The organism is Streptomyces sp. NPDC048504, from assembly GCF_043200035.1.
Taxonomy (GTDB): Bacteria; Actinomycetota; Actinomycetes; order Streptomycetales; family Streptomycetaceae; genus Streptomyces.
The window spans coordinates 283,409-395,651 of the sequence record NZ_JBICXA010000004.1 but is presented as its reverse complement, the minus strand read 5'-3'; the positions used below and the strand labels follow the sequence as shown (position 1 = coordinate 395,651).

109 protein-coding genes and 5 pseudogenes (2 of these 114 cut by a window edge) are annotated in these 112,243 nt (G+C 69.9%); 54 read left to right on the top strand and 60 right to left on the bottom strand.

Going from position 1 to position 112,243, the window contains the following annotated elements:
• Positions 1–690: the 5' portion of an EfeM/EfeO family lipoprotein gene (locus ACGFY9_RS12700; RefSeq protein ID WP_393753723.1), read on the bottom strand. It extends 597 nt beyond the left edge of the window; only the first 690 of its 1,287 coding nucleotides appear in the window; it begins with the start codon at positions 688–690; its stop codon lies off the left edge, out of view.
• Between the two features lie 482 nt (positions 691–1,172).
• On the opposite strand from ACGFY9_RS12700, the gene ACGFY9_RS12695 reads away from it, so the two are divergent.
• Complete coding sequence (locus ACGFY9_RS12695; protein ID WP_393753722.1) at positions 1,173–1,409, top strand: hypothetical protein; 237 nt, start codon at positions 1,173–1,175, stop codon at positions 1,407–1,409.
• 207 nt (positions 1,410–1,616) lie between these two features.
• On the opposite strand, the gene rocD is transcribed toward ACGFY9_RS12695, so the two are convergent.
• From rocD to ACGFY9_RS12680, 3 genes are all read right to left on the bottom strand, one after another.
• A complete protein-coding gene (gene rocD / locus ACGFY9_RS12690) occupies positions 1,617–2,843 on the bottom strand; it encodes an ornithine--oxo-acid transaminase (protein ID WP_393753721.1) in 1,227 nt (408 codons plus the stop codon).
• Entirely contained in the window at positions 2,840–3,652 is an 813-nt protein-coding gene (gene ddaH, locus ACGFY9_RS12685; RefSeq protein ID WP_393753720.1) for a dimethylargininase, read from the bottom strand. The genes rocD and ddaH overlap by 4 nt, the downstream gene beginning before the upstream one ends.
• Before the next feature lie 123 nt (positions 3,653–3,775).
• Entirely contained in the window at positions 3,776–4,279 is a 504-nt protein-coding gene (locus ACGFY9_RS12680) for an Lrp/AsnC family transcriptional regulator (RefSeq protein WP_393753719.1), read from the bottom strand.
• 77 nt (positions 4,280–4,356) lie between these two features.
• On the opposite strand from ACGFY9_RS12680, the gene ACGFY9_RS12675 reads away from it, so the two are divergent.
• The 4 genes from ACGFY9_RS12675 to ACGFY9_RS12660 all read left to right on the top strand — a co-directional run bounded on the left by ACGFY9_RS12675 (position 4,357) and on the right by ACGFY9_RS12660 (position 8,450).
• The gene (locus ACGFY9_RS12675) at positions 4,357–5,106 is read left to right on the top strand and encodes a LytTR family DNA-binding domain-containing protein (RefSeq protein WP_266868669.1); all 750 of its coding nucleotides are present in this window, start codon (positions 4,357–4,359) and stop codon (positions 5,104–5,106) included.
• 2 nt (positions 5,107–5,108) lie between these two features.
• A complete protein-coding gene (locus ACGFY9_RS12670) occupies positions 5,109–5,468 on the top strand; it encodes a hypothetical protein (protein WP_393753885.1) in 360 nt (119 codons plus the stop codon).
• Positions 5,465–7,177, top strand: coding sequence for a cation acetate symporter (locus tag ACGFY9_RS12665; protein ID WP_393753718.1), 1,713 nt, complete (start codon positions 5,465–5,467; stop codon positions 7,175–7,177). Before ACGFY9_RS12670 ends, ACGFY9_RS12665 begins: the two co-directional genes overlap by 4 nt.
• 67 nt (positions 7,178–7,244) lie before the next feature.
• The gene (locus ACGFY9_RS12660) at positions 7,245–8,450 is read left to right on the top strand and encodes a sensor histidine kinase (protein WP_393753717.1); all 1,206 of its coding nucleotides are present in this window, start codon (positions 7,245–7,247) and stop codon (positions 8,448–8,450) included.
• 6 nt (positions 8,451–8,456) lie between these two features.
• Here ACGFY9_RS12660 and ACGFY9_RS12655 read toward each other — a convergent pair whose 3' ends face one another.
• The 7 genes from ACGFY9_RS12655 to ACGFY9_RS12625 form a co-directional block, all read right to left on the bottom strand.
• Positions 8,457–8,615, bottom strand: coding sequence for a hypothetical protein (locus tag ACGFY9_RS12655; RefSeq protein WP_019070924.1), 159 nt, complete (start codon positions 8,613–8,615; stop codon positions 8,457–8,459).
• A gap of 13 nt (positions 8,616–8,628) precedes the next feature.
• A complete protein-coding gene (locus ACGFY9_RS12650) occupies positions 8,629–10,461 on the bottom strand; it encodes a septum formation family protein (protein WP_393753716.1) in 1,833 nt (610 codons plus the stop codon).
• A gap of 25 nt (positions 10,462–10,486) precedes the next feature.
• A complete protein-coding gene (locus ACGFY9_RS12645; RefSeq protein WP_393753715.1) occupies positions 10,487–11,761 on the bottom strand; it encodes a DUF6777 domain-containing protein in 1,275 nt (424 codons plus the stop codon).
• Between the two features lie 116 nt (positions 11,762–11,877).
• A complete protein-coding gene (locus ACGFY9_RS12640; protein ID WP_393753714.1) occupies positions 11,878–12,828 on the bottom strand; it encodes a cytochrome c oxidase assembly protein in 951 nt (316 codons plus the stop codon).
• Between the two features lie 164 nt (positions 12,829–12,992).
• The gene (locus ACGFY9_RS12635; protein ID WP_393753713.1) at positions 12,993–14,018 is read right to left on the bottom strand and encodes a 6-phosphofructokinase; all 1,026 of its coding nucleotides are present in this window, start codon (positions 14,016–14,018) and stop codon (positions 12,993–12,995) included.
• A 189-nt stretch (positions 14,019–14,207) separates the two neighbouring features.
• Positions 14,208–14,936 (bottom strand): type 1 glutamine amidotransferase, encoded by a 729-nt coding sequence (locus ACGFY9_RS12630; RefSeq protein WP_393753712.1) that lies wholly within the window; start codon positions 14,934–14,936, stop codon positions 14,208–14,210.
• A gap of 29 nt (positions 14,937–14,965) precedes the next feature.
• Positions 14,966–16,204 carry a MurT ligase domain-containing protein gene (locus ACGFY9_RS12625; RefSeq protein ID WP_393753711.1) on the bottom strand — a complete coding sequence of 413 codons (1,239 nt, stop codon included), beginning with the start codon at positions 16,202–16,204 and terminating at the stop codon, positions 14,966–14,968.
• Positions 16,205–16,358: 154 nt separating this feature from the next.
• Between ACGFY9_RS12625 and def the strand changes: the two genes are divergently transcribed.
• Complete coding sequence (gene def, locus ACGFY9_RS12620) at positions 16,359–16,904, top strand: peptide deformylase (RefSeq protein ID WP_393753710.1); 546 nt, start codon at positions 16,359–16,361, stop codon at positions 16,902–16,904.
• Between the two features lie 391 nt (positions 16,905–17,295).
• Here the strand turns inward: def and ACGFY9_RS12615 are convergent, their stop codons facing one another.
• Complete coding sequence (locus ACGFY9_RS12615) at positions 17,296–17,940, bottom strand: TetR family transcriptional regulator (protein ID WP_393753709.1); 645 nt, start codon at positions 17,938–17,940, stop codon at positions 17,296–17,298.
• Positions 17,941–18,111: 171 nt separating this feature from the next.
• On the opposite strand from ACGFY9_RS12615, the gene ACGFY9_RS12610 reads away from it, so the two are divergent.
• Entirely contained in the window at positions 18,112–19,341 is a 1,230-nt protein-coding gene (locus ACGFY9_RS12610) for an acyl-CoA dehydrogenase family protein (protein ID WP_033278259.1), read from the top strand.
• Between the two features lie 314 nt (positions 19,342–19,655).
• Here ACGFY9_RS12610 and ACGFY9_RS12605 read toward each other — a convergent pair whose 3' ends face one another.
• The 9 genes from ACGFY9_RS12605 to ACGFY9_RS12565 form a co-directional block, all read right to left on the bottom strand.
• The gene (locus tag ACGFY9_RS12605) at positions 19,656–20,186 is read right to left on the bottom strand and encodes a GNAT family N-acetyltransferase (protein ID WP_393753708.1); all 531 of its coding nucleotides are present in this window, start codon (positions 20,184–20,186) and stop codon (positions 19,656–19,658) included.
• 61 nt (positions 20,187–20,247) lie between these two features.
• On the bottom strand, positions 20,248–20,769 hold the full coding sequence (locus ACGFY9_RS12600; RefSeq protein WP_393753707.1) for a cupin domain-containing protein: 522 nt from the start codon (positions 20,767–20,769) through the stop codon (positions 20,248–20,250).
• A gap of 7 nt (positions 20,770–20,776) precedes the next feature.
• Entirely contained in the window at positions 20,777–21,991 is a 1,215-nt protein-coding gene (locus ACGFY9_RS12595) for a cytochrome P450 (RefSeq protein WP_393753706.1), read from the bottom strand.
• A gap of 7 nt (positions 21,992–21,998) precedes the next feature.
• A complete protein-coding gene (locus ACGFY9_RS12590; protein WP_393753705.1) occupies positions 21,999–23,063 on the bottom strand; it encodes a type III polyketide synthase in 1,065 nt (354 codons plus the stop codon).
• A 440-nt stretch (positions 23,064–23,503) separates the two neighbouring features.
• Positions 23,504–23,740, bottom strand: a complete 237-nt coding sequence (locus tag ACGFY9_RS12585; RefSeq protein WP_079309507.1) for a DUF6213 family protein — start codon at positions 23,738–23,740, stop codon at positions 23,504–23,506.
• A 25-nt stretch (positions 23,741–23,765) separates the two neighbouring features.
• Complete coding sequence (locus ACGFY9_RS12580) at positions 23,766–25,151, bottom strand: NADP-dependent succinic semialdehyde dehydrogenase (protein ID WP_393753704.1); 1,386 nt, start codon at positions 25,149–25,151, stop codon at positions 23,766–23,768.
• 128 nt (positions 25,152–25,279) lie between these two features.
• Positions 25,280–25,756 carry an NUDIX domain-containing protein gene (locus ACGFY9_RS12575; protein ID WP_393753703.1) on the bottom strand — a complete coding sequence of 159 codons (477 nt, stop codon included), beginning with the start codon at positions 25,754–25,756 and terminating at the stop codon, positions 25,280–25,282.
• Positions 25,753–27,291: an ATP-dependent DNA ligase gene (locus tag ACGFY9_RS12570; RefSeq protein WP_393753702.1), complete on the bottom strand. Its 1,539-nt coding sequence runs from the start codon at positions 27,289–27,291 to the stop codon at positions 25,753–25,755. Before ACGFY9_RS12570 ends, ACGFY9_RS12575 begins: the two co-directional genes overlap by 4 nt.
• A 29-nt stretch (positions 27,292–27,320) precedes the next feature.
• Positions 27,321–28,301 carry an NAD(P)/FAD-dependent oxidoreductase gene (locus tag ACGFY9_RS12565; RefSeq protein ID WP_393753701.1) on the bottom strand — a complete coding sequence of 327 codons (981 nt, stop codon included), beginning with the start codon at positions 28,299–28,301 and terminating at the stop codon, positions 27,321–27,323.
• A gap of 46 nt (positions 28,302–28,347) precedes the next feature.
• On the opposite strand from ACGFY9_RS12565, the gene ACGFY9_RS12560 reads away from it, so the two are divergent.
• From ACGFY9_RS12560 to ACGFY9_RS12535, 6 genes are all read left to right on the top strand, one after another.
• Positions 28,348–28,929 carry a helix-turn-helix domain-containing protein gene (locus ACGFY9_RS12560; RefSeq protein ID WP_384171558.1) on the top strand — a complete coding sequence of 194 codons (582 nt, stop codon included), beginning with the start codon at positions 28,348–28,350 and terminating at the stop codon, positions 28,927–28,929.
• A 193-nt stretch (positions 28,930–29,122) separates the two neighbouring features.
• Positions 29,123–30,100 carry an NADPH:quinone oxidoreductase family protein gene (locus tag ACGFY9_RS12555; protein ID WP_393753700.1) on the top strand — a complete coding sequence of 326 codons (978 nt, stop codon included), beginning with the start codon at positions 29,123–29,125 and terminating at the stop codon, positions 30,098–30,100.
• Complete coding sequence (locus ACGFY9_RS12550) at positions 30,097–31,302, top strand: acyl-CoA dehydrogenase family protein (protein WP_393753699.1); 1,206 nt, start codon at positions 30,097–30,099, stop codon at positions 31,300–31,302. Before ACGFY9_RS12555 ends, ACGFY9_RS12550 begins: the two co-directional genes overlap by 4 nt.
• Positions 31,299–32,381, top strand: a complete 1,083-nt coding sequence (locus ACGFY9_RS12545; RefSeq protein WP_393753698.1) for an acyl-CoA dehydrogenase family protein — start codon at positions 31,299–31,301, stop codon at positions 32,379–32,381. The genes ACGFY9_RS12550 and ACGFY9_RS12545 overlap by 4 nt, the downstream gene beginning before the upstream one ends.
• 179 nt (positions 32,382–32,560) lie before the next feature.
• Complete coding sequence (locus ACGFY9_RS12540; protein ID WP_393753697.1) at positions 32,561–33,424, top strand: phosphatidylinositol-specific phospholipase C/glycerophosphodiester phosphodiesterase family protein; 864 nt, start codon at positions 32,561–32,563, stop codon at positions 33,422–33,424.
• Between the two features lie 140 nt (positions 33,425–33,564).
• Entirely contained in the window at positions 33,565–33,759 is a 195-nt protein-coding gene (locus tag ACGFY9_RS12535; RefSeq protein WP_026150825.1) for a hypothetical protein, read from the top strand.
• A gap of 50 nt (positions 33,760–33,809) precedes the next feature.
• On the opposite strand, the gene ACGFY9_RS12530 is transcribed toward ACGFY9_RS12535, so the two are convergent.
• The 4 genes from ACGFY9_RS12530 to ACGFY9_RS12515 form a co-directional block, all read right to left on the bottom strand.
• Positions 33,810–34,961 carry a phosphodiester glycosidase family protein gene (locus tag ACGFY9_RS12530; RefSeq protein ID WP_393753696.1) on the bottom strand — a complete coding sequence of 384 codons (1,152 nt, stop codon included), beginning with the start codon at positions 34,959–34,961 and terminating at the stop codon, positions 33,810–33,812.
• Between the two features lie 162 nt (positions 34,962–35,123).
• Complete coding sequence (locus ACGFY9_RS12525; RefSeq protein WP_365307281.1) at positions 35,124–35,483, bottom strand: DUF779 domain-containing protein; 360 nt, start codon at positions 35,481–35,483, stop codon at positions 35,124–35,126.
• A gap of 108 nt (positions 35,484–35,591) precedes the next feature.
• On the bottom strand, positions 35,592–38,645 hold the full coding sequence (locus ACGFY9_RS12520; RefSeq protein WP_393753695.1) for an FtsX-like permease family protein: 3,054 nt from the start codon (positions 38,643–38,645) through the stop codon (positions 35,592–35,594).
• Positions 38,642–39,367, bottom strand: a complete 726-nt coding sequence (locus ACGFY9_RS12515) for an ABC transporter ATP-binding protein (RefSeq protein ID WP_393753694.1) — start codon at positions 39,365–39,367, stop codon at positions 38,642–38,644. Before ACGFY9_RS12515 ends, ACGFY9_RS12520 begins: the two co-directional genes overlap by 4 nt.
• 200 nt (positions 39,368–39,567) lie before the next feature.
• Here ACGFY9_RS12515 and ACGFY9_RS12510 point away from each other — a divergent pair, with 200 nt between their 5' ends.
• From ACGFY9_RS12510 to ACGFY9_RS12480, 7 genes and pseudogenes are all read left to right on the top strand, one after another.
• On the top strand, positions 39,568–40,872 hold the full coding sequence (locus ACGFY9_RS12510) for a sensor histidine kinase (RefSeq protein ID WP_393753693.1): 1,305 nt from the start codon (positions 39,568–39,570) through the stop codon (positions 40,870–40,872).
• Positions 40,869–41,576 carry a response regulator gene (locus ACGFY9_RS12505; protein WP_393753692.1) on the top strand — a complete coding sequence of 236 codons (708 nt, stop codon included), beginning with the start codon at positions 40,869–40,871 and terminating at the stop codon, positions 41,574–41,576. The genes ACGFY9_RS12510 and ACGFY9_RS12505 overlap by 4 nt, the downstream gene beginning before the upstream one ends.
• Positions 41,577–41,647: 71 nt before the next feature.
• A complete protein-coding gene (locus ACGFY9_RS12500) occupies positions 41,648–42,298 on the top strand; it encodes a TetR/AcrR family transcriptional regulator (protein ID WP_393753884.1) in 651 nt (216 codons plus the stop codon).
• 66 nt (positions 42,299–42,364) lie between these two features.
• Positions 42,365–43,474 carry a hypothetical protein gene (locus tag ACGFY9_RS12495; RefSeq protein ID WP_393753691.1) on the top strand — a complete coding sequence of 370 codons (1,110 nt, stop codon included), beginning with the start codon at positions 42,365–42,367 and terminating at the stop codon, positions 43,472–43,474.
• A 62-nt stretch (positions 43,475–43,536) separates the two neighbouring features.
• Positions 43,537–44,037, top strand: coding sequence for a DUF5624 domain-containing protein (locus ACGFY9_RS12490; RefSeq protein WP_393753690.1), 501 nt, complete (start codon positions 43,537–43,539; stop codon positions 44,035–44,037).
• Between the two features lie 98 nt (positions 44,038–44,135).
• Positions 44,136–44,764: pseudogene (locus tag ACGFY9_RS12485) on the top strand (TetR/AcrR family transcriptional regulator).
• 97 nt (positions 44,765–44,861) lie between these two features.
• Positions 44,862–45,368, top strand: coding sequence for a hypothetical protein (locus tag ACGFY9_RS12480; RefSeq protein WP_393753689.1), 507 nt, complete (start codon positions 44,862–44,864; stop codon positions 45,366–45,368).
• A gap of 88 nt (positions 45,369–45,456) precedes the next feature.
• On the opposite strand, the gene ACGFY9_RS12475 is transcribed toward ACGFY9_RS12480, so the two are convergent.
• Entirely contained in the window at positions 45,457–45,951 is a 495-nt protein-coding gene (locus tag ACGFY9_RS12475; protein ID WP_393753688.1) for a peptidylprolyl isomerase, read from the bottom strand.
• Between the two features lie 237 nt (positions 45,952–46,188).
• On the opposite strand from ACGFY9_RS12475, the gene ACGFY9_RS12470 reads away from it, so the two are divergent.
• On the top strand, positions 46,189–46,815 hold the full coding sequence (locus ACGFY9_RS12470) for a GntR family transcriptional regulator (protein ID WP_393753687.1): 627 nt from the start codon (positions 46,189–46,191) through the stop codon (positions 46,813–46,815).
• A 16-nt stretch (positions 46,816–46,831) separates the two neighbouring features.
• Here the strand turns inward: ACGFY9_RS12470 and ACGFY9_RS12465 are convergent, their stop codons facing one another.
• From ACGFY9_RS12465 to ACGFY9_RS12455, 3 genes are read right to left on the bottom strand one after another with little or no spacing between them, the layout of a single operon-like run.
• A complete protein-coding gene (locus ACGFY9_RS12465; protein ID WP_393753686.1) occupies positions 46,832–47,170 on the bottom strand; it encodes a cupin domain-containing protein in 339 nt (112 codons plus the stop codon).
• Positions 47,167–47,958, bottom strand: coding sequence for a carbon-nitrogen hydrolase family protein (locus tag ACGFY9_RS12460; RefSeq protein WP_393753685.1), 792 nt, complete (start codon positions 47,956–47,958; stop codon positions 47,167–47,169). Before ACGFY9_RS12460 ends, ACGFY9_RS12465 begins: the two co-directional genes overlap by 4 nt.
• A gap of 43 nt (positions 47,959–48,001) precedes the next feature.
• Positions 48,002–49,357 carry an MFS transporter gene (locus tag ACGFY9_RS12455; protein ID WP_393753684.1) on the bottom strand — a complete coding sequence of 452 codons (1,356 nt, stop codon included), beginning with the start codon at positions 49,355–49,357 and terminating at the stop codon, positions 48,002–48,004.
• Between the two features lie 183 nt (positions 49,358–49,540).
• Between ACGFY9_RS12455 and ACGFY9_RS12450 the strand changes: the two genes are divergently transcribed.
• Positions 49,541–50,227, top strand: coding sequence for a DUF2848 domain-containing protein (locus ACGFY9_RS12450; protein WP_393753683.1), 687 nt, complete (start codon positions 49,541–49,543; stop codon positions 50,225–50,227).
• A gap of 131 nt (positions 50,228–50,358) precedes the next feature.
• Here the strand turns inward: ACGFY9_RS12450 and ACGFY9_RS12445 are convergent, their stop codons facing one another.
• A complete protein-coding gene (locus ACGFY9_RS12445; RefSeq protein ID WP_393753682.1) occupies positions 50,359–50,886 on the bottom strand; it encodes a hypothetical protein in 528 nt (175 codons plus the stop codon).
• Between the two features lie 152 nt (positions 50,887–51,038).
• On the opposite strand from ACGFY9_RS12445, the gene ACGFY9_RS12440 reads away from it, so the two are divergent.
• The 5 genes from ACGFY9_RS12440 (at position 51,039) to ACGFY9_RS12420 (ending at position 54,397) form a co-directional block, all read left to right on the top strand.
• Positions 51,039–51,197 (top strand): hypothetical protein, encoded by a 159-nt coding sequence (locus tag ACGFY9_RS12440; protein WP_393753681.1) that lies wholly within the window; start codon positions 51,039–51,041, stop codon positions 51,195–51,197.
• A 48-nt stretch (positions 51,198–51,245) separates the two neighbouring features.
• Positions 51,246–51,617: an SDR family NAD(P)-dependent oxidoreductase gene (locus ACGFY9_RS12435; RefSeq protein WP_393753680.1), complete on the top strand. Its 372-nt coding sequence runs from the start codon at positions 51,246–51,248 to the stop codon at positions 51,615–51,617.
• A gap of 105 nt (positions 51,618–51,722) precedes the next feature.
• A complete protein-coding gene (locus tag ACGFY9_RS12430) occupies positions 51,723–52,493 on the top strand; it encodes an SDR family NAD(P)-dependent oxidoreductase (RefSeq protein WP_393753679.1) in 771 nt (256 codons plus the stop codon).
• Positions 52,494–53,558: 1,065 nt separating this feature from the next.
• Positions 53,559–53,927 (top strand): DUF1330 domain-containing protein, encoded by a 369-nt coding sequence (locus tag ACGFY9_RS12425; RefSeq protein ID WP_393753678.1) that lies wholly within the window; start codon positions 53,559–53,561, stop codon positions 53,925–53,927.
• Between the two features lie 236 nt (positions 53,928–54,163).
• Entirely contained in the window at positions 54,164–54,397 is a 234-nt protein-coding gene (locus ACGFY9_RS12420) for a hypothetical protein (RefSeq protein ID WP_393753677.1), read from the top strand.
• 269 nt (positions 54,398–54,666) lie between these two features.
• Here the strand turns inward: ACGFY9_RS12420 and ACGFY9_RS12415 are convergent, their stop codons facing one another.
• The 5 genes from ACGFY9_RS12415 to ACGFY9_RS12395 all read right to left on the bottom strand — a co-directional run bounded on the left by ACGFY9_RS12415 (position 54,667) and on the right by ACGFY9_RS12395 (position 59,781).
• Positions 54,667–55,776 (bottom strand): PDR/VanB family oxidoreductase, encoded by a 1,110-nt coding sequence (locus ACGFY9_RS12415; RefSeq protein ID WP_393753676.1) that lies wholly within the window; start codon positions 55,774–55,776, stop codon positions 54,667–54,669.
• Between the two features lie 23 nt (positions 55,777–55,799).
• A complete protein-coding gene (locus ACGFY9_RS12410; RefSeq protein WP_393753675.1) occupies positions 55,800–56,711 on the bottom strand; it encodes a metal-dependent hydrolase in 912 nt (303 codons plus the stop codon).
• Between the two features lie 79 nt (positions 56,712–56,790).
• Positions 56,791–57,720 (bottom strand): alpha/beta fold hydrolase, encoded by a 930-nt coding sequence (locus tag ACGFY9_RS12405; RefSeq protein WP_393753674.1) that lies wholly within the window; start codon positions 57,718–57,720, stop codon positions 56,791–56,793.
• Entirely contained in the window at positions 57,717–58,865 is a 1,149-nt protein-coding gene (locus ACGFY9_RS12400) for a hypothetical protein (RefSeq protein WP_393753673.1), read from the bottom strand. The genes ACGFY9_RS12405 and ACGFY9_RS12400 overlap by 4 nt, the downstream gene beginning before the upstream one ends.
• Before the next feature lie 4 nt (positions 58,866–58,869).
• A complete protein-coding gene (locus ACGFY9_RS12395) occupies positions 58,870–59,781 on the bottom strand; it encodes an SDR family oxidoreductase (protein WP_393753672.1) in 912 nt (303 codons plus the stop codon).
• Positions 59,782–59,933: 152 nt separating this feature from the next.
• Between ACGFY9_RS12395 and ACGFY9_RS12390 the strand changes: the two genes are divergently transcribed.
• From ACGFY9_RS12390 to ACGFY9_RS12375, 4 genes are all read left to right on the top strand, one after another.
• Positions 59,934–60,575, top strand: a complete 642-nt coding sequence (locus ACGFY9_RS12390) for a TetR/AcrR family transcriptional regulator (RefSeq protein ID WP_393753671.1) — start codon at positions 59,934–59,936, stop codon at positions 60,573–60,575.
• A gap of 863 nt (positions 60,576–61,438) precedes the next feature.
• Positions 61,439–62,251 (top strand): oxidoreductase, encoded by an 813-nt coding sequence (locus ACGFY9_RS12385; RefSeq protein ID WP_393753670.1) that lies wholly within the window; start codon positions 61,439–61,441, stop codon positions 62,249–62,251.
• Positions 62,252–62,317: 66 nt separating this feature from the next.
• On the top strand, positions 62,318–62,830 hold the full coding sequence (locus tag ACGFY9_RS12380; RefSeq protein WP_393753669.1) for a nuclear transport factor 2 family protein: 513 nt from the start codon (positions 62,318–62,320) through the stop codon (positions 62,828–62,830).
• 298 nt (positions 62,831–63,128) lie between these two features.
• Entirely contained in the window at positions 63,129–64,286 is a 1,158-nt protein-coding gene (locus tag ACGFY9_RS12375; protein ID WP_393753668.1) for an L-dopachrome tautomerase-related protein, read from the top strand.
• A 153-nt stretch (positions 64,287–64,439) separates the two neighbouring features.
• On the opposite strand, the gene ACGFY9_RS12370 is transcribed toward ACGFY9_RS12375, so the two are convergent.
• Positions 64,440–65,075, bottom strand: a complete 636-nt coding sequence (locus ACGFY9_RS12370; protein WP_393753667.1) for a TetR/AcrR family transcriptional regulator — start codon at positions 65,073–65,075, stop codon at positions 64,440–64,442.
• A gap of 168 nt (positions 65,076–65,243) precedes the next feature.
• Between ACGFY9_RS12370 and ACGFY9_RS12365 the strand changes: the two genes are divergently transcribed.
• On the top strand, positions 65,244–67,421 hold the full coding sequence (locus ACGFY9_RS12365; RefSeq protein WP_393753666.1) for an MMPL family transporter: 2,178 nt from the start codon (positions 65,244–65,246) through the stop codon (positions 67,419–67,421).
• 91 nt (positions 67,422–67,512) lie between these two features.
• On the opposite strand, the gene ACGFY9_RS12360 is transcribed toward ACGFY9_RS12365, so the two are convergent.
• Positions 67,513–68,223, bottom strand: coding sequence for a MerR family transcriptional regulator (locus ACGFY9_RS12360; protein WP_393753665.1), 711 nt, complete (start codon positions 68,221–68,223; stop codon positions 67,513–67,515).
• A 274-nt stretch (positions 68,224–68,497) separates the two neighbouring features.
• On the opposite strand from ACGFY9_RS12360, the gene ACGFY9_RS12355 reads away from it, so the two are divergent.
• From ACGFY9_RS12355 to ACGFY9_RS12330, 6 genes are all read left to right on the top strand, one after another.
• Entirely contained in the window at positions 68,498–69,112 is a 615-nt protein-coding gene (locus tag ACGFY9_RS12355) for a DUF6230 family protein (RefSeq protein ID WP_393753664.1), read from the top strand.
• 118 nt (positions 69,113–69,230) lie between these two features.
• Positions 69,231–69,722 (top strand): DUF6114 domain-containing protein, encoded by a 492-nt coding sequence (locus ACGFY9_RS12350; protein WP_393753663.1) that lies wholly within the window; start codon positions 69,231–69,233, stop codon positions 69,720–69,722.
• A 784-nt stretch (positions 69,723–70,506) separates the two neighbouring features.
• On the top strand, positions 70,507–70,950 hold the full coding sequence (locus tag ACGFY9_RS12345; RefSeq protein WP_393753662.1) for a hypothetical protein: 444 nt from the start codon (positions 70,507–70,509) through the stop codon (positions 70,948–70,950).
• A gap of 164 nt (positions 70,951–71,114) precedes the next feature.
• On the top strand, positions 71,115–71,783 hold the full coding sequence (lipB, locus tag ACGFY9_RS12340) for a lipoyl(octanoyl) transferase LipB (RefSeq protein ID WP_393753661.1): 669 nt from the start codon (positions 71,115–71,117) through the stop codon (positions 71,781–71,783).
• A gap of 539 nt (positions 71,784–72,322) precedes the next feature.
• Positions 72,323–73,621 (top strand): SNG1 family protein, encoded by a 1,299-nt coding sequence (locus tag ACGFY9_RS12335; protein WP_393753660.1) that lies wholly within the window; start codon positions 72,323–72,325, stop codon positions 73,619–73,621.
• 233 nt (positions 73,622–73,854) lie between these two features.
• Positions 73,855–74,424: a TetR/AcrR family transcriptional regulator gene (locus ACGFY9_RS12330; RefSeq protein WP_393753659.1), complete on the top strand. Its 570-nt coding sequence runs from the start codon at positions 73,855–73,857 to the stop codon at positions 74,422–74,424.
• Positions 74,425–74,512: 88 nt separating this feature from the next.
• Here the strand turns inward: ACGFY9_RS12330 and ACGFY9_RS12325 are convergent, their stop codons facing one another.
• The gene (locus ACGFY9_RS12325; protein ID WP_393753658.1) at positions 74,513–74,926 is read right to left on the bottom strand and encodes a TetR/AcrR family transcriptional regulator; all 414 of its coding nucleotides are present in this window, start codon (positions 74,924–74,926) and stop codon (positions 74,513–74,515) included.
• Positions 74,927–75,329: 403 nt separating this feature from the next.
• Here ACGFY9_RS12325 and ACGFY9_RS12320 point away from each other — a divergent pair, with 403 nt between their 5' ends.
• Complete coding sequence (locus tag ACGFY9_RS12320; RefSeq protein ID WP_393753657.1) at positions 75,330–76,031, top strand: SDR family oxidoreductase; 702 nt, start codon at positions 75,330–75,332, stop codon at positions 76,029–76,031.
• Positions 76,028–76,444: a hypothetical protein gene (locus ACGFY9_RS12315; RefSeq protein ID WP_393753656.1), complete on the top strand. Its 417-nt coding sequence runs from the start codon at positions 76,028–76,030 to the stop codon at positions 76,442–76,444. Before ACGFY9_RS12320 ends, ACGFY9_RS12315 begins: the two co-directional genes overlap by 4 nt.
• A gap of 314 nt (positions 76,445–76,758) precedes the next feature.
• On the opposite strand, the pseudogene ACGFY9_RS12310 reads toward ACGFY9_RS12315, so the two are convergent.
• Positions 76,759–77,103, bottom strand: a pseudogene (locus ACGFY9_RS12310) (IS1380 family transposase); the annotation flags it as partial.
• On the opposite strand from ACGFY9_RS12310, the pseudogene ACGFY9_RS12305 reads away from it, so the two are divergent.
• A pseudogene (locus ACGFY9_RS12305) lies at positions 77,093–77,401 on the top strand (two-component sensor histidine kinase); the annotation flags it as partial. The pseudogenes ACGFY9_RS12310 and ACGFY9_RS12305 overlap by 11 nt on opposite strands.
• A 305-nt stretch (positions 77,402–77,706) precedes the next feature.
• Here the strand turns inward: ACGFY9_RS12305 and ACGFY9_RS12300 are convergent.
• The 7 genes from ACGFY9_RS12300 to xylB form a co-directional block, all read right to left on the bottom strand.
• The gene (locus ACGFY9_RS12300) at positions 77,707–79,230 is read right to left on the bottom strand and encodes an aldehyde dehydrogenase family protein (protein ID WP_393753655.1); all 1,524 of its coding nucleotides are present in this window, start codon (positions 79,228–79,230) and stop codon (positions 77,707–77,709) included.
• Positions 79,231–79,392: 162 nt separating this feature from the next.
• Complete coding sequence (locus tag ACGFY9_RS12295) at positions 79,393–80,670, bottom strand: GAF domain-containing protein (RefSeq protein ID WP_393753654.1); 1,278 nt, start codon at positions 80,668–80,670, stop codon at positions 79,393–79,395.
• A gap of 199 nt (positions 80,671–80,869) precedes the next feature.
• Complete coding sequence (locus ACGFY9_RS12290) at positions 80,870–81,469, bottom strand: N-acetylmuramoyl-L-alanine amidase (protein ID WP_393753653.1); 600 nt, start codon at positions 81,467–81,469, stop codon at positions 80,870–80,872.
• 68 nt (positions 81,470–81,537) lie between these two features.
• Positions 81,538–82,551 (bottom strand): acetamidase/formamidase family protein, encoded by a 1,014-nt coding sequence (locus ACGFY9_RS12285; protein WP_393753652.1) that lies wholly within the window; start codon positions 82,549–82,551, stop codon positions 81,538–81,540.
• Positions 82,548–84,032, bottom strand: coding sequence for an APC family permease (locus ACGFY9_RS12280; RefSeq protein WP_393753651.1), 1,485 nt, complete (start codon positions 84,030–84,032; stop codon positions 82,548–82,550). Before ACGFY9_RS12280 ends, ACGFY9_RS12285 begins: the two co-directional genes overlap by 4 nt.
• A gap of 195 nt (positions 84,033–84,227) precedes the next feature.
• Positions 84,228–85,484, bottom strand: coding sequence for an ROK family protein (locus ACGFY9_RS12275; protein ID WP_393753650.1), 1,257 nt, complete (start codon positions 85,482–85,484; stop codon positions 84,228–84,230).
• 28 nt (positions 85,485–85,512) lie between these two features.
• Positions 85,513–86,958, bottom strand: a complete 1,446-nt coding sequence (xylB, locus tag ACGFY9_RS12270) for a xylulokinase (protein WP_393753649.1) — start codon at positions 86,956–86,958, stop codon at positions 85,513–85,515.
• Positions 86,959–87,145: 187 nt separating this feature from the next.
• On the opposite strand from xylB, the gene xylA reads away from it, so the two are divergent.
• Both xylA and ACGFY9_RS12260 read left to right on the top strand, forming a co-directional pair.
• Positions 87,146–88,312 carry a xylose isomerase gene (gene xylA, locus ACGFY9_RS12265; RefSeq protein WP_393753648.1) on the top strand — a complete coding sequence of 389 codons (1,167 nt, stop codon included), beginning with the start codon at positions 87,146–87,148 and terminating at the stop codon, positions 88,310–88,312.
• 349 nt (positions 88,313–88,661) lie between these two features.
• Positions 88,662–88,913 carry a hypothetical protein gene (locus tag ACGFY9_RS12260; RefSeq protein WP_393753647.1) on the top strand — a complete coding sequence of 84 codons (252 nt, stop codon included), beginning with the start codon at positions 88,662–88,664 and terminating at the stop codon, positions 88,911–88,913.
• A 23-nt stretch (positions 88,914–88,936) separates the two neighbouring features.
• On the opposite strand, the gene ACGFY9_RS12255 is transcribed toward ACGFY9_RS12260, so the two are convergent.
• Both ACGFY9_RS12255 and rox read right to left on the bottom strand, forming a co-directional pair.
• Complete coding sequence (locus ACGFY9_RS12255) at positions 88,937–90,283, bottom strand: esterase-like activity of phytase family protein (protein ID WP_393753646.1); 1,347 nt, start codon at positions 90,281–90,283, stop codon at positions 88,937–88,939.
• A 269-nt stretch (positions 90,284–90,552) separates the two neighbouring features.
• A complete protein-coding gene (gene rox, locus ACGFY9_RS12250) occupies positions 90,553–92,130 on the bottom strand; it encodes a rifampin monooxygenase (RefSeq protein ID WP_393753645.1) in 1,578 nt (525 codons plus the stop codon).
• Between the two features lie 276 nt (positions 92,131–92,406).
• On the opposite strand from rox, the gene ACGFY9_RS12245 reads away from it, so the two are divergent.
• The gene (locus tag ACGFY9_RS12245) at positions 92,407–93,471 is read left to right on the top strand and encodes a fatty acid desaturase family protein (RefSeq protein ID WP_393753644.1); all 1,065 of its coding nucleotides are present in this window, start codon (positions 92,407–92,409) and stop codon (positions 93,469–93,471) included.
• 133 nt (positions 93,472–93,604) lie between these two features.
• Complete coding sequence (locus ACGFY9_RS12240; protein ID WP_033278297.1) at positions 93,605–93,787, top strand: hypothetical protein; 183 nt, start codon at positions 93,605–93,607, stop codon at positions 93,785–93,787.
• Positions 93,788–93,984: 197 nt separating this feature from the next.
• Here ACGFY9_RS12240 and ACGFY9_RS12235 read toward each other — a convergent pair whose 3' ends face one another.
• From ACGFY9_RS12235 to ACGFY9_RS12225, 3 genes and pseudogenes are all read right to left on the bottom strand, one after another.
• The gene (locus ACGFY9_RS12235) at positions 93,985–94,941 is read right to left on the bottom strand and encodes a hypothetical protein (protein WP_393753643.1); all 957 of its coding nucleotides are present in this window, start codon (positions 94,939–94,941) and stop codon (positions 93,985–93,987) included.
• A gap of 135 nt (positions 94,942–95,076) precedes the next feature.
• Positions 95,077–95,373 (bottom strand): hypothetical protein, encoded by a 297-nt coding sequence (locus tag ACGFY9_RS12230; RefSeq protein ID WP_393753642.1) that lies wholly within the window; start codon positions 95,371–95,373, stop codon positions 95,077–95,079.
• 52 nt (positions 95,374–95,425) lie between these two features.
• Positions 95,426–95,847 (bottom strand): annotated as a pseudogene (locus ACGFY9_RS12225) (hypothetical protein); the annotation flags it as partial.
• Positions 95,848–95,921: 74 nt separating this feature from the next.
• Here ACGFY9_RS12225 and ACGFY9_RS12220 point away from each other — a divergent pair.
• Positions 95,922–96,659, top strand: coding sequence for a dienelactone hydrolase family protein (locus tag ACGFY9_RS12220; protein ID WP_393753641.1), 738 nt, complete (start codon positions 95,922–95,924; stop codon positions 96,657–96,659).
• A gap of 109 nt (positions 96,660–96,768) precedes the next feature.
• On the opposite strand, the pseudogene ACGFY9_RS12215 reads toward ACGFY9_RS12220, so the two are convergent.
• The 3 genes and pseudogenes from ACGFY9_RS12215 to ACGFY9_RS12205 form a co-directional block, all read right to left on the bottom strand.
• Positions 96,769–97,201: pseudogene (locus tag ACGFY9_RS12215) on the bottom strand (transposase); the annotation flags it as partial.
• Between the two features lie 21 nt (positions 97,202–97,222).
• On the bottom strand, positions 97,223–97,423 hold the full coding sequence (locus ACGFY9_RS12210; protein ID WP_393753640.1) for a hypothetical protein: 201 nt from the start codon (positions 97,421–97,423) through the stop codon (positions 97,223–97,225).
• Between the two features lie 10 nt (positions 97,424–97,433).
• Entirely contained in the window at positions 97,434–98,033 is a 600-nt protein-coding gene (locus ACGFY9_RS12205) for a class I SAM-dependent methyltransferase (protein WP_393753639.1), read from the bottom strand.
• A gap of 152 nt (positions 98,034–98,185) precedes the next feature.
• Here ACGFY9_RS12205 and ACGFY9_RS12200 point away from each other — a divergent pair, with 152 nt between their 5' ends.
• From ACGFY9_RS12200 to ACGFY9_RS12180, 5 genes are all read left to right on the top strand, one after another.
• Positions 98,186–98,959, top strand: coding sequence for an MHYT domain-containing protein (locus ACGFY9_RS12200; protein ID WP_393753638.1), 774 nt, complete (start codon positions 98,186–98,188; stop codon positions 98,957–98,959).
• Between the two features lie 49 nt (positions 98,960–99,008).
• Positions 99,009–101,534, top strand: coding sequence for a nitrate- and nitrite sensing domain-containing protein (locus ACGFY9_RS12195; RefSeq protein ID WP_393753637.1), 2,526 nt, complete (start codon positions 99,009–99,011; stop codon positions 101,532–101,534).
• Complete coding sequence (locus tag ACGFY9_RS12190) at positions 101,531–101,968, top strand: roadblock/LC7 domain-containing protein (RefSeq protein ID WP_393753636.1); 438 nt, start codon at positions 101,531–101,533, stop codon at positions 101,966–101,968. The genes ACGFY9_RS12195 and ACGFY9_RS12190 overlap by 4 nt, the downstream gene beginning before the upstream one ends.
• Positions 101,969–101,990: 22 nt before the next feature.
• The gene (locus ACGFY9_RS12185; protein WP_393753635.1) at positions 101,991–102,404 is read left to right on the top strand and encodes a DUF742 domain-containing protein; all 414 of its coding nucleotides are present in this window, start codon (positions 101,991–101,993) and stop codon (positions 102,402–102,404) included.
• A 182-nt stretch (positions 102,405–102,586) separates the two neighbouring features.
• Entirely contained in the window at positions 102,587–103,192 is a 606-nt protein-coding gene (locus ACGFY9_RS12180) for an ATP/GTP-binding protein (protein WP_393753634.1), read from the top strand.
• 9 nt (positions 103,193–103,201) lie between these two features.
• Here the strand turns inward: ACGFY9_RS12180 and ACGFY9_RS12175 are convergent, their stop codons facing one another.
• Positions 103,202–103,630 carry a PPOX class F420-dependent oxidoreductase gene (locus tag ACGFY9_RS12175; RefSeq protein ID WP_393753633.1) on the bottom strand — a complete coding sequence of 143 codons (429 nt, stop codon included), beginning with the start codon at positions 103,628–103,630 and terminating at the stop codon, positions 103,202–103,204.
• Positions 103,631–103,722: 92 nt separating this feature from the next.
• Between ACGFY9_RS12175 and ACGFY9_RS12170 the strand changes: the two genes are divergently transcribed.
• Both ACGFY9_RS12170 and ACGFY9_RS12165 read left to right on the top strand, forming a co-directional pair.
• Complete coding sequence (locus ACGFY9_RS12170; protein ID WP_019062680.1) at positions 103,723–104,136, top strand: roadblock/LC7 domain-containing protein; 414 nt, start codon at positions 103,723–103,725, stop codon at positions 104,134–104,136.
• 126 nt (positions 104,137–104,262) lie between these two features.
• Entirely contained in the window at positions 104,263–105,243 is a 981-nt protein-coding gene (locus tag ACGFY9_RS12165; protein WP_393753632.1) for a DUF6397 family protein, read from the top strand.
• 21 nt (positions 105,244–105,264) lie between these two features.
• On the opposite strand, the gene ACGFY9_RS12160 is transcribed toward ACGFY9_RS12165, so the two are convergent.
• Together ACGFY9_RS12160 and ACGFY9_RS12155 are read right to left on the bottom strand one after the other, a co-directional pair.
• Complete coding sequence (locus ACGFY9_RS12160) at positions 105,265–106,128, bottom strand: acyl-CoA thioesterase II (RefSeq protein WP_327405782.1); 864 nt, start codon at positions 106,126–106,128, stop codon at positions 105,265–105,267.
• A 19-nt stretch (positions 106,129–106,147) separates the two neighbouring features.
• Positions 106,148–108,661 (bottom strand): DUF3516 domain-containing protein, encoded by a 2,514-nt coding sequence (locus ACGFY9_RS12155; protein ID WP_393753631.1) that lies wholly within the window; start codon positions 108,659–108,661, stop codon positions 106,148–106,150.
• 145 nt (positions 108,662–108,806) lie between these two features.
• Between ACGFY9_RS12155 and ACGFY9_RS12150 the strand changes: the two genes are divergently transcribed.
• Entirely contained in the window at positions 108,807–109,598 is a 792-nt protein-coding gene (locus ACGFY9_RS12150; RefSeq protein WP_393753630.1) for a metal-dependent hydrolase, read from the top strand.
• A 38-nt stretch (positions 109,599–109,636) separates the two neighbouring features.
• On the opposite strand, the gene ACGFY9_RS12145 is transcribed toward ACGFY9_RS12150, so the two are convergent.
• The 3 genes from ACGFY9_RS12145 to ACGFY9_RS12135 form a co-directional block, all read right to left on the bottom strand.
• The gene (locus ACGFY9_RS12145) at positions 109,637–109,909 is read right to left on the bottom strand and encodes a type B 50S ribosomal protein L31 (RefSeq protein WP_366498596.1); all 273 of its coding nucleotides are present in this window, start codon (positions 109,907–109,909) and stop codon (positions 109,637–109,639) included.
• A 51-nt stretch (positions 109,910–109,960) separates the two neighbouring features.
• On the bottom strand, positions 109,961–110,437 hold the full coding sequence (locus ACGFY9_RS12140; protein ID WP_393753629.1) for a DUF5709 domain-containing protein: 477 nt from the start codon (positions 110,435–110,437) through the stop codon (positions 109,961–109,963).
• Between the two features lie 330 nt (positions 110,438–110,767).
• Positions 110,768–112,243, bottom strand: the 3' portion of a protein-coding gene (locus ACGFY9_RS12135; protein ID WP_393753628.1) for an ABC transporter ATP-binding protein. Its footprint extends 306 nt past the window's final position; the window shows 1,476 of its 1,782 coding nt (coding positions 307–1,782); the start codon falls outside the window, past its right edge; it ends in the stop codon at positions 110,768–110,770.

The window sequence follows — 112,243 nt, the reverse complement described above, 5'->3', positions numbered from 1 at the left end:
CACGAGATGAGCGGGCAGCCACGCTTTACGGGCGGCGGTGAGGTCACCGCGGTCGACGGCGGCACGCAACACATCGGTCTTCTGGGCGAGTTCGACGGTCCGGCCCTGAATCCACTTCTGGTAGGCCAGCGTTGGCGGGATGAGCTCCTGCTGCGTGATCGGCACGGCGGCCGGTCCGCTCTTCACCTTCGAGCCGGTGATCCGCACGGTGGGCCCGGTCACGGCGTCGGCGTCGTCGGGCAGACACTTGAAGGCGTACGACCCGTTCCCGAGGGTCACCCCGAGCGGCCGGACGGTCCCCGGCGCGAGTCCTTCGACCTCGCCGTACACCGCACCGGTCGTCGGATCGGTGAGGTAGACCTCGGCGGCGGTGCTGGACGTGTTGTGCAAATCGAAGACCTGATGCCCGGCCTGCGGATGCGTCCAGCCGCTGCCGCACCCAGCGGTCGCGACCTCGACGGTGGTGTGCGGGAGCCCGTCGGCGGCAGCGGTGGCCTTTCCGTCCGGGCCGGAGCCGCGGGCCGCGAGCACTCCGGCGACCACTGCCGCCACGGCGACCAGGGCACCGGCCGCGAGCAGCACGGTGCGGCGACGGGCGGTACGGGGCTCGGGCGTGGGCGAGGCCGGCTCCGAGGCGGGTACCGGACCAGGCTCGGCTTCGGCATCGGCGCCGCGCGCGGTTTCGGGCACGCCGGGCCTCCAGGGGGCAGTCGTACGAAAGGTGGCGGTACCAGCGATCTTATGAGGGCGCTACGGCCCCCACCGCGTCCCTTGACCCTGTTCTGACCGGAGGGCGGGCGAGAATTCGCCCGGGGTTCACCGGGCGGCCCGTGACGACCACGGTGCGGTGTGTGGGGGTGCACGGTGGGCTACGGCGGGGGCGCGGGGCGACACCGGTCGGAGTGTGGGGTGAGCGGCGTCCGCACCGGCGGCGCGGGGATGTCCGGTGGAGGCGGAAGAGGGTGCGATGCGGGCGCGGCCGAACCGGTTGCGCCGGGCGCGGGGCAACCGGCCGGCCCGGATTCAGGAACGTGGCGGAGTCGGCGCCCGGGAACAACCCGGGCCCGTTCGGCGCTGCTCCTGATACCTCGCCGGGTACTCAGAGAAGGGTCGTGAAGGAGATGAATCGGTCAGGGCAGGAGCCGCTCCCGCCGTCAGGTGAAGCACCGTTGGTGACCACCTGCGGCCGACAGGTCGCGGTGAAGCGACTGTTGCTGGCGATCCCGGAACGGCCGATCAGCCGGGTCACCCTGGACGTGGGCCCGGTCGTACGCGGCGAACCCGGGCTCTGGGCCTCCCTCACCGTTGCCGAGGCCCGCGACCTGGCCCGCCGCCTCCTCGCCCAGGCCGCCCTGGCCGACAGCGGCACCGGCACGGGTACTCCTGCGGAGGGCGCTGCGGGTAAATAACCGCTGCCGTACGGGGAGTTACTTGCGTACCTGCCAGTGGGCAAGTGGCAGCTGCTGTACGGGAGTTACGTGCCTCCTTACGGGTGGGCCGGACGGGTCTCCGTGCGTCGGGCCACCCCGGCCCCCACACCTCACCCTCTGCGGGCCTGGCTGGACCGGCCTCAGCCACCGTCCACCGATCCAGCCACCCCGACACCGCACGCAGGCTCACGCCCCCTGCGTCAGTACCCTCTCCAACGCGCCCACAGCCGACCGGAGTTCGTCCGCCGTGATGGTCAGCGGCGGTGCCAGCCGGATCGTCGAGCCGTGGGTGTCCTTGGCCAGCACGCCCTCGCGCATGAGGCGTTCGCTGATCTCGCGCCCCGTGCCGATCGCCGGGTCGACGTCGACGCCCGCCCAGAGGCCGCGGGCGCGGAAACCGACCACCCCCTTGCCGACCAGCTCGGTCAGGCCGTCGCGCAGGATCACGCCCAACTCCGTGGCCCTGCGCTGGAATTCGCCGGTCTCCAGCAGCTCGACGACCGCCGTGCCGACCGCCGCGGCGAGCGGGTTGCCGCCGAACGTCGACCCGTGCTCACCCGGGTGCAGTACCCCCAGCACCTCCCGGCGCGCGACGACCGCCGACACCGGCACGATCCCGCCGCCCAGCGCCTTGCCGAGCAGCAGGACGTCCGGGACGACACCCTCGTGCTCGACCGCGAGCGTGCGGCCCGTGCGGCCGAGCCCCGACTGGATCTCGTCCGCGATGAACAAGCAGCCCTTGCGGGTGGTGAGTTCACGCACACCGGCCAGATAGCCGGCGTCCGGGATGATCACCCCGGCCTCGCCCTGGATGGGCTCGATCAGCACCGCCGCCGTCGTCTCGTCGACCGCCGCCTCCAGCGCGGCGAGGTCGTTGTACGGCACGATCCGGAAGCCCGGCGTGAAGGGACCGAAGCCCGCCCGCGCCGTCTCGTCCGTGGAGAAGCTGACGATCGTCGTCGTACGGCCGTGGAAGTTCTCCGCCGCGACGACGATGGTCGCCCGGTCGGCGGGGACGCCCTTCACGTCGTAGGCCCATTTGCGGGCCACCTTGATGCCGCTCTCGACCGCCTCCGCGCCGGTGTTCATCGGCAGCACCATGTCGAGCCCGGTCAACTCCGCGAGCCGCTCGGCGAATTCGGCGAGCTTGTCGTTGTGGAAGGCGCGGGAGGTGAGCGTCAGCTGGTCGAGCTGGCGGTGGGCGGCCTCGATCAACACCGGGTTCCGGTGGCCGAAGTTGAGGGCCGAGTAGCCCGCGAGCATGTCGAGGTAGCGGCGGCCCTCGACGTCCTCCACCCAGGTGCCCTCGGCGCGGGCGACGACCACGGGCAGCGGGTGGTAGTTGTGCGCGAGGACCGGCTCCTCGGCGCGGATGAGGTCGGCGGACGTACGGGCACGGACGGGTGCGGTCATGAGCGGATCTCCTGGGTGCAGCACTTGATGCCGCCGCCGGCTTTGTGGAACTCCGACAGGTCGACGGGGACGGGGACGTAACCGTGGTCGGCGAGGCGCGAGGCGAGCGCCTCGGACCGGGGGGAGATGAAGACATGACGGCCGTCGGAGACCGAGTTCAGGCCGAACGTCATCGCGTCCTCGCGGGTCGCGAGCACCGCGTCCGGGTACAGCCGCGCGAGCACCTCGCGGCTGCCCGGCGAGAACGCCTCCGGGTAGTACGCGATGTTGTCGTCGTCCAGGACGAACAGCGCCGTGTCCAGGTGGTAGAAGTACGGGTCGACCAGCGTCAGGCTGATCACCGGGACGCCGAAGAACTCCTGCACCTCGCGATGGGCCTCGCGGGTCGTACGGAATCCGGTGCCGGCCAGGACGTAACGGCCGGTCGGGATCAGGTCGCCCTCGCCCTCGCTGACCGACTCGGGGCGGTGGACGTCGTAGCCCGCCGCCTTGAACCACATGTCGTAGTGGTCGGACTCGGGGCGCCGCTCGGGCGCGTGGAAGAGGGAGCCGAAGACGCGGCCGTCGACGACGACGGCCGAGTTCGCGGCGAAGACCATGTCCGGGAGACCGGCCACCGGCGCCACCGTGTCGACGGTGTGGCCGTGTGAGCGGTAGGTGTCGATCAGCGTCCGCCACTGCTCCTGGGCGAGATCGACGTCCACCTGGGTGTCGGGATGCATCCAGGGGTTGATCGCGTACTGCACGGCGAAGTGTCTGGGTTCGCAGACGAGAAAGCGCCGCCGGCGCCGCACACGGGTGTCGGGCACAGAGGGGTCCCTCCGCTTCCTGTGATGACGACTGGGGTTGACACCACGGTAGGAAGAGACCAATACGCGCGACAAGCGATGAAGGCTGCGTGTCCGCGCAGGAATGCTGCGTCTTTGACGGCGTCAGCGCAGGTCTGATGCGTCGTCCGGAGCGGGATGGGTCGCTCCCGCCTCCGGGCTTTCCGGGAGGAGGTGGGACAGCACCATCACACTGATCGTCTTCCGGATGAACGGCTCCTGCCGGATGCGCTCCAGCACCGCCTCGAAGTGGTCCACATCCGTCGCCCGCACATGCAGCAGCGCGTCCGCGCCACCGGTCACCGTCATCGCCGCGGTGATCTCCGGATGGTTGCGCACCACCTCGGCGAGCCGCCTGGGGGGCGCGGCGCCCTCGCAGTACACCTCCACGTACGCCTCCGTGCGCCAGCCGAGCGCGGACGGCTGCACCGTGGCCGTGAAACCGGTGATCACACCCGTCTCCCGCAGCCGGTCCACGCGCCGCTTCACCGCCGTCGCGGACAGCCCGATCGCCGCGCCGATCTCGGCGAAACTGGTCCTGGCGTTCGCCATCAACGCGGTGATGATCTTCCGGTCGAGATCGTCGAACGGAGTGGTCCTGCTGTTCATGTCCGCACTGTATCCAGCGTGAACGTCCACGCCCGGTACATGTCCAGCCGTACGAATTACTCCTACACTCCACCTTCATGCTGCGCGCCCTCGCCGTCGACGACGAACGCCCCTCGCTGGAGGAGTTGCTCTACCTGCTCAACGCCGATCCACGCATCGGCAGCGCGGAGGGCGCGGGCGACGCGACCGAGGCGCTGCGCCGTATCAACAGGGCCCTGGAATCAGGCCCGGACGGCCCGGAAGCCATCGACGTCGTGTTCCTCGACATCCAGATGCCCGGACTCGACGGGCTCGACATGGCACGGCTGTTGACCGGGTTCGCGCAGCCGCCGCTCGTCGTGTTCGTCACCGCGCACGAGGACTTCGCCGTACAGGCCTTCGATCTCAAGGCAGTTGACTACGTGCTGAAGCCCGTCCGCAAGGAACGGCTCGCCGAGGCGGTACGCCGGGCCGCCGAACTCGGCGGCTCCGCACCGCGGATACCCGTACACGAACCCGACCCCGACCACATCGCCGTCGAACTCGGCGGCGTCACCCGCTTCGTGGCCGTCGACGACATCACCCACGTGGAGGCCCAGGGCGACTACGCCCGCCTGCACACCGACAGGGGCAGCCACCTCGTCCGCATCCCGTTGTCCACCCTGGAGGACCGCTGGCGCGCCCGGGGCTTCGTCCGCATCCACCGCCGCCACCTCGTCGCCCTGCGCCACATCGGCGAACTCCGCCTGGACGCGGGGACGGTGAGTGTCCTGGTCGGCGGCGAGGAACTCCAGGTCAGCCGCCGCCACACCCGCGAACTGCGGGACCTGCTGATGCGGAGGTCATGACGATGCCTCAGGATCCCAGCGAGCGCAGGGTAGTTGTCACCGGCCCGCCCCGCCGCACCCGCCGCGCCTCCGGCTACTCCCGCCCCCGCACCGAGATCGACGAACAGACCACCCTCGGCCACACCTACGTCCGCTCCCTCATGCGCACCCAACTCCGTGCCGCCCTCACGGTGTTCGCGGTCCTCGTGCTCCTGGTCGGCCCCCTGCCCCTCGTCTTCGCGGCGACCCCGGACTCCCGCCGGCTCGAATGGCTGATCCTCGGCTTCTGTCTCTACGCCCCGCTCGTCCTCCTCGCCCTCTGGTACGTGCGCCGCGCCGAACGCAACGAACGCGACTTCGTGCGCCTCGTCGAGGACCGATGAACTCCAGCTATGCCGTACCGGCCGTCGCCCTCGTCGTCGTGGTCACGGTCCTCGTCGGCGCCTTCGGCCTGCGCATCTCCCGCACCACGTCCGACTTCTACGTCGCCTCCCGCACCGTCGGCCCCCGCCTCAACGCGGCCGCCATCAGCGGCGAATACCTCTCCGCGGCCTCGTTCCTGGGCATCGCCGGTCTGGTCCTCGTCCAGGGCCCCGACATGCTCTGGTACCCGGTCGGCTACACGGCCGGATACCTGGTGCTGCTGCTGTTCGTCGCCGCCCCCCTGCGCCGCTCCGGCGCCTACACCCTCCCCGACTTCGCCGAGGCCCGCCTCGCCTCGCACGCCGTACGACGCCTCGCGGGAGCCTTCGTCGTCGGGGTGGGCTGGCTGTACCTGCTGCCCCAACTCCAGGGAGCCGGCCTCACGTTGACCGTTCTCACGGGTGCTCCGGACTCGCTGGGCGGCCTGATTGTCGCAGTCGTGGTCGTCGCCACCGTCGCGGCCGGCGGCATGCGCAGCATCACCTTCGTGCAGGCCTTCCAGTACTGGCTGAAGCTCACCGCGCTGCTCGTCCCCGCCCTCTTCCTGATCCTCGCCTGGCAGAGCGACGGGGCACCCCGCCACGCCTTCGAGGAACCGGCAACGTTCCGTGAACAGCGGGCAGTTCGGGTCGACGAGACACTCGACCTCAGACTCGACCGCCCACTGACGGTCACGGTCACCGGCAAGGTCGACGGCCACACACACGACGCGGCGAAGCTCCAACTGCCCACCGGCACCCACCACATCGAGCGCGGCACCCGACTCACTTTCGCCAAGGGCGACCCCGTCCCTGTCGCCGACCGGGGCACTAACGGCGGCATGTCGACCTCCCTCGCCGCGAGCCGCGAGGAACGCCCGCTGTACGCGACGTACGGCCTCATCCTCGCCACCTTCCTCGGCACCATGGGCCTGCCGCACGTCGTCGTCCGCTTCTACACCAGCCCGCACGGAGTCGCCGCCCGCCGCACCACGGTCGCCGTCCTCGGCCTGATCGGCGCCTTCTACCTCCTCCCGCCCGTCTACGGCGCCCTCGGCCGCCTGTACACCCCCGAACTCACCATCACGGGCGACGCGGACGCGGCCGTCCTCCTGCTGCCCGACCGCATGATCGGCGGCGTCGGCGGCGACCTGCTCGGCGCACTGGTGGCGGGCGGCGCCTTCGCCGCGTTCCTGTCCACCGCGTCGGGACTGACCATGGCCGTCGCGGGCGTCCTCACCCAGGACGTCCTCCCGTCGCGCGGAGTACGGCACTTCAGGCTCGGCACGGTCCTCGCCATGGCCGTACCGCTGGTGGCGAGCGTCCTCGTCGGCGGGCTGCCCGTCGCCGACGCCGTGGGGCTCGCGTTCGCCGTGTCGGCGTCCTCCTTCTGCCCGTTGCTGGTCCTCGGCATCTGGTGGACGCGGCTCACCCCGCCCGGCGCGGCGGCCGGGATGCTGGTCGGCGGCGGGTCGGCGTTCGTCGCCGTGGCCGCGACCATGGCGGGCTTCCCCGGCACCGGGCCCCTGCACGCGCTGCTCGCCTGGCCCGCGCTCTGGTCGGTGCCGCTGGGGTTCCTCACCATGGTGCTGGTGTCCCTGGCCACGCCGGGCCGGGTGCCGACGGGAACGGCGGCGATCCTGGCGCGGTTCCATCTGCCGGAGGAGCTGCGGGCGGAGGTGAAGGCGTGACGACACCCACGGGCGGTCCTGGCGTCGCCGTGAGCGGATCGCCCAACTCCCTTACGGAGGTGGCCGCATGAGCGGATTCCTGGCCGGCCTCTGCGTCGCCGTACTTCCGCTGCTCGCCGCCGGGTTCTGGCTCGGGCGGCGCACCGCACGCCCCGAGAACCTCGGCGGGCTCGGCACCCCCGTTGAGCACGCCACCTTCCAGACCCTGCACACCGCGTCCCTCGCCGCGCCCCCGCTGCGCGCCGGCCTCACCGAGGAGACGGCCCGCCGCTCGGCCCGCAGACTGCGCACGCTGCTGGGCACCGACGCGCTGTGCCTCACCGACCAGAAGCAGGTCCTCGCCTGGGACGGCGTCGGCGACCATCACCGGACCGAGATCATGGAACGGCTCGCGGGCCCTCTGGAGACCGGCCGCGGCGAGGCGTTCCGGCTCACCTGCGACGCCCCCGACTGCCCGTTGCGCTGGGCGGTGGTCGCCCCGCTCACCGTCGACGACCGCGTCCACGGCGCGCTCGTCGCCTGCGCACCGCGCGAGTCCGCCGTCCTCGTCCGAGCCGCCGGAGAAGTGGCCCGCTGGGTCTCCGTACAGCTTGAGTTGGCGGATCTGGACCAGTCCCGCACCCGCCTGATCGAGGCCGAGATCAAGGCACTTCGGGCCCAGATCTCCCCGCACTTCATCTTCAACTCGCTCGCCGTGATCGCCTCGTTCGTCCGTACCGACCCCGAGCGCGCCCGCGAATTGCTCCTGGAATTCGCCGACTTCACCCGCTACTCGTTCCGCAGGCACGGCGACTTCACCACTCTCGCCGACGAACTCCACGCCATCGACCACTACTTGGCACTCGTCCGCGCCCGCTTCGGCGAGCGCCTCTCGGTCACCCTGCAGATCGCCCCCGAGGTACTGCCGGTCGCGCTCCCGTTCCTCTGCCTGCAGCCGCTCGTCGAGAACGCGGTCAAGCACGGCCTGGAGGGCAAGGCCGACAAGAGCCGCATCAGCATCACCGCGCAGGACGCGGGCGCCGAGGCACTCGTCGTCATCGAGGACGACGGCGCCGGCATGGACCCGGACCTGCTGCGCCGCATCCTCGCGGGCGAGGTCAGCCCCTCTGGCGGCATCGGCCTGTCCAACGTCGACGACCGGCTCCGCCAGGTCTACGGCGACGACTACGGCCTCGTGATCGAGACCGCCGTAGGAGCGGGCATGAAGATCACCGCCCGGCTGCCGAAGTACCAGCCGGGCGTGCACTCGGCGAGCCGCCGGAGTGAGGCGTAGCGGGCGTCAGGTGCTGCGCGTGGCCACCATCCCGAGGGTGATCAGCCCGAGCACGACCCAGCCGAACCACAGCCAGCCGTTACTGCCGAGCGCCACCGTGTAGGCCGTCACCACCACCAGACCGCCGACGGTGATCACCCCCATGGTCTTCGTGGAACCGGGCATCGCAACACCCTCCTCATGGTCCGTCCCCCTCCATGGTGCCCCCGTTCTGCCTCCGAACGGCGCACACGACGAAATGTGTGCCCGACTTCCACGGCCCCTGGCTGGTCCAGGAGGCCGCCTCGTAGACCGACGGATCGAAGCCGTAGTCGGCCGGCGGGACGTCCCGGGCACACGCCGCGTCCGATTCCGTACGGGCCCGGGCCAGCGTGACGCCCGCGCCCAACCGGGTGAATCCGAGCACTTCCTGGTCGTGCTTGCCGGTGCAGGAGACCAGGCTCGCGGCCCGGTCCGAGGGCACGTCCAGACAGTCCCGCCGCTGCATGGTCGAGGTGTCCGCGAACGCCGACCCGAGGGCGCGCCGGCTGCCGAGCGGCCCGTAGACCGGCCCGTGCGCACCCAGCACCAGACACGCGGTGCGATGCCCGGCGGCCTCGAAACCCGCGTCGGTCGGTACGACGGCGAAGCCCCGCACGTCCGCGAGCTTCTCCCGCATCTCCTGCGTCCGCTGCGCACACCGCTCCGCCCCGACCTTGCGCGCCTCGCCCGCGGACGCGGTGGAGACCGAGGCCATCACCTGACCGTCGGGCACCGAGTTCCGGCAGGTGGAGTCGGCGGCGAGCCGAGGCGTCCCCTGGAAGAGCTTCCCGCCCGGCCAGTCGGCGGTGACACAGTCGCCGTCCTTGAGCGGAGCGGAGAGCCCGACGGTATTGCCGTACGGCGGGCTGTCCTTGCCCGTGTCCGTGTGGTCGCCGGGTGGCTGGTGGGCCATGGCGTACCAGACGCCGCCCAGGGCGAGGGCGAGTCCGAGCAGGCCCGCGAGGACCGCCTGGCGGAGCCGGGGACGCGGGCGGCGGCGCCGGCCGGTGGGGGAGGAGGACGGAGCCGGCGGCCCCGGCGTGCAAGGCACCGCCTGCCCTTCCCAGGGGGACGGCGAGCCCAGGTCGGTCTGGGTCCGTGCGTACGCCTCCGCCTCCGTCTGTGGCGTCACGATCCGCGCCAGCTCCGCCTCGGCCTCCGCCGCCGGAATCCGCCGTAGCGGATCCTTCGCCAGCATCGCGTGCAGCACCGGGGCCAGCGCGCCCGCGCGGACCGGGGGAAGCGGGTCCTCCATGACCACCGCGCTGATCTCCGCGAGCGGGGTCTCGCGCACGAAGGGGCCGTGGCCCTCGACGGCGTGGTACAGCGTGCAGCCGAGCGAGAACAGGTCGGCCGCGGCGGTCGGCGGCCCGCCCGTGGCCCGTTCCGGCGCCAGATAGCCCGCCGTACCAACGAGCACGGACGTCAGCGTGTACCGCGTCTCCCCGGCGTCCGGCTGCACCGAGATGCCGTAGTCGGTGAGCAGGACGCGGGCGTACGGCGAACCGGTGCGGTCCGGCGCGAGCAGGATGTTCGCCGGTTTCACGTCCCGGTGCATGACGCCCCGCTGGTGCCCGGCGGTCAGCGCGTCGAGAACGGCGAGCCCGATGCGGGCGCACTCCGCGGGGGCCAGGGAGCCGTACCGGCCGACCATGTCGCGCAGGTCGACGGCGTCCGCCACGTACTCCATGACGATCCACGGCAGCCCCTCGTGCTCCAGCACGTCATGGACGGTCACCACATGTGGGTGCCCGCGCAGCCCCGCCGCGTTCCGCGCCTCGGCCCGGGCACGCGCGACCCGGGCCTCCCGCTCGGCGTCGGCGGAGGCCGGGTTGCTGAACACGATCTCCTTGAGCGCGACTTCACAGGCCAGCCGCTGGTCATGTGCGAGCCACACATGTCCCATCCCGCCACTGCCCAGCCGGTTCAGCAGGAGATAACGACCGGCGATGACCCGGCCCACTCCCGAGGTCTGCGATCCCTGTGCCATCCGGACTCCTCCTTCCGGGTCCGCGTCACGTCTCGGTCGTGGTGGCGGTGACGGTGGCGGCGGTGGGCGTACCGGTCGTCACGGAGGCGGTGACGGGCGCGCTGCTCGTCACGGGCGCACTCGTCGCCGGGGCGCTACTGGTGACCGGCGCGCTCGTCGAGGGCGAGTGGGACACCACCGAGGGCGAACCGGTCGTAGGCGAACTGCTCTGCGGTGGCGGCTCGTTCGTGGGCGAGGACGGTGGTGGCGACGAGGACGTGGGCGGTGGCGGAGTGGACGTCGAGGGCGGTGCCGTGGACGTCGGCGGCCTCAGCGTCGGCCCGGAGGACGTCGGCGGACCCGAGGGAGTGGACGTGCCGCCCCCACTCGTCCCACCGGCCACGCTCAACGTCACGTACTCCCCGAACCGCAGCTCGGTCCCGGCAGGCGGATCGCTCGCCGTGACGTGCGCGTCGTCGGACGGCAGCGCGCTCCCGCCGTACCCGACGGCCAGACCACTGCTCACCAGTCGCTGCCGCGCCGCCCCGAAGGTCATCCCCGCGAGGTTGGGCACAGCGTGCTGCTGCCGGGTGTCGAAGGTGGTGTCGCGCTTGCCCGTCGTACCGACCGGACGCGTGATGCCACGCTCGGGATCGCCGACGTCGACGAGGACGAGCCGCTCCATATTCCGGGGCGCCGGACGCACGGCCACCACCGAGGACGGCTCATATCCGTTCCACTTCTTGTTGCCGTCCGCGAACTTGACGGAAATGCGGCTCGCGTCGCCCTTGAAGGGGCGCAGTGGATTTCCGCACGAGCACTTCGCGGCGGGTTCCCCCTGCTCGTCGACGAGAATCGCGATTCCCGCCTGGAGAAGGGAGTTGTAGGGCGTGGCCTTTCCCTTTTTGTAGTCGTGGTTCTGTACGAGAGTGTCGTGACGCAGGAGCACGGGTGTGAGCCGGTCCAGATAGGCCGGTATCCGATCCGTGGTGATACCCAGCACACCCGACCAGGCGACCGCCTTCTGATGGTTCGCGGGATCGGTCAGAAACCTCTTGAGTTTCGCCACGTCACAGACGGTCGGCTTCTTGGTGCCCCCGTACAGCCCAGGCGTGTCCCCCTGCTGCAAACTGCCCTGCACGGGCATCGAACGCACCTCGGCGTCCTGCCCCAGTCCCTGTTTCTCGTCGAAGAAAGGCGCGAGCGACGGAACTCCGGCGGCGACCGCCTTGACGGCGAGCGTATGTGCGCCCCCGCCGCATCCGTTCAGTCCGCTCACGACCAGGACGCAGACGAGCAGGACGGCGATCCTGCGGATCACCGGAATTCCGGTCCTTTGTACAACAGTGCGAAATGTCATTACCGCTCCCCCCGGTGGCGGTTCCCCCATCGCGCTTATGCTACTGAACGAAATTTCCGTTCAGTTGCCGCATGTGTTCAATTGCTTCGTGTGTTCAATGAGGCCAAATAGGCGTTGTACGCCTCAAGTTCCTTGTCGCCGTCCCGGTCGGCGGCCCGGTCCTGCCGCTTGGCCTGCCGCTGTTCCGAGCTGTACCACTGGAACAGCAGGGCGATCAGCACCAGCACGGACGGCACCTCGCTGAACGCCCAGGCGATACCGCCGGCCGCGTTCTGATCGGAGAGCGCGTCGATGCCGAGCGAGGCGGGCGGGTTCTTGAACGTCTCGACCATCGGCTCCGACGCCATCATCAACGCGATGCCGAAGAACGCGTGGAACGGCATCCCGGCGAACAGCTCCAGCATCCGCATCAGATAACCGGGCCGATTCGGCCCCGGATCCACACCCATGATCGGCCAGAAGAACACCACACCCACGGCGAGGAAGTGCACCATCATCGCGATGTGCCCGGTCTTCGACCCCATCAGGAAATCGAAGATCGGCGTGAAGTACAGCGCGTACAGGCTCGCGATGAACAGCGGGATCGTGAACGCGGGATGCGTGATGATCTTCATGTACCGGCTGTGCAGAAACATCAACAGCAGCTCACGGGGCCCTTTGCGCCCCCTTGCGGCCGGCGGCAGCGCACGCAACGCCAGCGTGATCGGGGCACCGAGCAACAACAGGATCGGCGTCAGCATGCTGATGACCATGTGCTGCACCATGTGCACGCTGAACATGACCATTCCGTAGTCATTGAGCTTGGTGCACATCACCAGCCCGATGGTCAGCACACCGATGACGAAAGAGATCGTCCGCCCCACAGGCCACGAGTCCCCCCGCCGCCGCAACCGCACGACCCCCCAGCCGTACAGCCCGAGCCCGACCAGGCAGGCGATGAGAAAGAACGGGTCGGCCGACCACTCAAGCCCCCGCGCAAAGGTGAACGGCGGCAGATCCATGGTCATACCGTGCCCGCCGTGATCCATCGAACGGCTCCTGATTCGTGGGGGTTGTGCAAGTCTGTCCGCACCAGACTAGAACTGTCCCCACCCGAGCTTGTGACCGGGTCCAGCGCAACCCACCCAGGGGCGCGGGGAACTGCGCGACCAGCCCCAACGCACCCGCACCCGACGAATCACCTACAAGACGCTCAGAGCACGCACTCAGCCTCTTCATACCGATCAGCAGGCACAGTCTTCAGAGTCTCAACCGCGTCGGCCAACGACACCATCACAATGTCGGTCCCCCGAAGCGCGGTCATCTTCCCGAACTCCCCCCGATGCGCGGCCTCCACCGCATGCCACCCAAACCGAGTGGCAAGCACACGGTCGTACGCGGTCGGCGTACCACCCCGCTGCACATGCCCAAGAATCACCGGCCGCGCTTCCTTGCCGAGCCGCTCCTCCAGCTCGATGGACAGCTGCCGCGCGATCCCCGCAAAGCGCTCGTGCCCGTAGACATCCTTCTTGCCCTCGTCGAAGTCCATGGACCCCGCACGCGGCTTGGCACCCTCGGCGGCAACAACGATCGCGAACCGCTTACCCGCTTCGAAGCGTTCGCCGACCCGCGCCGCCAACTCCTCGATGTCGAAGGGCCGTTCAGGTACGACGATGGCGTGCGCGCCGGCCGCCATGCCGGAGTGGAGCGCGATCCAGCCGGTGTGGCGGCCCATGACCTCCACGACGAGAACGCGCTGGTGGGACTCTGCGGTCGTCTTGAGCCGGTCGAGCGCCTCGGTCGCGACACCGACGGCCGTGTCGAAGCCGAAGGTGACGTCCGTGACCGCGATGTCGTTGTCGATGGTCTTGGGGACGCCGACGATCGGGAGTCCGGCGTCGTACATCAGCTTGGCCGCCTTGAGCGTGCCCTCGCCGCCGATCGGGATGATCGCGTCGAGGCCGAGCTCCTCGACATGGCCCTTGGCCCGCTCGACGCCGTCCCTGAGCTGGGAGGGCTGGACGCGGGAGGAGCCGAGAATGGTGCCGCCGCGAGCGAGGATGCCGCTCACCGCATCGAGGTCGAGCTTGAGGTAGTCGCACTCCAGGAGGCCCTTCCAGCCGTCCCGGAAGCCGATGACCTCGTCGCCGTGGTCCACGACGGCGCGGTGCACGACGGACCGGATGACGGCGTTCAGGCCGGGGCAGTCGCCGCCGGACGTGAGGACACCAATGCGCATAGCCCGAAGAACCTTCTCAACGTGGGCCGAAACCGGACCACATCGTCCGGTACGAACCCCGCCACCCTAACGGCAGGAGGGGGCGGGACCGTAGCGTGCGTCCGCCAGCTGGACGACCCCGCTCACCTGCGCGGACAGGCCGTCAGACGGGCTGGTTGCCGGTATCCGAAGAGGAGGTGGACACCTGGTTCAGGCAGGCTGCTGAGCTGCGCCGATGCGCTCGTTGCGGAGCGCCTCGTACCAGCGGTCGTCGATCGGCGGCAGGGCGTTCACATCGAGGGCCAGCTTCAGGAGCAGGTCCGCGATGAGCGGGTTGCGGGCGAGCACGGGGCCGTGCATGTACGTACCGAACACCGTGTCGTTGTACGCGCCCTCCGTGCCGTCGCCCGTGCCGTTGCCCTTGCCGAGCCGCACCTGCGCGAACGGGCGGGCGGTGGGGCCGAGATGGGTGACGCCCTGGTGGTTCTCGAAGCCGGTCAGCTGGGGCAGGCCCAGGCGTGCGTCGATGTCACCCAGGACATCGCCGACGCACCGCTCGCCCTCGCCGCGCGTCGACACCACGTCGAGCAGGCCGAGGCCGGGCTCGCGCTGGCCGAGGTCGTTGATGAACTCGTGGCCGAGGATCTGGTAGCCGGCGCACACCGAGAAGACGATCGCGCCGTTGCCGACGGCCCGGTGCAGACCGCCGTCACGGCGCAGCCGCTCGGCCGCGAGCCGCTGCGGACGGTCCTCACCGCCACCGATGAGATAGATGTCGCCCGAGGTCGGGATGGGCTGGTCGCTGCGCACGTCCAGCCGGGCCACGTCGAGGCCGCGCTGCCGCGCCCGGCGTTCCACGACAAGGGCGTTGCCCTGGTCGCCGTAGGTGCTCAGCAGGTCGGGGTAGATCCACACCAGACGGAGCTGGTTGTCGCTCATGGTCATTCGTCCTCTGGGGGTTCTGGGTCTCAGTTGCCGACGCGGCGGCGCAGGTCCTGGAACGCGGTGTAGTTCGCGATGACCTCGATGCGGCCGGGCGGGGCCATCTGCACGGCCTGGTCGAGGTTGTCGCAGACCTGGAAGTGCTGGTTGGCCACTTCCAGTCGGACCGCGAGGTCCAGCTTGCGGTCGCCCACGACGAAGATGGGGTGGCCGGTCAGTCGGGTGTAGTCGACGTCCCAGAGCCACGAGGTGTCGGTGCCGTCGGCGCCGCGCGCGTTCACCGAGAGGATCACCGGGGTCGGCGGCGGGTCGATCAGGCTGAACGTTTCGAGCCAGCCCGCCGGGTTCTTCGCCAGCAGCAGCCGCAGGTCGCGCTGCATGAACTGGACGACGTCGTAGCGTCCGGCGACGGCCTGCACCCGGTACATGCGCTCCAGGGCGACCTGCGGCGGCACCCCGAAGACGGCGGCGACGGCGGCCGAGGAGGCGGCGTTGGCCTTGTTGGCGCGCCCAGGCAGCTGGAGGTGAATGGGCCAGGCGGAACCGTGCGGATCAAGCACATGATCCCCGGACAGCGCCCAACTCGGCGTAGGCCGACGGAATCCGCACTCACCGCAGAACCAGTCGTCGCCCGGCCGCTGCATCACGCCACCGCACGAAGGACACGACCACGCGTCGTCCTTCCACATCTGCCCGGCGGCGACCCAGATCACGTTGGGGGAGGAGGAGGCGGCCCACACGACCAACGGGTCGTCCGCGTTGGCGACGACGACGGCCTTGGAACCCGACAGCCCCTCACGCCAGTTCTCCGCGAGCATGCGGGTCTCGGCCGCGCGGTCCAACTGGTCGCGGGAGAGGTTGAGCAGGGCGATGCACTTGGGGTCGGTGTCGCGGGCGACGCCGGCGAGGTACTTCTCGTCGACCTCGATGACACCGAACTTGGCGTCCGAGCCACCGGCCAGCGCCGAGGTGATACCGGCGGGCATGTTGGCGCCGAGCGCGTTCGAGACGACGGGGCCGGCGGCGCCGAGGGCCTCGGCGATCAACCGGGTGGTCGTGGTCTTGCCGTTGGTGGCCGAGACGAGCGTCACATCCAGGCTCTGCGCGAGCCGGGCGAGCAGGTCGGGGTCGAGTTTGAGTGCCACTCGGCCGCCGATCACCGATCCGCTGCCCCGCCCCGCGGCACGCGATGCCGCCGCGACCGCCTTGCCCGCCGTCACGGCCAGCTTGGCCCGCGGCGTGAGCGGGTCCGAGTTGCCTGCCATCAGTTCTCGATCCTCCTTGCGTACGCGCCGCGCCTCTGCCTCCGGCAACGTGGTGTGGACCTCAGCCTATCGAGATCCTTATCGGTGCCCGAACCGCGGCACCGCGAACCCGTCGCGGCGGGCGTGCGCCGTAGAGAACCGTACCCTTGCGGCCATGCGATACGGCTCCATCCCGGGCGCCCACGGGCGAGTCCGTCCCCTCACCCTGCTCGGCGACCCCCTGCTGCATGCCCCGTGCGAGGAGGTGACGAACTTCGGCCCGGAACTCGCCCGTCTCGTAGAGGACTTGTTCGCCACGATGTACGCCGCCCAGGGCGTCGGCCTCGCCGCGAACCAAGTGGGCGAATCCTCGCGGGTGTTCGTCTACGACTGCCCCGACGACGAGGACGTCCGCCACCTCGGCCATGTGGTGAACCCACGCCTGGTCGAGGCGGACGGTGTGGTGTTGAGAGGCCCGGAGGGCTGCCTGTCCCTACCGGGCCTGGAGGCGGGGACGGAGCGCTACGACCACGCCGTGATCGAGGGCTTCACGGCGACCGGCGACCCGATCACCGTGCACGGCACGGGCTGGTTCGCACGGTGCCTGCAGCACGAGTACGACCACGTGGAGGGAAAGGTCTACGCGGACCGCGTGACGGGCTGGCGCCACAACCGCTTGATGCGACAAGTGAACCGAGCCTCTTGGCACCGGCCAGGGTGACGCATTTAGGGGCGCGGGGCTATGTGTCGATGTGAGGCTCCGCCGCGTGGGCGCGAGCAGCTCTTCAGCACCGGTGAGCGCAGGTACTTAAGGGGCGCGGGGCTGTGTTGATGTGCGGCTCCGCCGCGGGGGCGCGACCAGCTCTTCAGCATCGGTGAGCGCAGGTTTTTAAGGGGCGCGGGGCTGTGTTGATGTGCGGCTCCGCCGCGGGGGCGCGACCAGCTCTTCAGCATCGGTGAGCGCAGGTTTTTAAGGGGCGCGGGGCTGTGTTGATGTGCGGCTCCGCCGCGTGGGCGCGACCAGCTCTTCAGCACCGGAGAGCGCAGGTTTTTAAGGGGCGCGGGGAACTGCGCGACCAGCCCCCACGCACCCGCACTCCTAACACAACCGGCTAAAACCCCGGCCCGCCAACCTTGTCCCCGGCGGCAGCCAACCGCCCCCACAACAGATCAGCCAGACTCCGCACCAACTCGGCCCGGGAACAAGGCCGTTCACCCAGCCACCAGTCCCCGGCCGCGTGCATCATCCCGACAATCCCATGCCCCCACACCCGAGCCAGCTGCTGACTGTTGGGCCCAAGATCCACCCGCTCCTCGATGACCTGGGCCAACTCCTCGCCCATACGCCGGAGCAGCGGAACAGAGTGATTCCCCGTGTCGAACCCCTGATCCGCGGTCTGCCCACCCTCCACGGGATGCATCAGGAACCGATACACCTGAGGCAGCGCCTCGATCGCGGCGAGGTACGTGTCGAGCGTGGACTCAACCCGCTCCCGACGTTCAGCAGGCGCATCCAACGCCGCCCGCAACGACGACAACAGGGCATCCGTATGCCGCTTGGCAAGGGCGGCGTACAGTCCACCCTTGTCCCCGAAGTGCCGGTACAGAATCGGCTTCGTAATACCCGCTTCCGCGGCGATCGCGTTCATCGAGGCCTGCGGACCATCACGCAGCACCACTCTGTCCGCGGCCTCCAACAACTCGCGCCGTCGGCGATCGGCGGACCGTTGCTGATCGGTCCGCTGCGTGGTGTCCATGAGCTCTCCCCACCCGTGCTGAATCGGTGACGCCTGCGCAAAGTAACACTCAATGTGCCCAACACCTCGAACGGGCTGCCGAGTGGTCATCGGGAGTTGACTTTTCCTACCCGTCGGTAACAGACTCTGTCGTTACCGCAAGTAACATGCTAGTGCGCTGCTGGAGGAGTCATGGCCGAGTTCACCATGGAACTCAACGACGAACAGAAGGAGGTGCGGGACTGGCTGCACGGCTTCGCCGCCGACGTCATCCGCCCCGCCGCCGCCGAATGGGACGAGCGTGAGGAGACTCCCTGGCCGGTCATCCAGGAGGCCGCGAAGGTCGGCATCTACTCCCTGGACTTCTACGCCCAGCAGTACTTCGACCCCACCGGCCTCGGCATCCCGATGGCCATGGAGGAACTGTTCTGGGGCGACGCGGGCATAGCCCTCTCCATAGTCGGCACCGGTCTCGCCGCGGTCGGCGTCCTCGCCAACGGCACCGAGGAGCAGATCGGCACCTGGATTCCCCAGATGTACGGCGACGCCAACGACGTGAAGGTCGCCGCCTTCTGCTCCTCCGAGCCCGACGCCGGCTCCGACGTGGCCTCCATGCGCACGCGTGCCGTGTACGACGAGGCCAAGGACGAGTGGGTGCTCAACGGCACCAAGACCTGGGCCACAAACGGCGGTATCGCCAACGTCCACGTCGTCGTCGCGGTCGTCGACGCGGACCTCGGCTCCAAGGGGCACGCCTCCTTCATCGTCCCGTCGGGGACGCCGGGCCTGTCCCAGGGGCAGAAGTTCAAGAAGCACGGCATCCGCGCCTCGCACACCGCCGAGGTCGTCCTGGAGGATGTGCGCATCCCCGGTTCCTGCCTGCTCGGCGGCAAGGAGAAGCTGGACGAGCGCCTCGCCCGCGCCCGTGAGCGCGCGAAGGCGGGTGGCGGCGAGCGGGTGAAGAACGCGGCGATGGCCACGTTCGAGGCGTCCCGCCCGGCCGTCGGTGCGATGGCGGTGGGCACCGCCCGGGCCGCGTACGAGGTCGCCCTCGACTACGCCATGACCCGCGAGCAGTTCGGCCGGCCGATCATCGACAACCAGGGTGTCGCCTTCCAGCTCGCCGACATGCGTACGTCCATCGACGCGGCGCGGTTGCTGGTGTGGCGGGCGTCCTGGATGGCCGTGAACGGCAAGCAGTTCACGGCGGCCGAGGGGTCGATGTCGAAGCTGTTCGCGAGCGAGACGGCGAAGAAGGTCACCGGGCAGGCGATTCAGATCCTCGGCGGGAACGGGTACACCCGTGAGTATCCGGTCGAGCGGATGCATCGGGATGCGGCGATCTACACGATTTTCGAGGGGACGAGTGAGATTCAGCGGCTGGTGATCGCGAGGACGCTGTCGGGGATGCCGATTCGTTGAGTTTCGGGTGCGGGCGAGTGGGGGCTGGTCGCGCAGTTCCCCGCGCCCCTAAAAGACCTGCGCTCGCCGGTGTTGAGAGGTGGTCGCGCTCGCGCGGCGGAGCCGCAGATCGATACTGCCCCGCGCCCCTAAAAGACCTGCGCTCGCCGGTGTTGAGAGGTGGTCGCGCTCGCGCGGCGGAGCCGCAGATCGATACTGCCCCGTGCCCCTAAAAGACCTGCGCTCGCCGGTGTTGAGAGGTGGTCGCGCCCGCGCGGTGGAGCCGCAGATCGATACAGCCCCGCGCCCCTTCAGGGGCACGGATGTTCACCGTGTCAGGCGTGCCAGTCCTCGGCGAGCAACCCGAAGATCACCTCGTCGATGAATTCGCCGTTGACCCATGCGGCGCGGCGGAGTTGCCCCTCCTGTGCGAACCCGACACGGGAGGCGGCCCGGATCATCGCCGTGTTGTCGGCCAGGGTCTCCAACTGCAGCCGGTGCAGGCCGCGGACGGTGAAGCCGTAGGTGCACAGCACCTCGACGACATCGACGGCGAGTCCGCGGCCGCGGAACCCCGGCCGCAGTGACATGCCCAGGTGGGCGCTTCTGTTGTGGGTGTCGATGCCCCAGAGCCCCGCGGTCCCCGCCAACTCGTCGTTGTCGAGGGAAACGACAGCGAAGGGGGCGGCATCGTCGTCAGGTTCGGTGACCGCGAAGGGCGAGGCCTCGCTGCCCGGTGAGACGGGACGCCAGGGCCGTGAGTCCGCTCGCGATCTCGTCGCCACGTCGTCGTACAACTCGGCGTGCAGGACCGGGACATCCGACTCGTGCCGGGCCCGGAGCCCGATCTTGGTTCCTCGCAGCATGGACTGTTCTCAGTCGACCCGCTCGGCGCCGAACAACTCGATCACCGACCGCGTCGGAGGGTCAACGGTGCTTGAGGGGCGTCAGCTGCTCGATGTCGTACCGCCCCCGCAACTCCTCGATCGCCGCATGATCCGGCGGACCCCCACTGCCGAGGATCTCCAGCAGCTCCTCGAAATACCGTTCGTGGTCCGGCGGCGGAGACGCCTGGAAGAACATCTTCGCGGGCGTCTCCGTCGGGTTCGCGAACGCGTGCGGGCAGCCCGGCGGTACGACGATCACCGTGCCCGGTGTCGCCCGTACCACCCGGGTGCCCGAACTCGACTCCCAGCGCTGCCAGTTGTCCGGTGTCCGGATGCGCGGCTCGAAGGCGAGCACGTCCAGCTCGCCTTCGAGCACGTAGAACAACTCCTCGCTGCGCGTGTGCACATGGGCCCCGACGTCGAACCCCGGCGGCACCACCACCTCGAAGGTGGACGCCGTCCGCGAATGCGAGCCGGTCACCTTGAACGTCACGTGCTGCGCGGGTGTCTGTACGATCCGGCCGTGCCCCGGCGGCACGAGCAGCCCCTCCGTCGCCGTCATCGGCACCTCACCACGTCACGGGCAGTGCCTCGGGACCGCGGATCAACGCGCCCTTCTTGAACGGCACTTGATCGGCCGGAACCGCGAGCCGCAGCCCCGGCAACCGGTCAAGGAGCGCGTCCACCAGCAGCTCGGACTCCATCCGCGCCAGCATGTTGCCGGGACAGAAGTGCGGGCCGAAACCGAAGGACACATGCGGGTTCGGACTGCGCGAGAAGTCGATCTTCTCGGGGTCGGGGAAGACGTCCGGGTCACGGTTGGCGGCCAGGTACGACACGTACACCGGGTCGCCCGCCCGCATCCGTACGCCTCTGATCTCCACGTCCTCCATGGCGATCCGGGACAGCCCGACCGCGTTGCGGTGCGGGATGTAGCGCAGCAGTTCGTCGATGGCCTGGGGCCTCGACTCCGGCTCGGCGCGCAGCCGTTCGACGAGATCGGGACGGGTCAGCAGCAGATAGAACATCTGCCCGCTGTTGTTGGTGACCGCCTCGCCGCCGATCTGCAGCAGCACCGCGAGCCCGACCGCCTCCTCCAGCGTGATCTCCTCCCGGCCCACGGCGGCACCGAGCAGCGAGGCGACGTCCTCGCCGTCGCTGCCCTCCCGCAGACCGATGAGATCGCCGAAGTAGGCGCCCATCTCCTGCTTCGCCTTCTCGCTGACCTTGGCGCCGTGCGAGGAGGACAGGATGAGCTGGGTCCAGGTGTGCATGCCGTGGTGGTCGGCGGCCGGGACGCCCATCAGCTCGCAGATCACCGCGATGGGGAAGGGACTCAGCACCGTCTCGGTGAGATCGGCCGGCGGTCCGTCCTGGAGCAGCTCGTCGATCAACTCGTCGAGCAGCAGCCGGGATTGGTCCCGGACCCGCTCCACCCCGCGCGCCGTGAACGCCGGGGCCACCGAGCGCCGTAGCCGCGTGTGGTCCGGCGGGTCGAGGAAGCCGACCGCGCCGCGCGCCGGGATGAAGTGCGGGGCGAGCCGGGTCACCGGCTGGTCCATCACCGCCTCGCGGCTGAACCGGGGATCGTTGGTGACCATCCGCACGTCGTCGTGCCGGGTGACCAGCCAGGCCCAGCCCTCGCCGTTGGGCAGTTTGATCCGGTTGACCGGACCCTCCCGCATCAGCTTGGCGAGGACGGGGTCGAAGTCCACCCCGGTCAGGTCGAGGGCCGGCCAGGGCCGGACCGGGGGCAGGGTCTCGGTGAGCGTCTCTTCAGTCATGCCGTACTCAAGCCGTCTCTCGGTCGTCGTTGTGCCAGCGGCCCAGGGCCATCTCGGCGGTGATACCGGGGCCGAACCCGGCGAGCAGTCCGCGCGCCCGGTGTTCGGCGCCGCCCTCGTCGAAGAGCCGGCGCAGCGCGTCCAGGACGACGGCGCTGGCGATGTTGCCGTACTCGGTGAGGGTGGCCCGGCTGAAGCGGAACGCGTGCGGGTCGACCTGCAGGAATTTGCTCAGGTCGTCGAGTATTCGGGGCCCGCCCGCGTGGACTATGTAGAAGTCCAGGTCGGCCGCGTCCCAGCCGTGCAGTCCCGCGAGGTCCTGGAGCGCCGGTGCGAGGGGCTCCATGGTGGCCGGCACCCGCTTGTCCAGCAGGAAGTGGAAGCCGGTGGCCCGGACGTCGTACATGATCCACTCTTCGGTCTTGGGGATCAGGTACGACCCGTTGCGCTCCAGCTGGATGCCCGTGCCGCCCCGTCCGCGCACGACCGCGGCGGCGATGCCGTCGCCGAACAGCCCGTTGGACAGCAGGGAGCCGATGCCGAGGTCCGTCGGCTGGTAGCACAGCGAGCAGAACTCGCAGGCGACGATGAGTGCGTTGGCCTCGGGATAGGCCGTGCAGAAGTCGTGCGCCCGGTTGATGGCGGCGCCGCCGGCCGCGCAGCCCAGCTGGGCGATGGGGATCTGGCGGGTGGTGGACTGGAAGGCCATCTCGTTGATCAGCCAGGCCGTGAGCGAGGGCATCATGAAGCCCGTGCACGAGACGTAGATGATCACGTCGATGTCCGTGGTGAGCAGCTCGGCCTCGTCGAGCGCGCGCTGCACGACCGACGGGACCCGGGCCTTCGCCTCGGCCGTGTAGATCTTGTTGCGGTCCTCGAACCCGGGGTGCTTCAGGGTCTCCTCGATGGGCTGCACGATGTGCCGGGTACGTACACCGGTGTTCTCGATCAGCCGGAGGGCCAGCGGCAGGTTGGGGTGGTCCGCGTGACGGGAGCGCGCCAGCTCCAGCGTCTCCTCCATCGTGATCACGTGCTCGGGAACCGACACCGAGGGCTTGCACAAAGTCGCCATGAACCGTCCCTGCTTTCGCCTTCCGGAAGGCCTTCGCCCGCCGGTCAGAAGGTGGTTCACCTCAGAGGGTGGTGCACCCACGATCACCCTTGAGAGCGACGATCTCTCGGTGGACTACTCCAATTCAGGGACCCCTGTGTAAAGGTCGGATCAGTATCCGGCCCCCACCGACGGAGCACGCGATGACCACGAACCCCCTCGTATCCCGCGTCGCGACCGACCCCGCCCCATGAGTTCCCGGCGAAGGGCGAGGCACGGTCGACCAGCTACGAACCCTTGTCGGCGGCCGGTCCTGTCCGGCGCTGCGCGAGCACTACGAGGTGTGTTCTGGGCGAGTCTTCCAACGCAGGCTCAGGGCACCCCCTAGGGGCGCGGGGCCGTATCTCCTGCGGCTCCGCCGCGTGGGCGCGCCCAGCCACAACGAACCCGCACTCAGCGAACTACGAAGCGCCCCCACTGCTATGCGCAATACACGCGACGTCAATCCGATCCGCCAGCTTCGCCAGCTCGATCGTCAGCGCGGCCACCGTGTCCTCGTCGAGCCCGTCCTCCCCGGCCTCGACAAGGTGCAGCCACCGCCCACCCACCGTACGCAAAAGCTTGCTGACATCGGCGGCAGCCACCTGCAGGGTCCCGCGGTCGTCGACGATCAGAGGCAGAGTCACTTCGCGGTTCACAGAGGGGATCGTAGCCGCGGAACGCTCACGCTCCGTGCCATACCGTGGTGATGTTGCAGAACTCGCGGATTCCGTGCGCCGACAGTTCCCGCCCGTACCCGGACCGCTTCGCCCCGCCGAACGGGAACGCCGGATGCGACGCGGTCATCCCGTTGAAGAACACCCCACCGGCCTCCAGGTCCCGTACGAACCGTTCGACCTCCGCCTCGTCCCGCGTCCACACGTTGGAACTCAGCCCGAACGGCGTGTCGTTGGCGACGAGGACGGCCTCGTCGAGGTCCGCGACCCGGTACAGCGTGGCGACGGGTCCGAACGTCTCCTCGCGGTGGATGCGCATCTCGCGGGTGATGTCGGTGAGGACGGTCGGCGGGTAGAACCAGCCGGGCCCGTCCGGCCGCTCACCGCCGCACAGCACGGTCGCCCCGCTCTCCACCGCGTCGTCGACGAGTTCCTCCAGATCGCTGCGGCCCGCTTCGCTGGCGACCGGTCCGACCTCGGTCTCCTCCTCCAGCGGATCACCGACCGTGAGCGCCCTCATGCCGGCCACGAACCGTTCGGCGAAGGCGTCGAAGACATCCGTGTGCACGATGAACCGCTTCGCGGCGATGCACGACTGCCCGTTGTTCTGCACGCGCGCGGTCACCGCGACCTGCGCGGCCCGCTCGATGTCGGCGGACGGCATGACGACGTACGGGTCGCTGCCGCCCAGTTCCAGCACCGTCTTCTTGACCATGTCCCCGGCGACGGACGCGACCGCTCGGCCCGCGGGCTCGCTGCCGGTGAGCGTGGCCGCCTTCACCCGCTCGTCGCGCAGGATCTCCTCGATCGCGCCGGAACCGACCAGCAGGGTCTGGAAGGCGCCCTCGGGGAAGCCCGCGCGGTGGAACAGGTCCTCCAGGTAGAGGGCGGTCTGCGGCACGTTCGACGCGTGCTTGAGCAGGCCGACGTTGCCCGCCATCAGCGCGGGCGCGGCGAAGCGGATCACCTGCCACAGCGGGAAGTTCCATGGCATGACGGCGAGGACGGGACCCAGCGGCCGGTAGCGGACCAACGCCCGTGAACCGCCCGAGTCCTTGACGTCCGCCGCGGCCGGCTGCTCGTCGGCGAGGAGTTCCTCGGCACGGTCGGCGTACCAGCGCATCGACTTCGCGCACTTGGCGGCCTCCGCGCGGGCCTGCTTGACCGGCTTGCCCATCTCGGTGGTCATGGTCCGGCCGATGTCCTGCTGGTCCTCGTCGAGCAGATCGGCGGCCCGGTGCATGAGCCGGGCGCGCTCGGCGAAGGAAGACGTCCGGTACGTACGGAACGTGGCCTCCGCGAGCTGGAGCCGGCGCTCGATCTCCTCGGCACCCATGGCCTCGTACGTCTTGAGCGTCTCGCCGTTCGCCGGGTTGACCGTCGCGATGGGCATGGCTGACCTCCTGGAGCGGGCTGTGCTTCGACCTTCCCGCGTGGCACGGGGGACCGCAACGCGTACACGGCTGTTTTGATTTGTTCGCCTCCGGGGCGCTCCAGTCGGTGTCGAGAGGGCGACCGTGCTCAGCCCGAGTGCTCCGTCAGTCGGTCGAGAAACGTGGCCTGTGCTGTGACGACGACCTCCCGCGCGCGTTCGACGCTCAGCCACTCCACCCGGTCCAGCTCCGGGAACTCCTGGACCTGCCCGGACTTCGGCGGCCACTCCATCCGGAAGGTGCCGGGAACCATGACCGCCGGATCAAGATCCGCCTCGATCGCCCACGCGGTGACGACCTTCCCGTTGCTCTGCCGCACCTCGCCGAGCTCGATCGCCTCGCCCTCCGGCGGCGCGATCCCCAGCTCCTCCTGGAACTCGCGCCGGGCCGCGTCCCAGGCGGCCTCGTCGGGCTCGTACTCACCCTTGGGCACACTCCACGCCCCAGCGTCCCGCCGAGCGAAGAACGGGCCACCCATATGGCCGAGCAACACCTCCAGCCCACGATCGGTGTGCCGGAACAACAACAGCCCGGCGCTCCGCTTCCCCCTCGCGTCCCCACTCACGGCTTCACTTCCGGATGCGCCGCCAACAACGTCTCCACCGAGTCCGCCTCCTCCGCCCGCTTGTCCTCCCGATACCGCACGACCCGCGCGAAGCGCAGCGTGATACCGGCCGGGTAGCGGGTCGACTTCTGCAGACCGTCATACGCGATTTCCACGACGAGTTCGGGCCGTACGGTCACCACGTGGCCGTCGCTCTCCACGGCCAGCTCCTGGAGGCGCTCGGTCTGCCAGGTCAGCACGGCGTCGGTCATGCCCTTGAAGGTCTTGCCGAGCATCACGAAGGAACCGTCCGAACTCCGGGCGCCCAGATGGAGGTTGGAGAGTTTGCCGGTGCGGCGGCCGTGGCCCCACTCGGCGGCCAGGACGACCAGGTCGAGCGTGTGGACGGGCTTCACCTTCAGCCAAGAGGCGCCTCTGCGGCCCGCGTTGTACGGGGCGTCAAGTCCTTTGACCACGACGCCCTCGTGGCCGCGCTTCAAGGTCTCGGCGAGGAAGGCCTCGGCCGCCGGGATGTCCTCGGGGCCGGACACGAGAGTCCGGCGTACCCGCATCGGCTCAGGCACCAACTGGGCCAGTTCCGCGTGCCGTTCGGCGAACGGCAGGTCGAGCAGGTCGCGGCCGTCCACGGACAGCACGTCGAAGAACACGGGGGAGACGGGGACCGTCTCGGCGGCCGCGGCCACGTCCACCCGGGAGCCGACCCGGCCCGCCGTCTCCTGGAAGGAACGGGGCCGCCCGTCCTCGTCGAAGGAGATGACCTCACCGTCCAGGATGAACCGCTCGCCCCTCAACTCCATTGCGGCGGCGGTGAGTTCGGGAAGACGGTCGGTGATGTCGTCGAGGGTGCGGGTGTAGAGCCGTACGACCTCGCCGTCGCGGTGGACCTGGACGCGGATGCCGTCGAGCTTCTCCTCGACCGCGCAGGCACCCAGCTTCTCGACCGCCTCCGCGACGGACGTGGCGCTGTGCGCGAGCATCGGCAGGACCGGGCGGCCCACGGTGAGGTGGAAACGGTCGAGCGCGTCGGGCCCGTCCGCGAGCAGGGCCTCGGCCACCGTCTGGAGCGAACCGGCCAGCATCACGGCCCGCCGAACATCCGTCGCGGGCGCGCCCGTTGCCTCGGCCAGCCCCTCCACGGCGACCGCGTCCAGCGCGCCCTGCCGGACCTCGCCGGTGATCAGCCCGAACAGGAAGCGCTGCTCGTCGGCGGTGGCCGCGCCCATCAACTCGCCCACCAGACGGGCGCGTTCGGCCTGTGAACCGGCGCCCGACACCTTGCCGAGGCCGGTGAGCCGGGCGTCCACCTCGCGCACGGTGAGAGTGGGTTCCGATGCCGGTTCGACGGGCCGGCTCAGCACCTTCCAGCCGATGCCGAGGCGCCCCTGCGGCAGGCGGCCCGCCAGATACGGGATGACGATCGGGACGTCGTCGGCCTCCGCGTCCCGGAAGAGCTCCGCGAGCAGAGCGATCTTCCGGGACCGCGCCGAGGTGGCGGCGACCTCCTGGGACACATGCGCGAGCCGGGTCAGCAGCATGCAGCCATCGTGCAACGGAGGCGGGCGGTCTACACCCGGACGGCCGCGTCGAGATCGCTCATGAGCAGCTCGCCGTTGATCGTGGCGCCCGCCCGGTACCCTGCGGAGGCCGCGTTCACGACTTGCTCCCCGAAGCCCATCGCGTTGCCGACGGCCCACACTCCGCGCACGGTCGTCAGACCCGTCGGGTCGACCACGGGGTACGCGCCGAACGGGGTCTCCTGCAGCTCGGCGCCCAGCTTCTCCAGGAGGCCCGTCTGCGGGACGGCCCGAGGCGCTACGAACAGGGCCTCGCGGGGGTGTGTGGTGCCGTCCGTGAGGCGGACGCCGGTGAGCCGGTCTTCCTGGACCACCAGTTCCGCGACCTCACCAGGTACTACGGCGACCCCGGCCGCTGCCAGCCTGCGCAGGTCGTCGTCCGTCAGCTCGGACTCGGCGACCGTGTGCAGGAACAGGGTCACGTCCTTGGACCACTGCGAGACCATCAGCGCCTGGTGCACGCTCATCGCCGTCGTCGTGAGCACCCCGAAGGCCTGGTCACGGACCTCCCAGCCGTGGCAGTACGGGCAGTGGATCACGTCCCGCCCGAACCGCCCGGCGACTCCGGGGACGGCGGGCAGCTCGTCCTTGAGCCCGGTGGCGATGACGAGCCGACGTGCGTACACGGTCTCCCCACCGGCAAGCGCGACGGCGAAGTCCTCGCCCTCGATCTTCGTGGCGTCCACCGCGCGGTCCCGGACCAGATCGACGCCGTAGCGCGCGATCTCCTCGCGGCCCAGGGCGAGGAACTCGGCGGGTGACATGCCGTCCCGGGTCAGATAGCCCTGCATGTGAGCGGCGGGCGTGTTGCGCGGCTCACCGGCGTCGACGACCAGCGTGCGACGCCGGGACCGGCCCAGGACCAGCGCGGCGGAGAGCCCTGCCGCTCCGCCCCCGATGACGACCACTTCGTAGGTTCCCGTATGTGTCTCGGTCACGGTGACCACCTCCACCCCCGAAGGTCGACCCATCACTGCCGTATTGACAAACACGTTTGCCGAAACTGCAATATCGGTCATGAACGACGACACGGACGACGTACTCGCGGAGGTCGGCCCGAGGCTGCGACGGATCCGCAAGGAGAAGGGCGCGACGCTCGCCGGCCTCTCGGAGGCGACCGGCATCTCGGTGAGCACCCTGTCCCGCCTGGAGTCCGGCCTCCGCAAGCCCAGCCTGGAGCTGCTGCTGCCGATCGCGCGGGCGCATCAGGTGCCGCTGGATGAGCTGGTGGGGGCGCCGACGGTCCGAGACCCGCGCGTACGCGCCGAGCCGATCGTGCGCGGCGGCCGCACCCACTGGCCCCTGACACGCCAGCCCGGCGGCCTCCAGGCTTACAAGGTCCTGGAACCGCAGCGGAAGGTCGAGCCGGATCTCCGGACGCATGAGGGCTACGAGTGGCTGTACGTGATGTCCGGGCGCCTGCGTCTCCTGCTGGGCGAGCACGACGTGGTGCTGGGGCCGGGGGAGGCCGCCGAATTCGACACCCGGGTACCGCACTGGTTCGGCTCGACAGGCGAGGGCCCGGTGGAATTCCTGAGCCTGTTCGGCCCACAGGGGGAGCGGATGCACGTAAGGGCAAGGCCGAAGCGCGGCCAGTGAAAAACGCCGCCCCCTGCAGCGCCCGCTTTTTCAGGGGCGCGGGGAACTGCGCGACCAGCCCCCACCGGCCCGCGCTGAAAGAACTACACGCACCCACCGCACCGTGACGAACCCGACTGTTCCCTCATCGGCAAGCGACCGCTTAGTATGCAACCGACCCCGGTCAGACAGAGCAGTCCCGTGGAGGCCCCGCATGCAGGCATGGCAAGTGCACGAGAACGGCGAGCCGAGTGAGGCGATGCGCCTGACGGAGGTGGAACGACCCACGCCGGGCGACGGCCAGGTCCTGCTGAAGGTACGCGCAGCGAACATCAACTTCCCGGACGTCCTGATGTGCCGAGGCCACTACCAGGTCAGGCCCCCGCTCCCGTTCACCCCGGGCGTCGAGATCTGCGGCGAGACCGAGGACGGCCGCCGAGTGATCGCCAACCCCGCGCTGCCGTACGGCGGTTTCGCCGAGTACGCCGTCGCGGACGCCGCCGGTCTGCTGCCCGCCCCCGACTCGCTGGACGACGCCGAGGCCGCCGCACTCCACATCGGCTACCAGACGGGCTGGTTCGCCCTCCACCGGCGTGCCCACCTGGAGGCGGGCGAGACCCTGCTCGTGCACGCCGCAGCCGGCGGGGTGGGCAGCGCGGCCGTACAGCTCGGCAAGGCAGCCGGTGCCACCGTCATCGGTGTCGTCGGCGGTGCCGAAAAGGCTGTTGTGGCACGGGAGTTGGGCTGCGACGTCGTGATCGACCGGCGTACCGAGGAAGTCGTCGCGGCCGTCAAGGCGGCCACCGGCGGACGCGGTGTCGACGTGATCTTCGACCCGGTCGGCGGCGACGCCTACACGCAGTCCACGAAGGTCGTCGCCTTCGAGGGCCGGATCGTGGTCGTGGGCTTCGCGAGCGGCACGATTCCCAGCCCCAGCCTCAACCACGCCCTGGTGAAGAACTACTCGGTCCTGGGCCTGCATTGGGGCCTCTACGCCGTCAAGAACCCGAAGCTGATCCTCGACTGCCACGAGCAGCTGACCGACCTGGCGGCGCGCGGCGCCATCAAGCCGCTGGTGAGCGAGCGCGTCCCGCTGGCCGGCTCGGCCGCCGCCGTGCAGCGGGTCGGCGACGGTGTCACCACCGGCCGGGTCGTCATCGTCCCGTCGTTGGAGAACGGAGCCGCCGTATGAGCGAAGAGACCACGGGAGCGGCCACGAGCGCGGCCGAACTGCGCCGCCGCACCCAGGAGTTGCTGGCCGCGCACCCGCCGCTGCAGACCGACCGGCTCGACTTCCTCAAGGCCCGTTTCGACGCGGGGCTCGCGTGGGTGCACTACCCCGAGGGCCTCGGCGGGCTGGGTGCCCCGCGCGCTCTCCAGGCCGTCGTGGACGCCGAGTTGGAGGCGGCCGGGGCTCCCGACAACGACCCGCGCCGGATCGGGATCGGCCTCGGCATGGCCGCGCCGACCGTCCTCCGCTTCGGCACCGAGGAGCAGAAGCAGCGCTTCCTCAGGCCCCTTTGGGTGGGCGAGGAGGTCTGGTGCCAGCTCTTCAGCGAGCCGGGTGCCGGGTCAGACCTGGCCGCGCTCGGCACGCGCGCGGTGCGTGAGGGCGACGAGTGGGTCGTCAACGGGCAGAAGGTGTGGACGTCCAGCGCCCATCTCGCCCGCTGGGCCATCCTCATCGCGCGCACCGACCCGGACGTGCCCAAGCACGCGGGCATCACCTACTTCATCTGCGACATGACCGACCCCGGCGTCGAGGTCAGGCCGCTGCGCCAGATCACCGGCGAGGCCGAGTTCAACGAGGTCTTCCTCACCGACGTCCGTATCCCCGACGCCCATCGCCTCGGCGAGATCGGTGACGGCTGGCGGGTCGCGCAGACCACGCTGATGAACGAGCGCGTCTCCATCGGCGGCATGCGCATCCCGCGCGAGGGCGGCATGATCGGCCCGATCAGCCAAACCTGGCGCCAGCGCCCGGAGTTGCGCACCCACGACCTCCACCAGCGCCTCCTCAAGCTCTGGGTGGAGGCCGAGGTCGCCCGGCTCTCCGGCGAGCGGCTGCGCCAGCAGCTCGTCGCGGGCCAGCCCGGCCACGAGGGCTCCGGCATGAAGCTCTCCTTCGCCCGCCTCAATCAGGAGATCAGCGGCCTGGAGGTCGAACTCAGGGGCGAGGAAGGCCTGTTGTACGACGACTGGACCATGCGGCGCCCGGAACTGGTCGACTTCACCGGCCGTGACGCCGGCTACCGCTACCTCCGCTCCAAGGGCAACAGCATCGAGGGCGGGACCAGCGAGGTCCTGCTGAACATCGTCGCCGAGCGCGTCCTGGGCCTCCCGGCCGAGCCGCGCACCGACAAGAACGTCGCGTGGAAGGACCTGGCCCGATGAGCGCACAGCCCGACTTGCTCTACTCGGAGGAGGAAGAGGCGCTGCGCGCCGCCGTCCGGGACCTGCTCACCGACCACTGCGACGCGGCGAGTGTCATCGTGCGCACCGAGTCGGACGCCCCGCACGACCTGTCCCTCTGGAAGTCCCTCGCCGACGGCATGGGTCTCGCCGGTCTCCTGGTGCCCGAGGCGAAGGGCGGCCAGGGTGCCACGCACCGCGAAGTCGCCGTCGTCCTGGAGGAGTTGGGCCGCGCGGTCGCCCCGGTTCCGTACCTCACGAGCGCGGTCGTCGCCACCGAGGCGCTCCTCGCGTGCGATGCGGACGACCTGCTCGCGGACCTGGCCTCGGGCCGGAAGATCGGCGTCCTCGCCGTCTCCCTGAGCGTCGCACCGGGCGACGCACACAAGGCCGTACGGCAGGAAAACGGCTCTCTGTACGGGGAGTTGACCGGTATCGCCGACGCAAGCGCCGCCGATGTGCTGCTGGTGCCGGGGGAGGACGGCGGGCTGTACGCGGTCGACGCGGGCGCCGTGACCGTCGTACCGCAGGTGTCCCTCGACCTGACCCGGCCACTGGCGCGCGTGGTGTTCGACGGGGCCGCCGGGCGCCGGATCGGGGACGTCGGACCCGCCGTACGACGTGCTCTGCGGGCCGGGGCCGGGCTGCTCGCGTCCGAGCAACTCGGGCTCGCAGAATGGACGTTGACCGAGACGGTCCGGTATCTGAAGGAGCGCAAGCAGTTCAACCGGCCCGTCGGCGGGTTCCAGGCGCTCAAGCACCGGCTCGCGCAGCTGTGGCTGGAGGTCGTCAGTCTGCGGGCCGCCGCGCGCAACGCGGCCGATGCCCTCACGACCGGTGACGACACGGATGTGGCGGTCGCCGTCGCGCAGGCCTACGCGGCGTCCGTGGCCGTCCACGCGGCCGAGGAGACCGTGCAGTTGCACGGCGGCATCGGCATGACGTGGGAGCACCCGGCCCACCTCTACCTGAAGCGGGCCAAGGCCGACTCGATCGCCTACGGCACGGCGGGCGCCCATCGCGAGGCGCTGGCGGAACTGGTCGATCTGTCAGCCCCCTGACCACCGGTCGTCCATCCGGTGAAGCCCGTCCCACCTGGGGCGGGCTTTTCCGTGCGCCCCCGCCGAAGGAGTGAACAAGCGAGGGCAGTCCGGCCAACTCCTGGCATGTACAGGTTCGTTGGCGTGCTCACAGCCTCATACTCCCTGTGGTTCGAACCCGCCCCACAGGGAGGAACACCATGGCCCTCATCACCCGTCGCAGAGCCCTCACCGCGCTCGGCGCCACCGTCGCGGCAGTCCTCGCGCCGCCCGCCGGCAGCGCGTTCGCCGGCGAACAAGGATACCGCAAGCGGCCGTTGTGGCGCGCCCACGCCCACAACGACTACGAGCATCCGCGGCCGCTCTTCGACGCCCTCGACCACCGTTTCGGCAGCGTCGAGGCCGACATCTTCCTCGTCGGCGACCAGCTCCTCATCGGGCACGACGCCTCCGAACTCGACCCGAGCCGCACCCTCGAATCCCTCTACCTGGACCCCCTCTCCGCCCTCGTGAAGGCCAATCACGGCTCGGTGTACCGGGGTTGGCGCCATCCGCTGCAACTCCTGATCGACATCAAGACCGAGGGCTCCTCGACGTACCTCGAACTCGACCGCCATCTCCAGCGCTACAAGCACCTGTTCACCACCTACGCCCACGGACGCGTCCACCAGGGCGCGGTCACCAACGTCATCTCCGGCGACCGCGCGGCCCGCATCCCGATGGAGGCGCAGACCGTGCGCCGCGCCTTCTACGACGGCCGGCTCACCGACCTCGGCACCTCGGCGCCCGCCTCCTTCATCTCGCTCATCAGCGACAACTGGCAGACCAACTTCACCTGGCTCGGCGCCGGGACCTTCCCCGACGCCGAACGGGAGAAGCTGCGCTCGATCGTCGCGCAGGCGCACGCCCACGGGCAGACCGTGCGGTTCTGGAACACCCCGGACGTGGCGGGCCCCGCTCGTGACGCACTGTGGGACGAACTGTTCGCCGCCGGTGTGGACTTCCTCAACACCGACGACCTGGCCGGGCTGGAGGCGTTCCTGGACGCGCGCCGCACGGCGTGATGACACGTGTGGTGACACCACACGGACGGTCACCACACGTTCGGGGGACACGTCAGTAGCCCGGACGAACCCTCCGCTACGCCACACTTGCGGCCGAACGCCGTGAACCAGACATGGCGGCGTGGCGGAGGAGGGTGACGATGGCCATTTCCATCTCTGTGGTGCTGCTGCTCCTGATCCTTGCGGTGATCTTCATGCGCAGCGGCGGGCTGAAGCTATCCCATGCGCTGGTCTGCGCACTGCTCGGGTTCTTCATGGCGAGCACCAGCATGGCGCCCACGATCCACAGTGGCCTGACGGCCACCGCGGATCTGGTGAGCGGTCTGCATCCGTGAGGTCAGCCGGTCGGCCAGTTGAGTGACCAGGTGATTGATCAGCTGGTCGATCAGTTGGTCGAGAAGACCCCGACGCCGTTCGGTACGGGACGCTCGGCGCCGCCGCTGGGATGGTTCCGTACCGTGACGGCGCTCGCGCCGGGTGCGCGGGCGACCAGGGTCGTCGAGCCGCCGCCGTCCAGACTGAAGGCGTCGACCGAGCCCAACTCCCGCATCTGCGTGGCGACTTCGGCGATCGTCAGACCGCTGCGGTAGGCGACCGCGCCGTCCGTCGCGAACAGCAGCAGACGGTGGCCGCCGTTCGCGATCCCCACGGCGGTGCGGACGGCCGAGGTCGTGTTGTCGAGACCGGCCAGCGGCTGACCGTCGCGCAGGACGGGGTAGCCGCCGAGGGCGAAGCGGTACGGAACCCCGGACCGCGACGCCACGAGACGGTGCTGCACCTGGACCCGCTCACCGTTGTACAGCTTCCGCAGTTGCTGCGCGCCCGCCTCACGGCCGACGAGAACGGTGGTGCCCGCGGTGATGGCACCGCTGCCGGGGGTGTTGGATGCCGACACGACCCGGCCCCCACGCACGGTCACCTCGTAGGTGTCGGCACTACAGGCGCCGGCCCGGTTCGTGTTCGTGCCACATGTGGCACGCACCCGGGAGACACTGCCCCACTGTGTGGTGAACGCACCGATGGAGTTCTCCGGCAGCGCGTACTGATTGAACCCGCCGAGCGTCAGTCGCCCGTCCTGGGTGCGGACCGACCCGCTGAGAGCGAGGCTGTCCAGCCGGGCCACCCGGTCGACCCCCACGCCGAGCACGTTCCGGGTGTTCGTGCCGGGCGGGAGCGCGGGCCCGAAGCGCTGGCCGTCCGGTACCGCGGCCTTCAGAGCGATGCCGCTCGCGATGGCGGGTCCGTCGGTGGAGTCGGTGGCCTCGACACCCGGGTGCTGGGTCTCGGTGATGTTGAAGAAGTCACCGTTGACGCCCGCGACGGCGCCCGCCGAGTCGGCCAGCTGGGAGACGGGCTCCCGGGCCGCCACCTTGCCCGGGTACAGCAGGTTGACCCGGACATGGGTGTCGCGCAGGTCCACGACGACCACATGGGCGTGGGTCACACCCTTGGCCGCCGTGATGTCGAACTGCCGGTAGGTGACGCCGGGCGCGAGCTGTGTGGTGCTCGGCACGGCGCCGGCCGGTGCGGCCCCCACCAGAGCCGCACCGGCCAGCGCGCCGAATGCCGTGAGATGTGTGAGTACGGATCTGCCTGCTCTTAAACGTTTTTGACGGTGCGTCACAGGATCCCCTGATGTCTCGTCAGCTCTCTCAAGTCTCAGGGGAAGTGCATCAGATGAGGATGACCGGCGGGGCTGCTAGGCGCCGACTACACGGGAACGGGTGAGAAAACGCACCCCCTCGGGTGCTTCCAACGAGAAACCGCTGCCGCGCCCTGCTACGACGTCCACGATCAGCCGCGTATGGCTCCACACCTCGTTCTGACTGCGCGAGATCCAGAAGGTCACGGGCTCCGGTACACCCTCGACAACCAGCTCGGCGAGCAGCACGTCCGAGCCGCCGGTGCGGAACTCGCCCTCCGGGTAGCACATGGGCGCGCTGCCGTCGCAGCAGCCGCCGGACTGGTGGAACATCAACGGGCCGTGCTGTGCGTGGAGTTGGCGCAGCAGGTCGGCTGCGGCGGGGGTGAGTTCGACGCGCGGGGTGTTGTCGTCCATGTCAGCCGTCCCAGGAGCCGGATGCGGATCGTCGACCCAGGGCATCACACCCAAGGTTGCGAGAGGGTTGCGTGCCTGTGGGGCGTAGCTGTTCGGCACTACTCGCCTCTACTCGGCTCGGAGTGCGGTGGCCGTGCGGATGCGTGCGGCCCAGCCGGCCGGTAGCAGAGAGCCGAGTACGGCGACGGCGACACCGGCGAGTCCGAGCAGGACCAGGTCCTGGGTGTCGTAGACATCGATGACGGAGTGGGGCAGCCGTAGGCCCGCCGCGTGGCCCATGGCGGGGATCACCGCGCCGTGCACGGCCAGGCCCAGCGGGACACCGAGGGCGCCGCCGGCCAGCCCGGGCAGGACGACCGAGGTGACGACCATCGTGACGGTCTGCCGGGGTGTCATGCCGAGCGCCTTGTGGATGCCCAGGTCGTGGACGCGCTCATGGGTGTCGAGGACGACCCCGCCCAGCACACCGAGCCCGGCGACGCACACCAGCATCAGCGTGAGCAGCGCGGTGAGCGAGTCGAGGACGGTGACGGTGTCGCTGCCGTTCGAGGACTTGGTGGTGCTCGCGGTGACCCCCAGGGGCTTCAACTCGGCGTTGAGCGCGGTGAGATACGCGTGGGCGTCCGTGCCGGATTTCAGATCGACGTACTGGGTGGGGGAGTTGAGGTCGGGTGCGGCGGGCCTGAGCGTGGCGGCGTCGGTGAGGACGGTCCTGCCGTCGTGGCCGGTGTCGAACACTTCGCCGACGATCCGGACCCCAACTGGCTTGCCCCGCACGGTGAGTGTGACGGTGTCGCCGACTTTCGCTCCGGTGGTGGTGAGGACGGTGCTGGGCACGACGGCCTCGCCCGCGCGGGTGAACCACCGCCCGCTGACCATGCTGAACCCACCCCAGGAGGCGTCACCGTCGAACGCGGTCACGGTGACGGGTCCGCTCATCCCCGAGACGGTCGCTTCTGTGGTGGCGCTGGCGTAGTGGGCGCGGGTGCCGGGTTGGGCGGCGATCGCGGCGGTGATCGAGGCGACGGTGGCGGGATCGGCGGCGGCCGGCGGCCCCTGTCGGACCGGCTTGCCGGGCCCGACCGCTGCACTGACGGTGACGTCGGCGGCATTGTGGTTCTTGGACGCGATCACCTCGCCCAACGACGAGGACAGGCCGGTGGCGAAGGTGACGGCCGCGACACCGAACAACACCGCGACGACCATCGCGACGGTACGCGCAGGCCGCGCGAACGGCCGCGCCAGCCCCAGCCCCACGGCCCGCGACACCGGCAGCCGGGCGGCGAGTTGGGCCGCCCGACGCCCGGGGCTTGTGACCGGGGTGCGCTCGATCGGCTGCTGGTCTTGGCCTGCGGCCGGGGTGTGAGCGTCCGCCCGCTGATCGTGGCCTGCGGCCAGGAAGTGTTCCGGTACCCCTCGACTCGGGTTTGCTGCTGGGGTGGGCCCCGGCGTCTGCGGGTCGTGGTCTGTAGCCGAGGTGCGTCCGGCTGCGGGGCTGCCTTGACCTGTGGCTGGGGTGTGTCCGGGTGTTCGCCGGCCCTGGCCCGGTGCCGGAGTGCGTTTGTCCGTCCGCTGGTTCTGGTCCTCTGCCACGACGGGTCCGGCCGCCGATCGGAACAGGCTCGCCGCTGGGGTGCGCTCTTGCGTCTGCCGGTCTTGGCTTGTTGCCAGGGTCCCCTCACCGGTCCGCCGGCCCTGGGCCGCTGTCCAGATACGTCCGGTTGCCCACCGGCCTCGGCCTCCTGCCGGAGTGCGTCCGGCCGTCCGCCGGTCCTGGTCAACTGCCGGGGCACCCCCGGCCCTTCGCCGGTCGCGGCACCCTTCCGCAGTGCGCGCGGGCGCCCGCCGGCCTTGACCAACTGCCGGAGTATGCCCTGCCATCCGGTGGCCGTGGTTCGCAGTGAGGGTGTGCCTGGCTGTCCATCGGCCTCGGCTTGCCGCTGAAGTGCGCCCTGTCCGCCGCCGGTTCCGGCTCGCCGCCAGGATGTGCCTCGATTTCCACCAACCCCGTCCCGCCCCCGGCGTGCGTCCAACCGCCAGCGCGTCCACCGTACGTAGCCGGCCCGCGCGCCAGGCGCTCGCGCACGCGGTGAGTGTGACCAGGCCCAACACCCCGCCGATCACGGCGACATCGACCCACAGCTCGATTCCGAGCCCGGCCGTGCCGTAGGCGTCCGCGGTGTCGGAGAGGACAGGGGTGGCGAGCAGGTGACCGGCGGCCGTACCGAGAGCCGCCCCGATCGCAGCCGGGATCAGGGCCTGTCCCGCGCACGCTCGTACGACCTGGCCCGGTGTGCAGCCGACGGCCTTGAGGATGCCGATGCGGCGTTGGCTTGTCGCGACCGCGCCGGCGACCACGTTGCCCACGATCAGTACCGACATGACCAGGCCCAGCACCCCGAAGGCGACCAGGAACGGTACGAACAGCGCGGTCTCCCGTGTGGCGACCTTCTTCACGCCGAGCCAGGACTGTGCCCCCGTCAGCGACTTCGCGGGTACCGCCGCGGTGACTGCCGCGCGGTCTCTCGTCATCTGGGCCGCGGTGTCGGCGTGGACGAAGCGATAGAGCATCTGGTAGCCGGCGACCTTGCCGGACGGGGTCAACTCGGCTACCTGCGACGGCAGTACCCATGCGTCGGCCGTCCGGCTGACCGAGCGCGCCACTCCTACCACAGTCAGCGTCGGACTGCCGGGCAGGTCCGGGAACTCCAGTTTCTGGCCGAGCCGACCCTCGGGTCCGGTGTCCGCCGACAGGACGATCTCGCCGGAGCTTTTGACCCAACGGCCCCTGGTCATCGTCAACTTGTCGATCCCGCCGCCGGGTGTCGAGCGGCCCGCCACCGAGAGCGGCGCTCCCCTGTACCCGTCGAACCCCGGCGTGACGGTCGTGGTCGGGAACGGGCCGGACGTCGCGGCGACCCCGAACGGCCATGAGGAATCCGCCAGTTGAGCGGCCGTAGCCCTCCGCGCGTCGAACTGTGCCGTCAACTGCGCCCCGTTCTGCCGGTCGAAGGCCTTCTCGAACGGTGCCTCGGACGACACGAGCAGCGCACCGCCGAGGACGGACGCGGTCACGGCGAGCATCGTGGCCAGCCCGATCACCAGTGTCTGCACCCGGCGACGGGCCATGCCCGAGCGGATCACCCGGCCCAGCGCGCTCATCGGACGGGCTCCGACTCCGCGACGGGGGCGGCGGCGTCGGACGTGATGCGGCCGTCGACGAGCCGGATCGTGCGTCGCGTGCACGATCGCGCCAGCTCCGTGTCGTGTGTGACGACGACGATCGTCTGGCCGTCGGCGTTCAACTCCCTCAGCAGGCGGCTGACGTCCTCGCCGGACGCGGAGTCCAGCGCGCCGGTCGGTTCGTCGGCGAGGAGGAGCGGGGGACGGTTCATCAACGCCCTTGCCACGGCGATCCGTTGGCGTTCGCCGCCGGACAGCCGGTTCGGACAGGCGCCGGCGTGCCGGGCGATGCCGAGTGACTCCAGCAGTTCGGCCGCCCTGTTCTGCGACTCACGTCGCCCGAGGCCCGCCAGCCGTGCGGGCAGCGCCACGTTGTCGGCGACCGACAGATCGTCCAGCAGATGGAAGAACTGGAAGACCATCCCGACCTTCGCCCGCCGGAAACGCGCCGCCCCGGCCTCGCCCAGCCGGTCCACCCGGACCCCGTCCACGGTGACCGAGCCGGAGTCCGGCCGGTCCAGACCGGCGATGAGGTTCAGCAGGGTCGACTTGCCGCTGCCCGACGGCCCGAGGACCGCGACGGCCTCACCGGCCCGCACGCTCAGCGACGCGTCCTCCAACGCGGGCGGCCCCCCGCCGTAGCGGCGGCTCACATCGAGGAGTTCGATGAGTGGTGGCTGTAGTGGCAGTGGTGTTGGCATCGGCGTGGTGGCCCTTCTCGGATCGGGTGCCACGACGTTAGGAAGCCGACCGTCATCGGCGCGCCGGTCGCCCGGACCAATTCCCGTACCGCACTGGGGTGATGGCCCACGAGGTCATCCTTGAGATGTAGCCGACGGATGTACGCGGCCCGTCCGTCGGAGGGATTCCGGGCGCCGTCGGCACCCGCGAGAATGGGCCGGTGACAGTGGGAGAGGAAGTCCCGGCTCGACCAGTTCCGGTTCGGCCGTCTCCGGATCGGCTGGTCCCGGTCCGGCTGCGCCGAGCGGCCGGCGCGCTGCTGCGCCCCGGTGGTCAACTACCGCGCCCCACAGGGCAACAGCGGCTGGTCGACGCCGCGCTCGCGCTCGTTCTCACCTTCGTGTCGGTCCAGTACGCGTGGGGCGACGGCTACGACGAGGCCCACCGGCACCGCATGACCGACCTGGTCATTCTGGTGTTCCTGGCCTCGGCGTCGCTCGCGTGGCGACGCCGTTACCCCCTCGCCGTCCTCTGGCTCGTGACGGTCGCGACGGCACTGACCCCGGACGACGTCGCCCGGCTCACCTTCTACGCCTGCGTCATCGCCGCCTACAGCGCCGCGGCCTACAGCCCCCACCGCCTGCCTACCCTGGCGAGCCTCGCCGCGGCGGTCGCCGTCATCAGCAGATCGGGTCAAGTCGGCCCGGCCGACCCGTACTTCTACGTCGCCCCGACCGTGCCCACCCAGTACGTGCCCCTGTTCATCTCGGTGCCGATCGTCGTGGCCGCCATCGGACTGCGCACCTGGAAAATCCGGGCCGCCGAGACCCGCACCCGGCTCACCGCGGTGGAGAGCGCCCGGGCCGAGGAGCTGCGTCGGGCCGTAGAACACGAACGGGCCCGGATCGCCCGGGAGTTGCACGACGTCGTCACGCACAACGTCAGCGTGATGGTCATCCAGGCCGGCGCCGCCCGCACGATCATGGGCAAGTCCCCGGAGCGGGCCCGCGAGGCACTCCTCGCCGTCGAGGCGGGCGGCCGGGCGGCGATGGGGGAGCTGCGCGGCGTGATGGGCCTGCTCACCATGGAACTGGGCCAGGAATCCGACGAGTTGGAGAGCCTGGACCTGGATCCGCAACCGGGTCTCGACCGGCTGGAGGCGCTGATCGGCCGCATGCGCGGCACCGGCGTGCCGGTCGAACTCACCGTCTCCGGAGCGCCCCGTCCCCTCCCCGCCGGCATCGAACTCGCCGCCTACCGAGTCGTCCAGGAAGCCCTGACCAACACCGTCAAACACGCGTCCGGCGCCGACGTGAGCGTCCAAGTGTCGTACGGCGACGGCGAATTGCACGTCGAGGTCACCGACACCGGCGGCAGGCCCGGCCCCGCCGCGGCCACCGGCAACGGCCGCGGCCTGATCGGCCTGCGCGAACGCCTCGCCGTCTACGGCGGCACCCTGCGCACCGGCCCCCGCCCGCTCGGCGGCTACCGCGTGCGAGCCCTGATCCCTCTGGAGGACCTGTGAACCGCGCCCCGCGCGTCGTGGTCGCCGACGACCAGGCCCTCGTACGGACCGGCTTCCGGCTGATCCTCGACGCCCACGGCATCGAGGTGGTCGCCGAGGCGACCGACGGCGCCGAAGCCGTCGACGCGGTCCGGCGCACCCGGCCCGACGTGGTACTGATGGACATCCGCATGCCGGACATGGACGGCCTGGAGGCAACACGGCGCATTCTCAAGGAGGTTGGTGACGCGGACGCGCCGCGCGTGGTCATGCTGACCACGTTCGACCTCGACCACTACGTCTACGCGGCGCTGGCCGCCGGAGCCAGCGGCTTCCTCCTCAAGGACGTCACCCCGGAACACCTCGTCGCCGCCGTCCGCACGGTCCGCGCCGGCGATGCCCTGCTCGCCCCCGCCATCACGCGCCGCCTGGTCGAGCGGTTCGCCCGCCGGGCCCCGGAAACGGCCTCCCTCCACCGCGACCTGGCCGCGCTCACGCCCCGCGAGCTGGACGTCCTGCGCCTGCTCGCCCAAGGCCTGAGCAACGCCGAACTGGCCACCGGGCTCCACCTCTCCGAGGCCACGGTCAAAACCCACGTCTCCCACATCCTCGCCAAGCTCTCCCTGCGCGACCGGGCCCAGGCCGTCGTCGTCGCGTACGAGACGGGACTCGTCAGTCCGGGGGCACCGCGCGAGGACGCCACCGGCGGCGAGGTACCGGCGTAATACCTGCGTAGCGCCAGGTCCTGCCCGGATTCCGCTTCGGTTGACCAGTACAGGGGCGTAACTGAAACTGAATTCAGATTTACTTTTTTGATGACGCGATCGTCGGAGGTCCCACGCCCGCTACCGCCACGTCCAAGGGCGAGCGCTCCGCGGCCGAGCTCAAGGCCGCCGCCCTGCGGGTGATAGCGCGCCAGGGCTACCTGTCGACGAAGATCGGCGACATCACCGCCGAGGCGGGCAAGTCGGCCGGGATCTTCTACCGGTACTTCACCGACAAGGACGACCTGCTCCGCTCGACAGCGGACGACTTCGCCGCCGCCCTGCGTGAGCGCGTGGTCGAGCAGTCCGGGGAAGGGCGTGCCCTCGACGGGATCGACGACATCCGCGGGCACGTGCGCGTCTACTGGGACATCTACTGCGACCACCGCGCGGAGATGACCGCCATATACGAGGCCTCCCTGGTCAGCGCGGAGTTCTCCGCACACTGGGAGGGAATGCGGGCACGGCACGTCACTATCTGGACCGCACATGTGGCGGAAGCACGTCGGCTCGCCGCTCCGGATGTGGACGCGCGACTGACCGCGCTCGCGGTCGTGGCCATGATCGAGCGCTTCTGCCAGCTCGTGGCTCCTCCGGAGAGCGAGGCGGAGGGCGACGCGGCGGTCGAGGCACTGACCCGGCTCGCGGCACACGGCCTGCTCCAGCCCGACCCGCCGCGCTGACCGAGTCGCCGCCCGCCCCCGCCGCCGTACACCGAACCGCTGCCGTACACCGAATCGAGGAGCCACATGTCCGCCACCCACACTCCCCGCCTGACGGAGGTGGCCGCACTACCCACATCGGGCGCGCGTGCAGTGGAGCCCTTCGAGCTCGACGGCATGCAGCTGCTGGCGATCCCGCAACTCGCCTACGACATCCCGGGGACCCCGGCCGGCATGAACGGCGGGGACAGTGACACCGACCTGCTCCTGCTGCGCCGGGCCGAGGGCACCGACACGTACGAGCCCTTCCAGACCCTGCCGGCACCCGGCGGCGAGGACGCGGAGTTCTTCCGGATCGGCGAGCGCGCCTTCCTGGCCGTCGCCGACATCCGCTCGGGCAGGGGACCGTACGAATACACCACCGACTCCACGGTCTTCGAGTGGGACGGAACCCAATTCACGCCCTTCCAGCGCATCTTGGGCTTCGCGGCCAAGCAGTGGCGCCATTTCGCCATCGGCGAGCGGCACTTCCTCGCCCTGGCGCAGGGCGTTACCGTCCCGGGCCACGAGCGGGAGAACCAGCCCTCCCGCATCTACAGCTGGGACGGAACCCGCTTCGCCGCGCTGCAGGACGTCGACGCGCTCTGGGGCTACAACTGGCACGCCTTCGAACTCGGCGGCGAGCACTTCCTCGCCTACGCCGACCATGTGCGCCCCTCGGTGCTGCTGCGCTGGAACGGCGAGAAGTTCGAGCACGTCCAGGACCTCGCTCCCCAACACGGCCGCGCCTTCGCCCACTTCACCGACCCGCAGGGCGAGACCTATCTCCTGGTCGCCTGCCTGGCGAGCCCCTCGCGGCTGCTGCGCTGGGACGGGGAGCGCTTCGTCGAACACCAGGTGCTGGACGGGCTCGGTGCGCGCGAGTTCGCCGTCCTCGACACCGAGCACGGGCTGTACGTCGTACGCGTCAACTTCATCCTCGGTACCCAGGCCGAGCCCGTCACCGCGCTGGACTCCGAGCTCTACCGGTTCGCGGACGGACGCCTCACGGCCGTGCAGTCCTTCCCGACCACAGGCGCCACCGACGCCGCCGTGCTCCGCGGCCACGACGGCGCCCTGCTTGTCGCCGTCAGCAACAGCCTCACCGCCGACGTCCGCTTCGCCGCCCGGACTGTTCCGTACCGCTTCGACCAGTAGCCGTCAGCCAGATCCACACCATTTGAAGACATGGTCCACCCCTTTGAAGAAGGGATCCGCCGATGCCGTCCCACCAAAGCCCCGAACTCGTCGACCTGTTCACGACCTACACCGCCGGGCCCGGCAGCATCGGCTCGCATCTGCCCCGGGCCGCCGTCGAGCACGGCAGCGCCGATCCGCTGATCGTGGCCACCAGCGCCGACTTCGCCCTCTATCCCGGTGACGGCCGGCCGCCCACCGTCGAGGGCTTCCGCTTCTCCACCCGCGGCTTCAAGGAACTGGCCGGTGTCTCGCACCTCGGCCCCGCTGTTGCCACCCTGGTCCAACTCCGCGAGAAGCACGCCGACTTCGGCTGGCGCGCCGAGGCCGAGCGGCTGCTGCGTGAGGTCGAGCGCTCCCGCGCCGCCAACAGTGCCGAGTTGTGGCGCGAGACCATCGCGGTGGAGGCGTACCGGGGCCGTGAGCAGGCGATCGCCGACATGGTCGACCTTCCCGACCGCAGAGGAAGCGACACCATGCCCGAACCCACCACCCCGCGCCCGCGCGGGACCTTGCACGGCTGACGGCTTCCGGAGCCTCGTCGGCGGAGGCTTTGACGGCTCTTCACGGTCGAGGATGTAGTCGTGGTCGGAACCCGCCGGTCTCAATCAGGCTTCTGGCGATGCAGTTGGTGAGGTCGCGGAACCCGGGTGCTGAGCCGCTGATCGTGACGGGCGCGACCGTACTCTTTCTCCAGTTGGGCTACGACCGGACGTCGCTGGCGCGGATCGCAGAGTGCTCGGGCGTCTCGCGGGCCACCTTGTTCAAGCAGTTTCCGAGCAAAGCCGCCCTGTTCGACGCCATCGTGACCGGGTCCTGGTCGACCGCCGACGAGGAGGATCCTCCGCCGGCAGGCAACGTCGTCGACAGGCTCGGCGTCATCGGTCGCCGTTACGCCGAGCTGCTGGGCCGCGCCCGGATGACCGACCTGTTCAGGATCGTCATCGCCGAGCTGCCGCGGTTCCCTGAGCTGGCCCATGCGCAGTTCTCGCACGGGAAGATGCCCTACTTCGAGTCCGTCGCCGCTACCTCCTGGCCGAGCACGAGGCGGGAACGGTGCGGGTCGAGGACGTGGACCTCGCAGCCACCCAGTTCCTGGGCATGATCTCCAACTACGTCTTCTGGCCGACACTCCTGGTGCCGGGCTGGGAGGTGAGCGCCGAACGCGTCGCTCAGGTGGTCGACGAGGCCGTCCGCACCACGGCCGCCCGGTACGCGGCGACTGGACCAGGGGCGTCCACCAACGACTGAGTCCCGTCGCCATCAAAGCGGATGTCTTGGCGGAACCGAAACCGAGTCATTGCTCAGACCGGTGACAACCCGATTTCACGCTCCATACGCTTTGGCGATGAAGAGAGAAGTCCTGTCGCGCAGGGACGGGCCGGTCCTTGGGCGGCGGTCGTGGCCCGTCTTCAGCTGGGGTTGTGTCATTGCGCTCGGGATCATGTATGCCTGGGGATTTCGAGTCAATGCGGGTCGTGGAGATCCGGGCGGTCTGTGGCTTGTCGCGGCAGTGATGTGCGCTACGGCTGCGATCATCCGGCAACTGGGAACCTGCGCGATGGTATTGAGGCGGGAAATACTCGTCGTTCTCAACCCGATCGGTTCCCAAGAGGTGAGCTACGACGAGATCCGCCAGGTCGCGGCGTTGCGGGGTGGAAGTCTCAAGATATTTACGCTTCGCGATGAATTGCTTTACCCTGTGGGTTTTTCCGGCTCCCTTGCGGATTACCTGTTCCACACGTCGGAGAAAGCTGCCGACGCCATCAGGGAACGGTTGCCTCGGGTTGCGCGGCTTGTTCGGAAATCGGTACTCGCCGCAATCGTAGGGGGAGTGGTCGAGGCGGTGGATTAGCCTGCCTGCCTGGATATGACGCGGGCCCCGAGGACGAAGCGTCGTCCTCGGGGCCCGCGTATGGAAGTGCGCTGTTCCTGCGTCCGGGTCAGCCCTCGACGACGCCGGAAGCGGCGATCTCGATCTTGGCCTTCGTGGCGCCCGACTGCGAGCCCAGGGACTCGATCTTGTCGATGATCTCCGTGCCCTCGACGGCCTCGCCGAAGACGACGTGCTTGCCGTCGAGCCACGAGGTGACGACGGTGGTGACGAAGAACTGCGAGCCGTTGGTGTTGCGGCCGGCGTTCGCCATCGACAGCAGGTACGGGCGGTCGTGCTTCAGGTCGAAGTTCTCGTCCGCGAACTTCTCACCGTAGATGCTCTTGCCACCGGTGCCGTTGTGGTTGGTGAAGTCACCGCCCTGCAGCATGAACTGCGGGATGACGCGGTGGAAGCCCGAACCGGCGTAGCCGTAACCGTTCTGCCCGGTGGCCAGCTCGCGGAAGTTGCGGGCGGTCTTCGGGACGACATCGTCGAAGAGGTTGAAGACGATGCGGCCGGCCGGGGCGCCGTCGATGGTGATGTCGAAGTAGACGTTGCTCATGGTCAATTCTGTCACTTTCGGTGTGTTGCACCCTCTGCCTGGCGTGACCGTGTGCCGAACGCCAGGCCGTTACGTCAAAGGGCTCTGATCGGAGTCCAGTCCGTCGAACTCTATCCACAGAGCAGAGCTCGTGCGTCGGCGCCGGCTTCCGGAGGCGGGGCGCCGTACGGCTCCGGTGGGCGGGAGCGTGCGTGGTAGCGTCCGTATACAAACTGTATGCGATGTCTGGGGGTTGCCGTGGCGTCCGGTCGGGAGAAGGCCTACGCGTATCTCAAGGACACGGTGCTGACGGACCCCGAGATGCAGGGGGCCTTCCTGTCGGAGCAGGAGCTCGCCGATCGTATCGGTGTCTCCCGCACCCCCATCCGCGAGGCGCTGCTGATGCTCGCCGCGGAGGACCTGGTCGAACTCGTGCCCAAGCGCGGTGCCCGGGTGGCGCCCCTGACGGGGCGCGAGGTCCGGGAGCTGATGGAGCTGCGCGGCATGGCCGAGCGGTACGCGGCCGAGCGGCTCGTCGCGGCCGGGCGGGCGCCCCTGGAGGAACTCCGCTCCCTGCTGGAACAGCAGCGCGCGCTCACCGGCGCCGAGGAGGCCCACGAGTTCATCGCCGTGGACCACCGCTTCCACGCGTCCCTGGTGTCGGCCGTAGGGAACACTCTTCTGGACCGGCACTACGACGGTCTGCGCAGCCGGCAGGTCCGCGCCGGAGTGGTCGCCGTCTTCAACCAGCAGGGCCGGCAGAAGGCCGTGCTCGACGAGCACGAGGCCATCGTCGACGCCCTCGCCGCCGGTGACGCGCAGGCCGCCTGCGCGGCCATCGACCACCACCTGCAGTCAACCCTCAAGGTGCTCCTCGACGGCTGAAGCCGCTCCTCGGCGGTCAGGGGTAGGTGATCACGAGCATCGTCACACCGTCCGCCGAGGTCCACGGCCCGTGCGGCATGCCCGGAGGACGGCAGGCGTACATGCCCGCCGTGAAGGTGCGGTCCAGCGTCAGGTCGTGCATCGCCCCCTCGACGAGATATACCTCCTCCCATACGTCGTGCAGGGCCACGCCCGCGGCCGAGGAGTCCGTGCCCGGCGCCCACCGGACGAGCGCGGTGCGCCGCCCGCTCTCCGGATCCTCGGCCAGCACGCACTCCTCGACACCGGGTCCGGCGCCGGCCGGTGGGCGCCAGGGTCCGTCGGGAAGGTGGAACTCCAGCTCGGGTCCGCTCATCGCCACATCTCCGGTCGCCGGTTCGCCAGCACGGACGTCTTCTCGCGGACCGTGCCGACCTCGTCGACGTCCAGGTCGGTCACGAGCAGCTCCGGCTCGGCGCCGAGGGAGGCCCGTACGGTCCCGTCGGGGCCGACCACCAGGCTGTGCCCGACGCCGGTCGGCACCGGGCCCGGACCGGTCCCGGGATCGGCCTGGCCGACGGCGGCGATCCACACGGTGGCGTCCAACGCGCGGGCCCGCACCAGCAGTTCCCACTGGTCGAGCTTGCCGGGGCCCGCGCCCCAGGAGGCAGCCAGCAGGGTGCCCACCGCCCCGGCGTCGGCGTGCGCCCGGAACAGTTCGGGGAAGCGGACGTCGTAGCAGGTCGCCAGACCCAGCCGGACGCCGTCCACGTCGATCACGGCGGGGCGCGAACCCGGGGCCACGGTCTCGGACTCGCGGAAGCCGAAGGCGTCGTAGAGATGGATCTTGTCGTACGACTCCTCGACGCCGGGTCCGGTGGCCAGCAGGGTGTTGGTCACCCGGCCCTCGTCGGCCGGGGTGAACATGCCGGCGACGACGACCGTGCCGGTCGACCGGGCGATCTCGCGGACGCCGTCGGCCCACGGTCCGTCGAGGGGCTGGGCGAGCGGGGTCAGCGGTGTGCCGAAGCAGGCCATCGAGGCCTCCGGGAAGACGACGACGCGGGCTCCGGCGTCGGCGGCGCGGCGCGTCCACTCCTCGACGAGGCGCAGGTTCTTCTCGGGGTCGGGGCCGGTGGTGAGCTGGCTGAGGGCGATCCGCATGACGCGGTGCCTCCTTGTCCGGGGAGGGGTGGTGTGGGTGTTGTCAGTGGAGGTCTGCCGTGGCCGGGGTCTTCGGTGCGGCGAGCTGTTCGTCCTCGTCCACGGCGGCCTCGGGATTGCGGCCCAGCATGACGCCCACCAGGGAGATCGCGGAGGCGAGGGCGATGTAGAGGGCCAGCGGTACCCAGCTGTCGTAGGCGCTCAGCAGGGTGGTGAACAGGAGCGGGGCGATGGCGCCGCCGATGATTCCGGCCAGGGTGTAGGCCAGCGAGGAGCCGGTGTAGCGCAGGCGGGGCGAGAACTGTTCGGCGATGAAGGCGGCCTGCGGGCCGTAGAGGCAGCAGTGGATCACCAGGGCGACGAGGACTCCGGCGGCGAGCGGCAGCCAGGAACCGCCGGCGGCCATCGGGAAGAACACGAACGGCCACACCGCGGCGGCCACCGCTGAAATGCCGTACAGCAGGCGGCGGTTGACGCGGTCGGAGAGGGCGCCGGCCAGGGGCATCAGGAAGACCTGGACCGAGGAGCCGATGAGCACGGCGGCGAGGGCGGAGCCGCGTGACATGTCGAGTTCCTGGGTGGCGTACGTCAGCACGAAGACAGTGAACATCGCGTAGAGGACGTCCGGGCCGACCCGGCAGAGGATCGCGGCGGTGAGGGCGCGGGGCTGGGTGGTGAAGACCTCGCGGATGGGGGTCTGGGGGCGGGACTGTTCGGCTTCCATCGCCTTGAAGACCGGGGTCTCCTCCAGCTTGGCGCGGATCCAGAGCCCGAAGCCGACCAGTACACCGGAGAGCAGGAACGCGACCCGCCACCCCCACGACTCGAACTGCGCCTCGGTCAGCAGGGCGCCGAGGGCGGCGAGCACGCCGTTGGCGAGCAGGTTGCCCGCGGGCGGGCCCACCTGTGCGGCGGAGGCGTAGAAGCCCCGGCGGCGGGAGTCGCCGAACTCGCTGGACAGCAGGACGGCGCCGCCCCACTCGCCGCCCACGCCGACGCCCTGGGCGAAGCGCAGCACGACAAGCGCGATGGGCGCGGCCACGCCGATCGTGCCGTAGGCGGGCAGCAGGCCGATCATGAACGTGGCCACCCCGATCAGGACGAGGGTGGCGATCAGCACCTTCTTGCGGCCGATCACATCGCCGAGCCGGCCGAAGACGAAGCCGCCGAGGGGGCGGGAGAGGTAGCCGACCGCGTAGGTGGAGAACGCGAGGAGTGTGCCGGTGAGCGGGTCCTCGGAGGGGAAGAAGAGGTCGCCGAAGACGAGGGCCGCGGCGGCGGAGTAGACGGCGAAGTCGTACCACTCCAGGGCGGTGCCGGTGAGGCTGGCGACGAAGGCGCGGCGGACGCCGGAGCGCTTCTCCGCGGCCCCGGCGTCGCTCTTCGGGGTGTCGTGCATGGGGCCCATCCTTGCTCGGGGACATCGACCTTCTGGCATACTTCTTGTATACAGGTCGTATGCGCAAGCCCCGCGCCGGAAGTTAACCGTGGAGAAATCAGGTTCCGCGGGCCCGCTCGCCGTGGTCCGAGCCCGGTTCCTCGGGCTTCCGTTCCCTCTTCCCCGATCCTTGGGAGTGCCCTCATGTCCGTGCTGACCTTCGAACTGCCCGACGGATCGACGCGCGACGTCGATGTCGTCCAGGTCCTCAACGCCGGGTACGCCGGGCGCAGCCAGGACGATGTCGCCGCGCACGTCGCCGAACTCGCCGAGCTGGGCGTGCCGGGTCCGTCCGTGACGCCGGCGCTCTATCCCGTCTCCCCGTACCTCGCCCAGCAGACGGAGCGGGTCGCGGTCCAGCACGGGCGCACTTCCGGCGAGGCGGAATGGGCGCTGGTCGTCGCGGAGGGCGGGGAGCTGCTGCTGACCGCCGCGTGCGATCACACCGACCGTGATTTGGAGGTCCACGGGGTGGCGTGGAGCAAGAATGCCGGCCCAGATGTCCTCGCGCGCCGCGCCTGGCGGCTGGCCGATGTGGAGTCCCGTATCGACGAACTCACCCTGCGCGCGTGGGTCAGTCACGCCGGCTCGGAGACCGAGATCCAGACCGGCACACTGGCCGAACTGCTCACCCCGGCCTACTGGGTTGACGTTCTGCGTTCCCGCGGCGAGCTGATTCCCGGGACTGTCCTGATCTCCGGGACGATCCCCATGGCCGCGGGTGTCGACCAGTTCGCCGACGGCTGGCGTGTGGAACTGGCCGACCCGGCGGGCGGGGACGTCATCGGCCTCTCCTACGACGTCCGGCCGATGCCGGAGCCCATCGGCTGACGAGGTGAGCGTACGGGGCGAACTCCCGCCGTTCGGTGGGGTGAACGATTCAGCCGGGTTGCGGTCCCCGGTATCTGCCCCTGCCCGATACCCGATACCCGATCAATCAGGGAGAGTTATCAGGGGAGTTGCTAGGGGAAGTAAAGTGCGGCCTTCTCCAGGACGTGCCCCGTGAACATCCCGCCGTACATGCTCCTGCCCCGGTACATGGTGACCCGGATGACTCCCGACCCCGACGTCTCCACGGTGATGGGCCGTCCTATGAGGGACGTTCCGAGGACCCGGGCGTCCTTGGCGGCCCATGTCCGCGCGTCGGGCCGGGCGTTGCCGGTGACCAGTGCGGGCAGGATCAGCGCGGCGTTGCGGGCGCCGGCCAGCCCGCCCCGCAGGTTCTTCGCGTAGTCCAGGGCCCACCCGGTGTACTCGGCCAGCAGGGCCTGGTCGACCTCGGGGACCGAGGCGGCGAGGACGAACAGTTCCGCCTTGGTGCCGAACCACCGCGCCTTGCGGTCCGACCGGCTGCCTATCATCACCGGGCGGTCGCGCCAGGTGGTCCCGGTCACCACCGACCCGTCGGCGGCCAGCCGTTCACGAAGCCCCGCCAGGTAGGAGTCGGCCGCGCCGGTCGCCGGTGCCGGGTCGCTCTGATGTTGAGTCATGCGGGGATCTTCCGTCACATTCAGGCCGCGGACAGGGGGTTCCTCGAAAATCGGCGGCTGGGCGGGCCGGCGTCGGCTGCGGTGTGCCGGGGTGTGGTGTCGCGGTGAGGTGAGGTGTTTGCGGTCATGTGCGTCGACGGAATGTCTTGACGGTGACCTACCAGGAGGTCACCGACATCGGCTCCCAGGCGCTGCTCGGCCGGCTGTGCGGGCGGGCGGCCCGCGTGGAACTGTTCGAGGGGCACGCTCGCGCTGGTGACGTAGGGGTCGCGAAGGCCGCGGGCGACGAACTGCCATGGAACACCCCGTGACCTCGGAACGCCCCATGTCCCTGGACGGCCGTACGGCACTGATCACGGGTGCCGGGGGGACCGCTGGGGCGCGCTTTCGCGCTGGCTCTCGCGGACGCCGGGGCCCGGGTGATCCTGGTCGGGCGCAACGAGACGGCGCTCGCGGACGCGGCGGCACAGGTCGAGAAGGACGGCGGACAAGCCCGTACAGCCTCCTGCGATGTCTCCGACCCCGCGGACGTAAGTGCCCTGACCGCTGAACTCGCCGACGAGGAGGTGTCGTTGCTCGTCAACAACGCCGGAGTCGCCGGTCCCGTAAGGCCGTTGGTCGACATCACGAATGTGCTGCTCATCCGTCTCGAATTGTGGGCCTGTTCGTTGAGGGCGAGAGCTTGTGGCCCGGATGGCGGGACGTCTGTCGCGGTCATACCAGCCATCTGAAGGGGCGATGTCCCTGGGCGCCACGGATCCTTGTTCTTGCCAATCCGGCGTACCTACGCTTCGAGCACCGCACTCCGGCGGCATGGAACAAGGGATCTGGCAATCATGGGTCGACTGTCCGGGAAAATCGCCTTCATCAGCGGAACAGGGGCTGGAATTGGGCGGGCCGCTGCCCAGGTGTTTGCCGCGGAAGGGGCCTCCGTATTCGGCTGTGACATCAATGCCGATGCCGCGGAGGAAACGCTGGAACTGGTGGAGAAGGCCGGGGGAGTCATGAAGTCCCTCGCCCCCGTCGACCTGTCGACCGAGGGCGGTGCCGAGGAGTGGATCGAGGCAGGGATCGCAGCCTTCGGCGGTGTCGACATCCTTTACAACAATGCCTCGGCGCTACGGAACGGGCCGTTCGAGACGATGCCCGCCGAGGACTGGTACTTCACCATCAAGAACGAGCTGGACATCCCCTACTTCTGTACGCAGGCGGCCTGGCCGTACCTGATCGCGCGGGGCGGCGGCGCGGTCCTCAACGTGGCGTCGGTCGCCGCCGTGCGGGGTGCGCCGTTCATGCCGATGGTGCCGCACGGCGCTGCCAAGGGCGGGGTGCTGGCGATGAGCAAGCACCTGTGCGCGGCCGGCGCCCCACACCACATCCGGGTCAACACCGTCGCCCCCGGCATGATCCACACCTCCGCGACCGCGCCCTTCCTCGATGATCCGAACGGGCCGAAGGCGCAGCTGGAGGCGCGTATCCCGGTGGGCCGGGTGGGACAGCCGGAGGACATCGCGCGGGTCGCGGCCTTCCTCTGCTCCGACGAGGCGGCGTTCGTCAACGGCGCCAACCTCATGGTCGACGGCGGCGACAGCGCGATGGCCGGTTGACCGGCGGCATACCCCGTCGAACGCCGCGAGTGGGCGCTGATCACATCGGCGTCAACGGCGGCGATCAGCGCGCACGGGATGCGCTGATCGCCGCACTCACCGAGGAGATCGGCGGGCGGCAGGCACGGCGCAGGCCGACATGACGGCTTCGGTGAACCCTTCTGCTCTGTTGTGCGTGGAGCAGGGAACTGGGGGCGGCGTTGTCCAGGAGGGCATCAGAGCAGGCCCAGCCTTTGAGCCGGGTCAGGTGGCCCCCCGCCGACCACGATCACGCCGGTACTGACCGTCTTGCACACCGGGCGAGCGCGGGACCAGTCCGGGTGCCGACCGACCGCGGCGGGCTGCACGCCGCGCGTCGACGCTGTCCGCGCCGTCAGGAGCGAAGGGACAGCGCCGTAGGTCGCGAGCACGGCACCGATCGAGGCCATGGTCGCCAGGCACCTGGTGCCGCCTCACTGTCGACGCGCCCGTCCGGGGCGACGGCGATACGCCCGAACTCGCCGAACGATGCGTACGGTTGCGGTGCAATGAGTCGCCTCCACCAGCCCGTTGTCAATGGTGTGCGACGCCGAAGGCACAGCACACCCCGTGCCGGAGCCGTGTCGGAGGGCTGCCATGCCATCCATGTTGCGATGCTGCGGTTCCCCGGGGGTTGCCGCAGGTAACCAGGACAGGGAAGTGGCAGCGCGGCTGGGTGCTGCCGGACCGTCCGATCGTAAGCCAGCCACGGACAGCCAGTTCGCGCGGACATCGGGGCACACCGAAGGGCACCCCCTGCTCGGACTTGCACGCGAAAACCGATCGGTTTACGATGAGGGAACCGATCGGTTTCCCGTTGTGGAGGCGGGCGAGTTCCGACCCCCATTGCTCAGGGGCACGGATGGCTTCTCAGTGCGACGCAAAGGGCAACGACCCTTGGTCGACGAGACTGTGCGCCGCGCGGGGCCGAAAAGGTGTACGACCTCAGTCTTCACCCGAGCGTTGGAAGTGCGTTCTGCTGCCGGCGCCCCGCGCCCGCCCGGAGCGGCGAACGCCAGTTTCCTGATACCGGAGAGGGTATTGGCAATGAGTGCGAATTCGCAGAAGAAGTTCTACGCCCTGAATATGTTTGACGTGGCCGACTTGGAGAAGTACCTCGCGTACTTCCGCCGCTTGCCTGAAGAGGCTCCGCAATATGGTGGTCGAATGGTGGCGTTTGGTCGTTTCCGAGACACCGTAGCCGGTGACCTCGCGCCACGGCAGGTTCTGTTTGTCGTCGAATGGGAGTCCGAAGAGGCGTTCAACAGGTTCCGGGACGCTCCGGACTTGGCCGACTTCCATCCGCTGCGGGAGAACGGGACGGCGTCCTATGTCTGGCAGACCTTCGATGGCCTCGATATGAGTGACCCCGTCAACGTTTCACTCGACGATGTACTGGCGGTGCTCAAGCCTTGAAACCCGCATTGCTGCGGAGTCGGATGAGCCGGCGGAGTGTAGTTGGCTGATGGCGTGTCAGGGGCGGTCTTGGCGGACCGCCCCTCCAAGGAGTCGATACCAGAACTGGCCGCGGTGCGATCCGGGCAGTCTCCCAACGTGATCGACGACCTTGCGGACACGACCTGGGACCGTGAACTCGAAGACCTCTTCCTCCGCATCGGCCACCGCTTCGGCCGCACGGCCTGCGACGCCGAATGCGGGACTACGTCCGTGTCCTGCTCGGCCCGGTCGGCCGCAAGAACGGCTGGCAACTGGCCGAGTACGCCGGCCACCGCATCCTCGACGGCCTGCAGCGGCCGCTCAACGGAGCAACCTGGAGCGCCGACGACATCCGCGACGACCCGCAGACATCTGTCGCCGAGAAGCTCGGCGACGACGGGTACTTGTGCCTTGACGACACCGGCTGGGCCCGGTGCCTGTTGCGGTAGTTCCCCCGGCCACCCTCGGTCCGCTCACCGGGCTCATGCCCCAGATCGTCAGTGGGCGCGCGCAACCAACTCGGCGACCTACCGTCGTCCATGGCGCTCGCCCCCTCACAGCAGCCTTCCCGGCCTCGGTGCCACTCGTCACGTCAGTCATCAACTGCCTCTTCCAGCTCAAGAGTTGCACCGCTCACCGTGCAGACCCCTCTGACGGCGTCGGCAAGAGGGCCGGAGGGCGTCACGCAAGACTTCCCCGACGGGCGCTCGGCCATCGCTCACACCTCCAGCACCAACCGCTCTCCTTCCGGTGCACGTGAGACGCAGGGCAGCATGGCGCCGGCCGCGCGTTCGGCGGCGGTGAGCCGGCGGTCACGGTGATCGACGTGGCCCTGGGCCACCCGTACCCGGCAGGTGCCGCAGAACCCCTGGCGGCAGGAGAAGGGCAGGTCCGGCAGGGCCTCGTGGAGAACATCCAGGGCGGAGCGGTCGTGCGGCACCGGCAGAACCCGTCCGGTGTCGCCCAGTTGGAGTTCGAAGGGACGGCCGTCCGTGATCGGGGCCGGGGCGAAACGCTCGAAGTGCAGGGCGGACGCGCGGCTGTCACCGAACGCGCGCCGAACGCCGTCGATCATGGGCGCGGGCCCGCAGCAGTACACCGCACCCGCCGCCGGGCTCACGCTCAACAGTTCGACTGCTTCGGGCGCGCCGGACTCGTCGTCAGGACGGATGGAGACCCGGCCGGGGGCTGCGGCCGTGAGTTCGGCCAGTTCTGCCGCGAAGGGCATCGAGGCGCGGCTGCGGCCGGTGTGCACGAGCCGCCAGTCCAGCCCGCGGCGGGCGGCTTCTCGGGCCATCGGCAGGATGGGGGTGATGCCGATGCCGCCCGCGATGAGCAGGATGGATGCCTCGGCGGCGAAGGGGAAGGCGTTCCGGGGCCCGGCGACGGCGACCCGCATTCCGTCTGTGAGGGCGTCGTGTACCTCGGCCGAGCCGCCTGCGCCGTCGGCGATGCGGCGTACCGCGATGCGGTACCGGCACCGGTCGGCGGGGTCGCCGCACAGCGAGTACTGCCGCTTGCGGCCGGAGGGCAGGTGCAGTTCGATGTGGGCGCCGGGCTGCCAGGGCGGGAGTACTGCTCCGTCGGGAGCAGTCAGCCGCAGGGAGACGACGTCCTCGGCCTCTTGGTGTTTGGCGGCGACCATCAGTTCCCGGATCACGGGCATCTCGGTGGCCGGCGGACGCCTGGGAGGAGTGCGAGGAGTGCTGCGCCGCGCGAGGCGCGTGACCGCGTGGTCGCTGAAAGCCGCCAGCTTCTGCATGAAGGAGTCGCTGCGCGGCCTGCCGTACAGGTCCGGCGGCCGGGTGACGGGTGTGCTGATGTCCATGGGATGCCTTGCTGGTCGCCGGGTCACTGGGCAGCCGCTCGGGCAGCGGGGGACGCCGCCAGGTAGGCGACCGCCAGCTGGGTCGAGCCCTCCTGGGTCGGGTGGTAGCCGGGGCGGAAGTAGCGCAGCACCGAGCGGGCGAACGAGACCGGCGGGGGCAACAGGTCCTTGCGGGCCGCGGCCAGGTAGTCGCGGAAGCGGACCTTGACCCGATCGTCGAGTTCGGGGTCGGCGCTCATCAGGAAGCGGACTCCGCGGATCCACAGCCGGGTCAGCACCGGCGCGGTGACGAGCATGCCGACCACTCGGCGCCGGTACCGGGGATCGAGGTGCACCAGCAGATCGAACGCGACCGAACGGTGTTCGACCTCTTCCGCGCCGTGCCAGCGGAACAGATCGAGCATCGCTGGGTCCGCGCCGGCCTGGTCCAGGTGCCCGTTGCTGAGAATCCAGTGACCCATGTACGCGGTGAAGTGCTCGAAGGCCGCTATGAGGGCGAGTCGTTGGAGGAGGTGCGCGTGGGTGGCGGCCGGTGTCAGCTCCGGCCGGTCTCCGAGCACCCTGCGGAAGATCCATTCGGACTGGCGGGTGTACGGAGCCGGGTCCAGCCCCTTGGCGAGCAGGTGCTCCAGGACCTCCTGATGCGCCTCGGCGTGCATCGCTTCCTGGCCGATGAAACCGCGCACGTCCTCGCGCAGCCGGTCGTCGGTGATCAGTGGCAGTGCCTGCTCGAAGGTGCGCACGAACCAGCGTTCGAGTTCGGGGAGCATGAGGTGGAGCACATCGAAGGTGTGCGTCGCGAAGGGCTCACCCGGCAGCCAGTGCAGCGGGGTGGTGCCCCAGTCGAAGGTGACGTCCCGGGGTTGCAGCACCAGGTCGTGGTGGTCGATGGGCTCGGACGGACGCTCCGGGTGGGCATGTGCGGCTCGGAACATGACAGGTTCCTCCGTCAGCGGTCGGTGTGTGCGAAGGGGAGGTCAGGCAGACGTCCAGTACTGCTGGTCTGTTGGGTTGTCAGATCGGGTACGCGGTGTGGTCCGGAGTGTGAGTGCGGCGGGAGCCGTCCTCGACGCGGTGGGCGAATTCCGCGATCCGGGACGCGACCTCCTCGGGGTGGCTGAGCTGTACCCAGTGCCCGGCGTCGATGGGGCGCCGTTGTATCCGGCCCGTCCAGTGCTCCACTCCGTACGACAGCACCGGGGTGACGCAGAAGTCGCGGGTGGGGATGATGAGTTGAATCGGGACGGTGGTTCGCCGGTTCCGGGGACGCAGCAGGCGGGGCAGCATGTTGGCGCGGTACAGCGCGGTGCCGGATACGGCGTCGCGGGCCAGCGTCGGCGCGGGGTAGGGGGTGTCCCCGGGCACGCCTTGGGAACCGGTGAGGAAGGTGCGCCAGCGGTGTCCCAGTGCTCTCCAGGTCAGGGCGGGCAGGAGCGGGAAATGGAAGTAGGCGATGTACCAGGACCGTGCGGCCTGCCGCAGCATCTTCGGCAGGTCCGGATGCCGCGGCCGGAGGCGGGCGCGGATCAGGTGGCCGACGTGGTCCAGGCAGGGTCCGGAGATGGAGGTGAACGAGGCGATCCGCCCGGCCAGGCGGGCGTCGGTGACCGACTCCCAGGAATGGATCGATCCCCAGTCGTGTCCGACCAGGTGCACCGGGCGGTCGGGGCTCACGGCGTCGAGCACCGCCTCCAGGTCGGCTTCCAGACGTGACATCCGGTAGGCGCGCAGACCCCTGGGCCGGTGGGAGGCACCGGCTCCCCGCACGTCGAAGGCGGTGACGTGGAATTGGTCGGCCAGGCGTTCGGCGACCGGGCGCCACACGGCGCTGGTGTCCGGGTAGCCGTGGACCAGCACCACCGGAGGGGCCGTGGACGCTCCCCATTGGTAGGCGGCCAACTCCACGCCGTCCGCGGCGATACGGCGGGCTGCCGGGCCGGTCATCGGCCACCACCGGCAGGGGTCAACTCGCCGTAGTCCAGACCGCCGTGGAAGAAGCTGGGCCGCACCGGCCAGTGCCGTTTGAAGGGGGCCAGTTCCGAGGAGGGCAGGATCTGCAGCCAGCGCGGATCGCGCCGACTGGGGTCGGCGAGGGTCTTCTCCTTGACCATGGAGTCGTACTGGTCGAGAGAGTCCTCCAGGGTGTTGGCGTTGGGCACCACCTCATGGCCGTAGAACGCGGCGTGGCGGCGCACCCCGGGGATGCGGGAGAGCTCGGGCTGCCAGTTGTCGGCCGAGATGCCGTTCTCGGAGGAGACCCACACCCCGTCGGGGGTGTTCAGCACCAGGGAGTGGTTGCCGTCCGTGTGGCCGGGGGTCCACAACAGGCTGACGCCGACGCCGAGTTCGACATCGCCGTCGAATGCGGTGACGCGCTCGGGCGGTACGCCGTCCATGCCTCCGTCGACGTACCAGGCCCACTGCATCGGATGCGTCGATTCGAAGGTGCCCAGCTCCCTGCGGTGCACCAGCAGCCGGGCGCGCGGGAACAGGGCTTCGCGGGGCGCCCGTTCGCCGGGAATGGTGCTGGTACTTCCCATGATCATGCGTACGTCCTGGACGTGCAGGTGGTCGAAGCTGACGAAGTCCACGTCCTCGGGCCGCAGACCGCAGGAGGGCAGGACGGTGTCCGGGTCCTGGTAGAAGCGGGCGAAGACGTGCTCGGTGAGAAAGTCTCCCGCCAGCCGCTTGAGCTGGGCGTAGAACGGCGCTTGAGCCGTTCCGGCGGCGACGGTCGGCTCCCACACCAGTGTTCTCGGCTCACCGTCGAAGCCGTCGAACTGCACGACGAGCATCCGGTTGACGATGCTCACGAACGGGTTGACGGCGAGCGCGGCGCCGTGGAAGCCGAACCGGGTCGGGTACGGGGCGGCGGCGATGTCGAAACTGCGGACGGCGTGGATGCGGCCCTGCTGGACGAACCGCTCACGGTAGGCGGCCGCCGCGCTGCGCACGGCGCGCAGCCGGTCACCGCGGGGCCATACGTCGTGGACACCTTCGAATTCGGGGATGGGACGCGGAGCGGCGGCGTCCCGGGCCTTGTCCTGGGCCTTCTTCGCGCTGGGCACCGGCTTGGGCGTGGTGGTCACGGGCTCATCCTTCGGGCAGGCGGGCGGTCCGGGTGCGCTGCTCGTAGGCCGCGCGGACCGACCGGTCGGACAGGGCGGCGAGCTGGTCGGGGACAAGGAGGTGATGCAGGGCGTCGCGGGCACGGCCCGGCAGCAGCGCGGCCAACCGGGTCAGGGCGGCCACCTGGCGGGGAACGAAGACCTCGAACCGCGGGCGCAGCACGACGTCGAGCACCGCGTCGGCCACCTGATCCGCCGTCAGGCGTCGGGTGGAGCCGGTCGCGGTGCCCACGGCCAGCTCGGTGTCCACGACCCCCGGCATCACCAGGGACACGTGCACGCCGGTGCCGCGCAGTTCGGCGCGGACGGCTGTGCTGTAGCCGTGGAGGGCGTGCTTCGTCGCCGCGTAGGTCGCCTCGCCGGCCGGGGCGACCTTGCTGGCGGCGGAGGCGATGTTCACCACGTGGCCGCGACCGCGTTTCCGCATCCCCGGGATCACCAGTTTCATCCCACGCAGTACGCCGTGGACGTTGACGTCGAACTGGCGCAGGGCGGCTTCCTCCGGTTCCTCCTCGAAGGGACCGACCCACATGATTCCGGCGTTGTTGATCAGTACGTCGATCGGCCCCAGTTCGGTCTCGACGGTGCGCAGGAAGTCATCGAAGGAAGGTGTGTCGGTGACGTCGAGAGACAGTCCGAGCAGTCGGCCACCGGGACGCGTGCCGATGGCGCCGGCCGTCTCCCTGGCAAGCTCCGCGTCGAGATCGCCGATCGCTACGGCGGCTCCGGCCGCGACGAGCCGGGCCGCGACGGCACGCCCGATCCCGCGGCCCGCCCCGGTGACCGCGATCACTCGGCCGGTCAGCGGTTGTGCGTGGGGGAGCCTGTTGCGGTCTCTCCGGCTGAACGCATACGGGTGTCTGGGCGGTGCTGCCACGGTCGAGCCCCTTCCTTGCCCTGAGCGTGAGCGGACCGCTGAGCGGCAAGCGGCCCCCACGCGCTTCTGACACGTTGGCGTGTCAGATGAACTGACAAGCTAGAGTGTCAGTTCGGAGCACACCGGTGTCAACACCTCTGCGAAGGGGAGAAATGACCGGCACACAGACCGCCGGCCGGCGCTACGGCGGACGCGAAGCGGGGCAACGACAGCAGGAGCGCCGCACCCGCCTCATCCAGGCGGGCCTCGACCTGTTCGGAACGTCCGGATACGCGTCGGTCTCCGTCAAGCAGGTGTGCTCGCACGCCGGACTGACCCAGCGCTACTTCTACGAGTCGTTCCGCGACCGCGAAGACCTTCTCGCCGGGGTCTACAACGACCTGATCGCTACGATCAGCGCCGAAACCGCGCAGGCCGCAGCCGCCGCCGCACCCGATGTCGACGCCCAACTGCGCGCAGGCCTTGAGGTGTTCATCCGCACACTGGCCGGCGACGCCCGTATGGCCCGCCTGGTGCTCATCGAGGTCGTGGGCGCCAGCCCCCGCCTCGAAGTACGCCGCCGTGAGGTCCTGCACGAATTCGCCGCGATGGTCGCCGCCGTCGTCGGACCGCTCCCCGCCCCGGAAGCCGCCTCCAGCCGACTCACCATGACCACGATGAGCCTGGTCGGCGGAGTCAACGAACTCCTCGTGGACTGGACACTCGGCCACCAGAACGCCACCGTCGAAGAACTGCTCGACCTGTGCCACACCCTGTTCATCGCGGCCTACCGAGCCATCAGCGAACAGCCCTGACCACGCGGGCCCGGATTACTTCAGGGGCGCGATGAACGCAGGCGCGGCGCACCTGCTGGTTCTCGACGGTCGGACGGGTCTCGTACCCGTCATCCATCCGGAAGTGACGCAGCGCGATCGGGCTGAGCGGCCACGAACCAAGGCGGGCCCGTCGCGTCGCGGGAGCTGCTGAACGGTCGCGGATCACCTGCCCCTGCGCCCGCTGGCGCGCGCCCCGGGTCCTGGCCCGCGACGGACCCGACCCTGCCGTGTCGCTGGACGCCCGCACATGCCCAGGCCCTCTGAGTGCCCTGCCCTGCGAGCCAGGTGACACACCGGATCAAGGGAGGGCTGACGGCCTTTTCCCCACCGGGGCAGGGCTCATCGCGCTCACGGCCCGCGCGACTTGATGCCCTTGCTCCCCGGGATTCGAGGCAAAGCTTGATGATCGTAAAACCCGGTGACCATAAGGGAGTTGATGAGCAGCCGGGCGCGGGGGAGGCCGTGGTCTTGTCGGCATTGGCGCCCGGCGGCAGGGCATGGTCACCGTTGCCGCGACGGCGTATCCCCGCATCTGCATCCGAGGCGTTTCGGGGTGGGCCGAGACACGCCTGGCAATCGCCTCGGCAGAGGTGCCGTAGCAGCCCTTGAGTGCGAGCGAACTGGCGATCGCAGCGCGGGGATGGGGCTCCCGCATCTTTCCTGCCTGCTCATCCGGTGCGAGCCGCCATGCCGGCGGGCGCCGGTCAGCTCGGCCTGAAGCCGGCCCGTGGCGCGGCCCGGGATCAGTTCCCTGCTGGAGAGCTTGCGCACTGGAAACCGATCGGTTTACAGTGAGGCAAGGCGAAACCGATCGGTTTCCTCCAGGAGCTCAGGAGTGCGTGATGACGACAAATCGACCGGTGGCCCTCGTGACGGGCGCCTCCTCCGGCATCGGGAAGCAGGCCGCGCTCGCGCTGGTCGCGGCGGGTTTCGAGGTGGCCGGCACGGGTCGCGACACCTCACGCGTCACCCCGCTCCAGGGTGTGACGTTCTTCGACCTCGACGTGGTCAGTGACAAGTCGGTCACTGCGGTGGTCCAGCAGGTGATCGACCGGTTCGGGCGGATCGATGTCCTGGTCAACAACGCCGGCATCGGCTCGATCGGCGCGACCGAGGAGACCTCCCTCGCGCAGGCCCAGGGCGTCTTCGACATCAACGTCTTCGGGGTCATGCGCATGGTCAAGGAGGTCCTGCCGCACATGCGCGCCCGCGGACGCGGACGCATCATCAACCTCTCCTCCGTACAGGGCTTCATCCCCGCTCCCTACATGGCCGTCTACGGCGCGTCCAAGCACGCCATCGAGGGCTACTCCCAGTCCCTGGACCACGAGGTCCGCCAGTACGGCGTCCGCTCGCTCATCGTCGAACCCGCCTACACCAACACCGGGTTCGAGGCCAACAGCGCCAAGCCCGACACCCCGCTTCAGACCTACGCCGACCAGCGGCAGGTCTTCGACCGCCTGATGGAGGAAGCGATCAAGGCCGGCGACGACCCCGCCGTCGTCGCCAAGGCGATCGTCACGGCCGCGACCGACAAGAAGCCGAAACTGCGCTACGCCGCCGGCCCCATGGCCGCACGCGCACGCCTCCTCCGCTTCGCTCCCGCCTGGGTCCTGGACAGGCAGATCCGCACGATGAACAAGCTCACCGGCTGACACCCACCACCCGCAAACCCCGTCCACCCACAAGCTCGTTCGCGCCGTTGACACCGGGAGAGACCCATGTCCGAGACGCTGCACTCCGCCGCCGCAACCGTGGCGAGCTGGCGCTCCGCCGAGGAACGCGGTGACGTCGACGCAGCGGTCGCGTGTCTGAGCCGGGACGTCGTGCTCAGCTCGCCGCTCAGCGACCAGTTCCGCTTCGAGGGATCCGACCAGCTGCGCGACTTCCTGACCGTGGCGTTCGCGGCGGTCAAGGACGTCCGCTACCACACCCAGACCGGCGAGGGTGACGCGTACGCCCTGGTCTACCGGGCGCGGGTGGGTTCCCAGTCGTTCGAGGAGGTGCAGTTGCTGCGGCTCGACGACCAAGCACGCATCACGGAGATCACGCTCTTCGGGCGTCCGATGCCGGCCCTCACCGCCCTGATGCACCTCATGGGTCCGGCGCTCGCTCGCCAGCAGGGCCGCCGGGGCCTTGCGACGCTCATGAGCGTCAGCACCGTACCCATTCACGCGATGGTCTCCTCGGGGGACCGCAGCATGGTCGCGAAGACCCGCCCGGCAGCCCGGTAGACCTGAGAGCCCCAGGTCCACCGGCCGTTTGATCCCATTCCCCTTCCAGGAGTTGGCGGCAGCCGCCGGCGATGTCCCCGGCGGACAGTTCCAGGTCGCAGGAACGCACGAGGTGTCTGCCGTCCAGGTGGGCTCCGGCTTCGCCCTGACCCCGCGGGCGCAGCCGACTCCCGAGAGCGGCTGCTGGAGGCACCGCCCCTCACCGGCCGCAGCAACGTCCGGCCAAACCCCCACGCGCCGAGGTGATGCGGCAACTCGCCGCGCCTTCCAGCAACTTGACCCAGTAGGAGACGCTCCCATGAAGCGACGTACGTTCCTTACGGCGACCAGCGCGTCGCTGGCCGCCACCCAACTCGCCGGACCCGCCTACGCTTCCGCCTCCCCCTCCGGTTCAACAGCTGGTCACTACGAGGTCGTTGCCCGCTTCTGGGGCGCGATGCCGACCGGTGTCACCGTCTCGCGCCGCGGTCGCATCTTCGTCAACTTTCCCCGCTGGGGCGACGACGTCCCGTTCACCGTCGCCGAACTGCGCGGCGGGAAGCCGGTTGCCTACCCCGACGCCGAGGTGAACCGTCAGGACGCCTCCGACCTGGCCGGACACTTCCAGTCGGTGCAGAGCGTCGTCGTCAACGGGGCCGACAGGCTGTGGATCCTCGACACCGGAAGCCCGCTGTTCGCCGGGTCCTCCTACGGCGGTCCCAAGCTCGTGGCGGTCGACCTGCGCACCGACCGGATCGTACGGACAATCCTCTTCCCGCCCGAGGTGGTGCCGGCGAACAGCTACCCCAACGACGTGCGCTTCGACCTGCGGCGCGGCGCCGAGGGCACGGCCTTCATCACCGACTCGGGCGGCTCCAACGGCATCATCGTGGCCGACCTCGCCACGGGCCGCTCCTGGCGGCGACTGACCGGGCACCCCTCGGCACTCCCGGACAAGCAGTTCCTTCCGGTCATCGACGGCCAGCCCTTCATGGTCCGCCCCGCGGGCGGCGAGCCCACCTTCTACGAGACCGGCTCCGACGGCATCGCCCTCAGCGCCGACGGCACGCGCCTCTACTACTGCCCACTCTCCAGCCGCCGACTGCACAGCGTGTCCACCGACGCCCTCGCCGACCCGGACGCCACGGACGCCGAGGTGGCGGAGACGGTCGAGGACCTCGGGTTCAAGCCGATGGCCGACGGACTGGAGAGCGACGACAAGGGGCGGCTCTACGGCGGCGACCTGGAACACAACGCGATCTGGCGGAGAAGCCCGAACGGCACCTACCGGACCCTCGCCCAGGGGAGCGACCTGAACTGGATCGACACCCTGTCCATCGCCTCGGACCGGCATCTGTACGCCACCGCCAACCAACTGGACCGGCTGGCGCCCTTCCACGAGGGCCAGGACCTGCGCCGCAAGCCCTATCTCCTGGTCCGCCTGCCCATCGACGCCGGACCGGTCAGGCTCGTGTGACCTCTCCGGCCCGCATCGGGCGGGGGCGGCCGCCTGGGCGGGGGAGCAGTGTGCAGGCCATGGTGTCCGTACAACTCGACAGTCTCCGGACAACTCCGCGCCCTCAAAGCGCTGAACCGTACGTTGAAGCCCGGAGCCGTACCGGCTCCGGGCTCACGGCGCGTCCGCGAACGCCTGAACCTTCCCCTCGCTGACTCGCCACCCCGCCACCAATGCCCCCAAGGCCCGCTCGTAGCAGTCGGCGACCGCGAGCCCGGGCGGCTCGTTCCCCGACAGCACCAGGGACACCAGGCCATGGGCCGTTCCCCAGACCGACAGTGCGATGACCTCCGGGTCGGACTCCGCACTGAACTGCCCTGCCCGCTGTCCGCGCCGGACGGCGTCGACGAGGGGCCGGTAGGTCTCGACGACCTCACGCGGCGACTCCGACTCCGACTCGGACGGGCACTGGACGCTGCGGTCGGCGAAGAGGATCGCGTAGAGATGCGGGTTGGCGATGGCGTATTCGCGATAGACGAGCCCGAGCCGGATCACGTCTCCGGCCGGGTCGTCCGTCGGACGGATGGCTGCCAGGCGTGCGACGAAGAGCCGCGCGGCCTCCTCGTACAGACTCCTGAGCAGCCCCGCCTTGTTGCCGAACAGTGAGTAGACCGCCGTGGTCGAGGTCTTCACGTCCGCGGCGAGCTGCCGCAGGCTCAGCGCGGCGGTGCCGCGGTCGAAGACCGTGGCGGCCGCGCGGTGCAGGAGCCGGAGCCGGAGTGCTTCGTCATGTGTCTTGAGCCTGGCCATGGCGCCATCGTATTGCAACGCCGTTACGAATGCAGAGGCACTCGACCATCCCCCCAATGAGAGGTGCGCAACAGCATTGCATCGAGCAATAAAAACGCTGTTACGGTTCGTCTGGCGCCGACCTTGGGACGGTCCTGTCCGGCGCTGGCTGACGATCTAGGAGAAGTCATGTTTGAGGGGTTCGGGCGGCTGCTGTACCGCAGGCGAAAGCCGGTGCTGATACTGACCATGCTGTTCGCCGTCCTGTCCGGGGCCTACGGTGCCGGAGTCTTCGGCTCCCTGACACCGCTCGGCTTCCAGGACCCCGGCTCGGACAGCGTGCGCGCGGCCCACATCGCCGAGAAGGCGTTCCCGCAGCGGACACCCGACGCGGTGATCGTCTACCGCGACAAGGACCGCACCGTCGACGACCCGTCCTTCCAGCGGGCGGTCGTCAAGCAACTGAAGTCCCTGCCGAAGTCGGAGGTGACCGGCTACCTGGACTTCTGGACGACCAGGATGCCGGCGCAGGTCAGCCACGACCGGCACGCCACCTACGTCGCGCTGAACCTGCACGGCAGCAGCGAGAAGGCCAAGGAGGACGCGTACAAGGCGGTCAAGGACAAGATCCCGGCACCCGGCCTTCAGACGCTGCAGGGCGGCACGGTGCCCACCGGCCACCAGGCGAGTGAGAAGATCGAACATGACCTGAGAACCGCGGAAATCATCTCGGCCCCCGTGCTCTTCCTGCTCCTGCTGGTCGTCTTCGGCGGTCTGACCGCGGCCTTCCTCCCGCTGCTCGTCGGCGTGCTCTCCATCCTCGGTTCGATGGCCGTCCTGCGGACCATCGCGAACATCACCGACGTGTCCGTGTTCGCCATGAGCCTGGTCACGATCCTGGGTCTCGCTGTCGCCATCGACTACGGCCTGCTGATCGTGAGCCGCTACCGCGAGGAACTGGCGGCCGGCTACACCGGCGAAACGGCGATCGGGCGCACCCTCGCCACGGCCGGGCGCACCGTGATGGTCTCCGGCACCACGGTCGCGGCGGCGCTGGCCGGACTGACCCTCTTCCCGTCGACGTTCCTGAGATCCATGTCGTACGGCGGCGTGGCAGCGGTCCTGCTGGCGGTGCTCTTCTCACTGGTCGCGCTGCCCGCGCTGCTCGCCGTGATGGGGCCTAAGGTCAATGCCTTCCCGCTGCGCCGCAAGAAGTCAGGGCGGCCGACGGCGGCGGGCGAGGGTGCCTGGTACAGGTTCGGGCACGGCCTGATGCGGCGGCGGTGGGTCGTGGTGGTGGGCGCGGTGGGCCTGCTGCTGACGCTCGCCCTGCCGTTCTCCAAGATCGAGTTCGGTTCCATCAACGCGCAGCAGCTGCCGAGCAGTTCCGAGGGCCGCCAGGTCTTCAACGCCATGGAGCACGACTTCGACGGCGACGCGGTGAAGTCCATCGACTCGCTGCTCGTGCTGAAGTCCGACGGGACCTCGAAGGAGCAGGGCGCGGCGCTGAAGGCGTACGCCGAGCGGCTCGGCGCCACCGAGGGCGCCACGAGCGCCCGGATCAGCGGCGTGGAGGGCACCACGGCCCGGGTGTCGGTCACCTATGACGGCAATCCCATTTCCTCCCACGCGCGAGACCTGGTGAACCGGCTCAAGGACGTCCCCGAACCGCCGGGCGCCCGGGCGTACTTCGGCGGCGAGTCGGCGGCGTACGACGACACTCTGGACGCGCTCGGCGAGACCCTGCCGTGGATGCTGCTCTACATCGCGGTGATGACGTACATCCTGCTGTTCCTCGCGTTCGGCTCGGTGCTGCTGCCGTTGAAGGCGATCGCGATGAACATGCTGTCGCTGTCCGCGACCTTCGGTGTCCTGGTCCGGATCTTCCAGGACGGCCATCTGCACAATCTGCTCGGCTTCGATCCGACGGGCAACATCGAGCCCAACATGCCGATCATGCTGTTCGCGCTGATCTTCGGGCTCTCCATGGACTACGAGGTGTTCCTGGTGTCCCGGATGCGGGAGCAGTACGACAAGCAGGGCGACAGCACGGAAGCCGTGGCGACGGGGCTGCGGTCCATCGGCCGCCTGGTCGTGAGCGCGGCGGTGCTGATGTGCGTGCCGCTCGCGGCGATCGGGATGAGCGATGTGCTGACCATCAAGCTGTTCGGCGTCGGCATGGTGTTCGCGGTCCTGGTGGACGTGCTGGTGGTGCGCATCCTGCTGGGAACGGCCGTCATGAGACTGCTGGGCAGGGCGGCCTGGTGGGCTCCGGGCCCGCTCGCCCGCTTCTACGACCGGTTCGGCATCAAGGAGACCGACGTGCCTGAGGACACCGACGAGCGGGTCCCCGTCCCGACGGGCTGAACCCTCCCGAGAGGCCGAGGTGCCTTCACCCGGGGCACTTCGGCCTCGTTGCCGTCGCGAACGGGGGTGTCGGCGGTGCACTGCCGGCTGCTCACTCCTCCGGCTGCTCGCTCCGCTCGCATGCACGGCGGTCATGGCGACGGTGGTTCGCGTCCTCCTGGGCCAGGCGCCGTAGCAGCCGGACGACCGGCTCGAACAGCACGGTGAGGACCACCGCCCGCTCGGCGAGGGCGATGCGGTCCTCGATCCCCTCGAACTGCGCGAAGTCCAAATCGGCGGTGGAGGTGGCGAGTTGTGCGTAGGGGACGAGGTCGTCGACCGTGTAGTCGGTGCCGAGGCGGCTCAGCGCGGCGAGACTTTCGGCGAGTGCGGGGCGGTGCGGTGACGCGTCGGAGATCCGCCAGCCCATGTTCTCGATGAGAGCCTCGACCCTCGCGGCGGCTCCGCCCGGTACAGCCTCGTCGGCGGTGCTCTCCGCTCCGGGGCTGCCCTCGTTGTCAGCGCCGCTCTTCCCGTTCGTCTCCGCGGTGGGCACGGGGAGTGCGTGGTGGACGACGCCCAGGGTCTCGAACCCGTCCAGTGGACGGTCCACCGCATCGAGCACCTCACGGGTACGGGCGACGGACAGCCCGCCGAGCTGGATGAGCGAACGGATCAGACGGAGCCGCTGGATGTGCTCCTCGCCGTACTCGACCGCCGTCGCGTTCAGTGCGCGTCCCTCGGGAAGCAGCCCTTCCCGCCGGTAGTACTTGATGGTCGCCATCGGCACCCCGGACCGGCGGCTGAGCTCTGAAATCCTCATGCGCTCCCTCACGCTCAACTGTCCCACCAGTATCGCGTTACCGGGGGTTGCCCCGACGGGATCGATAGTGCCACTATCGGGTACTCGGTAGTAGCACTATCGAGTGCTTCTTCGGTGTGCCCACTTCCTCCGTGCGTGTGGACGACACGCGCCCGCGGAAGCCACCTGCACCGGCACGGCCACACCCAGCCGCAGTTCCCTCCCCACCCCGGGCCCGGGGCAGTCAGTTCTGGGTCCGGTCGTCCCGTACGCATCGACAACGGAGACCAACACCATGTCCCAGCGAATCGGCAAGACCCACTGGAAGCGTTTCGCCATCGGCGCGGTGCCGACCGTGGCCGCCACGGCTGCCGTCGCCGTTTCCATGGCCCAGGGCGCCCTGGCCGCTTCGTTCAGCATCTCCGGTTCCGCCTTCCAGGTCTCGGCCGGCAAGTTGAGCGGTACCGGATTCGCCAACTACGCCACGGTGGACGTCGCCAAGAACGGCAAGCATGTGCCCGTCTCCGTCTCGTCCATCAAGAACGCGACGGTCACCGACATGTGCCAGTCCGTCCCGGTGGACATCCCCGTCCTCGGGACCTACACGATGTCGCTCAGGGCCGGCGGGTCGGGTACGCCGGTCAAGGCCAAGGACCTGTACATCGACATGACCGACCTCCAGGCCAAGAAGGGCACCTTCAAGAACGTCGACATCGGCGTCGCCACCGGTTCCATGACCAAGGGTCAGGTCAACCCGAAGGACCACGTCGATCCCGACGGCTACGCCCAGGAGGCGGACGCGGTCGAGATCATCGATGCCCACCAGACGGTCTGGGCCACGACTGCGGGAACGTTCGAACTGGCGGGCCTGCACATGAACATCGCCGCCGGCCGCCACGACTGCTTCTGACCCCGCTCCCGCCCCCTCGCCTCCCGCGCGCGAAAGCGACCGGCGACTGCCCAGGGGGCGGCAGCGTTCCACCGTCCTCGCGGACACCCTCACCCACTCACGACTTGGGAGCTGCCACATGACGAGTGCCGGTGCACCCGCGCACCCCCACAGTGACAGCGGCTTCACCCGCGCTCGCCGGGGCTTCCGGGCCTGGCGGCGCACCCGCCCCTTCTGGGCGGGCCTGCTGGTGCTCCTTGCCGCTGCGCCCATCATCTACTTCCCGTACTTCAACCTTTCCCTGGGCGCCCTGTCCGTGGCGATGTCCACCACCGCGGGGGCCGGATCCCTGGTCATCGGTCTGACCCTGATCGTCCTCGGCGGACTCCTCTGGTTCCAGCCGATCATCAGGTTCTTCGCGGGCTGCGTCGCGGTGTTCCTCGGCGTGCTGTCCCTTCCCATCTCCAACTTCGGCGGCTTCTTCTTCGGCACGCTGCTCGCGGCGACGGGCGGCCTCCTGGCGCTGGCATGGGGCCCGGTGGACGGGGACGGGCATCCGGAGGACATACCCGACGGCACTGAAGAGCCGTCAGCCGCAGTCGTCCGGGCGGGAGGACAGGGGAGTGAGTGACCAGTCGCCCGACACCCAGGGCGAGACCGCAGAACCCCGCTTCGCCCGGCCGCCGAGAGGTCGGCACGCCATCCCGCGTACGTCCGCACTGACCCGCTTGCGTCTGCCGGTCGGGAGGGCTCTCGCGCTCACCGCGCTGCCGACCGCCCTCATCCTGGGAAGTCAACGCCTGCCCCAGTCCGCGGACACGAGCGCCACCGCGGCGCTCACCGTTTCCGAAGAGGGGTCGGGCGCGCCTGGAACCAGCGGTGTCGACTGCGCCCGTCCCGACGCCACCTCACCCTCTGCGACCAACGCTCCCGCACACCCCACCCCGTCCGCTGATCCCCGCACGGCCGGCGCTCACCCGGGCGCGGAGCCCGTCAAGCCGCCGTCGCACGCGGACGACGACGGAGCGGGCCCGGCCCCGGCACCGACCGCCCCTCCCACCCCCTCGCCCAGCGCAACCTCCGCCACAACGAGCCTCGCGGACATCCTCGATCCGCTCTTCCACGACGATGCCGAGCAGCAAAACCCGTCACCCGATGCGAGCCCCTCACCCCACGGGAGTCCCTCACTCCACGCGAGCCCTTCACCAAGCTCGGCACCTTCGAGGCCAGAGCCCGGAGCACCGCCCGAGCCACGGCTGTCCACCCCGCCTGTGTCACCTGCTCCCCGCCACCGGGCCGTCGAGCCGTCGCCCCGACCGGAGTCCACCGGGGGGACCTCCCGAACCTGCGACATCAGTGATCTCAAGGCCCCGGAGGAACATGAGGCCGGCCGATTCGCCGCCGAGGCATGGAACATGAAGGGGAGCCGCCTCGAACTGCACGACCTCGTCTTCGGCGGCGTGGTGACCGTGGACACGGCCGCCGGGCCCAAGCGGGTGCTCAAGTTCTCCGCGGGGAGCGTCACGATCCGTGACCTGAAGATGGCCGTACCCGTCGGCCCGCAGATCCAGCACATCGACGGGGCGCCCGGCTCGACGTCCACACTGCGAGGCGACGGCATCACCATGTACGTCGAAAGCCTGACGGGCACCCTTTCCGGAGTCGAAGGCGTTCCCGTACCGCCCGTCCTCTGCCTGCACCTCACCCCGGACACCATTCCGGAGTGGCTCTACGACACGGTCGGGAAGCTCGACCTCAAGCTCCAACTCGGCCTGCACGACGCCGACATCGACCAGGCCGGACAGACGGGCGGAAAACTCGCCATCCCGGGGATCCACGGGTACGGAACGCCACGCTGAAGTCGGCACCAGGCGGCTGTGGTCGGTCGCGGTCTTGGGTGACGACACCTGACCTGACGGCACGCCGAACCCCCACGATGCACGGTTTGTTCATCGGCGACACCACACCAGAAGTTCGAAGGCGCAGTCCGAGGCGACGTCGCCTCGAAGACACGGGAGAGGCAATGGAACCAGGGGAGATGGAGCGCGTCGATCTGGGTGAGGTGCCGTACGAGGTGGCGCAGGCCGACATGGCCGGTTGGGTGGCCGAGCGGAAGCAGGGGCTTACTGGGGATCGGCTGTTTCTGCTCACCCACCCGCCCGTGATCACCTACACGGCGCGGACACCGGCCGACCAACTGCCGGAACCGGCTTCGCCGATCAGCCTGGTCGAAGTCGACCGGGGAGGTCACGCCACGTATCACGGGCCAGGGCAGCTGATCGGGTATCTCGTGCTGAACGTACGCGAGCTAGGACCGCGCGGCTTGATACGGCGGATCGAACACGCCCTGATCCGTGCGCTGGGATCACTCGGATTCGAGGCGATACGCCGGGACACACCCCGAGGCGCCGAGAGCCTGGTCGGCGTGTGGAACCCCGGCCACCGCAAAATCGCCTCCATCGGCATGCGCATCAGCGGCGACATCACCAGCCACGGATTCGCGCTCAACATAGACCCGGACCTCGACGCCTACACCACGTTCACGGCCTGCGCCCTGCCCGGTGTCCGGATGACCTCGTTGGCTCAACTCGCCGCCGAACTCGGCCGGTCCACGCCCACGGAGGCGCAGGTGAGGGATGCGGTAGCCGACGCCGTAACAGCCGAGCTGGCGCGAACGCGCACACCTTCCTGAGCCGGGGCAGGCGCTTGCGCGGTGGCCGCCGCTCGGTTTCCAGTCCCCGCCTCCCGGTAGATCAACTGCTGCTGCTTGTCGGTGAGTTGCCTGAGTATCGGCTTCATCCGGGCCGAGACAGGTCGAGGCCGTCATCTGGAGCCGGCAGGTCACCGGGAGCCGGTAACGGCGACTGCTGGGCGGTGCGGCCCCGATGGCCGTCTTCGACGCGACCGTCCTGGTGGGTTTGCGCGACCCGAAGCGAGCCGCTCCACCTGCGGCTCGAAGGCACCCGATGACAGGGGTGGCGTCGTGGCACGCGGCTTCCTGGCGCTGCTGGGACAGGGACAGCGCCGCGACTTGGAATTTGTAAACCGATCGGTTTACGATGAGCCTGAAACCGACCGGTTTCTTCAGTCGGAGTCCCGGCGGGGTCTGCATTCCCTGTTCCGCGCCGACGGCCGTGTGTGCCGAGATCGAACGTTCTGAGGGTCGCCGGACCGCAAGAAGCTGTCCCCCCTCTCCGGATATGAGCGTGTTGTCCGAGACCGGAGTAAGTCATGAGTGGGATTCACCCGTTCCGCGTCCTGCGTGCCAAACCCCTGTGGATCGCCAATGGCGTCATCACGGGCGTTCTCGCGCTGCTGTTCACCGTGTTCTACGTCGGGGCCAACATCGATCCCGTCGATCACATGAAGAATCTGCCCGTCGGTCTGGTCAACGCCGACAAGGGGGCCGCTGTCGGTGGCAAGCAGGTCAACCTCGGGGCTGGGATCACCGAGTCGATCAAGAAGTCCACCGCGAGCGGGGACAAGATCGACTGGAAGGTGATGGACGAGAAGGAGATGAAGAAGGAACTCGGCAAGGGCAAGCTGTACGGCGCGCTCGTCGTCCCCGCCGACTTCACCTCCGCCACCACCGCACTCACCAGCGCCGCGACCGCCGGGGACCCGACTCGTCCGACGCTGACGGTGCTGACCAACCAGTCCGCCGGCAGCGTGGGCTCCAGCCTGGCCCGGACGGCGACGACGCAAGCGGCCGAAGGAGCCTCGCTCCAGGTGGGCAAGGAACTCACGTCCCAGATCGGGACCGGGCAGGCGAAGCTGCCCGCCGCGGCACGCGTTCTGCTGGCCGACCCGGCCGCCGTCACCGTCGAGGACGGCCATCCCCTCGACTCGCACAGCGGCCTGGGCCTGACAGCGTTCTACTACGCGCTCGTCCTCGTGGTCTGCGGCATGCTCTCCGCCAACGTCATCAGCGGCCAGGTGGACCACGCCCTCGGCTACACCCACAACGACATGGGCCCGCTGCGCCTGCACCGCCCCCTGATCCGGGCCACCCGGGCACAGACCCTCGCCATTGCCGCCACCCTCATGGCCGGGCTGTCCCTGCTGATGGGGAGCCTGGTCATGGCGGGCGCGGTCGGCCTCATGGGAATGCACGCCGCCCATCTGCCACTGCTGTGGCTCTACTCGGTGTGCGCCATCGCGGTCTCGGGGATCGGTGCGCTGACCCTGCTCGCCGTCTTCGGCACGCCCGGCATGCTGGTGGTCACGCTGGTCTTCATCGGGATGGCGGTGCCGACGGCCAACGCCACCACACCGCTTCAGGCGCTGCCCGGCTTCTACCGGTTCCTGGCGGAGTTCGAACCGCTGCGGCAGATCACCGGCGGCATCCGCTCGATCCTCTACTACGACGCCCAGGCCGACGCCGGCCTGACCCGGGGCTGGGTCATGATGGCCGTCGGCCTCGCGGCAGCCGCCCTCTTCGGCTTCGGCGTGACGGGCTGGTACGACCGCAAGGGGCTGCACCGCATCCCCGCCGGGACGGAGCCCGAGAAGACCGCTGCCCCGGCGTAGCGGAAGGCGGCTCACCCAGGACGGGGCCATTACTCGGAGTGGCCCCGGTGCGCGGCGCCCCCGTGGGAACGAGAGGCGCGTGCACCATCAGGGCTCGGCGACGGTCTTTCCCCCGAGATCGTCGCCGAGCCTCTGAGTGGCCTTCAGGCGGCCGTGCGGCGGCGGGCGTCTTCCCGACACTCCACGGAAACCGATCGGTTTCTTTTTCGTACGATTCGAGTTAACCTCGCGGTATGACCACCAAAGTGAAGCAAAGCCCCCGGGAGCGACTGCTGGAGGCGGCGGCCACGCTCACCTACCGCGACGGTGTCGGCATCGGCGTCGAGGCGCTGTGCAAGGCGGCAGGGGTGTCGAAGCGCTCCATGTACCAGCTGTTCGAGAGCAAGGACGAACTGCTGGCGGCGAGCTTGAAGGAGCGTGCCGCCGCCTTCGCGGCGAGTCTCCTGCCCCCGGCGGACGACGGCCGTTCCCCCCGCGAGCGGATCCTGTACGTCTTCGGGCGGGTCGAGTCGCAGGCGGGTACGCCCGACTTCCAGGGCTGCCGGTACCTGGCTGTGCAGATCGAGCTCAAGGACCAGACCCACCCCGCGAGTCAGGTGGCCCACCAGATCAAAGCGAACCTGACGGCCTTCTTCCGTTCCGAGGCCGAACAGGGTGGGGCGAGCGACCCCGACCTGCTGGCCCGGCAGCTCATCCTGGTCTTCGACGGTGCCAGCGCCCGCGCGGGAATCCGGGCCGACAACCTGACCGGGCTCGTCGCACCCACCGTGATCACCCTGCTCGACGCGGCAGACATGCGCTGAAGCGCCCCCGGGTTCGACCGGGCTCGGCGACCGAAGCTCTCTTTCGGGTTGATGCCAGTCTCCGGCAGCCGGAGCGGCGCCCACGGCCTCACGCCCTTGCCTCCCGGTGATCGGAGGAAAGCCCGATCGCCGTAAGCGTGTTGCCGAGCATGCCGCAGGCAAGGAAGCTCGTGGTCTCGTGGACGTCGGCACCCAGCGACAGGTGCACGGTTTCCCACAGTCGCATCCAGCCGGCCCGGATGAGCTCGCCCGTCTGGTCGCCGCCCTCCGCCCCGTCGGCCGCCCGCTCGAAAGCCAGGCGGGTGTCTTCCATGCTCCGCGCCAACGCGGCGGCGAAGATCGCCTTCTTGCCCGGGAAGAGCCGGAAGAGGTACGGCTGCGTGACGCCGACACGCTGGGCGATCGCCTCGGTGGAGGTCCCGTAGTAGCCCTTGAGAGCGAACTCGGCGATCGCTGCGCGGACGACGCTTTCGTGTCTCTCTTGCGCACTGACCCTGGCCATGCCGCCATTGTGGCAGGCGCCGGTCGGTCTGCGTCAGCGGGCAAGGCGCCTGACCGGGCGCAGGGTCGGCAGGGCCTTTGGTCGCCGGCCCCGGGCCGGCCGGGGGCCGGCGACGCCGAGCCGTACGGCACGCCACTCCTCAGGTCACTCCGCCGAACTCCGCCTGAGGTCCAGCAAGGCCACGTCGATCACTGTCGGCGGGCTCGCGGCTTCACCGGCCTACGACGGGCGAGCACGGGCTTCGCCGATGGACACGAGGCCAACTCCTAAAGCCTGAGCTCCGCCCGACTCCACCTTGCCCCGGCATGCCGACGTGATCCGGTGCTCAACCCGACTTGCGTGACGAAACCGATCGGTTTACGGTGGTGGAAACCGATCGGTTTTTATCTTCGTGGAGGCAGTCATGACAGCAATCAAGGGCGCCAACGTCCTCGTCACCGGAGGCAGCCGTGGGATCGGCAAGATGCTGGTCGAGGAGCTCTATGCCCGCGGAGCCGGGAAGGTCTACGCCACGGCCCGTGACCCGCGCACGGTGACCCACCCCAATGCCGTTCCGCTGGCGCTCGAAGCCACCGACCCGGCATCCGTGGCCGCCGCAGCCGAGCAGGCCCAGGACGTCACCATCCTGATCAACAACGCTGGCGCCTCCGTCCGCGCTTCGTACCTCAACTCCCCGATGGAGGACGTACGCCGGGATCTGGAGACCAACTTCTACGGGCCGCTGCTGGTCACCCGGGCCTTCGTGCCGATCATCGAGCGCAACGGCGGGGGCCACATCCTCAACGCCCACTCGGTCCTGTCCTGGCTGGCCGACGGCACGCCCTACGGCGCCTCCAAGGCCGCCCTGTGGTCGCAGACCAACTCCCTGCGCCTGGAGCTGCAGCCGCGCGGCATCGCGGTGACCGGGCTCCACATGGCCTACGTGGACACCGACATGACCTCGGGCGTCGACGCGCCCAAGGCCGACCCCCGCGACATCGCCGTGGCCGCGCTCGACGGCATCGAGGCGGGAGCCCACGAGGTGCTCGCCGACGACACCACCCGCTGGGTCAAGTCCCAGCTGTCCTCCGACCTGGAAGCCATGTACGCCCAGCTGAAGAAGTGACACCACCCGCCTTCGGTGACCATCGGCTCGCGCCCATCGCGGGGTACGACGTGGCGGAACTCTGCGTGCGGATCCTGACCGACCCGGCGCCGCATATCTCGAAGTCCTACGACCTCAACGGCCCTGAGCTGAAGGACATGCACGGGTTCGCACAGGACTACGCTGCCGTGCTGGGGCGCGAGGTCGTCTACGTTGCCGAGGACGTCGAAACCTGGAACGAGACCTACGTCGACACCGCCCTCGCGGCGCTCCCGCACACCGCGGAGCACCTGACGACCCTGACCCGGCTGATGGGCGGCGGCGGATACTGCGGAGGCACCGACCAGCTGCAAAGCCTGCTCGGACGCCCGCCGAAGACCGTGCGGTGGGCACTGAAGCACCACCCGCGCATCCAGAAGCTGGCGGCCGCCTGAGCTGCTGAGAGGTCCAGAGAAGAAGCGGGTTTTCCACTCCGCCGTTTCCCGCGTTTCCCGCTGGAGAAGACGGCGACTGCGCGCTGCGCGGTGCAGAGCGACACCGTGGCACCGACTGCGATGAACTGTGATCACAAGCGAGAGGTGACTGCCGGCCTGGGCTTTCATGACGGCTCGTCAGCGCAACTGACGGGCCGTTTCAGCGTGTTGGGTTGATGGTGGGCAGTGTGAGGGTCCGGCTGCCGCGTCGGGTGGGCGCCGGGTTCCACGACTCCGGCGGGGTGGTGCTGTTCGCAGGGAAGGGAGCGTGCTGGTCAGCCGGGGTTAGGCAGAGCTTCGAGCCGGGCCATGGCCCCGGTGGCGAACAGCCGCAGGTGGAGTCGGCGGGGTTCCCACAGGCAGGGCTTACCGGTCAGGGCGAGCATCGGCGTCCGGGCGAGCGGGTCCAGGGCGATCTGGTCGATCTCCAGCCAGATCTCGTTCCAGATCTCGTTCCGCGCCATGTCATGGAGCGGGAGGTTGCGCGGGCCGGTGGTGCGGGCGGCGCGGATACGGTCTTCGGCGCGGGCGCGCTGGCGGTGACGCGGTTCCAGCGCGGGGGTCGGAATGTTCCTGGTGTTGGTGGCGAAGCAGGTCACGCGCATCCCGTCGGTGTCCGTGGTCGCCGCGGTCGCGGTGACGGCGATGCTCGCGGGCGCACCGCCGTGGCGCAGGCGATGTTCATGTCCTCACACGATCTGAGGGTCGTCCACCACTGTCGTCGCCATGGCAGCCGTGGTCTTCCCGGCCACGGCCCTGCTGCTCGGTCGCTGGGTCGTCGCCCGCAGTCGTGAACACGCCCTTGCTGCCCGTGTCTTCGGCGACGGAGGCGACTTCTTCGCCCCGGGCCGTCCGGCCACCGCCGAACTGGCGGACCTGAGCCGGGAGTTGGCCGCGACTGGCGCCAAGCCCGCCGAACTCACCGGCGGTGTCCGGGAGAGACGGCCAGATGGGCTGCAATTGATCGTCTGCACTCGTCCTGTTCCCATCGCCCGATTCGGGGTAACCGCTGTCGGCCGGATCTTCCAGAGCGCCGTCGGCAACTACATCGACGCCGCTGCCTATGGCATCACCTGGGGGCGTGCGAGGGCGGCCACTCTCACGTGAGTCGGCCCGGAAATACCCGGACCAACTGGTCAGCGGTGGGATGGCGGTGGGGCAAAGATGGCTCGGAAGGGTGCCTGACGGGAGTTTTCCCAGGTCAGGCACCCTTTCGTTTGCCTTTAGAAGAAGCCCAGCTTCTTCGGCGAGTACGACACGAGGAGATTCTTGGTCTGCTGGTAGTGGTCCAGCATCATCTTGTGGTTCTCGCGACCGATGCCGGACTGCTTGTAGCCGCCGAACGCCGCGTGCGCGGGGTACGCGTGGTAGCAGTTCGTCCACACCCGGCCCGCCTGGATCGCCCGGCCCGCGCGGTACGCCGTGTTGATGTCCCGGGTCCACACGCCCGCCCCGAGGCCGTACAGCGTGTCGTTGGCGACCTTGATCGCGTCGTCGAAGTCGTCGAACGACGTCACCGAGACCACCGGCCCGAAGATCTCCTCCTGGAAGATCCGCATCCGGTTGTCGCCCTCGAAGATCGTCGGCTGGACGTAGTAGCCGCCCTTCAACTCACCGTCGTAGTCGATGCGTTCGCCGCCCGTGAGGATCTTCGCGCCCTCCTGCCGACCGATGTCCAGGTAGGAGAGGATCTTCTCCAGCTGGTCGTTGGACGCCTGCGCGCCGATCATCGTGTCCGTGTCCAGCGGGTGGCCCGGCTTGATCAACTCGGTGCGGGCGACGGCCGCTTGGAGGAAGTCCGCGTAGTGGCCGCGCTGGATGAGCGCCCGGGACGGGCAGGTGCACACCTCGCCCTGGTTGAGCGCGAACATCGTGAAGCCTTCGAGCGCCTTGTCGAGAAAGTCGTCGTTCGCCGACGACACGTCGTCGAAGAAGATGTTCGGCGACTTGCCGCCGAGTTCCAGCGTGACCGGCTTGATGTTCTCGGAGGCGTACTGCATGATCAGCCGCCCCGTCGTGGTCTCGCCGGTGAAGGCGACCTTCGCCACGCGCGGACTGGACGCCAGCGGCTTGCCCGCCTCGACGCCGAAGCCGTTGACGATGTTCACCACGCCCGGCGGCAACAGGTCCGCGATCAGGCTCATCCAGTAGTGGATGGACGCCGGGGTCTGCTCGGCCGGCTTGATGACGACCGCGTTGCCCGCAGCGAGCGCCGGCGCCAGCTTCCAAGTCGCCATCAGGATCGGGAAGTTCCACGGGATGATCTGCGCCACGACCCCGAGCGGCTCGTGGAAGTGGTACGCCACCGTGTCGTCGTCGACCTCGCCCAGCGAACCCTCCTGCGCCCGGATCGCTCCCGCGAAGTAGCGGAAGTGGTCGATGGCGAGCGGGATGTCGGCGGCGAGTGTCTCGCGGACGGGCTTGCCGTTCTCCCAGCTCTCCGCGACCGCGAGCGGCTCCAGCTTCGCCTCCATCCGGTCGGCGATCTTGAGCAGGATGTCGGAACGCTCGGTCACCGACGTCCGACCCCACCCCGGCGCCGCCGCGTGCGCCGCGTCCAGCGCCCGCTCCACGTCCTCCGCAGTGCCGCGCGCGATCTCCGTGAACGGCTGTCCGTTCACCGGTGACGGGTTCTCGAAGTACTGCCCGCGGGCCGGCGGCACGTACTCGCCGCCGATGAAGTGGTCGTAGCGCGCCTGGTAGGAGACGATCGCGCCCTCGGTGCCGGGTGCCGTGTAACGGGTCATCCTGGTCTGCCTCCCGGAACAGCGCTGCCCGCCGTTGGGCAGCTCTCGGCACGAGGCTAGGGAACGGGACGTTGCATGTACGTTGCGCGGGAGCGGTGGGTGGAGGCCGGGAGTCGGAGGGCGGGCTGCGCGGCAAGTTCCTTGCGCCGCACGCGAGTTACGTCAGCGGGTTGTCCGGTGTGACCACCCGGTCGGTGCCGCCAGTTCGGACTCCAGCGCGACGAGTCGCGAACGCACCGGTGCCGTTGGGCGTATCGCCGCCAGCGCCCGCCACACGTCGAGGTCGTCCTCGCCCCACGGCGCGTGCGCCCAGTCCGCCAAGAGGTCGGGGTCGCGGCGGGCGATGAGCGCCGTACGGAGGCCGTCCGCGAGGCGGGTCCTGAGCCGGACCACCGCCGGTGCCTGCGAACCGGGCAGCAACGGACCCGTGTACGCCGTCGCCGCTCCCATGACCGCGCCCCCTTCCAGCCGCCGCTCGACGATCGCCACGTCGGACTCGACCGGCGACGTGAGCCGGTACGGACGCGAGGCGAGCAGGCCCGGGCCCAACAGCCGCCGCAGCCGCGCGAGTTCGGCCCGCAACGTCACCGGCGGCACCGACTCGTCCTCGTACAGCGCGCACAGCAACTCGTCGCCGGTCAGCCCCTCGGGATGCCGGGCCAGCAGCACCAGGATCTCGCTGTGCCGGCGGCTGAGCCTCATCTTGCGGCCGTGGAGGCACAGTTGGGCCTCGTCCCGGCCCAGCGCCGTGAGTTCGGGCACGTCGACGGAGGTCTGTTCCGGGGCGAGCAGCGCCAGTTGGGACTCGGCGGCCCGCGCCACCGCCTGCACGAAGCCGAGGCTGTGCGGATGCGCCAGGCCGTTCCCGCCGGTGATGTCCACCGCCCCGAGGACCCGCCCCGTGCGCGGATCGTGTACGGGAGCCGCCGCGCACGTCCACGGCTGGACCCTCCGGATGAAGTGCTCGGCCGCGAACACCTGCACCGGCCGGTCCACGGCGACCGCCGTACCCGGCGCGTTCGTCCCGACCGCGCTCTCCGCCCAGCGCGCACCCGGCACGAAGTTCATCCGGCCCGCCTTCCGCCGGGTCGCCGGATCACCCTCGACCCACAGCAGTCTGCCCTGCGCGTCGCACACCGCCAGCAGATGCTCGCCGTCCGCGGCGAACGTGCCCACCAACTCCCGTATCAGCGGCATCACCCGCGCCAGCGGATGCTCCGCGCGATAGACACCAAGGTCACCGTCCGTCAGCTCCACGCTCGCCGTGCCCTCGGTACCGACACCGGCCCGTGCGGAACGCCGCCAGGAATCGGCCACCACCGACCGCACAGGCTGCGGCACCGTACCCGCCACGGCGAACGTCTCGTGCGCCCGGCGCAGCACCCGCACCCGCTCGGCAGGGTCGGCCCCCGGCTCCAGGGCCACCCATGGATCGGTCAACTCGGCCTCCCTTGAAGTCGATACGACGGCGGTGCAACGGCGGCACAACGGCGATGACACGACAGCGACACGGCGCCGCAACGGATGCGGACATCGTCACTCCGCAGACGGATCCGGACAACCGTTTCGACCAGGTACGCCCCGAACGAACCGCGACGCTCTCGGATCCGGCCCGGAACCGGCCCGGATCCGCCCCGGCTCAGGAGAAATTGACCAGCCTTATGTAGCGCGTCCAGTCCCAGTTCGGCCCCGGATCGGTGTGGTCCGTACCCGGCACCTCGTAGTGCCCGATGATGTGCGCCCGGTCCTTGGGGAGCCCGTACTTCGTGCAGATCGCCGCCGTCAGCCTGGCCGACTGCTCGTACAACGCGTCGGTGAACCACTGGGGTTGATCCACCCAGCCCTCGTGCTCGATACCGACACTGCGCGTGTTGTAGTCCCAGTTCCCCGCGTGCCAGGCGATGTCGGCCTCCCGCACACACTGCGCCACATGCCCGTCGGCCGACCGCACGAGGTAGTGCGCGGACACTTTCTTCTGCGGATTCTGGAAGATGGACAGGGTGTTGGGATACGTCTCCTGCGTGACGTGGATGATCACGTAGTCGACGGGATAGGTGCTGGGGCGGTTGGACGCCGTGTAGTTGGAGGTGCTCGCCGGCTGCCACTCGGCCGGCGGATAGTCGACGGCCTGGGTCTGCGCACCGGCCTCCGGGTCGGGAAGTAACGCGTACGGTACGGCGGCCAGCGCGGCACCCTTGAGGATGCGCCGCCTGCTCGGAAGCGGTCTTGAACGGTCCACTGCGGGTTGCCTTTCAGAGGTCCTCAGCGTCTTCGGGGTCTTCCGGGTGTTCGGAGTGGGCGGCGGGCTCAGTGCTGGAGTGCCGCCGCGGTCTCACGCAGCCGCGCGTGCAGTCCGCGATGCGTCTCGCGCGCGGGCAGCCATTCCTTCCGGATCTTCGCCACGCAGGTGTAGTTGGTGTCGCACACGTTGGCCAACGGCGATTCGACCGCCTGGGTTGCGAACTGGTAGGCGTCCAGTTCGCTGAACCCGTAGTCGCGCACCAGCCAACGCACCAGGTCGAGCTGGGAGATCCGGAACGCGTCCTCCAACGGACGTGCCGAACCCGTCGAGATGATGTGCGTGTCCGACTCGATGCGCGGCCAGGGCGTGGCGACCCCCTTGAGCAACTCCACGATCACCACGGTGTTCATCGCGCACTCGACCGCGACTCCACAGGTCTCGCCCTCGCCCTGCCGGGCGTGCCCGTCGCCGAGGCTGAGCAGCGCGCCGTCCACGTTCACGCCGAGGTAGCAGGTGACCCCGGCCCGCATCTCGGGCGTGTCCATGTTCCCGCCGTGCGCGTCCGGCACCAGCGCCGAACGCACCTCCAGGTTGGCGGGGGCCACACCCACCGTGCCGTGCATCGGGTCGAGGGGCAGCTCGATCTCGATGTCGTTGTCCCGCGCGCGGAACAACGCCGTACGGCGGGTCCGGTCCAACTGCCAGATCCAGACGGTCTCCGGAAGCGGCGGCTGCAGCGTCGCCGTGGTGTGCGTCGAGGTGAGCGCGCCGAAGAGCGGAACCGTGGTCGAGGCGGCCCAGTCCCGGGCGGGCTCGATCGACACGAAGTGCACGGCGACCGTGTCACCCGGCTCCGCGCCCTCCACGTGGAAGGGACCGGTCTGCGGGTTCAGGAAGGGGAACTCGCACACCTCGGACACCAGGTCCTTCTCGGACCGTACCCGTCCGGCGAAACAGTCCTCCGTGTACAGGTCGAGGACCGTGCCGGGCGCGATGCGCGCCACGGGCGGGGCGCCGCCGAACGTCCACGCGTACTCGCCGGGTTCGGGCCGCACCGTGAGGATCCGGGGGTCGTTCATGGCTGTACTGCTCCGTTCTGCGGATGACCGGTGGAGGCGGGTTTGTCGAGATGGACACGGGCGGTTTCGGCTATTCGCTCGGGGTGCCGTCGTAGGAGAACGAGCAGGACCACGACCCCGGCCGCCATCCAGATGCCGACGACCGGCCCGGCGTAGGACACGGGAGCGGTCAGTTCGGTCACGAAGTCGAAGGCCGGGATGCCTGCCGCGGTGAGCAGGGCGGGGACGAAGGCGACGATCCCGAGGAGGGGGACCAGCAGGTGTCGCAGTGGCTTGAGCACCTCGCGCCTGCGGCGCAGGAAATAGCCCGCGCAGGCCAGGTTCACGACGATGTAGACACCGATGACGACGGTGACGATCACCGTGGCCAGGAGGAGGAACGCGGTCACCGGGTCGTAGCCGAGACCGAGGCCCAGTACGGCGCCCACCGCGACGACGGTCTGCACGGCGATTCCGGCGACGGGGGAGCGGTGGCGGGGGTGCAGGGTGGCCAGGAGGCGGGGGAGTACCCGGATGCGGGCCAGGGCGAAGGCGGTGCGGGTCGAGACGGTGGCGCACGCGTTGGCGTTGGCGATCGTCGAGTTGACGACGGCCAGGAACACCAGCACCCAGAACAGTCCGAACGACGCGCGTGCGACCCCCTCCCAGGACGCGGCGCCGGAGGCCCCGAATCCGCTGAAGCGGTCCGGCCCGAAGTACACCGTCATGGCGTAGGTCGTCAGCACGTAGAACAGGCCGATCCCGAGTGCCGCGCCGAGCACCGCGCGGTGCATCGTCCGGCGCGGGTCCCGTGTCTCCTCGGCGAGCGGCGCGGCGGCCTCGAACCCGGCGAACGCGAGCACCGTGTAGACCGATCCGGCGAAGACTCCGCCGAGCCCCGAGTAGTCCTTTCCGGTGTGCGAAGTACCGAACACCGAGAGGGTGTTGGCGCCACCGGCCTTGCCGATCAGCCAGACGGCGAAGACCAGGAAGACGAGGATCTCGAAGACCCCGAGGACCGTGCCGAAGCGGGCGGAGGCGCGCACTCCGAACCAGCCCGCCGCGGCGATGATCGCGGCGCCCGCGAGTGCCCACGGCCACCACAGGTTCTCCGTATACGAGGACCACTCCTGGTGCAGGGTGCCCGCGGTGGTGAAGCCGAGCTGGAGGAGCAGCAGCGGTGGGACCAGTGCTTCGACGAAGACGTAGCCCCAGCCGACCAGGAAGCCGACGGCCGGATGCAGTCCTTGTGCCGCGTAGGTGGCCACCGAGCCGGCGGCGGGCAGTTCGCGGGCCAGCTCGGCCACGCAGGACGCGGTGAACAGGCAGGCCACCAGCGCGATCAGCACCGACAGCGGCAGACTTCCGCCCGCGAAGGCCGCGCCCGACGGGATCGACGCGGCGACCGCGGCGGCCGGCGCCATGGCCGTGACGCTCTGGAAGAGGACCTCGCGCAACCCGATGGCATCCCGCCGCAGCCCCTGAACTGTCTCCCCCGACACGCGAATCCCCCCTCGTCCACCCGTATCCACACCCGCACCCGCACCCGCGCCTCGTCGTCACGACACGACGGCTGCGCCTCGCGTGAATCACGGTACGGCGCTTGCGGGTTGGGCAGTAGGGCGTGGCGTGCTTCCGTGGACGGCGACGGAACTGTGGACAACCCGGTCACTCGGACGGGTGAACCCGGCCGTGTTTCAGGCCTGTTCGGCCCCGTTGTCCCCAGCCCGTCCGGCCAGGATTCCCCCGGCCCGTTCGGCCACCGCCGCCGGATCGTCGAGGACGGCCCGCACCACCGAGTGCGCGGCCCCCAGCAGTGGACCCTCGGGCCCCAGCCGCGACACCGACACCGGACAGGCGGGCCCCGCCGTGCGCCGCGCCAACTCGGCCTCCAGCGACGGCAGCAGCCAGGGCGCGAGACCGGACAGCGCGCCGCCCAGCACCACCAGCTGCGGATCGAGGAGGTTGACCGCGCCGGTCAGCGCGATGCCGAACGCCGTACCGGCGTCGTGCAGGGCACCTCGTACCGCCTCGTCGCCGTCGGCGGCACGCGTCGCGAGCAGACCGACCCGGTCGGCGCCGGGCTCCAGACCGGCGGCACGCAGCACGGCCTCCTCGCCCGCGTACTGTTCGAGGCATCCGCGCCCGCCGCACGCGCACTCCGGCCCGTCCGGACGCACCGGGACATGCCCCAACTCGCCCGCGAATCCCCGGGTTCCGCGCAGCAGCCCCCCGTCGACGACGACCGCGGCGCCGATGCCGATCTCGGCCGACACATGCAGGAAGTCGCGCGGAGTGGTGTCGCCCAGCCAGAGTTCGGCGAGGCCGCCGAAGTTGGCCTCGTTGTCGACCGTGGGCGGGAGCTCGGCGGGCAGCAGGGCGCCGAGATCCGTGTCGTGCCAGTCGAGGTTCGGGGCGCGGACGACCGTACGGCCGTCGCGTGCCACCAGACCGGGCACGGCGACCGCGAGCCCGGCCGGCCACAGGCCCTCCGCGTCCGCCTCGGCGACTACCTGCCGTACCAGGGCGGTGAGTTCGGCGAGCACCGGTTCGGGGGAGCGGCCGCGGTTCACGCCGTGCCGTACGGCACGCGCGCGTATCTCGCCGCGCAGATCGACCGCGCAGACCGCGAGATGGTCGACGCCGATCTCCGCGCCGATCCCGGCCGGACCGCGCCCGCTGACGGCGAGTGCCGATCCGGGGCGGCCCACCCGGCCGGGCCGCTCGGGGCCCAGTTCTTCGAGGAGCCCCGACCGGATCAGCTCGTCCACCAGCGTCGACACCGCCGCACGGGTCAGCCCGATGCGCGAGGCCACGGCAGCACGCGACAGCGGACCGTCGGCGCTCACCGCGTGCATCACGCGCGCGAGGTTGCGCCGGCGCATGCCCTGCTGGGTGTCGGGCAGGGCACGCCCGGACCCGGCGGGGTGCGCCTCGTGCAGCGGTGCGGTCATGCCTCCGTCAGTCCTCGGTCGGTGTGCGTCAACGGGCTTCCGGCCCCCGTTCGAGCAGCGGAGCCGCGTCGGAGAGTACCCCGGAGATCCTGGCCAGCGTCGCCTCGTCGCGCTCCACGGCGTCCAGCACCGGCCCGGCCGCCGTGTTCCAGCGACGGGCCACCGCGGCCGGATCCTCGCCGGTCAGCAGCCCCGCGGCCTGCGCGGCGGCACCGAGCGCGACCAGTTCCTTCGCCTCGGGCACCTGGACCGGGCGCCCCGACAGCCGTCGTACGGTCTCCTGCCAGGCCGTGCCCCGGGCGCCCCCGCCGATCAGCAGCAGCGGCGTGGTGCGGTCCGCGTCCGCGTCGAGGACCAGGTCGAGCGCGCCCAGCAGGGCGTGCACGGCGCCGTCGTAGGCGGCCTGGAGGAGCTGGCCGCCGGTGGTGTCGTGACGCAGGCCGTGCAGCAGGCCGGAAGCGTTGGGGAGGTTGGGGGTGCGCTCGCCGTCCAGGTAGGGCAGCAGCGTGACCGAAGTGCCGGGCTCCACTGCTTCCCGGTCCAGGCCCAGCAGGGCGGCGACCCGGTCCACGGCGAGCGTGCAGTTCAGGGTGCAGGCCAGGGGCAGCCAGTCGCCGTGCGCGTCCGCGAAGCCCGCGACCGTGCCGGACGGGTCGGCGGGGCGGTGCTTCGACACCGCGTACACCGTGCCCGACGTGCCGAGGCTGAGCACGGGGACACCGGGACGCAGCCCGAGACCCAGCGCGGCAGCCGCGTTGTCGCCGGTGCCGGGGGCGACCAGCGTGCCCTTGGAGAACGGCAGGTCGTGGCAGTCGCGCACCGTCCCCGCCACCTCGCCCGGCCGCACCACTCGGGGCAACAGCGCAGGGTCGAGCCCGACGTGCCGCAGGATCTCCTCGTCGTACGACTCGGTCCCCGACGCCCACCAGCCGGTGCCGGAGGCATCGCCCCGGTCCGTGGTGCCCTGCCCGGTGAGCCGCTCGGTGAGGTAGTCGTGGGGGAGACGTACGGCCGCCGTGGCGCGCACCGCCTCCGGCTCGTGCTCGGCGAGCCAGGCCCACTTCGTGACCGTGAAGGAGGCGCCGGGCACGCTGCCGGTGCGCTCCGCCCAGGCCTTCGGGCCGCCCAGTTCCTCGATCAGACGGCGGGCCTGCGGCGCGGAGCGCACGTCGTTCCACAGCAGCGCCGGGCGCACCGGCTCGCCCTGTGCGTCAAGGGTGACCAGGCCGTGCTGCTGGCCGCCGATCGACACGGCCGCCGCCTCGTGGGCAGCGTCTCCGCACTGGCGCAGGGCCTCGCGCAGGGCGTCCCACCACTGGCGGGGATCGCTCTCGCGGCCCGCTCCCGAGGAGACGGTGTGCGGCGCCTGGCCGCTCGCGACGATCCGTCCTGTGGACACATCGACGACCAGTGCCTTCGTGGACTGGGTGGACGTGTCCACACCGACGACGAGCGGACCTTCGGCTGCTGACATCGGGCTCTCCCTGTTTTTTCCGCGGCTCTGCGGGCTCTGACCTGGTGTTCTCAAGGCTGTCCGGGGTGCGGTGACCCGTACCCAACTCCTTCAGGGACACCTTGTCCCTTCCCAGAGCTGCGTGTGCATACTAATTTGTAAACCGCCATGACGAAATAGTCGCAGCGAAGCAACAAGGAGCCGCGTCATGAACTACCAGCCCACCCCCGAGGACAGGTTCACCTTCGGCCTTTGGACCGTCGGCTGGCAGGGAAGGGACCCGTTCGGCGACGCCACCCGCCGTGCCCTCGACCCGGTCGAAACGGTGCAGCGCCTGTCCGAGCTCGGCGCCCACGGTGTGACCTTCCACGACGACGACCTGATCCCCTTCGGGTCCTCGGACACCGAGCGCGAGTCGCACATCAAGCGCTTCCGTGAGGCCCTCGACGCGACCGGCATGAAGGTGCCGATGGCGACCACCAACCTCTTCACGCACCCGGTCTTCAAGGACGGCGCGTTCACCGCCAACGACCGCGACGTGCGCCGCTACGCCCTGCGCAAGACGATCCGCAACATCGACCTGGCGGTCGAGCTGGGCGCCGAGACCTACGTCGCCTGGGGCGGTCGCGAGGGCGCCGAGTCCGGCGCCGCCAAGGACGTACGTGTCGCCCTCGACCGCATGAAGGAGGCCTTCGACCTCCTCGGCGAGTACGTCACCGACCAGGGCTACAGCATCAAGTTCGCGATCGAGCCCAAGCCGAACGAGCCCCGCGGCGACATCCTGCTCCCCACTGTCGGCCACGCCCTGGCGTTCATCGAGCGCCTGGAGCGCCCGGAGCTCTACGGCGTCAACCCCGAGGTCGGCCACGAGCAGATGGCCGGGCTCAACTTCCCGCACGGCATCGCCCAGGCCCTGTGGGCGGGCAAGCTCTTCCACATCGACCTCAACGGCCAGTCCGGCATCAAGTACGACCAGGATCTGCGCTTCGGCAACGGCGACCTGCGTGCCGCCTTCTGGCTGGTCGACCTCCTGGAGAGCGCCGGTTACGCCGGCCCGAAGCACTTCGACTTCAAGCCGCCGCGCACCGAGGACCTCGACGGCGTGTGGGCGTCGGCGGCCGGCTGCATGCGCAACTACCTGATCCTCAAGGAGCGTTCGGCCGCGTTCCGTGCCGACCCGGTGGTCCAGGAGGCGCTGCGCGCCTCGCGTCTGGACGAACTGGCGCAGCAGACCGCGGCGGACGGCCTCAAGGCACTGCTCGCGGACCGCTCGGCCTTCGAAGACTTCGACATCGAGGCGGCCGCCCAGCGCGGGATGGCCTTCGAGCAGCTCGACCAGCTCGCCATGGACCACCTCCTGGGAGCACGCGGCTGACCGCACGCACGCGTGCGTCACGTCACTCGCGAGCCCGCTGGTGTGCGTGAGTGCCCGTTCGTGACCGACCTCCGCGCGGAATGCTCCGGAATCATGCGATCCACGGCATGAGCCCGTATCAACCACCGCGCGGGGGTCGCGCCATGACCTCCACGAGGCGACTCTGGACGGTATGGCCATGCCGCCCGTACCGCCTCGACCGCCCGGGCCTCCGGGCGCCGCCCCGCCTCCGGGAGGCGGCTTCGGACCACCACCTCCCGGAGGCTTCGGACACCCGCCGGCAGGGGACTTCGGGGACTACGGACCGCCTCCCCGCAGGCGCCCCCGACCGCTGTTCATCCTGCTCGCCGTGATCGTCGCCGCCGGAGCCGTCGCCGCCATCGTGCTGATGGCCTCCGGAGGACACGACTCACCGGACAAGAAGACTCCCGCGGGGAGCAGTTCGAGTACGAGCCACAGCCCGTCCCTCACCCTCCCGACGAAACTCCCCACCAGCCTGCCGACCAAGCTCCCGACCTCGCTTCCGTCGAACTTCCCCTCGGAACTGCCGAGCGAGGTTCCCAGCGACATCGAGTCCCTGCTCCCGTCCCTGTTCGGCTAGCCGCCTCAGGAGCCGACGGACGTTCAGATGCCGTGCGGAAGCTTCAGGTACACCACGGTCGTCTCGATACCGCTGTCGACCAACCGCCCCTGCGCGTCGAAGGCGCCCGCGCCGTCCGTCATCCCGAAGTCGTTGTCATTCACGAGGGCGAGCGTGTCGTGATCCACGCGCGCGATGCCCTCGATCTTCTGCGGCACCCCGGAGACGGTCCCCAGGTCGACGACCAGCTTCTTGGCCAGCACCGGGACACCCGCGGCGGCCGGGTTGTCGAGCTGCTCCAGCGACGGGGACGTCGTGTCGGCGTCGTAGCGACCGCCGAGGATGTTCGACTTCGGGCTCAGCTTCACCATCTGCAGCCGGGCCGCCTTGTCGGTGCGCTCCTCGACCAGCAGCCGGTCGTCGCCCACGGCGACCACCGAGGAGATCTTGAGTTCGGAGGTGTCGTCCTCGCTGGGGTCGACCACGTTCACCGGGTCGAAGCGGTACGCGTACTCCGCCGTGACCGCCTTCTTCTTCGTGGAGAAGCGCAGCAGACGGGTGTTGAGCGACGCGTCCCCGGCGCCCCCGTCCGGCAGCGACAGCGGGCTCTGCAGGGCCATCACCAGGTCGCCGCCGGGCAGTTGGGCGAGCCCCTCGAAGCCGCGGTTGATCTTCCGGTGCAGCAGGACGGCCGGCAGCGCCTCCACCACCGGGTAGTCGGCACCGGTCAGACGCAGCCCCTTGGGCACGTACCGCGTGAGTACCTTCCCGCGCGCGGAGACGTGCACGAGGGAGGGCCCGTACTCGTCGACGAGCCAGAAGGACCCGTCCCCGACCCGCACGATGCCTTCCGTGTCCAGCCCGTTCGGGTTGTACGACAGCGCCGTCTGCGCGTCGTAGGAGTACGGCGCCTCGTCGCGTCCCTGCTGGTTCGGCAGCCCGGTGACGGCCTTCCCGGAGGACGTGGTGACCGGGAGGGCGTCCAGGACCTTCACCTTGTCCCCGGAGACACGGATCTTCACGATCGCCGGGTCGAAACCGGGCACGGGGAACGTACGGCGCTTCGTTCCGCTGACCTTGATCTGGCCGTTGGGCCCGCGGTCGGTGACCGTCCAGTACTCGCCCTTGCGGCCGGCCGGATAGATGTCGCTGCCGATGCCACCGAGGTCTACTCCCCGATCGTTGTCCACTGTCCCGGGCAACAGTGCGTTGCTGAACGCGCCGAGCGGAATGTCGCCCAGCGTCGCTGTCCGCGTGACATGGGCGGCCTCGGCCTTCGCGGGGGCTCCTGCGGCCGTACCGGCGGCCACGAGCGCGATCACCACGGCGAGCGGAACACCCGCCGCGACGGGACGACGGACGCGGCGTCGGACGAGGTCGTGCGGGGACATCGGGCCTCCTGAGGACAAGTTGGCTGACAGCGGCCAGAGTTGGGCGTCGTGAGGAACGATGCTCGACGGTGAGGTGAATCAGGGGTGTCGGACGCTGGTCGGGCGGGCGCGGCATCTCGGAGGTATCGGCCACGTAATGCGATCGCGTCCCGTGGCGCTGTCGGCTGCACAGGCCCGGTGACAGATCCCTCCCCCTCCGCCCGGTCACCGAGGGCGAGTTCGAGACCTGGTCCGCGCGACTACGGCGTTCCGCGCGGACCGGAGCCGTTCTACCCGGGAGGCTGGGTGTTCCCGGCGGACCGATCCCAGCGGGTTGGGCGGTCTTGGTGGGCCGCGCCGAACCACACGGGCAGTCGGCTGAACAGGTCCTCCTGGTCGTCGCCGACCCACGCCACGTGACCGTCCGGCCGCAGAAGCACTGCGGGTGCGTCCAGTTCCTCGCTGACGTCGACTACGTAGTCGACGCGATCCGCCCACCCCGCGACCGAGAGTCGGCCGGTCTGGTCGAGCAGGAGTCCTCGACCGGCGTGCATCAACTCGTACAGGCGCCCCTGCTTCAGCCTCACGTCCCGCAGCCGTCGGCCGAGCAGTTCATGGCCCTCGCCGAAGTCGTAGCGGATCCCGACCGCGGTGATCATCTCGGTCACGTACCGGTTCACCTCCTCGAAGTCCATCAGCGTCGAGAACAGTTCCCGCAGTGCGGTCGGACCAGGAGCGGTCCCCAGGAGCGTGATCTGCGCGCGCGTGTTGGCGATGACTCGGGCGCCTACAGGGTGTCGTTCGGTGTGGTAGCTGTCCAACAACCCTTCTGGAGCCCAGCCGTTGACCTCGGCCGCCAGCTTCCAGCCGAGGTTGAAAGCGTCCTGCACACCCAGGTTGAGCCCCTGCCCGCCGGTCGGCGGATGGATGTGCGCCGCGTCGCCTGCCAGCAGGACCCGGTCGACCCGGTAGCGCTCGGCCTGCCGGGTGGCGTCGCCGAAGCGGGACAGCCAGCGCGGCGAGTGCACGCCGAAGTCGGTGCCCGCGACGGCCCGTAGCCGCTGCTTGAAATCGTCGAGGGTCGGCGCGGTCGCACGGTCCTCGGCAACGCCGTCGGCGGGCACCACGACGCGGTACCCGCCGTTCTCGCTCGGGCTGACACCGAACCGCAGTTGGGTCTTGCGGACTTCCTCGACGGCGGCGGCAATGGCCGCCGGCTCCTCGGCCACCTCCATCTCGCCCAACAGCGTCTCGACCGTCGCGGGCTCGCCGGGGAAACCGACACCGAGCAACTTGCGTACCGTGCTGCGGCCGCCGTCGCATCCGACGACGTAGCGCGAGCGCAGCTGTGAGCCGTCCGTCAACTCGACGGTCACCCCGTCCTCGGCCTGACTCAACCCGATCACCTCGCGGCCGCGCCGGAACTCGGTACCGAGTTCGACGGCGCGCTCTTCGAGCAGCCGCTCGGTGACAGGCTGCGGGGTGGCGACGCCGTACGGGTGAGCCGTGTCCGATCGGTCCGGCCATGGTTTGACGATGCCTCCGAAGAGACCGCCCGCCTGGAACTTCTCACTGACCGCGAGGAACCGGTCGAGGAGGCCGCGCTGGTCCATGATCTCGACACTGCGCGCGTGCAGACCCTGCCCGCGGGACTCCCCGGTCGGCTCGGTCAGCTTCTCCAGCACGACCACGTGCACGCCGTGCAGCCGCAACTCGCAGGCCAGCATCAAGCCGGTCGGTCCGCCGCCGACCACGATCACGTCAATCATCAGAACGCCCGTCCAAGGAGATTGGTTTCCGGCCCGCCGATCCGTGGACCTGCACTCACGAGTCTTTCGTTTCCGCAGGTCCCGGCCTCGGTCGGCCATTTTGCGGGACGACCCGGGCCTTGCCGCAAGCCCCCGGCTGCGCTATACGTTGGGTGTGGCAAGGAGTGGGTGAACTCCTTGCCATCGCCTTTTTCCGGGTACCTCTGCACAGGCTCGATCCCTGGGGACCGGGTCGGCGAGGGTGTCGTCAACCCCCCTGTGAGGACCCGGCTGACCCCCGTACGGACACGGGGGGTTCCGTCATGGTCGCGACCGGTCACCGATTCGTACGTTTGCTCAGGTCAGCCCGTTGCCTGAGAGAGTCGGAGATCGGACATGTCCCAGACCACCGCAGTCATCGGCGCGCATGATCCGGGAGATGCCGTCGCGGCGCCCCCAGGAAGCGAGTTCGCGCCCCTCCTGCGCACGGTCAGGGGCAGAGGCCTGCTGGAGCGGCGGTACGCCTGGTACGCGCGCTGCATCGCCGCCAACGCCCTCGCGCTGGGCGGCATCGTCACGGGCATCGTCCTGATCGGCGACTCCTGGCTGACGCTGCTCCTGGCACCGCTCCTGGCCGTGTTCGGTGCCCGCACGGCCTTCATAGGCCATGACGCCGGCCACTCCCAGATCGCCGGCGGGAAGGCCGTCAACCGTCTCATCGGCCTGATCCACGGCAACCTGCTGCTGGGGATGAGTTACTCCTGGTGGAACGACAAGCACAACCGCCACCACGCCAACCCCAACCACATCGACAAGGATCCGGACGTCGTCGCCGACGTCCTCGTCTTCACCGGCGAACAGGCCAAGGACCGTTCAGGGTTCCGGCGCTGGCTCACCCGCAACCAGGCGTGGCTGTTCTTCCCGCTCACGTTGCTCGAAGGCGTCGCCCTCAAGGTCAACGGTTTCCAGGATCTGCGGCGCCAGCCCCGTCGCGAGCGGGCCGTCGAAGGCGCTCTCCTGGTGAGCCATGTCGTGGCCTACGCGACCCTGCTGCTCATCTCGATGTCCCCGGGGAAGGCACTCGCGTTCGCCGCGCTGCACCAGGCCCTGTTCGGCCTGCACCTCGGCCTGGCCTTCGCGCCCAACCACAAGGGCATGGAGATGCCGGACCCGAACGGTGAACGGTGGGGCCATCTCCGCCGCCAGGTCCTCACCTCACGGAACATCCGCGGCGGCGTGCTGACCGACTGGTTCCTCGGCGGCCTCAACTACCAGATCGAACACCACCTCTTCCCGAGCATGCCGCGGCCCAATCTGCGGCTCGCACAACCCCTGGTGCGCGCCCACTGTCAGGATGTGGGTATCCCCTACGTGGAGACGGGGCTCGTCGACTCCTACCGGCAGGCCCTGCGCCACCTCCACGAGGTGGGGGAGCCGCTGCGCATGGAGTGGACGGAGTGACGGAACGGCCGACGGCCCGGATACCAGTAGGGGAAGCGCCTCAGGGATGTCTCAGGGTCGCGATCCGGAACTGTGAGGAGCGCGGACCCGTTTTCAGATCAGAGAGCGGCTGCGGCCGCGGAGGAGGCGACATATGTCGAGGAACGCGAAGATCGCCGTAGGTGGTGTGGCCGTCGGACTGATCCTGCTGATCTGGCTGCCCTGGTGGGTTTCATTCCTGATCGTCGTGGGAGTGCCGGCGGCCGCATATCTCACGCTGGACCCGTCGCAGCGGCGTCGGCTGCGCCGCGTGGCGGGCAAGGAGATCGGCCGCTGACGTACGGATGCCCGGCTGTGTGCCGGCCCGGCGTACAGGAGCAGAGCACAGCACCGTCCGCGGGACTGCCGATAGCAGCCCTGTGGACAGTGCGCTGCCGAGCACCGTCCATGAACCGAGCTTTCCTCGTCGACCCGGTCGATCGAGCGTGACCCGGGCGTCCGGGCCCCTGGACGCCCGGATCCGAGCCCAGGGGCTCAACTCGGCCGTACGGCAAGCTTGTCGAGTGCTTCCAGGAGACCGGGAAGCTCGGGGCCCCGGCCGACCGGCAGGACCTCGCCGGGCTCGTCGTCGAGGAGGACGAACGCTATGTCGTCGGTTCGGGCGACCAACGACCAGCCGGGGCCGTCGGCGCGCAGCGTGCGTGCGTCGCCCGGTGCGAAGGACGATCTGACGCGGCCGAGGGGCGGCGGGCTGTCGACGTACGCGCGGACCTCTGTCAGCACCCGACGAACCCCGCTGTGGCCTGCCTGAGGGCCTTCCCCGCTGCTGCCCGCAGAGGTGCCGTCCGACGCGTTGTCGTCGGACGGCGTTCCGTGCGCCTCGGACGCGGCGTCGGGGGTAGTGGCGTCCGAGGCGGCCTTGTCCGTCTCCGACGCGTCGTCCGCCCCGTGCTGCGTCTCCTGAACCTCCTGAACCTCCTGCGCCGAGAAGTTCGAGTCGTCGATCTGCTCGCGCCACAGGGCCCATTGCAGCGCGATCTCGTCGGCACCCAGCCGTCGTTGTGCCGGACCCCAGGTGGTGGTGTCCGGCGGAGTCAGCGGTGGTCGGTCCACGAGGTCGGGGTCCGGATCGTGCGGCGCGGGCACGTTGGGAGCCGCGACGGCGACCGCGAGCGGCCAGCCCGGCAGAGCGGCGACCACCGTGCGCTCGCTCGGCGACAGGTCGTACTCCATGCCGCAGTCCCAGGACGCGATGGCGACCGCGACCAGCGACACGTCGTCGATGACGACGGTCCACCGCGACCCGTCGCCGTCCTGGCCGAGAACCAGGCCGTACCCGTCGGCGAGCGGCGCCATACCGAGCGCCGCACAGGCCTCCGGGTAGTCGTCGCCCAGCACGCTCGGGAACTTCGCCGGCGTCAGCAGCACCGCCGTGAGCACATAGAGCGCATCGTCCTCGGCGGCGACGGCCTCTTCATCCGTGTCGGCCATCCCAGCCTCCCCATCATTCGTCCAACCGCGCGCACCCTAGTGTGCGCGGAAGCCGCTTGTCACGACTCCCAAGTACACCCGGAGCTGCAGTTTTCCGGCTGGACGGGGCGAAATGACCTCCGGTGACCCGAACTGTCAGCCCGCGGGGAGCCCAAGAAGCGCACGAGCCACCGTCCTTGGCGACTCGTCACGCTCCCTGGCGAGGGCGACGACGGCCCGGCACGCCAGCTCGCTCACCCCGAAGGACAGCGCCTCCGGCGACACCCAGCCCGCGGCCTCGTCGATCCGGTCCTGGTCGTCCTCCGCGCGGGCCGAGACATAGACGGCGGCGGCCTCGAAGAGATTGTGCGGGCGCCGCTGTGGGACGTTGCTCGGCTCCGTGCGCGTGGAGGTGAGAAATCTGGCGAAGGTCTTACGGGGCCTGTCGAACATGCTGACCGCCTTCCCCCTGCGTGGTTCGCTGTCGCCGACCGTTCATCTACTGCTACCCAACGTAGAGTTGGAGTTGCGGCGACAGAAGGGGGACGGTGCGGTGAAGCGCGCGCGTCGAACGCTCGGCGCGGAGACGGGTCAGCCGTCGAGTGAGTCCCACCGTGGCCCGCAGCCAGGTGAGTTCCGCCCGGCTCGTGGCCCGGGCGATCGTGAGGATGCCGCGCCGGAAGGGATCGTCCAACTCCTCGGCGCGCAGCGGCCGTTCGCCGTCGTAGAAGAAGCTCGCGGGTTTCTCCAGGAAGTCCAGTCGGCGCCGTAGGACGACCGCCTGGGCGGTGGGGTCGTCGAGGCGTCTCAGGAAGGCGAGGATCGTGAACCAGCGGTTCTCGTGGGTGATGTCGCGCTGGGCGGGCTCGGCGGGCGGCGGCGCAGTTCGTGTCTGCCCTCCTGGGTGAGCGTCAGGACGTGACGCGGGGGGATACCCGCGTGCTCTGCCAGGGGCAGAACAGCGGCCGGACCGGGCTCGACGATCACTACAGTCCAGTCTCATGACGACGATTACGACGCGTACGGTCGAGTACCCGGCCGACGGTCTGACGATGACCGGGCACCTCGCGCTCCCGGCCGGTGTCGACCGTCGGCCCGCAGTGCTGCTCGGACCAGAGGGCATGGGGCTCAGCGACGTCGAGCGCCGCCGGGCCGAAGCTCTCGCCGAGCTGGGATACATAGCGCTGGCCTTCGACCTCCACGGCGGGCGCTATTTGAGCGACCCCGAGGAGATGCTGGCCCGTTGCATGCCACTGCTCTCCGATCCCGGCCGGATGCGGAGTATCGGCCATGCGGCGCTCGACGTGTTGCGCACCGAACCGCGGACCGATTCCGACCGGATCGCCGCCGTCGGCTACGGCACCGGGGGCGCCGTCGGGCTGGAACTCGGGCGCGACGGCGTCAACCTGCGCGCGATCGGGACAGTCAACGCACTGACCACGGGCCGACCTGGCGAGGCAGCGCGCATTCGCTGCCCGGTGTGGGCCGGGGTCGGGTCGGAAGACCCGATCATGCCGGCCGCGCAACGTGAGGCGTTCACCGCTGAGATGCAGGCCGCGGGCGTCGACTGGCGCCTGACGGTCTACGGCGGCGCCCTGCACGCCTTCCACCATCCGCCGGTCGACCACCCCACGGTCCCCGGCGTCGGCCACCACCCGCGGCACGCGCAGCGAGCCTGGCGCGACGTCGTCGACCTGCTCGCCGAGTGCCTGCCCGTGACGGAGGATCTGGGTGCATGACCCAGGCAAACACGCCGGCACCAGGCTTGGTCGGCATGCCTGGGACCCCTCAAGCAGCGTGGACGGGTTCGGCAGATGGGGGCAGGGATGCGTTGGGCTCGACGGCGGGCCGGGTGAGCCTGCGGGTCATAAGCGTGATCGAGGCGAGGGTAAGCATCGCCTCGGAGTGCTCAGGCCGGGTCTCGCAGTCGCGCGCATTCCGACGCGCATGCGACAACCAAGCCAGTGTCCTCTCCACCACCCACGCCTCGGCAAGATCACGAAGCCCTTGGCGCCTAGGGCCTGTTCTCAGTCTTGATCGCCCGCGGCGGACCAGCGGACGAAGAGGCCGAACACCGTCTTGAGGGGCGGGTAATCCTGCGGCAGCGCGGCCCATTTGGAGCCGGTGCCGACGAGATGGCGCAGGGCGTCGACGATCTCCTGACGTGGGTGGGCCTCCGGCCTGCCGCCGCTGGGGTCTGGCAGGCCGGCACCGGCAGCAACGGCTCGACCAGGGCCCATTCGAGGTCCGCCGTGTCCGAGGGACAGTGTCGCCGGCGCATGACGTCCGCCTTCCGCTTCTCTCAGGCGATCAGGTCAAGGGTGGACTCGACGGAGTTGAGCTGGGCGACGATGTGCCGCACCCGCTTGTCCTCCGGGTCCAGGGCGGCGTGCGGGGCAATGGTGCCGGTGATCAGGCGGCGGACCTCGGTGAGCAGCGCGTGCGCGCGGGCCGTCCCGTAGGTCTCCAGCTGGGCGCATGTACGAGATCGACCGAGGTTCAAAGACGGGTTCTCAGTGCTCGCGCACGGCCAGCGCCAGGAAATGGTTGTCCTCGTCGGCGTACGACGTCATGCGCCACCCCGAACCGGCCAGCAGTGGACGGAGATTGGCCTCCGCGCGCAGGTCGTCCGGCGTGATCTGCCGCCCCTGACGCGCCGCGAGCGCCGCCCGGCCGATCGGATGGAACAGGGCCAGCTTGCCGCCGGGGCGCACCACGCGCGCCAACTCCCGCAGATTCTCCTCGGGTCGGGCCAGATGAGCGATCAGGCCCGCCGCGAACACGGCGTCGAGCGATTCCGACCGCAGCGGCAGCGCGGCGACGTCGGCGAGCAGCAGGAGCCCGTCACGGCCCCGTCCGGCTCGTACGGCGGCCTCCAGCATGGCCGGGGTCAGATCGGCCCCGACCACCACTCCGGAGTGCCCCACGGCCGCACGGAGCGGCGGCAGCGCGCGTCCCGTCCCGCAGCCCGCGTCGAGCACCCCGTCTCCTGAGCGCAGCCCGAGTTCGGCGACCGCGGCGACGTAGGCGGGGCCGTCGTCGGGAAAGCGGCTGTCCCAGTCGGAGGCGCGCGCACCGAAGAACTCCTGGACATGTGTGTGGTCGTCGCTCATGTTCCGCATGATCCCTCACCGACACGGATGACGCTTCGGTGCGCATGTTCGAGCGTGACGCGGTCGTTCAGGCACCTCTCCGCGTCAGATTGCAACACCTTTCGAAATGCGCCCCCTTTGTGCACCCGTGCCCCCACTAGCGTCCCCTGGTCATGGGACACCTGGACCACGCCACCTTCGGCTGGCTGACCCCCGTGCTGTCATACGTGATGGCCTGCATGGGCTCCGCACTCGGGCTGCGCTGCACCGTCCGCGCGCTCGGCGCCACCGGCCGCTCGCGCCGCAACTGGCTCATCACCGCGGCCTCGGCACTCGGCACCGGCATCTGGACCATGCACTTCGTGGCCATGCTCGGCTTCGGCGTCAGCGGCACCGACATCCGCTACGACGTGCCACTGACCATGCTCAGCCTCCTCGTCGCCATGGTCGTCGTCTGCGCGGGCGTCTTCGCGGTCGGCTACGGCCGCGACCGGGGCCGCGCGCTCTTCCTCGGCGGCCTCACCACCGGACTGGGCGTCGCGAGCATGCACTACCTGGGCATGGCGGCGATGCGGTTGCACGGAGACGTGAGCTACGACCCGATGCTCGTCGGGCTCTCCGTGCTGATCGCCGTCGTCGCGGCGACCGCGGCCCTGTGGGCGGCCCTCAACATCAAGTCGCCCGTGGCGGTCACCGTTGCCTCCCTCGTCATGGGAGCGGCCGTCAGCAGCATGCACTACACCGGCATGTTCGCGGTGCGCGTGCACGTCACGCCTTCCGGAGCGGTCCTTCCCGGCGCCACGGCGATGCAGTTCATCTTCCCCCTCGCCGTGGGCCTCGGGTCCTACCTGTTCCTGACCTCGGCGTTCGTCGCACTGTCGCCGACCACGGGAGAACGCGAGGCCACCGCCTCGGCCCAGCGGCCGGTCGAGAGCGTCGCCCGCTAGTCCGGCCCGTGCAGCACGCCCCTGAGAACCACTTCCGAGCGAGGAGGCCATGCGTACCCCCCGTAGGACCCCGAGAGCCGGCGCCGAGGCGCCGCCCGTGCGCGGTCGTCGCGCGCACGCCGGACCACCCGCCGACGAACTCTTCGACGATCTCCTGGACGCCTCGTCGGAGGACATACCCCCGCGCGCGGGACGATGGCGGATGCGCCCCCGCACCGTACGAGCCAAGATCGTCTGCCTCCTGATGGTGCCGGTCGTCTCCCTGCTCGCCCTGTGGGCGTACGCCACCGTCAGCACCGCCCAGGACGTCTCCCGGCTACGGCAGTTGCAGCGCGTGGACTCCGCGGTGCGCAGCCCCGTCGCGGACGCCGTGGTGGCGCTGCAGGCCGAGCGGTCGGCCGCCGTGCGCTACGCGACCGACCCCGAGGCCGAGCAGAGCGGAGACCTGAAGAAGCTCGCGGCGAGCACGGACCGGGCGGTCGCCCGGTTGCGGCTCGGCGACGACAACACCGTCGCCGACGGCGAGGAACTGCCCTCCGGGGTCTCCCGCCGACTGAAGACCTTCGTCACCGGAGCCGAGCAACTGCGCTCACTGCGGACCGACGTGCTCGGCCACCGCGCGGGATGGGACGAGACCTACGGGCAGTACACGAAGACCATCGCGACAGCCTTCGCCGTGGGCGGGGCGCTCACCGGGATCCAGGACGCCGACCTCGGATCCGACGCGCGCGTGCTCCTGGAGTTCTCCCGCGCCGGGGAATCACTGTCCCAGGAGGACGTGATGCTCGCCGGCGCCCGTCTCGACGGCAGGCTCGACGGGGAGCGGCTGAGGCTGTTCACCGGGGCCGTCGACACCCGACGCACCCTCACCGACTCCGCCGTCGAGGACCTGCGCGGCTCCGAACGCGCCGCCTGGCAGCACCTCGCCGACACCAGCGCCTACGGTGCGATCGGCACCGTCGAGGACAAGGTCCTCGCCACCGACTCGGCCACCAGGGCGATCGCCGCGGCTCCGGAGACCACCTGGAACAACGCCCACACACGCGTACAGGACGGCATGCGCAGCATCGAGTCGGAGGCGGGCAGCGGGGTCGCCCACCGCGCCGATCCGTTCACCCGAGGGCTGCTCACCTCCGCCGGTGCCGCGGTCCTGCTCGGACTCGCCGCCGTCATCGCGTCGCTCGTCATCTCGGTGCGCATCGGACGCGGCCTCGTCGTCGAACTCGTGAGCCTGCGCAACGACGCCCTGGGGATCGCCCGCCACAAGCTTCCCGAGGCCATGCGGAGACTGCGCGCGGGGGAGGAGATCGACATCAGGGCGGAGGCCCCGCCCGGGTCGCCCGCGGAGGACGAGATCGGACAGGTCGTCGAGGCCCTGAGCACCGTGCACCGCGCGGCTCTGCGGGCCGCCGTCGAACGTGCCGAACTCGCCAGCGGCATCTCCGGGGTCTTCGTCAACCTCGCCCGCCGCAGCCAGGTCCTGGTGCACCGTCAACTCAGCCTGCTGGACCGCATGGAGCGCCGCTCCGAGGACCCGAACGAACTGAGCGACCTGTTCCGCCTCGACCACCTCACCACCCGTATGCGACGGCACGCCGAGAGCCTGATCATCCTCTCCGGCGCGGCACCCGGGCGGGCCTGGCGCATGCCGGTCTCGCTGACCAACGTCGTCCGCGCGGCAGTCTCCGAGGTCGAGGACTACGCGCGCGTGGAGGTACGCCAACTCCCCGAGGCGTCCGTCGTCGGCGCCGCCGTCGCCGACCTCACGCACCTGCTGGCCGAGATCGTGGAGAACGCGGCCCAGTTCTCGCCGCCGCACACACGCGTGCGGGTCACCGGCGAACCCGTCGGCAACGGCTACGCCGTAGAGGTCGAGGACCGGGGCCTCGGCATGGGCACGGAGTCCCTGGGTGACGCCAACCGCCGCATCGAACAGTCCGAGGCCCTCGACCTCTTCGACAGCGACCGGCTCGGCCTTTTCGTGGTCAGCAGGCTCGCCGCCCGCCACGGCATCAAGGTCCACCTGCGGACCTCGCCCTACGGCGGAACGACGGCGGTCGTCCTGCTGCCGACGGCGCTGCTGCACGGCGGCGCCGCGGAACGTGCCCCGCGCGCGGCGGTCGACGACGGGGAGCGGGCCGTGGAACGCGAGTACGCGCGCGTGCCCACCGCGACCCAGCACCAGGAGTCCGTCGCCGCCTCGGCCGACCGGCCCGCCCTGGCGGTCTCCACACGGGCCGCCGCGGAGTCGGCGAACGACACCCCGCCCCCCGGAGTCACCACCTTGCGACTGCACCGTCCCCCCGAGGACACCGAAGGGACCGACGAGAACGACGACCTCCCACGCCGCGTACGCCAGGCACATCTCGCCCCCCAGCTCCGCGAACAGCCCACCGCGGAACGGGAACAGGCGCCGGCGGCCCCGCGCGACGAGCATCGCACCCCGGAGGTCGTACGGGACCGGATGGCGGCCTACCGCGAAGGCTGGACGCGCGGCGGCGGCAGGCAACCGGGCCGCGGTGCCACCCCAGGCCCCGCAACGGGCAGCGACAGCAGCGAAGGAGACCCCGCGTGATCCAGGACCCGAGCATGAGGGCCGCCCAGCGGTCCGGCGAACTCGACTGGCTGCTGGACGACTTGGTGCTGCGCGTGAGCGAAGTACGGCATGTCGTGGTGCTCTCCAACGACGGCCTCGCCGTCGGCGCGTCGACCGACCTCAAGCGCGAGGACGCCGAACACCTCGCCGCGGTCGCCTCCGGATTCCACAGCCTGGCCAAGGGCGCGGGACGGCACTTCGGAGCCGGCGGAGTACGGCAGACCATGGTGGAGATGGACGACGGATTCCTGTTCGTGGCAGCGGCCGGGCACGGTTCCTGCCTCGCCGTCCTCACAGCCGTCACGGCCGACATAGGCCTGGTGGCGTACGAGATGGCGCGGCTGGTCAAGCGCGTCGGCGAGCACCTCTACACGCCGCCGCGCGTCGGTGCGCGGCCGCCCGCAGCCGGATGAGGCGAGAGGGCGATCCACTCCGATGACCGAAGACACGACCGGCGTCCAGCGCGAGCCGGGCAGCCAGTGGTACGACCAGGAAGCCGGGCCTCTCGTCCGCCCCTACGCGATGACGGGCGGACGTACCAAACCGGGTCCTACGGGGGTGCGTTTCGACCTGATCGCGCTCGTCACGCTGGATACGGGCGCGCCCGGCTTCGACGACGACACCGGGCTCGGACCGGAACACCGGGCCCTCGTCGACCTGTGCCGCCCCGAAACACAGTCCGTCGCCGAACTCGCCGCCGGAGCAGACCTTCCGCTGGGAGTGGTCCGGGTGCTCCTGGGCGACCTCCTGGAACTCGGCTGCGTCATCGTCAGCCGTCCGGTGCCGCCCGCGCAGCTTCCTGATGAACGGATTCTGCGCGAGGTCATCGAGGGACTGCGGGCACTGTGACGAAACTTCAGTACCACTCGAACGCGTACGACGCCGACTTGCGCACCCTTCCGTACACCGAACAGGTGCGAGACGGTCACATCGGGCAAATAGCGATCCAACCGCCCAGGATGAGGCCGTACTTGCCAGGATGCACACCTATGGACGTCGAGCGTTTCCGGCACTCCCGAGAGAAGTGATCGATGGTCTCCGAGCACTCCGACGCCGAGGACGGCGAGACGACCGCCCTGGCGTTGAAGATCCTGGTCGCCGGCGGATTCGGCGTGGGCAAGACCACCATGGTGGGCGCGGTCAGCGAGATCAGGCCGCTGCGCACCGAGGAACTCCTCAGCGAGGCCGGTCAGTTGGTGGACGACACCGACGGCGTGGACCAGAAGGTCACGACGACCGTCGCCATGGACTTCGGCCGCATCACCATCCGGTCCGGCCTCTCCCTCTACCTGTTCGGCACACCGGGCCAGGACCGCTTCTGGTTCCTGTGGGACGAACTGTCGCAGGGCGCCCTGGGGGCCGTGGTCCTCGCGGACACCCGGCGCCTTGAGGACTGCTTCCCCGCGGTCGACTACTTCGAGCACCGGCACATCCCGTTCGTGGTGGCCGTCAACTGCTTCACGGGCTCCCGGAGTTACGGCGCCCGCGACGTCTCCCGCGCGCTGGACCTCGACCAGGGGACACCCGTGGTCCTCTGCGACGCCCGTGACCGCGACTCGGGGAAGGAGGTGCTGATCCGGCTCGTCGAGTACGCCGGGCGGATGCACACCGCCCGGATGCTCGACTCGGTGGGCTGACGTGGCATCTCACTCCGAAATGCCCTTCTGCGCCAGGACCTTCTCGACCGTGACGCGCACGAGGAGTTCGCCAGGCACCCCGTTGCGGGCACCGAACTCCTCGGCGCGCTCCTCGCCCATGTACCGGGCTCCGATCCGGGCTGCCCAGTACCGGAGTTCGCCCGGCTCCTCCGACAACTCGGCGCGCCCCTGCAGCACCACGAAGTCGAACGGCGGCCGATCGTCGTCCACGCACAGGGCGACTCGCCCGTCACGGGCAAGATTGCGCCCTTTTACCGTTTCCTTCGCGGTGTTGAACACCACATCGTCGCCGTCCAGCAGGAACCAGATCGGCGCCACATGAGGGCTCCCATCGGCGCGTACGGTCGACAGCTTGCCCGTGCGCGTGCCGTGCGAGACGAACGCCCGCCATTCCTCGTCGGTCATCTTCTGTGCCATGCCCCTATCCTCCTTGCCCGGGCGACGGAGGTGGGGAAGGCTGACGGGAGATCCTCCGGCCAGGGGGAGAGGCGACACGGGGAGGCCGGAACATGGCACAGAACCAGGGACTGAGCTGGCTGCTGGACGATCTGACCGAGCGCGTCGAGCACGTACGCCACGCCCTGGTCCTGTCCAACGACGGACTGGTGACGGGCGCGAGCACGGGGCTGCGCCGCGAGGACGCCGAACACCTCGCCGCCGTCTCGTCCGGACTGCACAGCCTGGCCAAGGGTTCGGGACGCCACTTCGGCGCGGGCGGCGTGCGGCAGACGATGATCGAGTTCGACGACGCCGTCCTGTTCGTCACCGCCGCGGGGAGCGGCAGCTGTCTGTGCGTCCTCAGCGGCGCGGACGCGGACATCGGCCAGATCGCCTACGAGATGACCCTCCTCGTCAACCGCGTCGGCGAGCATCTCGGCGTGGACGCCCGACAGCCCGAGCGGACCCCCGTCACGGACCTCTGACCTGCAACTTCACGGGCCTCCGCAGAGTTATCCACAGGCCTGCCACGAGATCCGGCGAGCCGGTTACGGTTTGTTCATCGCAAGCGCACACAGCGTGAGCATTGGACTCCGCGGGGGAGATCGACCATGGCAGGAAACACCATCACCAAACCGTCCGACCTCTCGTGCACGCCCAGTCGCGCGGCACGGGAACTGGGGCTCAAGCGAGGCGAGTTCGACCTCGCCGTACATCTCGGACGCATCCGCACCGCGCCCGACGAAGGAGGCGGCGGCCGACGCGTCACCCACGCCGAGATCGACCGACTGCGCTCGGCGGACGGCTTCCCGGAAACACTTCTGGAAAGCGTCAGGACCGTGGGCACGACGGACGGCGCGGCCCTCATGCAGGTCACTTCCGCCAGGTTCACCCGCCTCGCCCGGCTGGGACTGGTGGTGCCGGTGAAGTTCTACCTCAACCGCTATCGGGCCGTCGTCTGGCTCTATCTCGCCGAAGAACTACGGCAGTTCGCGGCCGACAAGAACCACACCGCCCTGCTGAACGGCCGCACGCCCGAGGGAATGAGGGACCAACTGCAAGAGGGCCTGGACCTACGGCCCCGCAACTGGCGCGGACGGCATCTCGGGTTCCTGCTCCGCCAGGCCGACAGCCCGTGGGAGCGCGCCGGCGCCCTGGCCGCGCTGCTCGATCCCGTCCAGGTCGCGGAGATCGTCCAGGACCCGTACGAGCGCGCCTACTTGAACCGCTTCCGGCCTGACCCGCCCGCCCACGGGGCTCCCGGTTCGCCCGCCGCCCGCCTCGCCGAACGGATCATGACGGCGGAGGACCCGGACGAGATCAGCTGGCTGCGAGCGGATCTGGCCCAGGTGCTGGGCGAGGCACGCGGCCACCGTCCCGCGCCACGACCGGCAGCCGAACCGACCGCGCCACGGTCGACCGTCGAACGGGCCGCACCACGACCGACCCGCGAACCGGCTGGATCTCCGCCGACCGCCGAACCTGTCGGACCGCCGACGGCCCTGAGCGAACACCCGCCGGAGCAGGAACCGGCGCCGGAACCCCAGCGATCACGCGGCATGTTGGGCTGGCTGCGCCGCAGAAGCGCGTGAGCCGACGCGCACGTCCACCAGCTACAGCGCTCTGAACAGCCCTTCCTGGACGACCGAGACGAGCAGGCGTCCCTCCAGGTCGTAGATGCGCCCGCGGGCCAGACCGCGGCCGCCCGTCGCGATCGGGGACTCCTGGTCGTAAAGGAACCACTCGTCCGCGCGGAACGGCCGGTGGAACCACATGGCGTGATCCAGCGACGCCATGTCGAAGTTCCGCGGCCCCCACAGGGGTTCGACGGGGATCCGGACGGCGTCCAGGAGCGTCATGTCGCTGGCGTACGTCAGCGCGCAGGTGTGCACCAGCGGATCGTCGCCGAGCGGCCCGACCGCGCGCATCCACACCGCGCTGCGCGGCTCGGCGTCCTTGATCTCCTCGGCGCTCCAGCGCAGCCCGTCCGCGTACCGGATGTCGAAGGGCTGACGGCGTGCCATCCGCTCCAACTGCTCGGGCAGCACGCCCAGATGGGCCCGGACCTCCTCCGACACCGTCGGCAGGGACTCCGGGTCCGGGACCTCGCGGGCCGGCAGCTGGTGCTCGAAGGGACCTTGCTCAGGCTTGTGAAAGGAGGCGGTGAGATTGAAGATCGTGCGGCCCTGCTGCACGCCGGTGACCCGACGGGTGGTGAACGACCTCCCGTCCCGCACCCGCTCGACCTGGTACACGATCGGCACGCCCGGCCGGCCCGGGCGCAGGAAGTACGCGTGCAGCGAGTGCACGGGCCGGTCGCCCTCCGTGGTGCGGCCCGCGGCGACCAGCGCCTGGCCCGCCACCTGGCCGCCGAAGACCCGCTGCAGGGACTCGTGCGGGCTGCGGCCACGGAAGATGTTGACCTCGATCTGCTCCAGGTCGAGCAGGTCGACGAGCCGCTCTGCCGGGTTCGTCATGGGTGGGATTCTCCTGTGCTCACAGCTGGCCGACGTCGGTGACACGGACGACCGCACGGCCCTCCGTGTCGGAGGCCGCGAGATCGATCTCCGCGCTGATGCCCCAGTCATGATCGCCGTTCGGGTCGGCGAAAATCTGCCGAACGCGCCACAGGTTGTGCTGCGGCTCCTCCTCGATGAGCAGGAGCTTGGGCCCGCGGGCATCGGGGCCGGTGCCGAGGTCCTCGTACTCGTCCCAGTACTTGTCCATCGCCTCGCCCCAGGCGTCAGCGTCCCAGCCCGCCTCGGCGTCCAGCTCGCCCAGCTCGTCGACATGGTCGAGGGCGGCGAGTTCGACGCGGCGGAACATCGCGTTGCGGACGAGGACACGGAAGGCACGCGCGTTCGCGGTGACCGGCTTGACCTGGTCGGCCTTCTCCTGCGCCTCCTCGGCGGTCATCTCCGCCGGGTTGGCCAGCTGCTCCCACTCGTCCAGCAGACTGGAGTCGACCTGGCGCACCATCTCGCCGAGCCAGGCGATCAGATCCTCCAGGTCCTCGGACTTGAGGTCGTCCGGGACGGTGTGGTCGAGGGCCTTGAAGGCGCTGGCGAGGTACCGCAGCACGATGCCCTCCGTACGGGCCAGCTCGTAGTACGAGGTCAACTCCGTGAAGGACATGGCCCGTTCGTACATGTCACGGATCACGGACTTCGGGGACAGCGGATGGTCGCCGACCCACGGGTGGCTCTTGCGGTACGTGTTGTACGCGTGGAAGAGCAACTCCTCCAGCGGCTTGGGGTAGCTGACGTCCTGGAGGCGCTCCATGCGGTCCTCGTACTCGACGCCGTCCGCCTTCATCGCGGCGACGGCCTCGCCGCGCGCCTTGTTCTGCTGGGCGGCCAGGATCTGCCGCGGGTCGTCCAGCGTGGACTCGACCACGGACACCATGTCCAGCGCGTACGACGGCGATTCGGGGTCCAGCAGCTCGAACGCGGCGAGCGCGAACGTCGACAGCGGCTGGTTGAGGGCGAAGTCCTGCTGCAGATCGACCGTGAGACGCACGATGCGGCCCTCGGCATCCGGAGTGTCGAGCTTCTCGACGATGCCGCCGTCCAGGAGCGAGCGGTAGATGGCGATCGCACGCCGGATGTGCCGCAACTGCTGCTTGCGCGGCTCGTGGTTGTCCTCCAGGAGATGCCGCATCGCGTCGAAGGCGTTGCCGGGACGGGCGATCACCGACAGCAGCATCGTGTGCGTGACCCGGAAGCGGGACGTCAACGGCTCCGGCTCGGAGGTGATGAGCTTCTCGAAGGTGCTGTCCGACCAGCCGACGAAGCCCTCGGGCGCCTTCTTGCGGACGACCTTCCGGCGCTTCTTCGGGTCGTCGCCCGCCTTGGCGAGCGCCTTCTCGTTCTCGACGACGTGCTCGGGGGCCTGCGCGACCACCAGACCCGCCGTGTCGAAACCGGCCCGTCCGGCGCGGCCCGCGATCTGGTGGAACTCACGGGCGCGCAGCGTGCGCACCCGGATGCCGTCGTACTTCGCCAGGGCCGTGAACAGCACGGTGCGGATGGGCACGTTGACGCCCACCCCGAGCGTGTCCGTACCGCAGATGACCTTCAACAGGCCCGCCTGCGCGAGCTTCTCCACCAGGCGCCGGTACTTGGGCAGCATGCCGGCGTGGTGCACACCGATGCCGTGCCGTACGTAACGGGACAGGTTGCGGCCGAACTTGGTGGTGAAGCGGAAGTTGCCGATCAGCTCGGCGATCTGGTCCTTCTCCTCGCGCGAGCACATGTTGATGCTCATCAGCGCCTGCGCCCGCTCCACGGCCTGCGCCTGGGTGAAATGCACGATGTAGACCGGCGCCTGCCTGGTCTCCAGCAGCTCTGTCAGCGTCTCGGTGAGCGGGGTCAGCTTGTACTCGTAGGACAGTGGCACCGGCCGGGTCGCCGAGCGGACCACCGAAGTGGGGCGCCCGGTGCGGCGGGTGAGGTCCTTCTCGAACATCGCGACGTCGCCGAGCGTGGCCGACATCAGGATGAACTGCGCCTGCGGCAGCTCCAGGATCGGGATCTGCCAGGCCCAGCCGCGGTCCGCCTCCGCGTAGAAGTGGAACTCGTCCATGACGACCTGGCCGACGTCCGCGTGCCTGCCGTCCCGCAGCGCGATCGACGCGAGGACCTCCGCGGTGCAGCAGATGATCGGGGCGTCGGAGTTGACGGACGCGTCGCCGGTCAGCATGCCGACGTTCTCGGTGCCGAACATCTTGCACAGCTCGAAGAACTTCTCCGAGACCAGGGCCTTGATCGGGGCGGTGTAGAAGGTGACCTCGTCCCGGGCCAGCGCGGCGAAGTGCGCACCGGCGGCGATCATGCTCTTGCCGGAGCCGGTGGGCGTCGACACGATCACGTTCGCACCGGAGACCACCTCGATCAGCGCCTCCTCCTGATGGGGGTAGAGCGTGAGACCGCGCTCCCGGGCCCACGACTCGAAGGCTTCGTAGAGGGCGTCGGGATCTGCGGTCGGCGGCAACTGGTCGATGAGGGTCACGACCCCATCTTGCCTGGCGTGGTGGCCGATGGGGGAATCGGCTGCGGGGACGAAGATCGCTACCGCTACGCTGTGTCGCCGACGGAGTGTCAGGGCGCCCGAGCAACTGACCGGCGGCGTAAGAGGAATGGGGCGGGGAACGGCCATGATGGGACCAGCACACTCACTGTCGGGAGCGGCGGCCTGGCTCGGCGTCGGAGCCGCGGCCGCAGCGGCCGGACACGCGATGCCCTGGCCGGTGATCCTCGTGGGCGCCCTGATCTGTGCCGGTGCCGCGCTCGCCCCGGACCTCGACCACAAGGCGGCGACCATCTCCCGGGCCTTCGGACCCGTCTCCCGGGGCCTGTGCGAGATCGTCGACAAGCTTTCGTACGCCGCGTACAAGGGGACCAGGAAGCAGGGCGACCCGCGTCGCTCCGGCGGGCACCGCACCCTCACCCACACCTGGCTGTGGGCGGTCCTGATCGGGGCGGGGAGCTCGGCCGTGGCGATCCTGGGCGGCCGCTGGGGGGTGCTGGCGATCCTCTTCGTGCACATGGTGCTGGCCATCGAGGGTCTGCTGTGGCGGGCGGCCCGCGGCTCCAGCAGCGACATCCTGGTGTGGCTGCTGGCGGCGACCAGCGCGTGGATCCTCGCCGGCGTGCTGGACAAGCCGGGCAACGGCTCGAACTGGCTGTTCACGGAGCAGCACCAGTACCTGTGGCTGGGACTGCCGGTCGTGCTCGGTGCGCTGGTGCACGACATCGGGGACGCCCTGACCGTCTCCGGCTGCCCGATCCTGTGGCCGATCCCGTTGGGCCGCAAGCGCTGGTACCCGATCGGACCGCCGAAGGTGATGCGGTTCCGCGCGGGCAGCTGGGTCGAGCTCAAGGTGCTGATGCCGGCGTTCATACTCCTCGGCGGAGTGGGCTGCGCGGCGGCGCTCAACGTGATCTGACGCCCGGCGTCAGTTCCGGCTTCGGCGCGGGCGGTGACCTACGCCCCGCCGGAACCCTGGCCCGCCTCGCCGCCGCCGTAGCGCCGCTCGAACTGGGCGATGCGGCCCTCCGTGTCCACCGTCCGCGCCTTGCCGGTGTAGAAGGGGTGGCTCTCCGAGGAGATCTCCACGTCCACGACCGGGTAGGTCTCGCCGTCGTCCCACTCGATGGTCCGGTCGCTGGTCGCGGTGGACCGGGTCAGGAAGGCGTATCCGGCGGCGCGGTCCCGGAAGACCACGGGGTGGTAGTCGGGCTGCTTGTCCTGCTGCATGGCTGCTCCTCCTGCGACGGTGGTGCGGTTGACGGCGAAGGGCCGGCGAGGTCAGCCGTAGAGGGAGTCCTCGTCCTCGTCGACGATGTGCATCGCGGCCTCCTCGGCGGAGGCGGCGGCACCGTCGATGCCCACGTCCGTGGCGATCAGGCCGCTCTCCTCGTCCTCGTGCGCCCCTTCGTCGGGTGCCACGAGCCGACCGGAGCGGACGTCGCCGACCTCGATGTCCCGGAGTTCGCCGTCGGTGTCCTCGGAGTCGCCGAGGCCGTCGCCGTCGGACATGGCGAGATCGGGGACCTCCTCGGCGAGGCGCTGGTCGAGCGTCTCGCCGTGCTGACGCTCCGCGGCCGTCACATCGTCGCGTTCCACCGCCCAGGGGCGGTCCGGCGGGGACCAGCCGCGGTCGAGGGGGTCCTCGACGCCGTCGGCCACCAGGGTGTCCTCCGCGTCGAGCAGACCCGCGTCGTCCTGCACCTCGGATCCGTCGGGCTGGTAGACGTCGTCTCCCCATCCGTCGGCGCTGTTCACGGGTACCTCCAGGTGGTGGGGACCGGCCCGTTCTCACCGCGGTCGGCGGCGGGTAGCCGCTGTGCGGGGCACAGTCGGCGCCCGGTACGAACCACATGGTCCCCGGGCACTCCCCGAACCGGTGCCGCTCCCCAGCCTTCCACCCCTTCTTCCCCGGGCGCAACGGCAGGCGTCCGGTTCCGGTGCGGTACAGCGCCCCGAAAGGGGCGCGGGGAACTGCGCGACCAGCCCCCACCGGTCCGCAGGTCACTCACTTCCCGCCCCGACGAGCCCCCACCGACCCGCAGGTTCCCACGCACCCGCACCCCAGTGACCGCTCGACCAGCGGAGCTACCCGTGCCACGACCGCCACAACGCCGCGTACGCCCCCTCCGCCGCCACCAACTCGTCATGGCTCCCCAGCTCGCTGATCCGCCCGTTCTCGACGACGGCGATGACGTCCGCGTCATGGGCGGTGTGCAGGCGGTGGGCGATCGCGACGACCGTGCGGCCGTCGAGGACGCGGGCCAGGGACCGTTCGAGGTGCCGGGCCGCACGCGGGTCGAGGAGCGAGGTCGCCTCGTCCAGGACCAGCGTGTGCGGGTCGGCCAGCACCAGCCGGGCCAGCGCGATCTGCTGGGCCTGGGCCGGGGTGAGCGCGAGCCCGCCCGAGCCGACCTCGGTGTCCAGGCCGTCGTCCAGCGCCCGCGCCCACCCGTCCGCGTCGACCGCGCCCAGCGCCGCCCACAGCTCGGCGTCCGCCGCGTCGGTGCGGGCGAGCAGGAGGTTGTCGCGCAGGGAGCCCACGAAGACGTGGTGCTCCTGGTTGACGAGGGCCACATGGGAGCGGACGTGTTCCGCGGTCATCCGGGACAGTTCGGCGCCGCCGAGCGTGATCCGGCCGTCCCGGGGCGCGTAGATGCCGGCGAGCAGCCTGCCCAGGGTGGACTTGCCCGCGCCCGAGGGGCCGACCAGGGCCAGCCGGGTGCCGGGCGCGACCTCCAGGGACACCTTGCGGAGCACGTCGACGCCCTCGCGGTAGCCGAAGTGCACCCGGTCCGCGTGCACGTCCCGGCCCTCGGGGGACAGCGTGGCGTCCCCGGCGTCGGGCTCGATGTCGCGGACGCCGACCAGCCGGGCCAGCGAGACCTGGGCGACCTGAAGCTCGTCGTACCAGCGCAGGATCAGGTTCACCGGGTCGACGAGCATCTGCGCGATCAGGGCGCCCGTCGTCAGTTCGCCCACCCCGATCCAGCCCTGGAGGACGAACACCCCGCCGAGCATCAGGACCGAGCAGAGCACCGTGACATGCGTGATGTTGATGACCGGGAAGAGCACCGACCGCAGCCAGAGCGTGTAGTTCTCCCAGGCGGTCCACTCCTTGACGCGGCGCTCGGAGAGGGCGATGCGCCGGTCGCCGAGGCGGTGGGACTCGATGGTGCGGCCGGCGTCCACGGTCTCGGCGAGGGCCGCGGCCACGGCGGCGTACCCCGCGGCCTCGGAGCGGTAGCCGGCCGGTGCGCGCTTGAAGTACCAGCGGCAGCCGATCACCAGCACCGGCACCGCGATCAGCACGGCGGGCGCCAGCGCCGGCACGGTGACGACCAGACCGCCGAGCAGCAGCACCGCCCACACCACGCCGATCGCCAGTTGCGGCACGGCCTCGCGCATCGCGTTGGCGAGCCGGTCGATGTCTGTGGTGATGCGGGACAGGAGATCGCCGGTGCCCGCCCGTTCCAGGACGCCCGGCGGCAGCCCGACCGACCGGACGAGGAAGTCCTCGCGCAGGTCGGCCAGCATCCGCTCGCCGAGCATCGCGCCGCGCAA

Coding starts and splice junctions, on each gene's coding strand:
- ACGFY9_RS12245 (WP_393753644.1), top strand. CDS start 92,407: ATGTCCCAGACCACCGCAGTCATCGGCGCGCATGATCCGGGAGATGCC.
- ACGFY9_RS12145 (WP_366498596.1), bottom strand. CDS start 109,909: ATGCAGCAGGACAAGCAGCCCGACTACCACCCCGTGGTCTTCCGGGAC.
- ACGFY9_RS12605 (WP_393753708.1), bottom strand. CDS start 20,186: ATGCTGCGAGGAACCAAGATCGGGCTCCGGGCCCGGCACGAGTCGGAT.
- ACGFY9_RS12670 (WP_393753885.1), top strand. CDS start 5,109: ATGCCTCAGGATCCCAGCGAGCGCAGGGTAGTTGTCACCGGCCCGCCC.
- ACGFY9_RS12200 (WP_393753638.1), top strand. CDS start 98,186: ATGGGACACCTGGACCACGCCACCTTCGGCTGGCTGACCCCCGTGCTG.
- ACGFY9_RS12195 (WP_393753637.1), top strand. CDS start 99,009: ATGCGTACCCCCCGTAGGACCCCGAGAGCCGGCGCCGAGGCGCCGCCC.
- ACGFY9_RS12240 (WP_033278297.1), top strand. CDS start 93,605: ATGTCGAGGAACGCGAAGATCGCCGTAGGTGGTGTGGCCGTCGGACTG.
- rox (WP_393753645.1), bottom strand. CDS start 92,130: ATGGCCGACCGAGGCCGGGACCTGCGGAAACGAAAGACTCGTGAGTGC.
- ACGFY9_RS12365 (WP_393753666.1), top strand. CDS start 65,244: ATGTTTGAGGGGTTCGGGCGGCTGCTGTACCGCAGGCGAAAGCCGGTG.
- xylB (WP_393753649.1), bottom strand. CDS start 86,958: ATGTCAGCAGCCGAAGGTCCGCTCGTCGTCGGTGTGGACACGTCCACC.
- ACGFY9_RS12480 (WP_393753689.1), top strand. CDS start 44,862: ATGAAGAGAGAAGTCCTGTCGCGCAGGGACGGGCCGGTCCTTGGGCGG.
- ACGFY9_RS12475 (WP_393753688.1), bottom strand. CDS start 45,951: ATGAGCAACGTCTACTTCGACATCACCATCGACGGCGCCCCGGCCGGC.
- ACGFY9_RS12425 (WP_393753678.1), top strand. CDS start 53,559: ATGAGTGCGAATTCGCAGAAGAAGTTCTACGCCCTGAATATGTTTGAC.
- ACGFY9_RS12565 (WP_393753701.1), bottom strand. CDS start 28,301: ATGGGTCGACCTTCGGGGGTGGAGGTGGTCACCGTGACCGAGACACAT.
- ACGFY9_RS12615 (WP_393753709.1), bottom strand. CDS start 17,940: ATGGACACCACGCAGCGGACCGATCAGCAACGGTCCGCCGATCGCCGA.
- ACGFY9_RS12465 (WP_393753686.1), bottom strand. CDS start 47,170: ATGAGCGGACCCGAGCTGGAGTTCCACCTTCCCGACGGACCCTGGCGC.
- ACGFY9_RS12520 (WP_393753695.1), bottom strand. CDS start 38,645: ATGAGCGCGCTGGGCCGGGTGATCCGCTCGGGCATGGCCCGTCGCCGG.
- ACGFY9_RS12325 (WP_393753658.1), bottom strand. CDS start 74,926: ATGGCCAGGGTCAGTGCGCAAGAGAGACACGAAAGCGTCGTCCGCGCA.
- ACGFY9_RS12165 (WP_393753632.1), top strand. CDS start 104,263: ATGGCAGGAAACACCATCACCAAACCGTCCGACCTCTCGTGCACGCCC.
- ACGFY9_RS12175 (WP_393753633.1), bottom strand. CDS start 103,630: ATGGCACAGAAGATGACCGACGAGGAATGGCGGGCGTTCGTCTCGCAC.
- ACGFY9_RS12665 (WP_393753718.1), top strand. CDS start 5,465: ATGAACTCCAGCTATGCCGTACCGGCCGTCGCCCTCGTCGTCGTGGTC.
- ACGFY9_RS12560 (WP_384171558.1), top strand. CDS start 28,348: ATGAACGACGACACGGACGACGTACTCGCGGAGGTCGGCCCGAGGCTG.
- ACGFY9_RS12370 (WP_393753667.1), bottom strand. CDS start 65,075: ATGGCCAGGCTCAAGACACATGACGAAGCACTCCGGCTCCGGCTCCTG.
- ACGFY9_RS12600 (WP_393753707.1), bottom strand. CDS start 20,769: ATGACGGCGACGGAGGGGCTGCTCGTGCCGCCGGGGCACGGCCGGATC.
- ACGFY9_RS12220 (WP_393753641.1), top strand. CDS start 95,922: ATGACGACGATTACGACGCGTACGGTCGAGTACCCGGCCGACGGTCTG.
- ACGFY9_RS12655 (WP_019070924.1), bottom strand. CDS start 8,615: ATGCCCGGTTCCACGAAGACCATGGGGGTGATCACCGTCGGCGGTCTG.
- ACGFY9_RS12545 (WP_393753698.1), top strand. CDS start 31,299: ATGAGCGCACAGCCCGACTTGCTCTACTCGGAGGAGGAAGAGGCGCTG.
- ACGFY9_RS12330 (WP_393753659.1), top strand. CDS start 73,855: ATGACCACCAAAGTGAAGCAAAGCCCCCGGGAGCGACTGCTGGAGGCG.
- ACGFY9_RS12625 (WP_393753711.1), bottom strand. CDS start 16,204: ATGGCAGGCAACTCGGACCCGCTCACGCCGCGGGCCAAGCTGGCCGTG.
- ACGFY9_RS12150 (WP_393753630.1), top strand. CDS start 108,807: ATGATGGGACCAGCACACTCACTGTCGGGAGCGGCGGCCTGGCTCGGC.
- ACGFY9_RS12490 (WP_393753690.1), top strand. CDS start 43,537: ATGCCGTCCCACCAAAGCCCCGAACTCGTCGACCTGTTCACGACCTAC.
- ACGFY9_RS12515 (WP_393753694.1), bottom strand. CDS start 39,367: ATGCCAACACCACTGCCACTACAGCCACCACTCATCGAACTCCTCGAT.
- ACGFY9_RS12160 (WP_327405782.1), bottom strand. CDS start 106,128: ATGACGAACCCGGCAGAGCGGCTCGTCGACCTGCTCGACCTGGAGCAG.
- ACGFY9_RS12445 (WP_393753682.1), bottom strand. CDS start 50,886: ATGACTCAACATCAGAGCGACCCGGCACCGGCGACCGGCGCGGCCGAC.
- ACGFY9_RS12285 (WP_393753652.1), bottom strand. CDS start 82,551: ATGAACGACCCCCGGATCCTCACGGTGCGGCCCGAACCCGGCGAGTAC.
- ACGFY9_RS12230 (WP_393753642.1), bottom strand. CDS start 95,373: ATGTTCGACAGGCCCCGTAAGACCTTCGCCAGATTTCTCACCTCCACG.
- ACGFY9_RS12660 (WP_393753717.1), top strand. CDS start 7,245: ATGAGCGGATTCCTGGCCGGCCTCTGCGTCGCCGTACTTCCGCTGCTC.
- ACGFY9_RS12450 (WP_393753683.1), top strand. CDS start 49,541: ATGTCCGTGCTGACCTTCGAACTGCCCGACGGATCGACGCGCGACGTC.
- ACGFY9_RS12455 (WP_393753684.1), bottom strand. CDS start 49,357: ATGCACGACACCCCGAAGAGCGACGCCGGGGCCGCGGAGAAGCGCTCC.
- ACGFY9_RS12635 (WP_393753713.1), bottom strand. CDS start 14,018: ATGCGCATTGGTGTCCTCACGTCCGGCGGCGACTGCCCCGGCCTGAAC.
- ACGFY9_RS12595 (WP_393753706.1), bottom strand. CDS start 21,991: ATGACTGAAGAGACGCTCACCGAGACCCTGCCCCCGGTCCGGCCCTGG.
- ACGFY9_RS12525 (WP_365307281.1), bottom strand. CDS start 35,483: ATGGACGACAACACCCCGCGCGTCGAACTCACCCCCGCCGCAGCCGAC.
- ACGFY9_RS12235 (WP_393753643.1), bottom strand. CDS start 94,941: ATGGCCGACACGGATGAAGAGGCCGTCGCCGCCGAGGACGATGCGCTC.
- ACGFY9_RS12410 (WP_393753675.1), bottom strand. CDS start 56,711: ATGTTCCGAGCCGCACATGCCCACCCGGAGCGTCCGTCCGAGCCCATC.
- ACGFY9_RS12350 (WP_393753663.1), top strand. CDS start 69,231: ATGACGAGTGCCGGTGCACCCGCGCACCCCCACAGTGACAGCGGCTTC.
- ACGFY9_RS12405 (WP_393753674.1), bottom strand. CDS start 57,720: ATGACCGGCCCGGCAGCCCGCCGTATCGCCGCGGACGGCGTGGAGTTG.
- ACGFY9_RS12390 (WP_393753671.1), top strand. CDS start 59,934: ATGACCGGCACACAGACCGCCGGCCGGCGCTACGGCGGACGCGAAGCG.
- ACGFY9_RS12590 (WP_393753705.1), bottom strand. CDS start 23,063: ATGGCGACTTTGTGCAAGCCCTCGGTGTCGGTTCCCGAGCACGTGATC.
- ACGFY9_RS12360 (WP_393753665.1), bottom strand. CDS start 68,223: ATGAGGATTTCAGAGCTCAGCCGCCGGTCCGGGGTGCCGATGGCGACC.
- ACGFY9_RS12170 (WP_019062680.1), top strand. CDS start 103,723: ATGGCACAGAACCAGGGACTGAGCTGGCTGCTGGACGATCTGACCGAG.
- ACGFY9_RS12420 (WP_393753677.1), top strand. CDS start 54,164: ATGCGGGACTACGTCCGTGTCCTGCTCGGCCCGGTCGGCCGCAAGAAC.
- ACGFY9_RS12385 (WP_393753670.1), top strand. CDS start 61,439: ATGACGACAAATCGACCGGTGGCCCTCGTGACGGGCGCCTCCTCCGGC.
- ACGFY9_RS12675 (WP_266868669.1), top strand. CDS start 4,357: ATGCTGCGCGCCCTCGCCGTCGACGACGAACGCCCCTCGCTGGAGGAG.
- ACGFY9_RS12415 (WP_393753676.1), bottom strand. CDS start 55,776: ATGGACATCAGCACACCCGTCACCCGGCCGCCGGACCTGTACGGCAGG.
- ACGFY9_RS12495 (WP_393753691.1), top strand. CDS start 42,365: ATGTCCGCCACCCACACTCCCCGCCTGACGGAGGTGGCCGCACTACCC.
- ACGFY9_RS12535 (WP_026150825.1), top strand. CDS start 33,565: ATGGCCATTTCCATCTCTGTGGTGCTGCTGCTCCTGATCCTTGCGGTG.
- def (WP_393753710.1), top strand. CDS start 16,359: ATGCGATACGGCTCCATCCCGGGCGCCCACGGGCGAGTCCGTCCCCTC.
- ACGFY9_RS12300 (WP_393753655.1), bottom strand. CDS start 79,230: ATGACCCGTTACACGGCACCCGGCACCGAGGGCGCGATCGTCTCCTAC.
- ACGFY9_RS12345 (WP_393753662.1), top strand. CDS start 70,507: ATGAAGGGGAGCCGCCTCGAACTGCACGACCTCGTCTTCGGCGGCGTG.
- ACGFY9_RS12275 (WP_393753650.1), bottom strand. CDS start 85,484: ATGACCGCACCGCTGCACGAGGCGCACCCCGCCGGGTCCGGGCGTGCC.
- ACGFY9_RS12540 (WP_393753697.1), top strand. CDS start 32,561: ATGGCCCTCATCACCCGTCGCAGAGCCCTCACCGCGCTCGGCGCCACC.
- ACGFY9_RS12375 (WP_393753668.1), top strand. CDS start 63,129: ATGAAGCGACGTACGTTCCTTACGGCGACCAGCGCGTCGCTGGCCGCC.
- lipB (WP_393753661.1), top strand. CDS start 71,115: ATGGAACCAGGGGAGATGGAGCGCGTCGATCTGGGTGAGGTGCCGTAC.
- ACGFY9_RS12630 (WP_393753712.1), bottom strand. CDS start 14,936: ATGAGCGACAACCAGCTCCGTCTGGTGTGGATCTACCCCGACCTGCTG.
- xylA (WP_393753648.1), top strand. CDS start 87,146: ATGAACTACCAGCCCACCCCCGAGGACAGGTTCACCTTCGGCCTTTGG.
- ACGFY9_RS12380 (WP_393753669.1), top strand. CDS start 62,318: ATGTCCGAGACGCTGCACTCCGCCGCCGCAACCGTGGCGAGCTGGCGC.
- ACGFY9_RS12610 (WP_033278259.1), top strand. CDS start 18,112: ATGGCCGAGTTCACCATGGAACTCAACGACGAACAGAAGGAGGTGCGG.
- ACGFY9_RS12185 (WP_393753635.1), top strand. CDS start 101,991: ATGACCGAAGACACGACCGGCGTCCAGCGCGAGCCGGGCAGCCAGTGG.
- ACGFY9_RS12550 (WP_393753699.1), top strand. CDS start 30,097: ATGAGCGAAGAGACCACGGGAGCGGCCACGAGCGCGGCCGAACTGCGC.
- ACGFY9_RS12650 (WP_393753716.1), bottom strand. CDS start 10,461: ATGGCACAGGGATCGCAGACCTCGGGAGTGGGCCGGGTCATCGCCGGT.
- ACGFY9_RS12205 (WP_393753639.1), bottom strand. CDS start 98,033: ATGAGCGACGACCACACACATGTCCAGGAGTTCTTCGGTGCGCGCGCC.
- ACGFY9_RS12320 (WP_393753657.1), top strand. CDS start 75,330: ATGACAGCAATCAAGGGCGCCAACGTCCTCGTCACCGGAGGCAGCCGT.
- ACGFY9_RS12460 (WP_393753685.1), bottom strand. CDS start 47,958: ATGCGGATCGCCCTCAGCCAGCTCACCACCGGCCCCGACCCCGAGAAG.
- ACGFY9_RS12255 (WP_393753646.1), bottom strand. CDS start 90,283: ATGTCCCCGCACGACCTCGTCCGACGCCGCGTCCGTCGTCCCGTCGCG.
- ACGFY9_RS12430 (WP_393753679.1), top strand. CDS start 51,723: ATGGGTCGACTGTCCGGGAAAATCGCCTTCATCAGCGGAACAGGGGCT.
- ACGFY9_RS12640 (WP_393753714.1), bottom strand. CDS start 12,828: ATGGATCACGGCGGGCACGGTATGACCATGGATCTGCCGCCGTTCACC.
- ACGFY9_RS12335 (WP_393753660.1), top strand. CDS start 72,323: ATGAGTGGGATTCACCCGTTCCGCGTCCTGCGTGCCAAACCCCTGTGG.
- ACGFY9_RS12180 (WP_393753634.1), top strand. CDS start 102,587: ATGGTCTCCGAGCACTCCGACGCCGAGGACGGCGAGACGACCGCCCTG.
- rocD (WP_393753721.1), bottom strand. CDS start 2,843: ATGACCGCACCCGTCCGTGCCCGTACGTCCGCCGACCTCATCCGCGCC.
- ACGFY9_RS12680 (WP_393753719.1), bottom strand. CDS start 4,279: ATGAACAGCAGGACCACTCCGTTCGACGATCTCGACCGGAAGATCATC.
- ACGFY9_RS12580 (WP_393753704.1), bottom strand. CDS start 25,151: ATGCCCATCGCGACGGTCAACCCGGCGAACGGCGAGACGCTCAAGACG.
- ACGFY9_RS12355 (WP_393753664.1), top strand. CDS start 68,498: ATGTCCCAGCGAATCGGCAAGACCCACTGGAAGCGTTTCGCCATCGGC.
- ACGFY9_RS12570 (WP_393753702.1), bottom strand. CDS start 27,291: ATGCTGCTGACCCGGCTCGCGCATGTGTCCCAGGAGGTCGCCGCCACC.
- ACGFY9_RS12555 (WP_393753700.1), top strand. CDS start 29,123: ATGCAGGCATGGCAAGTGCACGAGAACGGCGAGCCGAGTGAGGCGATG.